The following is a 115,343-nucleotide window of genomic DNA, read 5'->3' as shown; positions in this document are numbered from 1 at the left end:
GCGGGACGCGCGCTCCACGTACCGCAGGTGCCGCGCGAGCGGCCCGAACTCGGCGTAGGAGTTCGGCCGCTGCCCGGCCCCGGTGACGAGCGTCGGCAGCCAGCGCGCGTAGAACCCGCCCGCCTTCGCCGCCGCCCGCGCCTTCTGCCCGGCGGACGCGTCCGGGTCGATGACGCCGCCCGCCGCGGCGAGGTGCGCGTCCACCGCCTCCCGGGCGATCAGCAGGTGCATGATCTCGGTGGAACCCTCGAAGATCCGGTTGATCCGCAGGTCGCGCACCAGCTGCTCGACCGGGACGCCGCGCTCGCCGCGCGCCACGAGCGACTCGGCCGTCTCGTAGCCGCGCCCGCCGCGGATCTGGACCAGCTCGTCCGCCGCGCGGTAGGCCATCTCCGACGACCACAGCTTCGCGAGCGCGGCCTCGATCCGGATGTCGCCGCGCCCGGCGTCCGAGAGCTGGGCGGACAGGTCGTGCATCGCCTCCATCGCGTACGTGGTCGCGGCGATGAACGCGATCTTGCGGGACACGGCCTCGTGCTCGCCGACCGGGCGTCCCCACTGCACCCGCTCCCGCGACCACTCCCGCGCGATCTTGGTGGCCCACTTGCCGGCCGCCGCGCAGCCGGCGGGCAGCGAGAGCCGTCCGGTGTTCAGGGTGGTGAGCGCGATCTTCAGGCCCGCGCCCTCCTTGCCGATCAGGTTCGCCTTCGGGACGCGGACGTCGTGGAACCGCGTCACGCCGTTCTCGATGCCGCGCAGCCCCATGAAGGCGTTGCGGTTCTCGACGGTGATGCCGGGCGTCGCCATGTCGACGACGAAGGCGGAGATGCCGCCCCGGTGGCCGTCCGACGTCGGGACGCGCGCCATCACGACGACGAGGTCGGCGACGACGCCGTTCGTCGTCCACAGCTTGACGCCGTTGAGGACGTAGTCGTCGCCGTCCGGGACGGCGGTGGCGCGCAGCCGGGCCGGGTCGGAGCCGACGTCCGGCTCGGTGAGCAGGAACGCGCTGACCTCGCGGGCGCAGCGCGGCAGCCACTCGTCCTGCTGCTCGGGCGTGCCGAACAGCTTGACCGGCTGCGGGACGCCGATCGACTGGTGCGCCGACAGCAGCGCGGCGAGCGCCGGGCTCACCGACCCGACGACCATCAGCGCGCGGCCGTAGTAGAGCTGGCCGAGGCCGAGCCCGCCGTGCCGCTCCGGGATCTTCATGCCGAGCGCGCCGAGATCGCGCAGGCCGATGACGACCTCGTCCGGGATGCGCGACTCCCGCTCGATCACCGCCGGGTCGATCTTGGAGGCGCAGAACTCGGTGAGCCGCGCGAGGAACTCCTCGCCCCTGCGCCGCGCCTCGTCCGAGGGGCGGGGATGCGGATGGACGAGATCGAGGCGGAAGTCGCCGAGGAAGAGCTGCTTGCCGAAGCTCGGGAGCCGCCATTCGGTCTCCCGCGCCTCCTCGGCGACCTTCCGGGCCGTCCGCTCGTCGACGTGGCCGCGCTCGGTGTCTGCGTGCATGGCAGGGCTGTTTCCCGTGGTCGGACCGGGAAACACTGCCCGTCCGGACAGCAGAGGTGATCCAACGGGCTGGACTGTCACCCAAAGACCTTGACCCAGCCAGGTCAGAGGGGTTCGCATTGCGTGATGGAAGAGCCACGCAAGCCCACTCTCATCGCCTCGGTGCAGCGTGCTCTGCGACTCATGGAGGCCGTCGCCGCGCATCCGAGCGGCGCCCCCGCCAAGCAGCTCGCGCGCGAGGCGCGGCTGCCCCTCGCCACCACCTACCACCTGCTGCGCACCCTCGCCCACGAGGGCTACGCGACCCGGCTGTCGGACGGCGTCTGGGTGCTCGGCGACCGCGTCGACACCCTGCACGGGCGGAGCCGGGCGCAGCAGCTCCTCGCCCGTGTCCGCCCGACGCTCAGCGCGCTGCGCGACGAGCTGGGCGCCGCCGCCTACTTCGGCATGCACGTGGACGACGAGATCCGCCTCATCGACGTCGTCGACGGCCCGCGCTCCCCGCGCGTCGACCAGTGGGTCGGCTTCCAGGACGCCGCGCACGCCACCGCCGTCGGCAAATGCGTCCTCGGCCAGCTCGACGACGACCGCCGCCGCGACTACCTGTCCCGGCACCCGCTGGTCGACCTCACCCCGAACACGATCACCGAACCGGGCCGCCTGTTCCGCTCCCTCGAAACGGCGAACGGCCTGGTGGTGGACCGCGAGGAGTACGCCTTAGGCACGGGCTGCGCCGCCGTCCCGGTCACCGACGCGACGGGCACCGCCGTAGGCGCCCTGGCGGTCTCCTGCCCCCCGCGCCGCCTCCCCACGATCGAGAAATCGGTACACCTACTCCGCGCGACCGCCAACCGCCTCCAACGAGCCCTCTCCCTCTGACCTCCCGTTAGGTGACCGTTTTGTGTCGGGGGTGGGGTTCGGCGATGCTGGGGGAGTGTCAACGGAGACTCTGAACGGCGCCGCCGAGTTGCGCGCGTTTCTGCGCGGGCTGCCCGGGGTGGACCAGGTGGGGGCCGAGGAGCGGGCCGCGCGGCTCGCGACCCGGTCCGTCAAGACGACGGCGAAGGCCGAGGCGATCGACCTCGCCATCTCGATGGTGGACCTCACCACCCTTGAGGGGGCGGACACGGCGGGCAAGGTGCGGGCGCTGTGCGCCAAGGCCGCGCATCCCGATCCGGCGGACGCGGCGGTTCCCCGGGTGGCGGCGGTGTGCGTGTACTCGGACATGGTGGACGTCGCCGTGCGCTCCCTCGCCGGGACGGACGTCAAGGTGGCGAGCGTCGCGACCGCGTTCCCGTCCGGGCGGGCGCCGCTGGAGGCCAAGCTCGCCGACACGCGGGCGGCGGTCGCGGCCGGGGCGGCGGAGATCGACATGGTGATCGATCGGGGCGCGTTCCTCGCGGGCGACTACTCGAAGGTGTTCGACGAGATCACGGCGGTCAAGGAGGCGTGCGGCGGGGCGCACCTGAAGGTGATCCTGGAAACGGGCGAGCTGGTCACGCTGGACAACGTCCGGCGGGCGTCGTGGCTCGCGATGCGGGCCGGGGCCGACTTCATCAAGACCTCGACCGGGAAGGTGTCGCCCGCCGCGACGCCGCCGGTGACGCTCGTGATGCTGGAGGCCGTCCGCGACTATCGGGCCGCCACCGGGCGGCAGGTGGGCGTCAAGCCCGCGGGCGGGATCCGGACGACCAAGGACGCCATCCGGTATCTGGTGCTCGTGAACGAGACCGCCGGGCCGGACTGGCTGTCGCCCGAATGGTTCAGGCTCGGCGCGTCCAGCCTGCTGAACGACCTGCTGATGCAGCGCCGCAAGCTCGCGACGGGCGTCTATTCCGGTCCCGACTACTTCACGTTGGACTGATCATGGTTTTCGAGTACGCGCCGGCGCCCGAGTCGCGGGCGATCGTCGACATCCGCGGCTCCTACGGGCTGTTCATCGACGGGGAGTTCGCGGACGGGCACGGCGAGCCGTTCAAGTCGGTGAATCCGGCCGATGAGAGCGTCCTCGCCGACATCGCGTGCGCCGACGAGTCCGATGTCGATCGGGCGGTCGCGGCGGCGCGGAAGGCGTACGAGAAGGTCTGGGGCCCCATGCCCGGACGGGAACGCGCCAAGTACCTGTACCGGATCGCGCGGATCGTCCAGGAGCGGGCCAGGGAACTGGCGGTGCTGGAGTCGATCGACAACGGCAAGCCGATCCGCGAGTCGCGCGACGTGGACGTGCCCCTGGTGGCCGCCTGGTTCTTCTACTACGCGGGCTGGGCCGACAAGCTCCCCTACGCCGGGTTCGGGCCCGACCCGAAGCCGGTCGGCGTCGCGGGCCAGGTCATCCCGTGGAACTTCCCGCTGCTCATGCTCGCCTGGAAGATCGCGCCCGCGCTGGCCTGCGGGAACACCGTCGTGCTCAAGCCCGCCGAGACGACGCCGCTGACCGCGCTGCTGTTCGCCGACATCTGCCGCCAGGCCGAGCTGCCGCCGGGCGTCGTCAACATCGTCACCGGCGCGGGGGAGACGGGCCGCGCGCTCGTCGCCCACGACGGGATCGACAAGGTCGCCTTCACCGGCTCCACCGAGGTCGGACGGCAGATCGCCCGCGTCCTGGCCGGGACGGACAAGAAGCTCACCCTGGAGCTCGGCGGCAAGGCCGCCAACATCGTCTACGAGGACGCCGCGCTCGACCAGGCCGTCGAGGGCATCGTCAACGGGATCTTCTTCAACCAGGGGCACGTGTGCTGCGCCGGGTCGCGGCTGCTCGTCCAGGAGTCGGTGGCCGAGGAGGTCCTGGAGCGGCTCAAGGCGCGCATGGCGACGCTCCGCGTCGGCGACCCGCTGGACAAGAACACCGACGTCGGGGCCATCAACTCGGCGGCGCAGCTCGCCAGGATCCGCGAGCTGTCGGCGGCGGGCGAGGCGGAGGGCGCGACCGCCTGGTCGCCGCCGTGCGAGCTGCCCGCGCAGGGGTTCTGGTTCGCGCCGACCGTGTTCACCGGGGTGGCGCAGTCGCACCGGATCGCGCGGGAGGAGATCTTCGGGCCCGTCCTTTCGGTGCTGACGTTCCGGACGCCGGACGAGGCCGTCACCAAGGCCAACAACACCCCGTACGGGCTGTCCGCCGGGATCTGGACGGAGAAGGGCTCGCAGATCCTCTGGACGGCCCAGCGCCTCCGCGCCGGGGTCGTCTGGGCCAACACGTTCAACAAGTTCGACCCGGCCTCCCCGTTCGGCGGCTACAAGGAATCGGGGTTCGGCCGCGAGGGCGGACGCCACGGCCTGGAGGGGTACCTGAATGTCTGACCGGCTGGCCGTGCGCAAGACGTACAAGCTGTTCATCGGCGGCGCGTTCCCCCGATCCGAGTCCGGCAGGTCCTATCCCGTGCACGACGCCAAGGGACGGTTCGTCGCCAACGCCTCGCAGGCGTCCCGCAAGGACGCGCGCGACGCCGTGTCCGCCGCCCGCAAGGCGTTCGGCGGCTGGTCCGGGCGCACCGCCTACAACCGGGGCCAGATCCTCTACCGCGTCGCCGAGATGCTGGAGGGGCGCCGCGACCAGTTCGCGGACGAGCTGCGCCGCGCCGGGGCGTCCAAGCAGGCCGCCGCCGCCGAGGTGGACGCCGCCGTCGACCGCTGGGTCTGGTACGCCGGATGGGCCGACAAGCTGTCCGCCGTGGCGGGCGCGTCGAACCCGGTGTCCGGGCCCTTCTTCAACTTCTCGACGCCCGAACCGGCCGGGGTCGTCGCCGTCGTCGCGCCCGACTCGCCGCTGCTCGGGCTGGTGTCCGTGGTCGCGCCCGTGATCGTGTCGGGGAACACGTGCGTGGCGGTCGCGTCCGAGCCCGCGCCGCTGCCCGCGATCACGCTGGCCGAGGTGCTGGCGACGTCCGACCTGCCCGGCGGGGTGGTGAACCTGCTCACCGGGCGGCGCGTCGAGATCGCGCCGTGGCTCGCGTCCCACATGGACGTGAACGGCGTCGACCTGACCGGAGTCGCCGCCGAGCACGTCCGGGGGCTGGAGGAGGAGGCCGCCGGGAACCTGAAGCGCGTCCTCCGTCCCGGAAAAGACGCGTGGACGGACGATCCCGGAACCGCACGCATGACGGCGTTCCTGGAGACCAAGACCGTCTGGCATCCGGTGGGCGCCTGATCTGAAATCACGGCACGTGTGTAAAGGGTCACAAAGCGTGGAATAGAACTCCCCGTAACTGATCATCACTGGGGGGAGATCAGTGCCTACCAAGACCGCATCGCGTACGACGCCGAGCCGAGGTACGGCCGGGCGTACGACGAAGAGCACATCATCGACCAGCAAGTCCACGACGGCCCGCAAGCCGGCGGCGAAGCGCACGTCGGCCGCGCGGTCGTCGTCGACCAGCCGTTCCACCGGGACCACGGCCCGGCGCACGTCGGCGGCGTCCAGCCGGACGTCGACCGCCGCCGCCAGCCGGGTGACCAAGGCCGCGAGCCAGGCCAAGACCGCCGCGACGCAGATGAAGTCGGTGGCGACCAAGGCGTCCTCGTCGGCCAAGGCCATGACGGCGATGACCAAGGCCATGACCAGCGCGACGAAGGCGATGACCGACGCCGCGAAGGCGATGGACGCGGCCGCGAAGGTCATTACCAAGACCGCGAAGTCGTCCGCGAACGGGGGCACGACGGCGCGCAAGAGCACCGCGTCCCGCTCCGGGACGACCCGCAGGACGGCCGCCGCGTCGAGCCGTTCGCGGTCGACCACGTCGGCCCGGACGTCCACGGCCCGCAAGCCCGCGTCGAAGTCGTCGTCGAGCACGGCGAAGAAGTCGACGACGGCGCCGAAGTCGCGGACGAGCGCGGCCCGCAAGCCGGCCTCGTCCAGGACGACGGCGTCCACCAGGTCCAGCACGTCGAAGGGGTCGGCCAGATCCGGCACGGCCCGGACGACGACCCGGACGACGACGAGCCGGACCACGGCCGCCCGCAAGTCGCCCGCGCGCCGCGCGGTCGACGCGGCGCGCTCGGCCGCGGCGTCGGCGGCCCCGGCGATGGGCGAGTCGAAGAACGGGCTCCAGCACTCCACGCGGACGGACGGCGGGTTCCTCAGCGGGCTCACCGACTCCGGCCGCGGACGCTGAACGCCGCAGGCCGTGGACGAGAAGGACATCCTGGCCCGCATCAGCGACTACGTCGGCGAGGAGCAGCTGCTCCGCGAGCGCTACCAGCGCGACGAGCTCGGCCGTGAGGAGGAGCACCGGCGGCTGGAGCGGCTGGAGGTCGCGCTCGACCAGTGCTGGGACCTGCTCCGCCGCCGCCGGGCCCGGCTGGAGGCCGGCGAGGACCCGGGCGACGCGGACGTCAGGCCGCCGGACGAGGTCGAAGGCTACCTGCAGTGACGGCGGAGACAGCTCGCCCGCGGCCGGGCGGCCGGGCCGCGCGCGCCACGCTGCGGTTCGGCGTGTCGCTCGCGCCGGACGCGTCCGTCCCGCTGGTCCGCATCGCGCAGGACGCGGACCGGTACGGGCTCGACCTGCTCGGCGTCCGCGACGAGCCGTACCGGCGCGGTACCGCCGACGCGCTCGCGCTGATGGCGACCGCGCTGGCGGCCACGTCCCGGATCCGGGTGCTGCCCGCCGTGGCGTGCCTGCCGCTGCGGCCGCCCGCCGTGCTGGCGAAGACCGTCGCGACGCTCGACCTGCTGAGCGGCGGCCGGGTCGAGCTCGGCCTCGGCGCGGGCCGGGCGCCGGACGGCGTCGACGCCTACGGCGGGGCGCGGCTCGGCGCGGCGGCGGCACGCCGTGCGCTGGAGGAGGCCGTGCAGGTCATCCGGCTGCACTGGAGCGGGCAGAACGGGCTCCGGTTCGGCGGCGAGCACTACCGGTTCGCCGCGGCGCAGCCGGGCCCGCCGCCCGCGCACCAGATCGGCGTGTGGCTCGGCGTGACCGGGCCGCGCGGCCTGGACCTCGCGGGCCGGGTCGCGGACGGCTGGATCGCGCCGTCGTCGCTCGTCCCGCCGAAACGCCTCGCGGACGGGCAGCGCCACCTCGACCAGGCCGCCGCCGCCGTCGGCCGCGACCCCGGCGAGCTCAGGCGCGTCTACGTCCTGGAGGGCGCGATCGAGGGCGGCGACTCCCGCGGCTTCCTGCACGGCCCGCCGCGCCAGTGGATCTACGAGCTGACCGAGCTGGCCATCGGCCACCGCGTCGACTCGTTCCTCTACGGCGGCGACCCGGAGCACCTCCCGGTCTTCGCCCTGGAGATCGTCCCCGCCGTCCGCGAGCAAGTGGCCCGCGAACGAGGAGCGGTGTTCGCGACCTGAGCCTTACATGCGTTCCGGGGTGGGGACGCCGAGGAGGTCGAGGCCGGTCACGAGGGTGCGGAGGGTGGCGGCGCAGAGGGCCAGGCGGGACGCCTTCGTCTCCTCGTCCGGGGCCTTCAGGACCGGGCAGTTCTCGTGGAACGTCGTGTAGGCGTCGGCGACCGCGTAGATGTAGGTCGCGAGCCGGTGCGGCTCGGTGGTCTCGCCCGCCTGCTGGACGACCGCGCCGAAGCCGAGCAGCTCCAGCGCCAGCGCCCGCTCGGCCGGGTGGCCGAGGACGATCGGCCCGGACGCCTGCTCCGGCGTGAGCCCGCCCTTGCGGAAGATCGACCGGATCCGCGCCACGGCGTACTGGAGGTACGGGCCGGTCTTGCCGTGGAACGAGATCATCCGGTCGAGGTCGAAGACGTACTCGCTGTCGCGGGCGACGGACAGGTCGGCGTACTTGACCGCGCCCATCGCCACGTCCCGGACGATCGCGGCTCGCGTCGCGTCGTCGTACGGCTGGTCGTGCTGGATCTCGTCGAACACGGCGCCCGCCCGCTCGACGGCCTCGTCCAGCAGCTCGGAGAGCTTGACGGTGCCGCCCGCCCGGGTCCGCAGGAGCTTGCCGTCGGTGCCGAGGACGTTCCCGATCTGCGCGTGCTCGGCCCGGACGTCGTCGTTCAGCCAGCCCGCCATCCGCGCGACCGCGAACACCATCTGGAAGTGCAGCGCCTGCGTCGTGCCGACGACGTAGATCATCCGGTCGACGTGCTCGGTGTCGACCCGGTACCGGATCGTGGCGAGGTCGGTGGTGGAGTAGTTGTAGCCGCCGTCGCTCTTCCGGATGATCACCGGGAGGGGCTCGCCCTCGCGGCCGGTGAAGCCGGGCGGGAACGCGCACAGCGCGCCCTCGCTGACGACCGCGATGCCCTTCTCCTCCAGCTCCCGGACGGTCGGTTCGAGCAGGTCGTTGTAGAAGCTCTCGCCCCTGATGTCGGCGTCGGACAGCGTGACGCCGAGCTGCCCGTAGACGGCGTTGAAGTACCGCTTGGACACGTCCACGAGGACGTTCCAGAGCCGCAGCGTCTCGGCGTCGCCCGCCTGGAGCGCGACGACCCGCCGCCGCGACCGGTCGGCGAACGCCTCGTCGGAGTCGAACTTGCGCCGCGCCGCCTGGTAGAACTCGGTCAGGTCGCTGACGGACGAGTCGCCCCGCGCGGCGGCGTCCTCGCCGAGGTCGAGCAGGTGCTCGATGAGCATGCCGAACGGGGTGCCCCAGTCGCCGACGTGGTTGTCGCGGATCACCTCGTGGCCGAGGAAGCCGAGGATCCGGGCGAGCGCGTCGCCGACGATCGTGGTCCGCAGGTGGCCGACGTGCATCTCCTTCGCCACGTTGGGCGAGGAGTACTCGACGACGACCTTCTGCGGCTTGTCGACGAGCGGGACGTCGAGCCGCTCGTCGTCGAGGGCGCGCTGCGCGGCGGCGGCGATCCAGTCGTCGCTGAGCGTCAGGTTGATGAAGCCCGGCCCGCTGACCTGGACGTCCGCCACGACGTCGGCGGTGTCGAGGTGCGCGACGATCTCGTCGGCGACGTCTCGCGGCTTGCGGCCCAGCTTCTTGGCCAGCGGCAGCGCCACGTTGGCCTGGAGGTCGGCGAACGACGACGGCCGGATGACCGGGTCGGCGTCCGCGTACGACGGTCCGAAGGCGGCGCTGAGCGCGGCCTGGACCCGGGCGGCGAGCACGAGTTGCGGATCGGGCATGTCCCAAGGCTATCGGCGTCCCGCCGCCCGCCGAACCAGGTTTCGCGACCCGGTCAGGGCGCGGCGGGCGGCTCGCCGCGGTCGGGTTCGGGCTGGTCGGCGGGCGGTGCGGGCTCGGCCGGACGGTCCCCGGGCTCGGCGGGCCGGCCGTCCGTGCCGTCGCGCTCGCCGTGCGTCCAGCGGCCGAACCTGGACGTCCGGGTCAGCGCGACCTGCTCGCGGATCCGCTCGACGATCCGCCCGGCGGCGAGCCGGTGCGCCAGCTCGCACGCGGACGTGATCGCGCGGGCCCTCGACGCGCCGTGCGCGATGACGACCGTCCCGTTCAGGCCGAGCAGGACGCCGCCGCCGTAGGTGTCGGGGTCGAGGCGGTCGCGCAGGTCCTGGAGGCGGCGGCGCTGGAGCAGCGCGCCCATCCGGGCGGCGGGCCCGGCCGTCATCGCGTCCCGGACCTCGGCGAACGCGGTCCGGATCGTGCCCTCCATGGTCTTCAGCGCGACGTTGCCGGTGAAGCCGTCCGCGACGATCACGTCCACCTTGCCGGCGAGCAGGTCGTGGCCCTCGACGTTCCCGGCGAACTCCAGGCCGTGGCCGCCGCCCGCGAGCAGCTCGTGCGCCCGCTTGGCGACCTTGTCGCCCTTGCCGGGCTCGGCGCCGATGTTGAGCAGCCCGACCGTCGGACGCTCCAGCCCCAGCAGGATCTGCGCGTACGCGGTGCCGAGCGCCGCGAACTGGACGAGCCCCTCCGGCTTGACGTCGGCGGTGGCGCCCGCGTCCAGCAGGATCGTGGGCCGCGGACGGGTCGGCAGCGTCACCGCGATCGCCGGGCGCAGCACGCCCTGCTGGCCCTTCAACCGGAGCCGGGACGTCGCGACGACCCCGGCGGTGCTGCCCGCCGACACGAGCGCCGACGCCCGGCCCTGCCTGATCAGATGGCACGCGATCGCGATGGACGAGCGAGGCTTGCGCCAGCTCGCGAGCGCGCCCTCGCCCATGTCGAGGGCCTCCTCGGCGTGCACGATCGGGATCTTGCCGATGGCGCCGTGCCGGTCCAGCTCGCGGCGGATCCGCGGGGCCTGCCCGACGAGCACCACGCGGACGTCGTGCTCGGCCACCGCGTCGATCGCGCCCGCGATGATCTCCTCGGGGGCGTGGTCGCCGCCCATCGTGTCCACCGCGACGGGCAGCGGCCGCACCGGCGCCCCGCGGCGAGGCGCCGCGGGACGCGACGGCTCACCGGTGCCGGTCATGGCCGCTCCAGGAGGGTGAAAGGGAAACGCTGCGATAGTTGCAGCTCATCGCATCGTAGGACGTTCTCTCACCCGTCTTGACCGCGCCCGGCCGGAGTGGCGATCATCACCCCGCTCTTGTCTACCCCTGCCGGCCCTTGCAATCGGGGCCGAGGCAGTGCGCGTTCTCCACGACCGGACGGCCGTCCACGAGGATCGTGTAGTAGCTCTTGTGCGTCTTCTCCTCGCCGGTGCCGAGGACCTCGACGGACTTCTGGTCCGAGGTCGTCCCCGTGCAGGACACCCGCAGCTTCGACTTCGTCCAGCCCGGCAGGTCCCTGCATTTCAGCGGGGACGACAGCGACACGCCGCGCTTCTCCAGCTCGGCCGCCGCCGTCACCGGCAGCGCCTTGCGCAGCGCCGACTGCGTCTTGTACTGCAGCTCCCCGCGGGTCGCCAGCAGGAACGCGACACCGCCGCCCACCAGCGCGAGCACGAGCACCCCGGCCGAGCCCAGGATCAGGGCCCGCCTGCGGTTCGCGCCGACGACCCGGCGGCTCAACTCCACGGCCTTGCGACGTATATCCACGTCGACAACCTCACCGAGGGTACGGCGTTGTATGCGCAGCGTGATTGCATTTTCCGTTCCGTATGCGGATTCCTTGCCAGAACCGCGGTGCGACGAGCGGTGCGGCCGTCGGTGCGGTCATCCGCAGCCGATGCCCAGGCAGTTCTGCCGGAGGACCTCGCGTCCGGCGATGGTCACGACGTAGCTCTCGCGCGGACGGTCGGTGTCGGCGTCGTAGGCGACGCCGCTGACGACGACCGGCTCGCCCGCCCGCGTGCGCGCCGTGCAGTTCACCCGGACCATCGCCTCGGTCTCCCGCTTGGGCGACGTGCACTCGGGACGCTTCCGCAGCTCGATGCCCTGCGCCTTCAGGTCGTCCACGACCCCGTCGCTGACGGCGTTGCGATACGCGCCCTCGGAGATCCGCTGCATGACCTTGCACCCCGACACCGTCAACGCGAGCACCAGAACCGAGGCGACAACCCGAACCGCCGTCACGGCGTCCTGCCTTTCTGGGTAGCGACCCCCAGACTCCCGAGTGGGAGGTGCCGTGATCCTCGCTTCGCTGCGGTCACGGCACCTCCTCTCTGACCCTGGCCACCGCTTTCGCGATGACGTCGGGGTGGTCGAGGGCGATCATGTGGCGGGCGTCGGGGAGTTCGACGCGGCTGCCCAGCGGGCTCAGCTTCGTGAGCCGTTCGTGGCCCTCGGCCCATTCGCGCTGCTTGGCGGGACGTCCCGCGTCGGCGAGCGCGGTCAGCACGACCAGCGGGATGGCCGGGAACGTCGTCCGTGAGCGCAGCCGGGCCAGCGCGACCGCCATCTCCCGGTAGGCGACCTCCTCGGCGAGGACGGTGCCGAGGACGGTCCCGCGCCCGTAGACGGAGCGGACGACGCCGTCCGGGACGGCCTCCCCGCGGCGGCTCGTGTGGCGGAGGGCGAGCCGCCGTCCGAACGGCCCGGCGACCCGGGCGAGCCGCGTCGCGTCGAGGACGGCGCCCGCCGCGCCGCAGACCGGCGTCAGCGCGGCGCCCAGCGGGAGCGGGGCGCGCGGGGCGCGCTCGAAGCTCGGGTCGACCAGCACCATGCCGAGGACGTGCTCCGGCGACGTCCGCGCGAGGGCCTCCGCCGCGAACGCCGCCATCGAGTGCGCGAGGACGATCACCGGCCGCCCGGCCCGCTCCGCCAGCGCCGCCATGATCCGGGCGTCGCGGTCCAGCGTGGGACGCCGGGCGGCGGCCGGGCTGAGCCCGAGCCCCGGACGGTCGTGGACGATCACGCGGAACTCGGATCGGAGCAGGTCGACGGACGGCGTCCAGTCGAACCAGGCGCCGCCGAGCCCGGAGCCGAGCAGCAGCGGGACGCCGTCCGCGGGCCCGGACTCGACGACGTGGACCCGCTCGCCCCCGGCGCTCACGATCTCCGTCACCGGCTCGCCTCCTCCATCACGCCGGGGGCGGCCCGGCGGCCGCGGACCGTGTCCCGCCAGTCGGCGTACAGCGCCCACGCGATCACCAGGAGGCCCAGGCACAGGACGCTGATCTGCGCCCGCTGGACGATCCCGAGCCACTGCCCCATGTACATCGCGACGAGCGTGCCCAGGGCGAGCACCGACTCGGCCAGCGCGAGCAGCCAGCCCCAGCGGGCGAGCGCGGGCCACCACCCGTACCGGCGGGCGGCGAGCGACAGCAGCAGCAGCGCGGCCACCCCGCACACGATCACGGCGCTGCTCGTCACGGAGTGGAACTCGTGGGAGAACGACACGTGCCCGGACCGCTCGCGCAGCGCGCACCACGTCTCCAGGCTGGGCGCGCAGTCGAGCGGGAAGGAGGCGTCGCCGATGGCGCACACGCCGAACAGGCCGAGGAACGCCCATCCGGCGGTGGCGAGGGGCCTGCGGCTCAGCCTGCGCAGGGTCTCCAGCGCCACGAGGATCGACAGCACGCCGGTCACGAGGTCGCCCGCGCTGTAGACGGCGTGGAACGGCTGGTCGACGGCCGAGAGCTCGCTGACGTAGCCGTTCAGGAAGTCGAGCTTCGGGCTGAGGAGGTTCTCCAGCAGGAAGGTCGCGTAGCTGACGCCCGCGACGGCGGCAAGGACGATCACCCGCGCGGGAACGACGCCCGGCCCGTCACGCTGGTCGGAGTTCACCGAGCCCCCTCACGCCGCCCTGTCCTTGCCGCGCCCTCGCCCAGTATTTCCCAAGATCTTGTCAGCAGGTGACACGGGGTGAAGGTTCCCCGTGTATCCGCTGGTCGGGCCGTGCCACCGGTGTCGCGGAGGCACGGATCGCCGCCCGCGGAGGCGAACGCGCGGCCGGAGGGTGGAGAAGTCAGGCTCCCGCGGTCGTTGTACTGGCCGCGGGACGTCCACGATGATGTCGGGGCGATTTGCCGGGATCGTCCCTGACCGGCTTTGTTCTCACCGGGTAGGGGGCATCAATTCGTAATGAACCCATCCCAACGGGTTGAATGGGGGGTGTACTGCGCAGTACCGATCACGGTCCGTGACGCCGCACCGGGGGTCCGCCTCCCCGTTGACAGCAAGGAGTACCAACACGTGACACTGGTGAACGACGCGGCTCCCGCGGTGCGATCCACCGGGCGCAAGTTCCGTGCCTTCACGGCGAAGCACCTCGACGAGCTCACCGCTCGCGCGGGACTCTCGCCCGCGCAGCGCCTCGCGACCCGCGCGGTGGCCACCGTCCTGCCCTTCCGGACGAACGCCTACGTCATCGACGAGCTGATCGACTGGGACGCCGCGCCCGACGACCCCATCTACCGGCTGGTCTTCCCGCAGGAGGACATGCTTCCGCCGGACGACGTGGCGCACCTGTCCGACCTGCTGCGCCGCGAGGCGCCGAAGGCGGAGGTCGAGGCGGCCGCGCACGCGGTCCGGATGCGGCTGAACCCGCATCCCGCGGGGCAGCTCGAACTCAACGTGCCGAGCTTCGGCGACGGCAAGATCCCCGGCATGCAGCACAAGTACGACGAGACGGTCCTGTACTTCCCGAAACAGGGCCAGACATGCCACGCGTACTGCACGTACTGCTTCCGCTGGGCCCAGTTCGTGGGCGAGGCCGACCTCAAGATGGCCGGGGACGACGTCACCGCCCTGCGCGACTACCTGGTCGCCCACCCGGAGGTGACGAGCGTCCTGTTCACCGGCGGCGACGCCATGATCATGGGCGAGCCGGTGCTGCGCCGCTACGTCGAGCCCCTGCTCGACCTGGAGCAGCTCGAATCCATCCGGATCGGGACGAAGTCGCTCGCCTACTGGCCGCAGAAGTTCGTCACCGACCCGGACGCCGACGACATGCTCCGCCTGTTCGAGCAGGTCGTCGAGTCGGGCAAGAACCTCGCGTTCATGGCGCACTTCACCCACCCGCGCGAGCTTGAGCCGCTCATGGTGACCGAGGCGTGCCGCCGCATCCGCGACACCGGCGCGGTCATCCGCACCCAGGCCCCCCTGATCCGGACGATCAACGACGATCCGGCGGCGTGGGAGACGATGTGGCGCGTCCAGACCCGGATGGGGCTCGTCCCGTACTACATGTTCGTCGAGCGCGACACGGGGCCGCAGGACTACTTCGCCGTCCCGCTCGCCCGCGCTTATGAGATCTACCGGGACGCCTACAAGAACGTGTCCGGCCTGTCGCGGACCGTGCGGGGCCCGTCCATGTCGGCCACGCCGGGCAAGGTCTGCGTGGACGGCGTCGTCGACCTGTTCGGGGAGAAGGCGTTCGCGCTGCACTTCATCCAGTGCCGCGACGCCGAACTGGTCGGCAAGCCGTTCTACGCGCGGTACGACCCCGAAGCGGTCTGGCTGGACGACCTCAAACCGGCCTTCGCCGACAGCTTCCCCTGGGAGAGGTAACCGCGTGCGGTGGCGTGCCCGCCGTCCCTCCGGGGACCCGGGCGGGCACGCCACGGCCAAGAGGGCCCCTCAGCGCAGGTGCCGCCACAGCGCGAGGACGGCGGCCAGCGTGGCCGCCCCGCACACCGCCATGACGTGCGACGGGGCCAGGACCTCGCCGAGCGCCCCGGCCGCGCCGATGCCCGCCGCCTGGCCCGTCATCAGGCCGGTGTTGGAGAGGCCGAGCGCCTGCCCGCGGACCCGCTCCGGGACGGCGTCCACCAGCCGCCGCTGGACGGTCAGCTCGTAGCCGAGCCCGAACGTCCCGGCCGCCATCAGCGCGCAGGCCGCCGCGAGGCCCGGTGCGAGAACGAACGCCAGCAGCGGCGCCCCGGTCAGCGCGGCGAGCGGGAGGGTGAGCCGCTCCCGGACGTCCGGCCGGATCAGGCGGCCGACGACGAAGTTCCCGGCGAACATCCCGGCCGCGGCGGCGGACAGCAGCAGCCCGGCCCCGTGCGCGCTGCCGACGTCCGCCGCGTAGGGGACGGTCATGCCCTCCGCCCCGACCGACAGCGAGATCGGCAGCCAGGCGCACAGCAGCAGGCCGCGGACGCCGCGGTCGCGGAGCAGCAGCCGGTTCACCCGCCAGGTCTCGCGCCGTCCCGGCGGCCGCCTCGGGGGCGGGCGGCGGGACGTCCGGGAGCCGGAACCGGGCGAGGACGGCGGCCAGCCCGGCGCTCACGGTGGCGAGCCAGAGCGTCCCGGTCGTGCCGAGCACCGCGAGCAGCAGCCCGCCCGCCGCCTGCCCGGCGATCTGCGCGCCCGCGCTCGTCATCGTGAACAGCGAGCGGCCGAGCACGTACCCGTCGCCGGGCAGCAGGGCGGGCAGCCTGGCCTGCACGGTCGCGCTGCCGACCGGCGCGAGCAGCCCCACCGCGAAGAGCAGCGCGAGCGTCGCGGGCACCGGCGGCTCGCCGACCGCCAGGACGGCCGTGACGGCGAGCCGCAGCAGGTGGAACGCGGTGAGCAGGCGGCGCGCCGGGACGCGGTCCGCGAGCGAGAGCAGCAGCGCTCCGCCCACCACGTACGGGAGGAAGCCCGCCGCGAAGATCAGCGCGGCGGCGACGGTGGAGCCGGTCCGCTCGAACGCCTGGACGGACAGCGCCAGCATCCGGACCGAGTCGCCGCCCACCAGCAGCGTCTGCAGGGCGAACAGCGTCCGGAACTCGGGGACGGCGAACACGTCCCGGTACCGGAACGAGTCCTGGACGGAGGCGGGGGAGGAAGCGGTCATGAGGGCGACTCTGCGGCCCGGCCCCCGTCCCGGGATAATGTTTCGCGGAGGAACGAAACATGAACCGGATCGAGGTCGGCCCGGCGGACCTCGCCGCCAGCCGCTTCGGGCTCGCCCCGCTGCTGGAGACCCTGAACGCGCTCGGCCTGGCGGCCGGGCGGGTCCCGCCCGGCGCGCTGCGCCCGTGGGTCGAGCGGGCCCGGCCCCGCTACCTGGCGATCGCGGACGACCCGGCCGTCCGGGCGCTCGTGTTCCTGCGCCGCCGCCACGGCTACATGGCCGACTTCATCAGCCCGCCGCCCGCCCGTCCGAACCTCACGGTCGCCGAGCAGCTCGCCACCACGCGGGCGACGCCGCTCGACCAGGCGCGCGCGGAGATCGCCCGCAACCTGGCGGGGCTGCCGGAGCCGGACGGCGTCGTCCGGTCCGTCCTGGACGCCCCGGACATGGTCGGACGGCTCGCCACCGCCCTGGAGACCGCCTGGGACGCGCTGCTGGAGCCGGACTGGCCGGTCGTCCGGTCGATCGTGGAGCGCGACATCGTCCACCGCGCCGGACGGCTCGCCGCCTACGGCTGGGCCGCGGCGCTGGACGGCCTGTCCCGCCGGGTGCGCTGGCGCGACGGCGCGATCGAGGTGGACCTCCGCGGCGGCGGCGACACCGCGCACCGGCTCGGCGGCGCCGGGCTGATGTTCGTCCCGGTCGTGTTCTCCGAGCTGGGCCTCGCCGTCGAGCCCGGCTGGCCGTACACGCTGATGTACCGGGCGCGGGGAGTGGCGGCGCTCTGGGAGAGCCGCGAGCCGAGCCCCGGCGACGCCCTCGCCAAGCTGATCGGCCGCACCCGCGCCGACCTGCTGCGGCTGCTCGCCGACCCGGCGACGACGACCTGGCTGAGCGCCCGGCTGCGGGTCAGCGTCGGCGGCGTCGGCGACCACCTCGCGGTGCTGCGGGCGGCCGGGCTCGTCACGCGGCAGCGCAGCGGGCGCTCCGTCCTGTACCGGCGGACCGCCGTCGGGGACGTCCTCGCCGACGCGCCCTGAGCCGCCCTGAGCCGCGCGGGCCGCCCCGTGCCCGGGGCGGCCCGCGCCGCGTGTCAGGTGCCGTAGACCGGGGTGATCACCGCGCGGGCCAGCGTGTGCGCGGTGACGTTGAAGCCCACCGCGGCCGGGGACGAGTCCGAGTCGATCCCGAGCGACTCCACGTCCAGGGCGTGCACGGCGAACACGTAACGGTGCGGGTCGCCGGGCGGCGGGGCCGCGCCGCCGAACGCCTTCACCCCGTAGTCGTTGCGGGCGTGCACGCCGACCTTCGCGTCCGGCGTCCCGGCGCCGCGCGGCAGCTCCGTCACGTCCGCCGGGACGTCGAACAGCGACCAGTGCCAGAAGCCGCTGCCGGTCGGCGCGTCCGGGTCGTAGCAGGTCACCGCGAAGCTCCGGGTCCCCTCCGGGAACCCGGACCAGCGCAGGTGCGGCGACTCGTTGCCGCCGCCGAACCCGCCCTGGTCGAAGACGTGCGGGTCGGGGAGGCGCTCGCCGTCCGCGATGTCGTCGCTCTCGACGGTGAACGACGGGACCTCGGGCAGGAACTCGTAAGGGAGCGGCGGCTTGCCGGACATGGCGACCTCCTATTTCGGACTTCCGGTTGTCGCCTCCATCTCTATCAGGGGACGTCACGCCCACACGTCGCACCGGCACGTCACGTCGTCACGTCGTCACGTCGTCACGTCTTCACGTCTTCACGGCTCCCATCGTGAACCCGGTGACGAACCGGTCGAGGAACAGGTTGAACAGGAACGCGATCGGCACCGCCGTGACCACCGTGGCCGCCTGGAGCGACTGCCAGAAGAACACGTCCCCGCGGACGAGCTGCGTCGGGACGCCCGTGCTGACCACCATCTCCGGGCTCGCCGACACGAACGCCAGCGCGTACACGAACTCGCTGGCCGTGAGCGTGAAGCTGAACACGACCACCGCGACGATCCCCGGGAACACCAGCGGCAGGACGGCCCGCAGGAACGCGCCGAGGCGGCTGTGGCCGTCCACCATGGCCTGCTCCTCGACGTCCTTCGGGACGGCCTTCAGGAAACCGATCAGCAGCCACACCGACACCGGCACCGTGATCGTCGGATACACGACGATCATCGACCACAGGGTGTCCTCCAGGTGCAGCCACACGACGACGCGGGTCAGCGACAGGAACAGCAGCGACGGCGGCACCAAGTACACCATGAAGATCGCGATGCCCATCGGCGTGCCCCACGGCCGGTCCAGGCGCGCGAGGGAGTACGCGGCGGGCAGCGCCAGCGCCAGCGTGATCGCGACGACCGCCGCGCCGACGATCAGGGTGTTCCCGACGAACGTCAGGAACGGCGTGTCGCTGAACAGGAACGTCACATGGTCGGGAGTGGCGGGTTCGTTGAAGTAGAACGGGTTGCTCTCCGGGTTGTAGAGGTCCTGGTTCTGCTTGAACGCGCTGACGACGCTCCACAGGAACGGCAGCGCGCACACCAGCGCCGCCAGCACCGCCGACCCGTACACGCCGGCCCGCGCCGCGACATGCCGCCGCGCATACTTCCGCCGCAACGCCGCGACATCACTCATCCCGCCCTGCCCTTCCGGGGGCCGCTGGAGGCGGGATGATCCTCGCTCCGCTGCGGTCATCCCGCCTCCAATCGCCGGACGGCTCGCAGGATCGCTACGGCGCCCGCGAGGAGGAGGGGGAACAGGAAGAGCGCGATGGCGGCGCCCTGGCCGACGTCGCCGCCCTCGATGCCGCGGAAGTACGCCCACGACGCGAGGACGTCCGTCGAGTGCGTCGGGCCGCCGCGCGTCAGCACGAACGGGACGGTCATGTCGGTGAACGTCATGATCGCGCCGAACAGCCCGGCGACCGCGATCACCGGCAGCGTCAGCGGGATCGTCACCTCGACCATCCGCCGCCAGAACCCGGCGCCGTCGATCCGCGCCGCCTCGTCGATGTCGCGCGGGATCGCGACCAACCCGGCCATCACGATCACGGCCGCGAGCGGCGTCAGCCGCCACGTCTGCACCGCGATCACCGACGCCATCGCCGTGCCGGGACGCCCCAGCCACACGACGTTCCCGTCGATCAGCCCGAGATGCCGCAGCACCCAGTCGACCGGCGAGTAGATCGAGTCGAGGAACCACAGCCACGAGATCGTCGACAGCGCGACCGGGGTCGTCCACGGCAGCAGCACCAGGAACCGGACGAACCACTTCCCGCGGAACTCCGCGACCAGGACGTTCGCCAGGATCTTCCCGAACACCACGATCAGCGCCATGCTGACCAGCGTGAACACCAGTGTGTTCCGCAGCGCCCGCCAGAACACGCCGTCGTCGAAGACCGCCGTGAAGTTCCGGAACCCGACGAAGTCGAACGACGGGTCGCCGGTCGTCACGTCCGAGAACGCGAACGCGACCGCCAGCAGGAACGGGACGCCGACCAGCGCCGCGATGTAGACGACCGACGGCAGCAGCATCGCCCACGCGAGGAAGCCGTCGCGGTCGGCGAGGCCGACCTTCGGCGCCGCCGCGTCCCGCACGGCGACCGGTTCGGATTCGGTCCGCGCGTCCGTCACGGCGCCCCTCCGATCGGCACGGCGGACGTCCGCGCGCCCGACCCGGCGTCGAAGAACCGCAGCCGCTCGCCCGGCACGGCGAACTCGTGCGTCTCCCCGGCGTCCAGCGGCGTCACGACGGTCGACGGGAGGCGGGCGATGACGCGCGTCTCCTCGCCGACGCCGGTGACCGTCCCGTACACGTGCCGGTCGCCCGACAGGTACTCCATCCGCTCGACGCGCAGCGGCATCGTCACCCGCGACTCCGCCGGGACGTTCTCCACCGGCAGCAGATGCTCCGGACGGAACCCGACCAGCCGGTCGTCCCGCCTGACGAGGTTCATCGGCGGCGAGCCGATGAACCGCGCCACGAACGTGTCGGACGGGTCGTCGTACACCTCGCGCGGCGTCCCGACCTGCCGGACGCGGCCCTTCTCCAGCACCGCGATCCGGTCGCCGAGGCCCATCGCCTCCGCCTGGTCGTGGGTGACGTAGATGGTGGTCGTCCCGACGTGCTGCTGGAAGCGCTTCAGCTCGTCGCGGGCCGTCGCGCGCATCTTCGCGTCGAGGTTGGACAGCGGCTCGTCCAGCAGGAACACGGCCGGATCGCGGACGAGCGCCCGCGCGAGCGCCACCCGCTGCCGCTCCCCGCCGGACAACTGGCGCGGCTTGCGGCGCAGCAGCGGCTCGATCTCCAGCAGCTCGGCGGCCCACGCCGCCTTCTTCCCGCGCTCCTCCTTCGCCATCCCCTCCGCGCGCAGCGGGAAGACGATGTTGTCGAACACGGTCTTGTGCGGGTACAGCGCGTACGACTGGAACACCATCGCGATCTTCCGGACGCGCGGCGGCAGCCCGTTCACGACGTTCCCGCCGATCAGCACCTCGCCCTCGGTCGGCTGCTCCAGGCCCGCGATCGTCCGCAGCAGCGTCGTCTTGCCGCACCCGGACGGGCCGAGGAGCACGAGGTACTCGCCGGGCTCGGCGGCCAGGTCGACGCCGTCCAGCGCGCGCACCTGATCGGCTCGGCCGCGGCGCGCCCTGAGCTGCCCGTCGAAGGTCTTGACCAGCCCTTTCACCTCAACGGTAGTGATCTGCCCCGCCCCCCTCAACCGCCGACGAGGCCGCGGCCCCGCCAGTTCTTGAAGATCGCCTCGGCGCGGCCCGCCGCCTCCGCCACCGCCTGCTTCGGGGACGCCTGGCCGCGCGCCGCGCGGCCGAACATCGTCGGCAGCACGTTCGTGTTGAAGATCTCCCCGATCGCCGGGTTGGACGGGCCCGGATAGCCGATGTTCGCGGTCCACGACGTCGCCGTCTTCAGCAGGGACAGCTTGTTCGCGGGCTTCGCGCCCCACGGGTCGTGGTCGAGCCACCCGTCGAGCTGCGGGACGAGCGACGGCCACCCCGGCAGGTCGTACAACTCCGAGTTGTACGTCACGGCCGGGAAGTTCGCCGTGTAGTGCAGCAGGAACTCCTTCGCCGCGTCCGGGTTGCCCGCGTGCTTGGGCACGATCCACTGCTGGATGACGTGCTGCGCGGCCAGCGACGCCTTCGGGCCGCGCAGCGCCGGGACGAAGAAGATGTCGTCGCCGATCGCCCGGTTCGCGCCCATCGCGGTGCGCCACGCCGAGATCGAGTTCAGGATGTAGGACGACTTGCCCGCGATCAGCGCCTGGTTGTTGGACGCGGGCACCCACGAGAACACCTCGCTGGTCTCCGCCTCCTTGAACAGCCGCGCCATGTACTCGACGGCCGCGACGGTCGCGTCGGAGTTCAGCACGACCTTCTCGTTCTCGTCCTGGACGGCCCCGCCGTACGACCACAGCAGCGCCCGCGCCGCCATGTTGGAGTCGGTCTCCGGGGACAGGCCGATCCCGCACGGCACGCCGGTCTGCCTCTTGATCTCGGCGGCGCCGCGGAGCAGGTCCTCCCAGCTCGCCGGGCCGTTCGGCATGCCGACCTTCGACCACATCGACTTGCGGTAGTCGCCGGGGTCGGGGGACCAGCCGGGGCAGTAGCAGTAGAACCGCTTCGTGTTCGGGTTGAAGCTCGACTTGCGGCACAGTTCGAGCTGCTGCCCCCACCGCCGGTTCGCCTCCTGCACGACGTCCGTCAGGTCGAGGACGGACGGCTCGTACTGCGAGAACGGCGCGATGTGCTGGATGAGGTCGTGGCCGCGTCCGGCCTGGATCTCGGACGCGGCGCGGCGGGGGACGTCGACGGTGTTGATGTGGTCGACCCGGACGTCCACGCCGACCTTCTTGCCCCAGTCGGCGAGGAACTTGTCGAACCATTTGTCATGCCGCGGGACGAAATGGCTCCACATCAGAATGCTGAGGGAGCCGCCCAGCTTCTTCGCGGGGGAGGTGAACACCTCCTTGGGCGCGTCGCCGGTGCCCTTGGCCTGCGGGCCGCTGGACTCGCTGGCGCATCCCGCCAATAACCCGGCCGCGCCCGCCGCCCCGGCCGCGAGCGCCGAGGACGACAGGAAGCCGCGCCTGCTGATTCCGTGGGAGTCGGTGTGGGGAGACAGCCCCCCGCGAATCGTGCTGGTTCCGTGGGAGTCGGGTGTGGGGGTCTCGGGGGCCGTCCCCGCCGGGGGGACGTCGAGCCGGTCGGCCATGGGTGCACACTCCCTCGCCGTGAAGGTCTCCCCTCGAAGGTAGATCGGCGAGGCCGTCTCATCCAGAGACGATCTGGTAACTCCCTGTCACTCCGGTCTCAACGAGTCACATGCGTGACACGGCCGAAGCCCGTTACATCCCGATAGTGCGCCGTTACTCGACAGTGCGCCGTTACTTGCCGGTGCGCCGTTACTTGCCGGTGGCCTCGACGTAGGCGGCGATGACCTCTTCCGGGTCGCCGTCCATGTGCATGCGGCCCTCGTCGATCCAGATGACGCGGTCGCAGGTCTCCTTGACCACGTCGAGCTGGTGCGCGACGAGGAAGACCGCGCCGGCCTCCTTGCGCAGCTCCTCGATCCGGCGCTTGCTCTTGACCTTGAACTTGGCGTCGCCGGTGGCGAGGGCCTCGTCAATGAGCAGCACGTCGTGCGTCTTGGCCGCCGCGATCGCGAACCGGAGCCGCGCCCCCATGCCGGACGAGTACGTCCGCATCGGGTACTGGATGAACCCCTCCTTGAGCCCGGCGAAGTCGACGATCTCCTTGTACTTCGCCTTGGTCTCGGCGGGGGACATGCCCATCGCGAGGCAGCCGAGGACGATGTTGCGCTCGCCGGTGAGGTCCTTCATGAGGGCCGCGTTCACGCCGAGCAGGGACGGCTGGCCGTCGGTGTAGACGCCGCCGCGGTGCGGCGGCAGCAGCCCGGCGATCGCCTTCAGCAGCGTCGACTTGCCGGACCCGTTGGTGCCGATGATTCCGACGGCCTCGCCGCGGTAGGCCACGAACGACAGGCCCTTGATCGCGTGGACCTCGGTCATCGTCGGACGGTGCTTGCGGCGCAGGATGCGGGAGAACGCGGAGGCCGCGTTGCCCTTCCCGCCCGCGCCGTACACGCGGTAGACGATGTGCAGGTCATCCACGACGACGATCGGCTCCCGGCGGGAGTCGATCTCGACGGCGTCGAGGGCCTTGCGGGGCCTCGTGTCAGCCACGGCCATATCGCTCCTCCGCCCGGTAGAAGAACATGAATCCCCCGACCAGCATCACCACGGCCCAGATGATGGCGTACAACCACAGGTGTGCCACCGGCACGGGTGTCGCCTGGTCCGCCGGCGCGTTCTCGATGAAGGCGCGGTACTTGCCGAGCAGCATGTAGCGGCTCAGCTCCACGTACACGTGCGCCGGATTGATCTCCAGCAGTTTCGCGATGACGGGGTACCGGTCGAGCTTGGAGCCGGGCTTCATCATCAGCGGCAGGCTGAAGATCACTCCGGACATGTAGAGCCACGTCCGCATGATGAACGGCAGGAGCTGGGTGATGTCGCGGTTGAACGCGCCCAGCCGCGCCATCACCATGCTGATGCCCACGTTGAACATCAACTGGAGCGCCACCACCGGAACGAACATCACCATGTTGAGGGTGATCGGCTCACCCCAGGCGAGGATGATCGCGAACAGCACGACCAGGGACAGCAGCAACTGCTGGAACTCGACGACCGCGATCGCGAGCGGCAGCGTGGCCCGCGGGAAATGCAACGCCCTGATCAGCGACAGGTTGTCGCCGACCGACTTGGCTCCCGACGTCACCGACCGCTGCGTAAACCCGAAAAGGAAGACACCTGTCACCAGGAAGGGGATGAAGTCCTTGATCCCGCGACTGGTGCCCAGCAGCAACCCGAAGATCAGGTAGTACACCGCGGCGTTCAGCAGCGGCGTGAGGAGCTGCCACAACTGACCCAGGCGCGAGTCGGTGTACATCGAGATGTTCTTCGCGGAGGCGAACGCCCAGATGAAGTTGCGCCGGGCCCACACCTGCTGGAGATACGTGCGCAGCGGGGGGCGCGCGGCGCTCTGCCTCAGCCCGTACCGTGCGGCGTAGTCGGACAGCGACTCGTTCACGTGAGGAGGCTCCGCGATCGTGCCGACCGACTCGCCACCCGGGGAACCGAGCCGTTCCGGGTGACTCATGTCGCGAAGCCTATTGCAGTCGGTGAGTCGAGAGTGACGTTCGCCCGCATGTGACCCCCGATTTGAGATCTTTACGGAATCATGTCGCCGTCCAAGGGGATACCCCCGGGATGCGCGTCAACCATTCACGGCGCATCGCCGCGCCCGCACGCTCCGTCGTCATGCCCTGGTCCCCCCCGAAGAACACGCGGCCGCGGACGGCCGAACCGCGCTTCCCCCTCCTGGCGAGACTCGGGCGGGCGGACCGGTGGGCGTTCGACCGGGTGGCGGCGGCGCGGCTGCCCGGCCTGGAGTACGTCCTGCCGCGGCTGTCCCGGTTCGCCGACCACGGGGTGCTGTGGTTCACGACGGCGGGCGTGCTGGGGCTGACCGGGCGCCACCGGCTGCGCCGGGCCGCGCTGCGCGGCTCGATCGCGATCGCGGTGGCGAGCCCGGTCGTGAACCTCCTCGGGAAGCAGGCGTTCCGCCGCAAGCGGCCCGTCGTCGACCTCGTCCCGCCGATCCGGATCCGGTGGAAGCTGCCGACCTCGCACGCCTTCCCGTCCGGGCACTCGGCGTCGGCCGCCGCGTTCGCGACCGGGGTCGCGCTGGAGGCGCCGGGACGGGTTGCCGCGCCGGTCGTCGGGGCGGCCGCGGCGGTCGCGTTCGCCCGCGTCTACACGGGCGCGCACTACCCGGGCGACGTCCTCGCCGGGCTCGGGATCGGGGCGCTGGCCGCGTGCGGGACGCGGCTCGTCTGGCCCGCCCGGCCGCCGGTCGCGCGGGTGTCGGTGACCATGGACGCCGACGGCCTGGTCAAGCCCGACGGGGAGGGCCTCGTCGCGGTGGTGAACTCGGTCTCGGGCGGCTCCGGCGGGGCGACCGCCGCGATCCTGCCGGGACGTCCCGACCTGGCGGCCGAGCTGATCGAGCGGGAGCTGCCCGCGGCGGAGATCGTCCGGCTGGCGCCGGACGCGGACGCCGACAAGGCGCTCGCGGCGGCCGCCGAGCGCGCCCGCGTCCTCGCCGTCGTCGGCGGCGACGGCACCGTGAACGCGGGCGCGCGGGCCGCGCTGGAGCACGACGTGCCGCTGCTGGTCGTCCCCGGCGGGACGTTCGACCACTTCGCCCGCGCGCTCGGCCTGGAGTCGCCGGCGGACGCGGTCGCCGCCTACCGGAGGGGGCGCCTCGGCCGCGTCGACGTGTCCTACGTGACGCCGGCGGACGGCCGCCGGGACGACGCGGACGAGCAGGTGTTCCTCAACACGGCGAGCTTCGGCGCCTACACCGAGCTGGTCGACCGGCGGGAGCGGCTGGAGAAGCGGATCGGGAAGTGGCCCGCGCTCGCGATCGCCGCCGTCCGGACGCTGCGCCGCTCCGAGCCCGTCGACCTCGTCCTGGACGGCCGGCGCCGGCGCGTCTGGCTGGGCTTCGTCGGCAACTGCGGCTACGGCGCGCGCGGCGCGACGCCGACCTGGCGGGACCGGCTGGACGACGGCCGCCTCGACGTCCGGATGATCGCCACCGGGCGGCGCGTCCCGCGGGTGCGGGCCGTCGCGGGGGTGCTGGCCGGGCACCTGCCCCTCATCCCGGGGTACCGGTCGTGGCGGGCGACGGGGCTGGAGGTGGTCGCGCCGGCCGGCGGGCTGCGGCTGGCCCGGGACGGCGAGGTGTCGTCCCTGCCGAGGGCGGTGCGGTTCGGGAAGCACGCGGGCGCGCTGCGCGTGTTCGTCCCCGCCGACCAGGGGTAGGGGACGGGCTGGCCACGAGGAGGGGCCCGGAGATGACGAGCGACGGCACCGAAATCGGGATCGACCCCGGCGAACTCAGCGAGGACGACCTGTTCCGCGAGCTCGGCCACCTGTACGAGACGCGGCTCGACGCGCTCAGGCACGCCGCCGACCAGGCGTACGGGGAGCACACGCGGCGGATGAACCGGCTCGAAGCCGAGTATCTGCGCCGGCGTCCGGGACGCGAGATCGACCCGGAGCGGCTGCGCGAAGGCGCCCGCGCCCGCTGACCCGCCCTTGACGGCTCCCGTTCGTCGGGAGTTCGTCTCGGCCGGGTAAAAGTACGGGCATGGTCGCCGGTTCCCGGGCCGGGTCCGTTGCAGGATCGTCCTCGGGGGTGTGTTCCGTGACGGGGACCCGGCCCGACCGGAGACGGCGGCGGCAGGGGCGGCGGGATCGCGGGCGCGAGCCGGGACTGCGCGAGTGCGCCCGGCGGTGGTGGCCGTTCGTCGCGGGCACGATGGCCGCGACCGGGCTGCTGCTCGGCGCCTACTTCTGGTTCCCGCCCGTCCCGGCTCCGTCGCCGCTGTCCGCCGGCGGAGAGCCGGTCGGCCCGTTGCCGGACGGCATGGAGGGCACGGACGGCACGGACGGCGCGGAGCGTCCCGGCGGGCCGATGAGCAGTTACACGACGCGGTTCACGCCGGGGGAGCCACGGGTCCGCAACATCGAGCTGGCCGCGCGGATCCTGGACGGCCAGGTCGTCCAGCCCGGCGCGACGTTCTCGTTCAACGACGCCGTCGGGCCGCGCACGCGGAGCCGCGGGTACGTCCCCGCGCCCGCGATCGTCGGGCCGCGCCTGGTGGCGGACGTGGGCGGCGGCATCTGCCAGGTGTCCACGACCCTGTTCAACGCCGTGTTCCGGGCCGGGCTGGACATCCGCAGGGCGCGCGCGCACTCGATGTACATGTCGGAGTACCCGGAGGGGCTGGAGGCCGCCGTCTCCTACCCGGACCTCGACTTCACCTGGCGGAACGACACCCGCCTTCCGGTGCGCGTCCAGGTGGCGCACACGGGGTCGTCGCTGACGGTTAGCCTGTGGGGCGAACGCCGGTACGAGGTGCGTTCGGCTGTTTCGCAGCCGTACGCGTTCGCGTCGCAGGGGACGGGCGTGCTGCGCGGGCGCGGCCGCTCGTGCGTGCCCGCGCCCGGCCGTCCGGGCTTCGAGATCGACGTGTGGCGGACGCTCCTGCTGGACGGCCGCGAGGTCGGGCGGGAGCGCTTCCACACCGAGTACCGACCGCAGGCGAAGGTGGAGTGCCGCTGAGCCGCCGGGACGGACGCGCGTGGCAGTGTGAGGGTATGGCGGTACGAGAGGGAACACACGAACTCGGGCCGGACGACGGGCGGCTGCTGATCAGGACGGGCCGCAGCGGCCTCGGCCGCCGCGCGGGCCACGACCTCACCATCGAGGCCACCCGCTGGACGGCGGAGGTCGAGGCCCGCGAGCCCCTGTCCGCGTCGTCGGTCGCGGTGACCGTCGAGGTGGACGGCCTAGAGGTCAGGGACGGGACCGGCGGCGTGAAGCCGCTGACCGACCAGGACCGCGCGGAGATCAAGAAGAACCTCCGCTCGGTGCTGGACGTCCGGCGGTATCCGCGCATCACGTTCGCGTCCACGCGCATCGACGACGCCGGGGAGCGGATCGAGGGCGATCTGACAATCATGGGCCGGGTGAAACCCGTGCAGGTCAGGGCCGCTCTGGAGGGCGACGACCGGGTGCGGGGCGGGGTGACCGTCCAGCAGTCGCGGTGGGGGATCAAGCCGTATTCGGCGTTCTTCGGCGCGCTCAGGCTGGCCGACGACGTCGAGGTCGAGTTCGACGTCCGCCTTCCGGGCTAGCGCGTCCGCCTTCCTGGCTGGCACGCCCGCCTTCAGGGCTGGCGGCGGGCGCGGGCGGCGCGCGTGAACTGGTCGTCCAGGCTGCGCGGGAAGGGCAGCATGCGGTGCATGTGCCGCCAGGGCGCGAACTGCCGGACGGCGTTGAACCCCGCCGCCGTGACGACCCGCTCCACGTTCGGCCCTGGCGCGCACGCGGGATACACGTCCAGGTGCGCGACCCGTGCGGGAAGCCCGGCGGGCCTCACCGGCGACACCAGCGTCATCGGCGGCCGGACCCGTTCGGCGGACGCCATGTCCAGCGCGTAGGCGACGAGTTCCCGCGTCTCCGCGTCGGGCCCGCTGTGCACGATGAGCCACCCGTCGACGTCGACCGGCTCCGCCGGAGGATCGGTCAGCGTCAGCGGCGCGACCTCGTCCGAGACGCGGCGCAGGTAGGCGTCATGGGCGGGGGCCAGCTCCTCCAGGACGAACGTCCGGTCGAAGCGCGGCGGGACGGCGGGCAGCAGCGGCGCGTAGGCGTCCCAGCGCAGCAGCCGCGCCAGATGCGTGAGCCGCGCGCCGGGCGGCGGCGCGGGATCCAGGTCGCCCTTCAACCCGGCCGGGAAGGCGTCGACGATCACCTCGCGGACGCCGCCCGGCAGCTCGGCGCCGGGGCGCACGACCCGCCAGCCGCCGGTGACGCGCGGGTCGGCCGCGAACGGCGAATCGGTCACGGCGGTGACGGGGCCGTCCAGCCGGAGCGTGCGCAGCGCCGCCCGGAGCCGGGTCAGATGCCCGAGGCCGCCGCCGGACACATGGCAGACGATCACGGCGGACGATCACCGAGCCGCGTCGAGGACGCCGAGGTACCCGGCCGTCTCGGCGGCCGGGGTGAAGTCGCGGCGGATCCGCTCCGCGCCCGCCGCGCCGAGCTTCGCCAGCTCGGCGGCGTCCGCGCGGGCGGCGCGGTCGATCGCGGCGCGGCAGCCGTGCGCGTCCCCGGCGGGGAACGTGAAGCCGATGTCGTCGTCGGCGAGGTCGGCGAGCCCGCCCGCGTCCGACGCGAGCAGCGGGACGCCGAGCGCCGCCGCCTCCAGCGCGACGTTCGGCATCCCGTCGTAGAAGGACGGCAGCGCGACCAGGTCGCAGCTCGCGTAGACGGCGGGGAGGTCGTAGCGGTCAAGGAACGGCAGGAACGAGTGCGGGAGGCCCTCGCCGCGCGCGGCGAGGGCCTCCGTCACCTGCTCCTCGACCTCGCCGACGAGCAGCAGGTGGAAATCGTCCGCGCGGCGGGACGCGGCGAGCGCGTCCAGGAAGAAGCCGACGCCCTTCTTGACCTTGAGCTGCCCGATGATCCCGATCGTGCGGCGGCCGTCGCGGACGTGCTCGTCCCGCCAGGCGCGGGCGCGCTCGCGCTCGGACGGCAGGACCTGCCACTCCGACGTGTCCACGCTGTTCGCGACGAACGTGACCGGGACGCCGGGTGCGAGCGCGGCGACGAGCGGCGCGTGCGAGCGGGCGACGACGCACACCCGCGACGAGGCGCGCAGCGCGTCCGCCAGCACCCCGCGGCGCCGCATCGAGAAGGCGCCGACGTCGATGTCGTTGCCGCGCAGCAGCGTCACGAGCGGCGCGTCCAGCAGCGCGGCCAGGACGGGCGCGGCGAGCGTCGCGTACACGCCGCCGAACGCGACGACATGGGTGTAGCCGGTGAGGTTCTCGGCGGTGATCGTCGTCCACAGGCGGCGCAGGGCGTGCTCGGAGTCGTCGCCGAGCGGGGCGGTGATCAGCCGCCCGCCGTGCTCGCGGGTGACGCCCCACGGGCGGGCGCGGCGGGTCAGGTGCGCGACGTCGACCTCCACCCCGGCGCCGCGCAGGCCCCGCACGATCCGGTCGCAGGACTGCGCCATGCCGCCCCGGCTCGGCGGGTAGTGGCCGGTGATCCACAGCACCCGGTGTTCGGACTCGGGCATCAGCTGTCCACGAAGCCGGTGTCGTCGTCCGATCCCCAGTCGCCGCCGTGCGCGTAGTCGTCGCCGGGGTTGAACGCGCCCCGGTCGAACTGGTCGAACGACGAATACCAGGCGGCGTCCTGGTAGGCGTGCGAGCTGCTCTGGTAGTAGTGCCGCCGCCGTCCGCGCGCCCACGCCGGGTCGTGCGGGTCCTGCGAGCCGTAGCCCTGCGCGGCGAGGCACTCCGGGCAGACGCCGGACGGCGCGGCGTGCTCGGCGCAGACGGGCCGCCCGCACTGCCCGCAGGACGCGACGGCCTGCCGCCCGCAGCGCCCGAGGACGAAGAAGCCGGTGGTCACGGTGCAGCGGTTCACGTGGTCCTCCTCGCGGCCGTGCCCGGCGGCGTCCACCGGAACGGCTCCGTCGACACCTGCAGGATGCGGTCGATGGTCCGGTCGAGCAGCGGCTCGCGGAACTTGCCGCTGGCCCTGATCAGCAGCCGCCTGCCCTGCTTGACCTGCACCCGGACCGAGGCGGGCGGCGGCGTCCCGGGACGCTGGACGGCCGCGTCCTTGGCGAACCGCCGGGTCACCTGGACGAGCTGCACGGTCTTCCGCTTTGTCTTGATCTTGACCTTGCCGCCCGAGCCGCGCTGGCGCCGCCGACGGAACCGCACCCGGTCGGTGACCGAGAGTTCGAGCACGCTGCCGTCCCGCAGCTCGGCCCGCATCCGGAGCCACGGGTCCAGCGCGTACCACTGGTGCATCCCGAGGACCGGCGGCCGGACGGGCATCTCGACCTCGGGTCCCTTCTTCTCCGGCAGGTCCGGGCCGCGCATGTCCGCCGCGACGGACAGCGCCCCGTCCGGCGGCATGTCGGACGCGAGGATCCGCAGCATCGGCACCAGCACGCCCGGGACGCGCTCGTCCAGCCGCCACTTGCGCCGCCGGATCTCGGTCGTGTGCCGGGCGAGGCTCTGGATCACCGGCTCCCAGTCGTCCCGCCGCAGCGAGACCGCGAAGCCCTTCTCCAGGGTGAGCGCCCGGTGCAGCGGATGGAACCGCTCGATGGCGGCCTTCTGCTTACGCCAGAACATGACGAACCACCTATCGCTCTCGGTCCGGAGGCGTGATCGTGCCGCAGACAGCGTCGTAGACGGCGGCCAGCCGGGCGCGCGACCGCGCCCAGGTCAGGTCCGCCGCGATGTGCGCCCGGCCGCGCCGTCCCATCGCGGCGGCCTCGGCCGGGTACTCCAGCAGGACGCGGACGGCCCGCGCCAGCTCCGCCGGACGGTCCGCCGGGACGAGCCGCCCGTGCTCCCCGTCCGCCATCAGCTCGCGGACCGCCGGGAGGTCGGACGCCACGACCGGCACCCCGGCGGCCATCGACTCGATGACCTTCAGCGGCGCGCAGCCCTGGTCGAGGTTGCGGGCGCAGCCGGTCAGCGGCGCCACCGACGCCTCGGCGTGCGCGAGCCACGCGGCGACCTCGTGGTGCGGCAGCGTGAACCGCCAGTCGACCCGGTCCGCGACCCCGAGCCGCTCGGCCGCGCGGCGCAGCGGCTTCGCCCGCCGCTCGGGGACCGACGCGCACACGACGAGCCGCAGGTCCGGCAGGTCGGCGAGCCGCGCGAACGCGCGCAGCAGGACGTCGAGGCCCTGCCAGGGCTGGAGCGCGCCGACGTAGACGATGTAGCGGCCGGGCGCGTCCGCCGGGCGCTCCGACGGCTCCGGGACGTCCGCCCCGTTCGGGACGAGGTGGACCTTCGCGTCCGGCACCCCGAGGCCGCGGACCGCCGCGCCGATCACCCGCGACGGGACGACGACCGCGTCGCTGCGCTCCAGGCAGTGCCGCTCCAGCTCGCGGACCTTGGCGAGCGTGCTCGGCGCCGCCCACGGCCAGGTGTGCGCCATCTCGATCGACGGCAGCCCGTTGACCTCGTACACGACCCTGTGGCGGCGGCCTTCGGCGACGGCGGGCAGGGCGCTCCACGGGTCGCGGACGTGGCAGACCTCCAGCGTGCCGAGATGCGGCTCCAGATGGCCCGCGACCCACGCGGAGAACGCCTCGGCCCGGTCGATCAGGTTCGGCACCGGCTCGTCGAAGCGGGCGATCTCGCGCGTCCCCTCGCGCTGGTAGCGGGGCAGGTCGCCGCCGCCGATCGCGCAGAGCAGCCCGCCGTCGAAGCGGGCGAACAGCTCGTCCGCCATCTGCGCGATGTGCACGGCCGACCCCTTGCTGGACGGGAACCGGTCGAACGCGACATAGGCGGCGCGATGCCGCATCATCCGACCCGCACCCCCTCGTCGGCGCTGTCCACCCGCGGGGGACGGCCGCTTCTGATCGCGCGATGCCAGGCGATCTGGTCGGCGAGGCCGTCCGCGAGGGCGGTGGCGGCCGTCCAGCCGAGGAGGCGGCGGGCGCGTGCGGTGTCGGCCCAGGTGCGGGCGGCGTCCCCGGCGACCGGCGCCTCCCGCCGGATCTCCGCGCGGACGCCGAGCAGGCCGGTGAGCGTCCCGATGGCGGCGCGGAGCGTCACCGGCTCGTGGTGGCCGACGTTGACCGCGACGCCGGGCGGCAGGTCCGCGGCCGCCGCGAGGAGCGTCGCGGACACGACGTCGCCGACGTGCGTGAACGCCCGCGAGCTGCGGCCGTCGCCGAACACCGGCAGCGGACGGCCGTCGAGCGCCGCCTCCGCGAACCGGTGGAACGCCATGTCGGGACGCTGCCGGGGGCCGTAGACGGAGAAGTACCTGAGCAGGACGGTCCGGAGCCCGTCCCGCGCGGCGTCCCGGGCGAGGCGCTCCACCTCGACCTTGCTGGCCGCGTACGGGCTCGCCGGGCCCAGGGGGTCGTCCTCGCGGTTCGGCCGCCCGCCCGCCGACCCGTAGACCGACGAGCTGGACGCGACGACCACCTTCGGCCGGAGCCCCGCCGGACGGTCCGCGCACGCCGCGAGGAGCCGCCGGGTCGCGACGACGTTGTCCCGCCAGGCCGCCGCCCGGCCCTCGCCCCACGAGCAGCGAACCCCGGGACGTCCCGCGAGGTGCACGACGACGTCGGCGGCGGCGACGGTGTCCAGATCGTCCGCGGCGAGGTCGAGTTCGGCGGCGGCTACGCCGGGCCTGGACAGCGTCTCCGCCCACGTCCGCCGCGCCGTCTCCGGCGCGAGGGACCGTTCCGGCGCGTCGACGGCGAGCACCTCGTGCCCGGCGCCCGACAGCGCGTCGACCACATGGCTCCCGATGAACCCGGCCGCACCAGTAACAACCACCCGCACCCGGGGCACCTTATCCGCATCGCCTCATCCTGGACAGGGACACGAGTCCCTGATCAGCCGGAATGCGATCAAGGACGCGATCAGGGACGCGGATAGGGACTCGGTCAGGGACGCGGCTCCGCCGGGCGCCAGTCGCGCTGCGCTCGCGTGATCCGCTCCAGGGCGGCCTTGAACGTCCGGAAGGCGTCGTCGCCGAGGTCGGCGCGGTGGCGGTCCTCGATCCCGGCGAGGATGGCGCGGGCCTTGCCGATCTCGTCCAGGCCGTCGTCGGTCGGGACGACGAGCTTGGCGCGCCGGTCCTTCGGGTCGGCCTCGCGCCGGACGTAGCCGAGCCGTTCGAGCTCGTCCACGATGACGGTGACGATCTGCTTGTGCTGCCCGGAGCGCCGCGCCAGCTCGGTCGCCCGCGCGCCGGTCGGCGGCAGGATGGCGAGCACGGTGCCGTGCCGCGGGCGCACGTCGGGGTGGCCCTGCTCGGCGAGGCGGGTGAACAGCTCGTCCTGGAGGGCGCGGCCCAGCCGTCCGATCAGCATCCCGAGGTCCGGCTCCCGTTCGGCGTCGGCCATGGCGGCCTCCCGGTATTGGTCAGAATTATTGACTTTCTCAATTCATGACTATACCGAGAGGCCGCCCGGCGGCGGCTCGGCGGGGCCGGTTCGGCGGAGCCGGTTCAGCGGGGGCGGGCCACGCGGGTCTCGTCCCAGACGGGCTCGGCCGACTCGTAGACGGAGCCGTCCGCGCCGAAGACCAGGCAGCGGTCGAAGGCGCGGGCGAACCAGCGGTCGTGGGTCACCGCGAGGACCGTCCCCTCGTACGACTCCAGCCCTTCCTGAAGGGCCTCGGCGCTGGCGAGGTCGAGGTTGTCGGTCGGCTCGTCCAGGAGCAGGAGGGTGGCGCCGCCCAATTCCAGGAGAAGGATCTGGAGGCGCGCCTGCTGCCCGCCCGAAAGCGTCTCGAACGGCTGCTCGGCGCAGTGCTGCATTTCGTAGCGGGCGAGCGCGTTCATCGCGTCGTTGCGGAGCCGGGCGTGCTCGGTCATGACGATTTCGCAGGGCGTCCGCCCGGCGAGGTCGGGACGCGCGTGGGTCTGCGCGAAAAGGCCGGGGACGACCCGCGCGCCGAGCCGGGCCGTGCCCGTGAACGCGACCGGAGACGCGGGCGCCGCGCCCCTCGGCAGCGTTTCCGCGATGGCGGTGAGAAGGCGCAGGAAATGCGATTTCCCCGACCCGTTCGAACCGAGCACCGCGACCCGCTCGCCGAACCACACCTCGGCGTCGAACGGCTTCATCAGCCCGGTCAGTTCGAGGTTCTCGCAGATCACCGACCGTTTGCCGGTGCGCCCGCCGCGCAGCCGCAGCTTGAGGTTCTGGTCGCGCGGCGGGACCTCCGGCGGCCCCGCCTCCTCGAACTTGCGCAGCCGCGTCTGCGCCGCGCGGTACCGGGAGGCGAAACCGTCGTTGACCGTGGCCTTGGTGCGGAGCGTGTTGACGAGTTCCTTGAGTTTCGCGTGTTCCTCGTCCCAGCGGCGGCGCAGTTCTTCGAGGCGCTCGTTGCGGTCGCGGCGGGCGGCGGCATAGGTGGAGAAACGGCCGCCGTGAATCCACACGTGCCCCGCCTCGACCGTGACGATGCGCTCCGCCGTCCGGTCGAGCAGTTCCCGGTCGTGCGACACCAGCAGAACGGTCTTGGACGTTTCCCGAAGCCGGTCTTCGAGCCACCGCTTTCCGGGGACGTCGAGATAGTTGTCGGGCTCGTCCAGCAGAAGGACCTCGTCGGGGCCGCGCAGCAGCGCCTCCAGCGCGAGCCGCTTCTGCTCGCCGCCGGACAGGGTGCGCACCTCGCGCCACCGGCACGACTCGTACGGGACGCCGAGCGCCGCGACGCAGCAGGCGTCCCAGAGCACCTCGATCTCGTAGCCCCCGGCGTCGCCCCAGCCCGCGAGGGCCGTCGCGTAGCGCATCTGGGCGGGCTCGTCGTCGCGCTCCATCATGACCAGCTCGGCGGCCTCGACGGCGGCCGCCGCCTCCCGCACCCGCGGCGGCGCGACCGACAGCAGCAGGTCGTGGACGGACGAGTCGTCCCGCATCCCGCCGATGAACTGCCGCATCACGCCGAGGCCGCCGCTGTGCGCGACGGTCCCCTCCTGCGGCGGCGTATCCCCGGCGATCAGCCGCAGCAGCGTCGTCTTTCCAGCTCCGTTGGGGCCGACCAGCGCTGCCACCAGACCGTCCCCGACGCGGAACGACACGTCGTCCAGCAGGACGCGGCCGTCCGGCAGCGTGTGGCGGACGTGCCCGACCTCGACGTGTCCCATGGTCGTCGAGTCTCGGAAAGGCGGACCGACCCCGTCAAACCAATTACGGGACGGCCAGCGCCCGCACGTGCCCCACGACGGCGTCCAGGGCGACCTTGTCGGTGCCGCCGGTGGCACGGGTCGTGACCTCCGCGACGCCCTCCGCCAGCCCGCGCCGCCCGATCGTGACGCGGAACGGGATGCCGGTGAGCTCCACGTCGCGGAACTTCACCCCGGCGCGCTCGGCCCGGTCGTCGATCACCGTCTCGACGCCCGCCGCCCGGAGGCCCGCGTAGACGTCCTCGGCCGCCTCGGAGACCTCCGCGTCGTCGGCCTGCGCGACCACCACCGCGACCTGGAACGGCGCCACCGACAGCGGCCACACGATCCCGCGCTCGTCGTTGTGGGTCTCGACGATCGCGGCCATCGCCCGCTCGATCCCGATCCCGTAGCTGCCCATGATCACCGGGACGCGGCGGCCGTCCGGGTCGAGCACCTCCACGCCGAGCGCGCGGGCGTATCCGTCGCCGAGCTTGAAGATGTGCCCGACCTCGATCGCCCGCTGGATCTCCAGCCCCTCACCGCACCGCACGCACCGCTCGCCGGACGCGACCTCGCGCAGGTCGGCCCAGCGGCCCACCTCGATGTCGCGTTCGACGTCCACGCCGCGCAGGTGCGTGTCGTCGACGTTCGCGCCGGTGAACATGTCGCGGCGGCCGCGCAGCGCCTCGTCCGCGATCACCGGGAGGGAGACGCCGACCGCGCCGAGGCTGCCGGGCAGCGCGCCCAGCGCGGCCCGGATCTCGTCCGGCTCGGCGGCGCGGATCTCGGCGGCGCCGGTCGCGTCCACGAGCTTCTGCTCGTTGAGCGGGTGGTCGCCGCGCAGCAGGACGAGCGTGAGCGCCCCGTCCAGCACGTAGACGAGCGTCTTGACCTGCCGGTCGCCGGGCGCGTCATAGGCCAGCAGGTCTGCGATCGTGCGGACGCCGGGCGTGTCGAAGCGCTCGGGCCCGGGCAGGCCCGGCCCGTCGGACGCGGCGGGCAGCACCGAGGTCGCCCGCTCGATGTTCGCCGCGTACCCGCAGTTCGGGCAGTGGACGACGAAGTCCTCCCCGACCTCGGACGGGCACATGAACTCGGTCGAGCCGGACCCGCCCATCGTCCCGCTGGACGCGTCGCACGGCAGCGCCGGGACCCCGAGCCGCTCGAAGATCCGCGTGTAGGCGCCGTGGTAGGCGTCGAACGAGGCGTCCAGCCCCGGACGGTCGAGGTCGAAGCTGTAGGCGTCCTTCATCGTGAACTCGCGGGTGCGCATGAGGCCGCCCTTGGGGCGCGGCTCGTCCCGGAACTTCGTCTGGAACTGGTACCACTGCTGCGGGAGCTGCCGGTAGGAGTTCAGCTCCCGGGCGACCGTCGCGAAGATCTCCTCGTGCGTCATGCCGAGCGCGTGGTCGGCGCCGCGCCGGTCCTTGAGCCGGAACATCTCCTGGCCCATCAGGTCCCAGCGGCCGGACCGCCGCCACGGCTCCGCCGGGTGCAGGGCGGGCAGCAGCATCTCCTGCGCGCCGATCGCGTCCATCTCCTCCCGGACGATCTGGATGATCTTCGCCCGGACCCGCACCGCCAGCGGCAGCAGCGAGTAGTGCCCGGCGGTGAGCTGCCTGACGTACCCGGCGCGGAGCAGCAGCCGGTGGCTCGGCGCGTCCGCCTCCGCCGGGTCGTCGCGGAGCGTGGGCGCGAACATCTGGGACCAGCGCATCCCGAGAGGGTAGCGAAGCGCCGGCCGGCGGCCCGCCGGGAAGGCGACCCGTCAGGGAAAGCGTGATAACCAGGCGCCGCCGGTCAGTACCCTTGTTTGCCGTGAGTCGAGAAGGTGTGACGCCGCAGAGCGAGGATTTCTCCGCCTGGTACAACGAGCTGGTCGTGCAGGCGCAGCTCGTCGACCGCGGCCCGGTGCGCGGCACGATGGTCATCCGCCCGTACGGCTACCGGGTGTGGGAGCTGCTCCAGGCCGACCTGGACCGGCGGATCAAGGACGCGGGGCACGACAACGCCTCCTTCCCGCTGCTGATCCCGGAGTCCTACCTCAAGCGCGAGGCCGAGCACGTCGAGGGCTTCTCCCCGGAGCTCGCCGTCGTGACGCACGCGGGCGGCAAGGAGCTCGAGGAGCCGCTGGTCGTGCGGCCGACGTCCGAGACGATCATCGGCGAGTACATGGCCAAGTGGATCGACTCGCACCGCGACCTGCCGCTGCTGCTGAACCAGTGGGCGAACGTGATCCGCTGGGAGATGCGCCCCCGCCTCTTTCTGCGGACGACGGAGTTCCTCTGGCAGGAGGGCCACACCGCGCACGCCGACGAGGACGACGCCATGCGCGAGACGATGTGGGCCCTGGACGCCTACGCGGGCGTGTCGCGCGAGCTGGCCGCCATCCCCGTCGTCGCGGGCGAGAAGACGCCCGGCGAGCGGTTCGCGGGCGCCGTCCGCACGTACACGATCGAGGGCATGATGCGGGACGGCCGCGCCCTCCAGGCCGGGACGTCGCACTACCTCGGCACCAACTTCGCCAAGGCGTTCGAGATCCAGTACCAGGACGAGGCGGGCAAGCTGACGCTCGCGCACACCACGTCCTGGGGCATGACGACCCGCATGATCGGCGCCGTGATCATGACGCACGGGGACGACAAGGGGCTCGTCCTGCCGCCGCGGCTCGCGCCCTACCAGGTCGTGATCGTCCCGATCGGGCGCAAGGAGCAGGGCGAGCAGGCCGCCGCCGAGGCCCGCAAGCTCGGCGCGGCGATCAAGTCGATGGGCATCCGCGTCCACGTCGACGACAACCGCCCGCAGCTCTCCCCGGGCTTCAAGTTCAACGAGTGGGAGATGCGCGGCGTCCCCGTCCGGATCGAGCTCGGCAAGCGCGACATCGAGGCCGGCGTCGGCACGCTCGTGCGGCGGCTGCCGACGGTCGAGGGGCAGGGCAAGGAGCAGGTCCCGCTGGAGAAGCTGCCCGAGCTGCTCCCCGGCATCCTCGCCGACTTCCAGTCGTTCCTGCTGGCCAGGGCCGAGGCGTTCCGCGAGGAGCACACCGCCGCCGTGGCCGGCTGGGACGAGTTCGTCGCGCAGGTCGCGTCCGGCTGGGCCCGCGCGTTCCACTGCGGCGAGACGACCTGCGAGGACGACATCAAGGCCGAGACCGCCGCGACGCCCCGGGTCATCCCGGCCGACGCCCCGGAGGAGACGGGCGTGTGCGTGAAGTGCGGCCGCCCGTCCGCCTACGGCAAGCGCGTCATCTTCGGCCGCGCCTACTGAGCGCCGCCGCGAGCTCGACCCAAGGGCCCCTGACCGGAGCGGTCAGGGGCTCTGCCCGTCGGCGGCGCCGCGGCGGTGCGCCCTCAGCCGCGTCAGGTACGGCTGGACGAACCACGTCCACCCGCACAGCGCCAGAACGGCAGCCGCGGTGAGGGCCGTCCAGGCGGCCTCGTCCTCCAGCGACTCGACGATCAGCGTCGTCGCCGCGGTGATCGACACGGTGAGCGCGAACGCGCCGACGATCCCGAACCGGTTCGCACGCTTGATCAGCAGCGCCTTCTGCCCGAGCCGGAACAGGATCCGGTGCTGGAACACGGGCGCGATGAAGCAGATCGACGCGACCGCCGCGCCGAACAGCGCGATGTAGAACAGCGGGCGGCCGGTGGAGTCGACCTTGGAGAAGCGGGCGGAGAACGGCACGGTCAGCAGGAACGCGAACAGCACCTGCACACCGGTGACCGCGACGCGGAACCCCTGCAGAAGCTCCATCAGCTGCCGGTCGAGACGCTCGTGCTCGGTCTCGTTGCGAGGCTTGTCGGCGGAATCGGCGCTCATGGACGCGATCTACCCAGCACAGCGGGCGACAGTCCGCTATGTCAGTGATGTCCAACTCATTTGGACAACCGCCTAGGTGAGCGACGGCGGCTCCACGCGCAGCGCGAGCATCGACACGTCGTCGCGCAGGTCGCCGTCGCAGTAGTCGAGCAGCCCCCGCTCCACCCCGGCGAGCATCCCCTCCGGCGTGTCGCCCGCGTGCGCGGCGAGCGCCTCCAGCAGCCGCTCCTGCCCGAACTCCTGCCGCAGCATGTCGCACGCTTCGAGGACGCCGTCCGAATGAAGGATGAGCGTGTCGCCCGGGTTCAGCTCGACCGTGTCGACGCCGGGCTCGAAGTCCTCGAACAGGCCGAGCGGGACGCCGCCGCGCGACGCGGACCTGATCATCCCGTCCGCGCGGACCACGACCGCCGGGGGATGGCCCGCCGTGCCCAGCGAGACGACCACCCGGTCCGGCTCCAGGGTCAGCCCGGCCATCACGGCGGTGACGAACCGGTCCTCGTCGAGGAGGGCCTCGTTCACCATGCCGAGGACCTCCGCCGGGCGCGACTTCCACCGGGACGCGAGCCGGGCGCAGTGCCGGGCCGTCGACGTCACGGCCGCCGCGTCCTCGCCCTTGCCGCACACGTCGCCGAGGATGAGGCCCCAGCCGTCCTCCGTGCGGAACACGTCGTAGAAGTCGCCGCCGACCTCCGAGCCGTGCGTCGCCGTCAGGTACTTCGCCGCGACCCGCACGCCCGGGATCACCGGCAGCGCCTTCGGCAGCAGCCCCGCCTGCAGCGTCTCGGCCACCTCGGCGCGCCGCCGGTACAGCCGCGCCGCCCGGATCACGAGCGCCAGGTACCGGCCGAGCCGCTGCACGACGCCGAGGTCCATGAGGTCGAACGGGCCGTACTCGCCGCTCGCCGCCAGCGTGATCGCGCCGAGGGAGCGGTCGCCGTCCTCGATCGGGACGCTCAGCACCGACGTCACGCCGATCCTCCCGCAGATCGGCTGGCCGTCCGGGCACACCCCGAGCACGTCGAGGTTCTCCAGGTGCGGGCGCAGCGCGCTCTGCCGGGTCACGTACACGGTGTGCGGCAGCGTGTTCTCGGCGGGCTGGACCTCCTCCAGCATCCGCGCCGCCTCCACCGAGTGCTCGTCCTCCGGGCCCATCACGACCTGGCGGCGCAGCGGGGGCGTCGCGTTCGCGCCGGGGCCGGACGCCAGCGGGCCGCCGTTCGGGCCGGTCAGGTCGATGAACGCCCAGTCGGCCAGCTCGGCGGCGAGCAGCCGCGCGCAGCGCCGCACCGCCACCGTCTCGTTGAAGACCGGCTCGTCGAGGAGCAGCTCGCTGGCGGTGGCGAGGACGTCCATCCGGTGGAGGATCGTCGCGACCGCCTCGTCGTCCGTGGGCGCCGCGCCCGGGGCGGCCTTCCCCGGCGCCGCGTCCGCCCGCGCGGCGTCCGCCCGCGCCGACGCCGCCGCCGGGCGGCCCTTCGCCTGCTTCACCGTGGCCGGCCCCGAGGGCGGCTCGTCCGGCGGGGGGCTCAGCGGCCCGGCCGCCACGACGACCATCGGGTCGGGCTCGCCGCGGATCCACACCCGGGCCAGCGTCACGACCGCGTCCACCGGCCGGTCGCGGCCGAGGAAGCGGACCTGGACGCGGCGGCGGCGCCCCGTCCGGACGACCGCCGCGAGCTGCGACCGCACCGCCGCGCGGGTCGCCATGTCGCAGAACGCCGTGAACTGCTTGCCCGACACGTATCCGGCGGACGTGCCGAGCAGCGCCGCGGCCTGCCGGTTCGCCCGCCGCACGCTGGTGCCGCGGTCCAGCAGGAACAGCGGGACGGGCGCGTCCTGGAAGACGGTCCGCAGCACCCGCCGCTCGGTCTCGGCCGCCGCCGACCCGCCCTGCTCGCCGGTGTGCTCGGAGCCCATCGTCCGCAGCACGGTCAGCGCCAGCTCAAGCTCGACCAGGGCCGCGTCCAGCGTGGCGCGGAGGTCGGGTTCCGGCACGCCGGCGGCCTGGCGCAGCTCGCCGATGCGCCCCTCGAGATCCGAGATCTCACGTAGCAGGGTCTCGGGTTCGAGCTGGTCGGGCTGATCGCGCATCCGGTCTCCCTCTCGTCCGCGCATCAGGGTGGAACCAGGGGTCGCTGCCGTCCGGCCCCGGCCGGACGGATCCACGATCATCGGGACCACGGCGGTCGGAGCCGCTGGCCGCGGCCTGGCTCGCAGCTTATGCGCAGCTTCCGCATGCGCCTAGCGCCATGATCTAGGGAAGCCCCTGATGACCGACGATACGCTGGGCGAGCGCGGTGAGCTTCACATGGCGTGTCTGTGAGATGCGACGCATCTCGGCGAACGCCTCGTCCGCGTCGCATCCGAGCGCGTGCATCAGGATGCCCTTCGCCTGGTCGACGACGGCCCGCGCCTCCACCGCCTCCTGCAACTGCATCGCCGTCCGGTGCACGTCGTCGTACTGCTGGGTGTTCGACACCGCCGCGCTGCCCTGCGCGAGCAGCAGCGACGCCAGCGCGTGCCGCCCGTCGCCGAGCGCCTTCGGCGTCACCCCGTACAGCGTCAGCGTGACCAGGACCGGCGGGTTCAGGTGCGGGGACGTCGTGAAGCAGCGCACCCCGCGGCGCAGCATGTCGGCCATCGCGTCCGGCCAGCGGGTCTCGCCGAGGATGTCGTCGGACGACAGCGGGCGCCGGTCGAGCACGACGTCGAAGACCGGCCCGCGGCCGCGGGCGAGCTGCCGGTCGGTGACCTCCGCGAGGTCGGGATGGCTCGCCGCCGCCGCGAGCGGCTCCGGCCTGATCTCCACCGCGCCCGCCGCCGGGGACGCCGCGTCCGGGGTCGCGCTCTGCGGCGGGACGTGCGGCACGTCGTGCGCCGGGTCGGTCGGCAGGCCCGGCAGCTCCGGCAGCGCCCATCGCACGCTCGCCGCGCCCGCGCACCCCGGCACCACCCGCGCGGCCAGCTCCGTCACCCGGTGCAGGGTGCCGACGTCGGACGACTCCCCGACCATCCCCAGCCGCGCGATCTCCAGCGCGAGCTGGTCGGTCAGGACGACTTCGCTGGACTTCACCCCTCTGAGACTAGCCTCCCCGGCGGGCGGCGGGACCGGCGGCGCCTGGCCGTCGCCCCGTCCGTAACGTCGCTGGTCACGCTGGTTCATCTCGCCTTGCTCCACACCGCCGCCCCGTGGCTTGGCACCATCGTTCGCTAGTTGTTCGGCGGGGCCTTGCTGATGGCGGACAGCGGACCGCGCTGCCCGTCCGCGACCGCCAGGTCGCCGATGCAAAGGATCCCGATCGGACGGTGCTCGGCGTCCACGACCGGCAGCCGCCGGACGGCCTGCTCGGCCATCAACCGCGCCGCGGTGCCCGTGTCGTCGTCCGGATTGAGGGTCGTCAAGTCCGCCGTGCACACGTCCCCCAGGGGCGTGCGGGACGCGTCGCGACTCTCCGCGACACCGCGGACCACGATGTCGCGATCGGTGACCACCCCGCACAATCGTCCCGCGAACGTCACCAGGACATCGCCGATGCCCTCGTCCCGCATGATCCGCGCGGCCTCGTACAGAGTCGCGTCGAGCGGCAGTGTCAGCGGCTGCGCCGTCATCACGTCGCTGACCCTAGGTGGCATCGCGCGCACATCCTTCCAGTTCCCGGCGGCTCGCGTTCGCCCGTGTCCGCTCTACCCTATTTATTGCCTTGCACTCCTCCTTCGGGCCCGGGGGGCCCTCCATCGTCGTGCAAGGCGTGCGATCGCTGCATCGCTTCGGCTCGCCTTGGGGCTCGCTTCGCGATCAGGTTCTTGCTTCGCTCGAACCTGCCTTCGGACGCGATCGCGACTGTTTTGGCTGTTGCGGGGTGCTGTGGTGGCTGAGGTCGTTGCGGATCTTTTCCTTGCTGACGGTAGTTGTTCGGCCGCATCTTGTTGCTGGAAATGCAAGATCCCGCAGTCACTTCCGTGACTGCGGGATCTTCTACGGGAGAGGGTTACGCGGCTAGGACGTGGGCTGCTCGGTGGGTGGCCAGGGACTCGCGTAGTTGCTTGCGGCCTCGGTGCAGGCGGGACATCACGGTGCCTATGGGGGTGCCCATCATTTCCGCGATCTCCTTGTACGGGTAGCCCTCCACGTCGGCCAGGTAGACGGCGTCGCGGAAGTCCTTCGGGAGGGCGCGCAGGGCGCTGACGACCTCGGAGTCGGGGATGCGGTCGAGGGCCTCGGACTCGGCGGAGCGGAAGCCGGACGAGTGCGCCTCGGCCTGCGCGATCTGCCACTCCTCCAGCTCCTCGGAACCGGCGCGCTGGGGCTCGCGCTGCTTCTTGCGGTAGGTGTTGATGAAGTTGTTGGTGAGGATGCGGTGCAGCCACGCCTTGAGGTTCGTGCCCTCCTGGAACTGGTGGAAGTTCACGTAGGCCTTGGCCAGGGTCTCCTGGACGAGGTCCTCGGCGTCGGCGGAGTTCCGGGTCATCCGGACGGCGCTGGCGTACAGCGGGTCGGCGAGCGGCAGGACGTCGCGCTCGTAGCGCCGCGCGCTGTCGACGGTCGCGGGGCCCTTCGCGGCCCGGCGGACGGGCGTGTTCACAGCGGTCATCGTCGCTCCCCGTAGGTAGAGGCCCAGGTGGCGGGCCGGTTGCTGGCGCGTGTTCGGGGGCACGCGCGGACCGGGCGGGCGAACCGCCCTCCGTAATGTGGTACGTGCCACCGTTCCCGACGGGTTCGGATGGGCCGCCGGCCTCGTGCGGAGGGGCGGCCGGGAGTCCGCGTGGATCGGCTTTCGCCAGGGCGACCCCGGTTCTCCCGGGACGTCGCGGGCCGTGCGCGATCGGATCGCTTGCACCCGTCGGTGGTCTTCGTCAGGTAAGACGCACGGGAGGGGCCGGAAGGTTGCGCGCGGTCACGTGTCGTCCATCACATCCGGTCGCGTTCTGCTCGTACCGGTGCTGAACAGGCGATATAGGGGGTCCCCGGGAGGCGAGGGGCGACGGCTCCCGGGGACCCGGCGGTCAGTCGATCAGGTGCCCGAGCGCCCTCGCCACGAGCGTCCGCTGGTCGGCGGCGGCCGCCTGCTCGATGCCGAAGCCGAGCAGGACGGTGTTCTCGGTCGCGACCGACGAGACGGAGTCGATCAGCGCCTGGGCGCGGGCGAACTCGGCGGTGTTGCCGGGGCTGCCGGGCGGCGCGGGCTGGACCGTCCAGGGGCCGAGGCCGCTTTCGAAGCCCTCGGCGTCGACGGTCCCGCCGGTCGTGGTGACCTTGGTGTCGTCGATGAACAGGCCGGTTCCGCCGCTGCCGGGGTCGCTGACGTAGGCGATGGACACCTCGACCTTCTTGCCCGCGTACGCGGACAGGTCGTACGCGACCGGGACCCAGCCGTTGGAGTTGCCGGTGATGGCGTTCCACTGGCCGGACGATCCGGTGTTGCCGCAGGGGTTGCCCCGGGTGAGGTAGTGGCCGAGGAACGGATGCATGTCGAGGAGGTATCCCTGCTCGCACTGTTCCGGCACGGCCGTGCTCGTCCTCCCGTTCTTGTCGGGCAGCGTCGTCCAGTCCTCGGAGCCGGCGGTGTGCGCTTCGAGGATGACGTTGTCGAAGCCCGTCTCCGTGCTGTACGAGAGCTGGGCCTGGAGGGTCGGCGCCTGAGCGGCCGTGACCGAGGACAGGTCGATCGTCCGGGTCAGGCGGCGGTAGAGGCCGTCCTGGTGCGGGCCCGCGACGTACCACTGGCCCTCGACGGGCTCGGTGGGCGCCGCCGCGCCCGTGTAGTCGCCCGCCTTCCAGCTGGTGAACTGCGGGAACTGGGCCTTGGGCAGGACGGTCGAGGTCACCTGGAACCCGCCCGCCTCGTTCAGCGGGTTGCTCGGCGTCCCGGTGAGCTTGGCCGTGACGCCGTCGAACGGCTCCTTGTCGCCGATGAACGTCGTCGGCGCGCCCACGCGCTGCCTGTCGTACGCGCCCAGGTAGTACTGGAAGAAGTCGTCCGACAGGAGTTCGCAGTCGTCGCGGAAGTTGCCCTTCACGACGCACGGCTTCTCAGGGTGCCCCTTGAGGCCGTAGTAGATGCCGCCTCCGTTCAGGCGGCTGACCGGGCCGTAGTACCCGGTCGTCTCACCCGCGTGGAGGAGTTTGCCGCCCTCGTTCAGGTACGACCGGACGGACAGCAGCAGGTCCTTCTCCCGGTCCGCCACCTGTGAGTCGGGCTGGTCGCCCAGATAGGTCTTGACCGGGTCGTCGGCCGCGTCCTGAGTGAGGCGGTTGTCGCCCAGGTACCAGACGACCGCCTTGAAGTGCTTCAGGACGCCGAGGTCGTGCGGGACGCCGTCCTTGTCGATGTCCCAGACCAGCGGACGGTGCTTGGCGGCCTTGACCAGGTCCGCGTACTGCTGCGCGTAGCGGGGCTGGTTCGTCCCGGCCGGGTAGGTCGGGTTGACGCCGGTGTAGTCCTCGTCCGCGATGATCAGGACGTCCGCCTTGTTCTGGTCGCGGACCGTGTAGGTGAAGTGCTTGCTCTCGACGTTCTTGTGGCCCTTCTTGCCGGTGAACCACACTTCGACCTTGTCGCCGGGTCTCTGCCGCTCGATCTTGCCGCGGTACTCGGCGTAGTAGACGTTGTTCTCGTCTCCGAAGCGCTCGCCGCCGCGCCATTCGCGGACGTCCTCGGTGCGCGTGCGGCCGCCGTTGACCCGGTACTTCAGCTCCTTGTGACCGAGCGACCGGCGGATCACCGAGGCGACCTGCTGCGACGAGCCGTAGGACGTGGTGAAACCGTCCGTCTCGAAGTCGGGGGCGGTGCGTCCGACGGCGGAGACGGGCTCGTCCGGCTTCTGCGCCGACTTCCCGACCGACAGCGCGAACGGCAGGTTCTTCTGGAACTCCTTCGAGATCAGCTTCTCGTCGTCCGGGAACTCGAAGTCGCTGGCGCAGTTGCCGGGCTCCCACTCGTCGTTCGGGTCGGAGCGGGCGGCGGTCGCGCACGTCGCCATCTCCGGCGTGATCGACAGGGCGCCGTAGACGTTGTCGGCCAGGCCGTCGGTGTCGCCGTTCGTCGTGTAGAGCTGCGCGCCCAGCTCGGGCGTGTAGCCGGGGACGGCCGCGTGGTCGATGTCGCCGAGCAGCGCGTCGTGGATCACGTCGTCCGGGCTGCGGGTCAGGGCCTGCCAGCCGACGCCGTGCAGCAGCAGCTCGGCCGCCGAGTGGTAGTTGACCAGGTAGGACGGGCGGAGCTTCTTGTACAGCCCGACCTGGGCCTGCGTCTCGGGCTCGGAGCCCGCCGCCTTGCCCCGGTAGGTCTGGCCGGTGGGCTGGTCGGACGAGCCCTCGTTGTCGTAACCCCACCTGTAGGGGAAGTTGCGGTTGAGGTCGACGCCGTCCGCTCCGGTGATCTGGCCGTCGCCGTTGTTGTCGCGGGCGTTCTTGCGCCAGAGGCGGAAGCCGTCCTGGAAGGTCAGGTCGTAGCCGTCGACGTTGACGACCGGGATGAACCACAGCTCGGTCGTGTCGACGATCTTCGTCGTCTCGGGGTTCGTGCCGTACCCCTCGACGTAGTAGTGGAGCAGGCGCCGCACCATCTCCGGAGTGATCCACTCGCGGGCGTGCTGGGCGGCCTGGTAGACGACGACCGGGCGCTTGCGGTGGCCGCGGACGTCCTTGGTGACCTTGACGGCGGTGATCGGCTTGCCCTGGAGGGACGTCCCGATGTCGACCGCGGTGGCGATGGACGGGTGGTCGGCGGCGACCTTGACCAGCTCGTCGTGGATGTTCCCGGCGCCCGAGTAGGGGCGGAAGACCTTCGGGGCGGGGGCGGCCAGCGCGCGCTGCCGCGCGTCCTTGCCGCCGACCCTCTTCACCGTCAGGCCGAGGCCCTGCCGGTTGAGCGCGGTGGCCTGGGCCTGGCTCAGCACGGCCTCGACGTGGACGGTGTCCTTCTCGGCGCCCTTGGAGAGCCTGACGTCCTCGCGGTCGAGGCCGAGGCGGTTCAGCGTGCCGACCTGGGCGGAGGTCAGCTCGGCGGCGTAGACGTCCACGGCCGCGCCGGACGCCGGGGACGGCTTCGGTGCGGCCGCGGCGGGGGCCGCGTTGAACGCTCCGATCAGGAGCGCGGCGGCGGCGAGGACCGGGGTCAGTCTTCGGCGCCGGAACACAGTGCGCGACATCGCGCCTCCCTTGCAGGAGATCGACGTGGGGGCTGCGTGATCTTCTGCCGGGGGAGGAAAGGTGTCAATGGGCCTTTGGCGTACTAAGCCGCATTCGGTCATCCGGGCGTCGCGCGCGGTGAGCGGCGGTGTCCGGGAGCGGTCGCGGGACCCCTGCGCCGGGGCTTAGCGGAGGTGGCCCGCCATGATCGTCCGGACGAGCCGCGCCGCGAACTCCTCCGCCGCCGCGGGCAGCCGGGCGCCCGCCGACACCGCGTCCGCGCCCGCCAGCCGGGTGAGGAAGGCGTGCTGCTGGCAGCCGCCGAGCAGGGCCGCCGCGAGGAACGGCGGGTCGGTGTCCGGGGACAGGCGTCCCGCCCGCCGCTCCGCCTCCAGGTAGCCGATCAGCGCGGCGTGGCCCATCACCGGACCCGCCGTCGGACCGCCGGGAGGGCCGCCGGGTGCGCCGTGCGGTGCGGGCGCCCCGTCTTGGCCACTCTCGGCCCACGCGCGAGTCTTGGCCGCCGCGTCCATCTGTGCTTGCCCGGACTGCGGCGGGGCCGGGTGGGCTTTCTGGGCCTGCGCCCTGGCGGGGCCGTCGTCGCGCAGCCAGGCGATCAGCTCGGGGTCGGCCAGCACGGGGCCGGTCATCGGCAGCAGCTCGCCGTAGAAGCGGACCATGTCGGACGCCAGCCGGACGAGGTTCTCCTCCACCGTGCCCTGCCCGGCGGACGCGAGCAGCGCCGCCATCGCGGTGCGGGCCGTCCCGGTGACCTCGCCGAGCGCCGCCGCGAACAGGGCGGTCTTGTTGGCGAAGTGGTTGTAGAGGCTGCCCTCGGAGACCCCGGCGCTCCGCGCGATCTCCTTGGTCGTCGCCGCGACGATCCCGCGGGCGCGGATCACCTCGACCGCCGCCGCCAGGATCCGCTCCCGCATCGACCCCGCCGCGGTCGCTCTCGCCGTCGAGCCTGCCGCCACCGGGCCTCCCGTCGTTCGTCTCCATGGCCGTCACGCGTGGTCGTCACGCACAGGGCGGCCGTTGCGCAGAGGCCGCCTGCCCTGGACGTTAGCACGTCCCGCATAGATGAGTGAGCGCTCACTCGGAGAGAGTTCCGCTGACCTCCAGCGCGAAATGCTTACAAGAGGTAACGTCTCCTTTACTGCGAGTTGCCGGGAGCGTCTGCATCAGCTTCGCTCCCGGGGAGGGGGACCGCATGGTCATCACCGACCTGTTGGGTGTGGCGCGGATGGCCGCCATCACGCTGAACGGGCGCGGACGCATCAGCCACTGGGACGAGGTCGCCGCCGAGTTGTTCGGCGTCGACCGTCTCCAAGCCGTCGGACGCTCGCCCGCGTCGCTCCTGCGGCTCCCGCCGGAGAACCGGGGCGCGTTCGAACCGGGGATCTTCGGCCACGTGTGGTGCGGCGCCTGCGCCGTCCCGCGGGTCGACACCGGCGAGCGCGCCGAGGTCGGCTGGTGGGTGTACCCGATCGACGGCGGCCGGGCCGGGCCGGGCGGGCCGGACGTCAGCGTTCTCGCGCTGGCCGCCGACCTGCGCCGGCTCCGCCGGGACGGTCCCTGCGTCACCGTCGGCGACCTGCCCATCGAGCCGCCGGACGGCACCGTCAGGCGGGAGGCCGGGGCGCGGCTGCTGCGCGTCGAGCCCGCCCTCGCGCCGCCGGGCCACGCCCCGCGCGGCGGCGACGGCGCGGGCGAGGACGCGGACGCCGTGCCGTTCGCCGTCCGGCTGGCGGAGATGCTGGCCGCGATGAGCCCGGCTACGTCCGAGCGGATCGCGACGCGGGTGGTCGAACTCGGCCGCCCCGCCCTGTCCCTCGGGCTGACCATCCGGTTGCCGATCGTCCCGTGCACCGGGGGAGAGCCGCCCGCTCCGCCGACTCCATCCGAACGGCTCCCGGAGCCCGGCCCCGCCCCGGCCGAGCCCCGGCCCGTCGCCGCCCCGCCCCGGCGCGCGACGCGGCAGCCCCGACCAGCCCGCCCGCCCCGCAGCAGTCCATGCCCGGATGCGCCGCATCCGCCCCCCGCCCCGATTCCGCGCCCTGAAAAGGGATTGGAGACGAAGGCCGTGAGGGAACCCCTGACCTACCTCGGCGAGGCCGGACAGCAGATCGGCAGCTCGCTGGACCACCTGCAGGCCGCCCGCGCGCTGGCGGAGGTGCTGGTGCCGCGGCTCGCCGACTTCGCCGCCGTCGAGCTGCTGGAACGAGTCGTCGCCGACTCGGCGCCGCCGGTCGACGAGGTCGACGAGACCACGCATTTGCGCCGCGTCGCGGTCGTCCACAACGACGAGCCCGGACGCTGGGACGCCGTCGTCCCCGAGGACGAGGCGCTCCTCCTGCCGCCGGGGACGCCGTTCGTCCAGGCCATGCGCACCGGGCGTCCGGTGCACATCCCGCGCGTCGGGGCCGGCCGCGCCGAGCTGCTCGCCGCGTCGTTCGGCGGACGCGACCTGGGCCCGCTGCTCACCGGGCGGGCGCTGCTGATCGTCCCGCTGATCGCGCGGGGCCGGGTGCTCGGCACGTTCGAGCTGGTGCGCAAGCCCGACCGGCCCGCGTTCGAGGAGTTCGACCTCGCGATGGTGGACGAGCTGGCCCGCCGCGCCGCGCTCTGCATCGACAACGGTCGGCTGTACCGGCGCGAGGTCCAGGTCGCCGAGGAGCTGCAGCGCAGCATGCTGCCCGACGACCCGCCGGACGTCGCGGGCGCGCGGGTCCGGTACCGGTACCGTCCCGCCGAGCAGGCCGCCCAGGTCGGCGGCGACTGGTTCGACGCCATCCCGCTGCCCGGCTGCCGGCTCGGCATCGTCGTGGGGGACGTGATGGGGCACGGCCTCACCTCCGCCGCGATCATGGGCCAGTTCCGCACCGCCGTCCGCGCCCTCGCCGGTGAGGACATGCGGCCCGCCCGGCTGCTCCGCCAGCTCGACGGCCTCGCCCGCCGCCTCGGCGAGGACTACCTCGCCACCTGCCTCTACGCGGTGTACGACCCGGTCGAGCGGCGGTGCACGTTCGCCAACGCCGGGCACGTCCCGCCGGTGCTGGTGTCGGCGATCGGCGACAGCCGCGTGCTGTCCGTCCCGCCGGGGGTGCCGATCGGGGTCGGCGGCGAGCCGTTCGAGGCGATGGAGATCGAGGTCGAGGACGGGTCGCAGCTCGTCCTCTGCACCGACGGCCTGCTCGAACGCCGCGACCGCGACATCGAGCAGGGCCTCGACGAGCTGCGCGGCCGCCTCACCGGGGCGACCCCCGACCTCGACCTCACCTGCGACTCGCTGCTCGACACGCTCGCCGCGGCCACCCCCGCCGACGACATCGCCATCGTCGCGGTCGGCTTCGACGGCATCCCGAAGGACGACGTCGGCGCCTGGGAGCTCGAACCCGTGCCGAGCACCGTCCCGTGGGTCCGCGCGCAGGCCGGGGCGAAGCTCGCCGAATGGGGCCTCGAACCGCTGATCGAGACCGTCCAGCTGCTGGTCAGCGAGCTGGTCACGAACGCGCTGGTGCACGGCGCGGGTTCCATCGGGCTGCGCCTGATCAGGGGCATGACGCTGCTCTGCGAGGTCTACGACGACGGCGCCGACCTGCCCCGGCTCCGGCACGCCGACGCCACCGACGAGTCGGGACGCGGGCTCCAGCTCGTCAGCTTCCTGTCCGAGCGCTGGGGGACGCACCGCGCGGAACGCGGGAAGGTGGTGTGGTTCGAGCATCGGCTGCCCGGCTGAGCCGTCCGTGTTGCGGTTGTTGTCCGGCTCGCGGTTATGTGAGGTAAATGTTCCGGCGGCGACAGTTAGTTTCCAACGGCCTCGTCGGCTCAGATCGAAGGTGACGGACGCTCATCGAGGCCGACGGGGGAACGAGGTTGGGTTCCAGTCTGACGCTGCCCGTGCCGGAGACGCTCTACGCCACCTACGCGCTGGCGCTGCCCGCGCCGATCTCCGACCCCGCGGTGCTGGCCAGGGACGAGGTGACGCGGCACACCGGGCCGCCGTTGCGCGACCTCGTCCTCGGGATGCTCGACAGCCCCATGGTGACCCTCGACCAGCGCCCCGCGTCCGGGTTCCCGCCGCTGCCCCGCGACCTGCTCGCCGCCTACGGCGCCGCCGCCTCCGACCTCGCGGCGGTGGACGGCGCCGCCCACCTCCTCGCCGTCCGCGCCGCCTTCCGCCCGGGCCGTCCCCCCGCACACGAGTGGGCGGCCCGGGCCATCGCGGGCGCCCTCGGCGCCGCCGTGGACGCCCCCGTGATCGACGCCTTCACCCCGCAGATCCTCGGCCGGGACCACCTCCGCCGCTCCCTGCCCGGCCCGGACGGCGCCGTCCGGCTCACCGACTGGATGCTGCTCCCGCACACGGCGGGCCCGCGCGGCTTCTTCTTCACCACCAAGGGCCTCGGCCGGTACGGGCTTCCCGAGCTGCAGACGGAGGACGTCCCCGCCGACCTGGTCGAACCGTGGGGGCGCCTGCTCAACGGCCTCGCCCACCGCGTCCTCGACCTGTGGCTGGACGCGCTGCACGCCGGCGCCCTGGTGGTGGACGTCCCGGAGATCATCTCCGTCGGCCGCCGGGACATCGCCGCCGCCCAGGGGACGGACGACCCTGAGCGCGGCGAGGTGTCCGTCCGGCTGCGCCTGGACAAGAACGCTTTGACCGTCCTGCCCGCCGGGGACGATCCGGAGCCCGGAACCGAGCATCAGAGGAATGGAGGAAAGCAGTCCGTCCCCTCGGACGCCTCTCCGCAAGAGACCGCCCCCGACAGCCTGGAGGCCCTGTGCACCGCGCTTTTCGGCACCCCCGAAGGCCGCCGTTGAAACTTGCCGATGATCTTGAAGTGAGCGCAGGATCGACATCGTGAGATTCGGCCCGAGTGACCGTCCCAGTCCCGACGACCCCGGCCCCTCAGACCCCGGCCCCACGGACCCGCCCCCCTCGGGCGACACGGCCCCCGGCCGGCGTCCCGGCCCTTACCCGGGAGACGTCCACGTCGCGGGCCGCAGCACCTCCTCCCAGGACTCCTCACCCCCCTCCGACTGGGTCCCCGTCCAACCCCCGGAACCTCTGAGTGACGGCACCCCGGCCCAACCCCCGCAGCCGTGGTCCCAACCCGGGGCCCCAGCCACCCCAGAGTCCGCCCAGCAAGGCGGCGGCGCCCTAGGGGAGGCCCAACCGTGGTCCCAAGGCGGCCCGCAATCGCAAGGCGGCGGCGCGCCCGGGCAGACTCAGCCGTGGTCCCGAGGCGAGGCGACGTTCTCCGGCCCGGAGGCCGGTTCCGCGCCGGGACAGAGCCCGCCGACCTGGACCGAGAACCCGACGCCACCACCCGAAGCAGAGCGCGGCACCGAACAGGGCCAAACCCCGCAGCCCTGGTCCCAAGGCGCAACGACACCCCCGCCCCCGGACCCTCAAGGCGGCAGCACTCCGGGCCAGCCCCATCCGACCTGGTCCCAAAGCGAGGCGACACCGTTCGACTCGGCCCCTCAGAGCGGCGCGCCGGGCCAGTCCCATCCGACCTGGTCTCAAGGTGAGACGACGCCGTTCGAGTCTGAGGCCCAAAGGGGTGGCGGTGCGCGGGGGGAGATCTCGTCCGCCTGGTCCCAAGGCGAGGCGACGCCCTTCGGATCGGAGGCTCAGAGTGGCGGTGCGCCGGAGGAGACTCGGCCGAGCTGGTCTCAAGAGGCGGGCGCGTCGTCTGAGCCTGGGACCGGTGGTCTTCCGGCGGCCGAGTCGCCGTCCTCCTCCGGCTGGGAGCCGCATGCGCCGGGCGTGACCCCGCCGCCGACGTCCGAACCGCCGTCGCCTACGTCGCGGGATCCACTCCAAGGTGACGGCAGCGCATGGGAGCCTCACGATCCGGGTTCCGTCCCACAGGATGATTCGCTTTCGGGTGGGTCCGCTTCGGCCGGGTCGTCGACGTCGTGGCAGCCGCACGATCCGCGGATCACCCCGCAGGCCGGGGTGCCCACCGGCGGGGAGCCCGACGTGCCGTCGTCGTGGACGGTACGCGAGCCGTCCGAGACGGCCTTTAGCGAGCCGTCCACTTGGGAGGGCTCGGGGGAGGAGCCTCCGGCGGCGCTCCCGGACAGCGCGCCCAGCGTGCCCGCGCCCCGGGGCGGGGAGCCGCCCTACGGGAGTCCGGGCGGGTCTTCGTGGGAGCCGGGCGCCGATCCGCTCTCGAAGGAGCCGTCCGCCGGACGGCACGCACCGCGCGAAGACGAGCCGTTCCTCCCCAGCAAGGGTCTCTCCGTCGAGCCTCCCTCGGTGACCAGGCCGGACGTGACGACGCCGCAATGGGCGCCCGCGGAGGCGGCCGTCCGTCCCGGCCCGATGGCCGATCCCGGCCGCCGCATGGAATTGGCGGACGCGTTCGTCGCCGAATTCGTCGGAAGCACGACCTGGCGGGCGACGCTCGCCGTCCTGGAAGGGGCATTCCCAGGGCTGGGAATGGCGGCGAAGCTTTCCGGCCGCACCGACGAACTGTGGCGGACGATGGACGCGCTCGACCGGAAATCCGCGGCCGGAATCGGCGTCCCGGCATGGCTGGACGACGCGGGAATGGTCTTCGACCTGAGCGCTCACCTGGGCACACGCCCGTCCCGCACCTCACCGAAAGGCCCACCGCGAGCGTCGCGCCCATATGCCGGGGCATTCGTCATCGACACCCTCGACCCGCTTCGATATCACCGTGCGGTCGGCGGACCGCGAGCGCCCCGTCCACTCCCCGGAGAGGGTGAAGGGCTCGTCCCGAACGCGGCGGAGGACGACGACAGCGGCGTGGTGATCGTCGCGCATCTGGCGTCCGCGGGCGTCCGGGTCCTGGACTCGGCGGTCCTGTGGCGCTACGCCGGACGGGTCGTCACCGGGACGCTGCACGAACCGGCGCGTCCCGACACCCGCGCCCGGACCCGACGCGCGCTCCGGGCACTGCGCCGCGTGGTCTTCGTCGACCCCGAGCTGGGCCTCGGCCTCTGCCTCCAGGTCGACGCGGCGCGCGTCCCCCGGTGCCTGCTCGCGTTCGGCGTGGACCGGGCGGGCGGCGGCGCGCCCCGGTTCGTCCGGCCCTGATCAGTCGTCGGAGCGCAACCAGGACAGGTCGCTCCGCCGGTCGGCCGGAAGCTCGCGGAGATGGTCCACGAGCTGCCACGGCTCGGCTGGCGGCGCGTCCTGGTCCGGGAGGACGCCGCAGACGAGCGCGCTCTGCGTGCTGACCGCCGTGAACGGCCCGAACTGCGCGACCCCGCCGCCGCGCAGCGCCGCCAGTTCGGTGAGCAGCGCGTTCAACGCCGACGAGTCGCGCGGGTCGTACAGGCCCCGGACGTAGGAGAACAGATCCTCGGCGAGCACCTCGGGACGGCGGCCGGAGAGCTGGTAGACCGTCCCCCAGTAGGTCCCCGTCGCCTGCCCGGACCGCTGGTCGCGCACCCGGACCCGCAGCCCGTACTCGGCGGCGCACCGCTCGTACGCCTCCGCGAGCAGGGCCTCCGCCTCGCCCTCCTCGCTCAGCAGGACACCGGTGACGACGCCCTCCTCCCGGTCCAGGCGGTCGAGCATCTCGCGGTGCAGTTCCTGGACGTCCTGCTCCACCGCGTCCAGCGACCTTGCCAGGGCGTGCTGCGCGTCGCGGTCGAGATCGAGGCCCGCGAGGTCGTCGGAGATGTCGCCGAGCTGCTTCTCCAGCCGATCGACCCGCCCGCCGACGGAGTCGAGCCTGTCGACGACCTCGCTGGGCGCGGCCTCCGACTGCGGCGGGGGCGGCGGGATCGGGATTCCGGCGGGCTCGGTCGCCTCGTCCACCACCGCCTTGAGCGCGTCGTGGCGCCGCGCGAGCTCGGCCACCTGATTACGCAGTTCGCGCAGCTCAGCCTGTGCGCGGGGAAGCCGCTTGTCGGACGCCAGATAGAGCTCGCGCCCTCCGATCGCCAGACACAGCAGAACGAGGATCACGGTGGTCATGGTCCCGACGATAACCACCCACGGCCCCGCCCGCCGATCTCGCAACAGATCTCGTCCGATTGGCCCGTCATTTACCCCCGCCCCAATGCCCCCGCCCAGCCGCCCCAGCCCTTCCCCACCCACCCCGCGTGCTCCACCGTCGACGCCAGAAACGACGACCACAACCGGCCGAACGGACGTCCCCCGAACACAACCCGCCCACCGCCGTGACCCACGCCCACTCCGAGCCAACGGCGTCGGCGCACGAACTCGGCCCACGCCCCGCCGCCTAACCTGTGCGCCGCCTAACCTGTGCGCCGCCTAACCTGTGCCGTGCCTCAGGCTGTGCGCCGCCTGACCTGTGCGGTGCCTCAGGCTGTGCGGTGCGCAGCTTGTGGCTTGGTCAGCTGGCCTTCTGCTCGGCCTCGGGGCGTGCTGGGCCCAGGGCGTGCGTAGCCCGTAGCCCTCTTGATCTGCGGGCCGTCTGGTCTGGTCGTGCTGGGCTGTGGGTGCCCGGGAGTTGTCGGTTGGTGCGCCGAACGAGTTTCCGACGCGAGTTGTGGGGCGGGTGGGGGTTAGCCGAAGAGGCCGCCCAGGAGGCCGCCGAGGATTTCGGCTGCGCCGCCTGCGATTTCTCCGGCCACGTCTCCGGCGATGTCGCCCGCTATCCCGCCCGCCGCGTCGGCGATCACGTTGCCTGCCACTTGGCCCGCGTATCCGGCGACGGCGTTGCCGAAGGCGTCGACAGGGACGCCGCCGACGTAGCCCGCCACGTTCTGCGCATAACCGGCGACGTCTCCTCCGACCGCGCCGATGGCCATCCCGCCCGCGATCCCGGCCGCGGCCGCGCCGCCGACCAGGCCCGCCGCGGCGATGCCGTGGTGCCCGCGATGACCGTGGTAGTGCCCCGGCGGACTGTGATGGACGTGCATAGGCGGCGGCGCGGGATGACCATGGGCCGCAGGCGGGTAGGGCCCCGGGCCCGGCGGCGCCGGTGGCGGCGGACCGTTGTGTCCCGGCGGTCCGTACGGCGCTGGGCCTCCCGGGGCGGGTGGCGGCGGACCACCGGGTGCCGCGCCTACCGGCGGCGGCCCCCCGTATGGCCCACCGGGCGGAGCGCCGTGCGGGGCGTGCCCTGAAGGCGGCATTGGCGGGCCGCCATGTCCCGGCATGGGCGCGTGTGCGCCTGGGGTGCCCGGGAGTGGGGACGGAGGACCGCCGTGGCCGGGCGTTGCTCCATACGCCCCAGGGCTGCCGGGGGGCGGGGGAGGAGTGCCGGCCGGTCCGGGCATGGGTGCGTGTGCGGCCGGGCTACCCGGGAGCGGGGACGGTGAGCCGCTTTGCCCGGGCATGGGTGCGTGTCCCGCCGGGCCTCCCGAAAACGGGGAGCTGCCGTGGCCGGGCATTGGTGAGTGTGCGGGTGGGCTGCCGTGGCCGGGCATGGGTGCGTGCGGGGGCGCGCTGCCCGGGGGCGGCGGGGGGAAGCCGGGGCTACCGCCGCCGGGGTGGTGTGCCGGGTTGGGCGGGGGATACGCGGGGCCGCCCGGTGGGGGCGGGGCGTGGCCTGGGGTGTGCATGGGCGCGGGTGATTCGCCCGGCGCGGGTGCGGGTGGCGGGAACTGGACATTCCCCGGCCCGCCGTACTCGCCATATTCACCCGGCCCCCCGTAGGACGCGGCGGCGGGCTGTGCGGGTGATCCGCCCGGCGGCGGTGGGGGCGGCGGGAACGCTGAGGGGCCGCCGGGCGGTGGCAGGGGCGACTGGCCCGGGGGCGGCGTGGGGCCGCCGTGCGCGGCGCCGGGGCCGGACGCCGTGCGCGGCAGCGCGACCGCGGCCTCCAGCCATCGGGTGATCTTGGCGTTCCAGTCGGTCTCGGCGGCCTCCGAGTGCGGCACCTGGAAGACGCCGAACGACTCGTCCGAGGGGGTGTCGCGGTCTTCGGCGCGCAGGACGAACGCCATGCTGCGCGGGCTGGCGACGAAGCTCAGCCCGACCTTGTCGACCCGTCCCTGGAACGACGTCGGCGGGTTGAGGTGGATCTCCTGGTGGAACGGCAACTGCTGGGACACGCCCCGCAGCTTGGACGACTCGAACGTCACGTTCGTGATCTGGAAGCCGAGCCGGGCGATCGCGGCGAGCACCCACTGCTGCGACTCCAGCGGCTCGACCGAGATCGGGTCGACGTCGCCCGGGTCGGGCTGCCCCTTCGCGTCGACCTCGGTGCACATGCCGATCGTGAAGCCGGGCAGCTCGTGTCCGAGGACGGTGGTGAACGGCAGCTCGTACGGCAGCGGGATGGAGAACGAGAGGTCGCGCTGCTGCGCCGCGTCCAGCCGGAACCCTCGGGTGAGGGCGCCCCGGTACACCTCGGGGCCCGCCGTCTCGCCGCCGTAGCCGTCCTGCATGCGCGGCATGAGCGCGAGCGTGACGTGCCGGATCTCCACGGGACCGGAGCCGCCGCGCAGGTGCACCTTGCCCGCCACGACCCCGCCGGGCTTGCAGTTCGGCTCCGACAGGATCGTGTCGACCGACGGACCGCCGCCTGCCATCTGCCCGTACGACACCGGCCGTTCCCCTCTCCCGACCGCGGGGACGCTTCCCCGCGCATGTCAGCCCGCGCGAACCGGCCCCGCCGAGCGTCCGCGAGGAGTCCGCGGGGCCGGGCCGTCACGCGTTAGACCAGTCCAGCATGCCATCGGTTCACGCCACGAAACGGACAACGGAACCAACTCGTCCGGCATCCCGGGAAATGCCCCGACCGCCGATGTGACGCGCTATTCCTTTGTGGTGACCGTGACGGTCGCGTAGCCGAGTTTCTCCAATGGTTCGCGGATCTGGGCGGCGTCGCCGACGGCGATGACGGTGAGCGCCTCCGGGTCGATGTGCTTGCGGTACGCGCGGGCCACACCGTCCGGGGTGGACGCACGGACGGCGGCGAGGTAGGCGCTCGGGTAGTCGGTGCCCAGCCCGTTCGCGGACACGTCGGCCAGCTCGGCGGCCACGGAGCGGGCCGTCTCGTACTCGGCGGGCGCCCGGTCGGCCAGCGCGCGGACGGACGAGCCGTGCTCGTCCGCGTCGATTCCCCGGGACACGATGCCGCGCAGCTCCGTCAGCGCGTCCGCCACGGCGTCGGCCGTGACCTCGGTGTGCACGGCGCCCTGCGCGATGAACAGCCCGCAGTGCCGCATCCGCAGCAGCCCGGCCCGCATCCCGTACGTGTAGCCCTTCTCCTCGCGCAGCACCGCGTTGAGCCGGGACGTGAGCCCGCCGCCCAGCACGTGCGACGCGACCATCAGCGACGGCCAGTCGTGGTGGGAACGGTCGGGCACCCCGTGCCCGAACCCGAGGTAGGTCTGCACCGAGCCGGGACGGTCGACGACGACGATCCGCGCGGACGACTCCGGCATGACCCGGTCGGCGGTCGGCAGCGGCTCGCCCGAGGGGGCCCAGTCTTCCAGGGCGGCGCTGAGCGCGGTGTCGGGGTCGGCCCCGGACAGGTCTCCGGCGACGACCGCCGTCGCCTCGGCGGGCACCACCGAACCGTAGAAGGCGCGCACGTCCGCCCCGCCGAGAGCCTCGACCGGCCCGCGGCCGCCGCCCGTCGGACGGGACGCCCGCGCGTCCGCCGGGAACATCACCGCGCGCAGCTCGCGCATCGCGCGCGACCCGGGGTCGGCGTCCTCCTGGGCGATCTCCTCCAGCCGCTCGCGGACGAGGCGCCGCACGTCGGAGTCGTCCAGCGCGGGGCGCCGCACCACCGACGAGAACAGCTCCAGCGCCGCGCCGAGCCGGGTGACCGGGACGTCCAGCGCGATGCGCAGCGCCGTCAGGTCGGCGGCGGCGTACAGGCTGGCGCCGAGCCGCTCGAAAGCGGCGGTCAGCGCGGTGCCGCCGCCCGGTTCGGTGCCCTCCAGCAGCGCCCGCGCGGCGAGCGTGGCGACGCCGTCGCGGCCCTCGGGCTCCCGCCCGGCACCCGCGTGCAGCACGAGCCGGACCGCGGCGAGCTTGCGTCCGGGCAGGTCGCAGCGCAGCGTCGCCGGACCGGCCGGGACGCGGCCCGCGCTCGCGGCCGGGAACGCCCACGCCGGGACGGGCCCGGGGACGGGACGGGGCTGCAGCTCCAGGCCGCTGGTCACGAGGTGCCTCCGTAGGTCAGGGCGGTGCGGGCGCCGGGCGCGAGCCAGCGGCCCGCCATCTCCTTGATCGCGTCCCCGGTGACGGCGGCGGCGCGGCCGGGGGCGGTGAAGACCCGGGCCGGGTCGTCGAACTGGGTGGCGTTCTGCGAGAGGGCGTTGGCGAGGCCGGTGACGGTCTCGGTCTGCTCCAGGAAGCCGCGCTCGGCCTGGGCGGTGGCGCGGGCGGTCTCGTCGGCGTCCGGGCCGTGGGCGGCGAACCGTTCGAGCTCCTCGTCGAGCACGGCGGCGATCTTGTCCGGTTCCGGCCCGATCGCGTCCACGATCGCCAGGGACGGGCCGGACGCCAGCCGCGTCACCCCGGCCCACACCTCGGTGGCGATCTCGTCGCGCCGCACCATCCGGTCGTAGAGGCGGGACCCGGAGCCGCCGCCGAGGATCTCGACCGCCAGCTCGGCGGCCTCGACGTCGTCGCCGCCGTCGGTGGGCAGCGTGAACATCGCGAAGTAGGCGGGGGAGGGGACCTCCTCGTCGAGGGTCTCCTCACGCACGCCGGTCAGCGGACCGAGCTCGCCGGGCCGCGTGGGCGGCTTCGCCGGGCCCGCCGGCAGGCCGCCGAAATAGCGTTCGACCGCCTCGATGGTCTTCGCCGGGTCGACGTCGCCCACCACGGACAGGACGGCGTTGCCCGGCGCGTACCAGGTGGCGAAGAAGTCGGCGCAGTCTTCGAGGGTGGTGGCGTCGAGGTCCTCCATGGAGCCGATCGGGGTGTGCGCGTAGGGGTGGCCCGAGGGGAACGTCAGGTCGCAGAGCCGCTCGAAGGCCGTCCCGTAGGGCTGGTTGTCGTAGCGCTGGCGGCGCTCGTTCTTCACCACGTCGCGCTGGTTGTCGAGGTTGGCCTGGGTGAGCGCGGCGGGCAGCGTGCCCATCCGGTCGGCCTCCAGCCAGAGCGCGAGCTCCAGATGGCTGACCGGCACCGTCTCGTAGTAGTTCGTGCGCTCGAACGACGTGCTGGCGTTGAAGGCGGCGCCCGCGCTCTCCAGCAGCGCGGCGTGCTCGCCCTCGGCGACGTTCGCCGAGCCCTGGAACATGAGGTGCTCGAAGAGGTGGGCGAGGCCGGTGCGCCCGGCCCTTTCGTGGCGTGAGCCCACCCCGTACCAGATGTTCACGGCGGCCAGTGGTACGACATGGTCCTCGCAGACCACCACGCGCAGGCCATTGCCGAGCCTGTGCTCATGCAGCGGCTGTTCTGCCACGGAGCGCTCCCGTCCGTTCGAATGGTTCGGCTGGCGGACAGCACCGCGCGCGTCGGCGGGACGTGCCCAGGCGGCGGGCTTGATCTCGGTCTTCACCGTACCGGGTGCGCGCGGCCTCGGGAGCGCTCGCGCGAACCTGTGGATAACCCGGGAACCGAAGCCGGGAACGGGGCGGCGGAAGGCCGGGGCGGGAGGTCGGGGAGGCGCGCGGGCGGCGCGAAGATCAGGACGACGCGGACTCGTGGGCCGCGATCGCGTCCTCGAGGGAGTGGTGCAGGACGAAGATCTTGGTGAGCTGGGTGACGTGGAAGACCCGGCGGACCCGGTCGTTGACGCCCATGAACGACATCGTCCCGTCGCGCGCCCGGAGCCGGTGGTAGATGCCGACCAGCACGCCGAGGCCCGTGGAGTCGAGGAACGTGACCTCGCCGAGGTCGATGACGAGGTGCGTGCCGCCGTTGTCGATGATGTCCAGGAGCGCCTCCCGTAGCCGGGGGCTGGTGAAGACGTCGATCTCGCCGCTGATCTTCACCACCGTGAGGCCCTGTTCGACGCGGTGCTCGACGGCGAAGTCCACCGCCGCTCCTTTCTGCCGATGGTCGCCTCGGGGGCCGGGAGCCGGGGATCCGGGGGCCGGGCCCGAGTGGGGACTGTCTTGCTACCCGTGTGACGCGCCGTTACGCCCCGCCAACGGGATGTCGCACTCCGACCCCACCAAGCGCACCGGTTTCACACCGTCCGCCCACCCGCACGCCCAACTGCGCGTCCATGACGGACCTCAAGCGGTGCGGAACAGGGCCCACACCACTTTGCCGTGCGGCAGCGAACGCCAACCCCACCGGACGCTGAACGACTCCACCAGGTGCAGGCCGCGCCCCGTCTCGGCGATGTAGTCGGGCTCTTTGCGCCGGGGCGCGGCCCGGCTCGCGTCGATGATCCCGCAGAGCAGCCAGGGCGGCTGGTGGCCGAGCCGGAGCCTTATCGCGGACGGCGCGGAGCCGAGCGGGTCGGTCGGGTCGTCGTACACGCCCTCGTGGTGCACGTCGTGGCCCGGCCGACTGCGAAACGCCCCCCCGCTGTGCCGCAGTGCGTTCGTGACGAGTTCGGAGACGACGAGCCCCACGTCGTCGCTGAGTTCGGTGACGCCCCATTCGGTGAGGCGGGACACCGCGAAATGCCGTGCCTCGGTGACGGACTCGGGATCGGGCGCGACGGTGAAGGAGACCGTGTGCCCCTGCATCGCGGTCAATGCCGTCAGGGCAGTGTCCAGGGGATGTGGCAGGTCAGACGATTCCGGGACGGGCGTGGACCGCGCGGCATGGTCGTGCGAGCCGGCCGGCCCCACGACGGGACCCAGCTTCCATCGCGTGTCGTCGTGCGCGTGGCGTGACGTCATTCCAACCGGACCCCGCAGAGTGATCTTGTTGTGCCGCCGTGGATCGGAAGTCTCGTGCGTTATCCTGCGCATCGTAGCGTGCGAATGCAAGGCCCAATGCACGTGCATCCGCGTGGTGAGGGTGTGGGGCGGCGCGGGCGGCACGCAAGTGATCGGAGGTAACCGCAGGATACCGAGGCCAGTGGCACACTAGGTTCGCTGTCCGCCGAATAGCCGGAGGTTGGGCGTGACTCCAGAGACGCCGGGAAGCGGGTCGACCGTTCGCCGGATCCTGCTCGGGTCGCAGCTGCGCCGTCTGCGTGAGCAGAAGGGCGTGACCCGTCAGGACGCCGGCTACGTCATCCGCGCGTCGGAGTCCAAGATAAGCCGCCTCGAGCTAGGGCGAGTCAGCTTCAAAGAGCGAGACGTGGACGACCTGCTCTCGCTGTACGGCGTCAGCGACAAGACAGAGCGCGAGGCGCTGCTGCAGCTAGCGCGGGAGGCCAACACTCCCGGTTGGTGGCACCGTTACAACGACGTGTTGCCCGGCTGGTTCCAGACCTATGTGGGCCTGGAGGAGTCGGCGGCGTTGATCCGCACATATGAACTGCAGTTCGTTCCGGGACTGCTGCAGTCGGAGGGGTATGCGCGAGCGGTGATCCGCCTCGGCAACGCAGGTGCCGCCGAACACGAAATCGACCAGCGCGTGGAACTGCGCCTGCAACGCCAGGAACGCCTCACGGGACCGGAAGCTCCGCGCCTGTGGGCGGTCGTGGACGAGGGGGCGCTGAAGCGTCCCATCGGCGGTCCGGAGGTGATGAGAGGCCAGTTCGAGCATCTCATCGAGATGTCGAAACTGCCCAACGTCACCATCCAGATCATGCCGTTCAGGTTCGGTGGACACGCGGCCGAGGGAGGCGCGTTCACGATCCTGCGCTTTCCCGAGCAGGACCTGCCGGACGTGGTTTACGTCGAGAACCTCACCGGCGCCATGTACCTGGACAAGCGCGACGACGTCGACACGTACCTGCAGGCGATGGAACGCCTGTGCGTCGACAGCGCGACCCCGGAGCGCACCGTCGAGCTTCTTGGTGATCTTCTCAGAGAGACATGATGCTCCAGACCGACTACGACAACGGGATGCCCGCCACCGACCTCCGCGGGGCTCGGTGGCTGAAGTCCCGGCGAAGCAATTCCCAGGGGAACTGTGTGGAAATCGCCGAGCTGCCCGGCGGGCAGGTCGCGATGCGCAACTCCCGCCATCCCGAGGGCCCGGCCCTCATCTACACCCGTCACGAGATCGAAGCGCTCATCCTTGGAGCCAAGGACGGCGACTTCGACCATCTCATCGCCTCCCGTAACTGACACTCACCAGAAAACCCGCCAACCAACCGCCGCCTGACTCCCGTTCGAGGCGGCATGCCGAAAGGCGACGGGTCGACACCGGTCACCCAACGTCGACCCGTCCGCCACCACGCAGAGGCCACCCCATTGGCGCGAGGGTGGCCTTTCGCTTTGGTGCGTGTGCGTCTCAGCCGCAGTTGGCATAGGCGGCGGTACGGCCGTTGCCGCCGAACCGGACGCACGCGCCCGGCGCCTTCACATACACCGGCCCGGCGTACCAGGCGAACGACCCGCTGTCGACGACCTGGCTACCGCCCTGCTTCTGGATCCACACCGAGACCGGGGACTTGGTCCCCACGTGCTGCGTTTTCATCGTGACGGCGCAGTTGTACCCGGAGCTGTTGTAGAGCTGGTAGGCGGTGCCGCCGGAAACGCCCATGGACCGCTGCACGTAATAACCGCCTCCATGGCCGCCGCTGTTGCACGCGGCCTGCGGCGTGTACTTGTTGGCCGGTTCCTTAGTGGGAGTGGAGGCTCCGCCCCCTCCGCCCTTGGTCGACGTAGAGCCGGGCTGCTGCGGTGCCCCCGGTTGCTGGGACGAGTTGGGCCCAGCGGGTGTCGGGCTCTGCTTCCCCTGGGGCTGACCCGGTTTCGGCTTCGTCGGGTTCCGGGCGTCGCCTCCGGCCACCGCCCCCTGCCCGTCTTGCGCGCCGTTCTGGTCGGCTGCCGCGACCTGGTGGTCGTTGCCCTTGTCGTCACCCGACCTTGTCGCGGCCCATACGGAGCCGCCCGCGATGACGGCCGCCACTGCGGCGGCGGCCGCGATGGGAACGACGAGCCGACCCCGCTTCCTGCCGCCCGCCCCATGACCGCTGGACGAGCCGGAGGGGAACACTGGGGGCGCGCCACCATGACCCGCCTCGAAGTAAGACGGGGGCTGGGGCGCGGTCCTGTTCCTGGGCGAGGAGGGATCGGTGACCTGGTCCGGTGGCAGGAGCGCCCCGGCCATGTCGGACGGCGCCGCATGCGGATCCGTCGAGCCACGGCCCCGATCCCCGGCGGCGCTGTTCATCTCGGCCGGGAACGCGGGCAGCGGCTGGACGGGCGCCTCGGCCGCCGACGTGCCGCTCGCCGCCCCGACAAGGCGTTCCTGCGCTTGGCGCGCGGTGGGACGCTGCGCGGGCTCCTTGGCCAGGCACGCCGAGACGAGTTCGCGCATCGGACTGGGCAGGTCGCCGAGATCGGGCTCACCGGTCAGGATGCGGTGCATGACCGAGGCCATCTCGTCATTGCCGAAGGCGGGACGTCCCGTGGCGGCGAACACCATGGTCGTGCCCCAGGCGAACATGTCCGAGGCGGTGCTGACCTCCGCGCCCGTGAAGTGTTCGGGCGCCATGTAGGCGGGCGTGCCGACGTTCTGCGTCTCTCCGGCCGCGCCCAGCGCGCGCGCCACACCGAAGTCGATGACGCGGGGGCCGTCCGGTCCCATCATCACGTTGTGGGGCTTGAAGTCGCGGTGGACGATCCCCGCCTGGTGGATCGCGGTCAGCGCGGTGAGGGTACTGATGGCGAGCCGTTCCAGTGCACCGCCGGTACGTGGTCCGTCTGTCCGCACCACGTGATGGAGGGACAGCCCGGGAACGTACTCACTGACGATGTAGGGCTGGTCGCCCGCGACGTCGGCGTCGAGTACCTGCGCGGTGCAGAACCGTGCGACGCGCTTGGCGACCTCCAACTCGCGGACGAAGCGCGCGCGGGCGGAGGTGTCTCCGGCCAGGCCGCCGTGGAGGAGCTTGATGGCGACGTGGTCCACGGCGGGGACGTCCCCACCGGCGCCGACCCGCCGCCCCAGGAACACCGATCCCTGCCCGCCCTCGCCCAGGCGGCCCACGATCTCGTACCCGCCCAGCTCGATCGGGTCGCCCGACCGCAGCGGCAGGGCGTCCGGCATCGTCCTGTCCGTCACACCACTCGCTCCCCGTCACTCTCCGGCTCGGTCACTTCGGGCTCGCCGACCTGGACCGCGCACCAGCCTAGGGGCAGAGGATGATAGGCGCTTCCGCGGGCGGTTGATCTAGTGAGTGGCGCCGGGACGCTAAATGGACTACAGTCCGATTCATGGGAGGGGAGAACCGGTGACAGAGCGCGGCCCTGTCGGCGGCCGGAGCGTCGATCTTGAGCTGATGCGCACGCCGCCGCCCAAGGAGCGCGCGGACGCGGCGCGGAACCGGGCCAAGGTGCTCGAGGCCGCCGCCCGCCTGTTCGCCGAGCATGGCGTCGAGTCCGTCTCGATGGACGCGGTCGCCAACGCGGCCGGGGTCGGCAAGGGGACCCTCTTCCGCCGGTTCGGCGACAAGGCGGGGCTCGCCGTCGCCCTCCTGGACGAACGGGAACGCGACCTTCAGGACGCGATCCTGTCCGGACCGGCTCCACTGGGCCCGGGTGGGGTGGATGCGGTCGTTGCGCCGTCCGAACGTCTACTCGCCTTCGCCGACGCCTATCTGGACTACGTCCTCGACCATCTGGCCCTGGTGCGGATGTCCGAGACCGCCTCGCCGGGCGCCCGGTACCGCATCGGCGCGTACGGCTTCTGGCATCGGCACCTGACGATCCTGCTCGACCAGTCGGTCCCCGACGGGGACGGGCTGGCGCACGCGCTTCTGGCCGTCCTCGGTGCGGAGCACCTCACCGCGATGGTCGAGAGCGTGGGGGCGGAACGCGCGCGCGCCGCCGTCCACGCCCTCTTCGGCGCGGTTGGGGCCGGGCCAGGGGATTCCTAACGAAAAAGCTGGGTCAGGCCGGGTCGGGGCTACGCCGCTTGGTGCGCCGCTCCGCCCGGCCCTCTTCCCCGCCCGGCGGACCCTCCGGGGCGTGATTGCGTTCCAGCCGCGCGGCGACCGCGAGGGCGCGCAGCGACGTGGTCTTCACGTGTTCGTGTTCCCTGTTGGAGCGGGTCCTGGGGATGCTGCTCGGCACGGTTCACCTCCATGGATCGCGGACATGGGTGCTACCCGGCTCGCGGGCTTTCGCACAGTAGTTGCAACCGCAAGATCTTTCGGGCTATTCCGAGTGATCGTTCCGTTTAGGGCGCCGTCCGGATCCGGCCTCGTGCTGGCTATCTAGGTTGTATTCCTAACTAGCTGGCGTTACGGTCTAGCTAGTCAACCGATACGAGGAGGGCGGCCATGGCACCCGACCGCCGGGCCAGCTGGCTCAAGGGCGTCCTCGACCTGCTGGTGCTCGCGAGCCTGACCCGGGGCGAGAGCTACGGGTACGAGATCGCCAAGACGCTCGCCGACGCGGGCCTGGGGCAGATCAAGGGCGGAACCCTCTATCCGGTCCTCAACCGCCTGGAGGAGGCCGGTCTGGTCTCCGCGGAGTTCCGGGTCGCCGAACGCGGCCCGGGCCGCCGCTACTACCACCTCACCGACGAGGGCCGCGCGACGCTCACTGAGCAGAGCGCGCTGTGGCTCGCCTTCGACGAATCCGTGCGCACGATGCTCACCCAAGGAGCGGACCGATGACGAGCCCCTACTTCCAGGAACTGGCGCAGCGGCTATACGCCCGCGGGCTCCCTGCGGACCAGGTGGCGCTGACCGTCGACGACCTCGCGGCATACGTGACCGAATCCGGAACCGACCCGGTACAGGAGTTCGGCACGCCGGAGGAATTCGCCCCTCAGGTGGCACCGTCCGGGGAACAGGACGACGCCGCCCCTCCGTCCTCTGCCGAGACTTGGACCTGGAGGGCCGACGCCTTCCATGAACGCGACGTCCTCAACCGCTACGGCGACGAGGGCTGGGAGGTGGAGCGGGTGGACGGCGCGGGCCGCTTCGTCAGCCACCGCGATCCGGAGAACCCGCAGCGCTGGGAGTACCACCGCGAGACCGTCCTCCCGGGGCGCGGTCAAGCCGTCATCGACCGTTTGGCTCCGGACGGCTGGGAATCCTGCGGTACCTGGGTCTGCTTCGAGTACTTCAAGCGTCCCAAGGCCGCCACCATCGGGCCTGAGGCGGCTCTGCGGAACGTTCCCAGAACTCCAGCCGTATCGGCGTTCTGGAGCGGACATTTCAGGGATCTCATCGCTGCCATGACCATCGTCACCGTCGTCCTCTGCCTCGCCGGTCTCACGCTGGTGTCGGACCTCTCCTACAGCGATTTCGGTGGTTCCCTCACCGGCATGGTGGTGGGCGCTCTCAGCGCCTTGGCCATCTCGATCGTCGTCCGCGCCTGGCTCGCCCGCCGCCGCAAATCCTCCTGACGGAAATCAGCGTTTCGCTCGACCACTTCCCCGGCTGAGAAGCACGTGGGGTGGGAAGAAGTGGGGTTTTTGCGGTTGGTGGGATCCGGGGGGTTGTTCCCACGGGAGGGATGAGGACGGGACGCTCCCCGGCGGGCTGGACTGGGTACGTATTGCAGGACCGGTTCGCCCGCCGGTGCCTTGAGCGGCTCAGTGTGGAGTCCTTGCGGGCGGACGCGCTGAGGCCGTCTCGTAGGAGAGATACGTGATCAGAAAGCTGCTCGTCGCCAACCGGGGCGAGATCGCCGTGCGCGCCTTCCGCGCGGCCTATGAGCTCGGTATAGCCAGTGTCGCCGTGTACGCGCACGAGGACCGGTTGTCGCTGCACCGCCAGAAGGCGGACGAGGCGTACGAGATCGGCGAGCACGGGCATCCCGTCCGGGCCTACCTGGACGTGGACGGCATCGTGGAGACGGCGCTGCGGGTGGGCGCCGACGCCGTGTATCCGGGTTACGGGTTCCTGTCGGAGAGCCCCGAGCTGGCGAAGGCGTGCGTACGCAACGGCATCACGTTCGTGGGGCCGTCGTCGGCGGCGCTGAGCCTGGCCGGGAACAAGATCGAGGCGGTCGCGGCGGCGCGGCGGGCGGGGCTGCCGGTGCTGCGGTCGGCGACGCCGGAGGCCGGACGCGAGTTGGACGCGGCCGACGATGTCGGGTTCCCGCTGTTCGTGAAGGCCGCGGCCGGTGGCGGAGGGCGCGGGCTGCGCCGCGTCGACAACCGGGAGGATTTGCAGGCCGCCGTGGACACCGCCCGTAGGGAGGCGGAGAGCGCGTTCGGCGACGCCACGGTCTTCCTTGAGCAGGCGGTGGATCGTCCCCGCCACATTGAGGTGCAGGTCCTCGCGGACGGTGCCGGGCACGTGGTCCATCTGCGTGAGCGTGACTGTTCGGTGCAGCGGCGCCATCAGAAGGTGGTGGAAATCGCGCCCGCGCCCAGGCTCGACCCAGAGGTGGCGCAGCGGCTTTGTGACGACGCCGTGCGTTTCGCAAAGGAAATCGGCTACGAGAACGCGGGCACCGTGGAATTCCTCGTGGACGACCGCGGTCAGCACGTGTTCATCGAGATGAATCCGCGTATCCAGGTCGAGCACACCGTGACCGAAGAAGTCACCGGTGTCGACTTGGTGCAGAGCCAGTTGCGCATTGCGGGCGGCGAGACACTTGCTGACCTCGGTATCGCGCAGGACGAAGTGACCGTGAGCGGTTACGCCGTCCAGTGCCGGATCACCACGGAAGACCCGGCGAACGGGTTCCGTCCGGATACGGGGAAGATCTCGGCGTACCGGTCGCCGGGCGGCGCGGGTGTGCGTCTCGACACGGGTACCGCTTATGGCGGCGCGATCATCAGCCCCCATTTCGACTCCCTGCTGGTCAAGCTGACCTGCCGCGGACGGACGTTCGAGGAGGCCGTGCGGCGCGCGCGCAGAGCGGTCGCTGAATTCCGCATCCGGGGAGTGGCGTCCAACATTCCGTTCTTGCAGGCGCTGCTAGATGAACAGGACTTCCGCGCAGGCGGCGTGACGACGTCCTACATCGGCGACCATCCCGAACTGCTCACGGCACGGTCGAGCGGTGACCGCGCTACGCGGCTCGTCCGGTATCTGGCGGACGTGACCGTCAACAAGCCGCACGGTGAGGCGCCCACCGACCTGGACCCGGCGACGAAGCTCCCGGCGCTCTCCATGGACGGCCCGTTCCCGGAGGGTTCGCGCGACCGGCTGTTGGCGCTCGGCCCGCAGGCGTTCGCGCAGCAGCTCCGGTCGCAGAGCGCTCTGGCCGTCACGGACACGACGTTCAGGGACGCGCACCAGTCGCTTCTCGCGACGCGAGTACGCACATACGACCTGCTCGCCGCCGCTCCTTACCTCGCCCGAATGACGCCTCAGCTTTTCTCCATCGAAGCGTGGGGTGGGGCAACGTACGACGTCGCGCTTCGCTTTCTCGGAGAGTCGCCCTGGGACAGGCTCGCCGCGATCCGTGAAGCCGCACCGAACCTCTGCATTCAGATGCTCCTGCGAGGCCGCAACACCGTCGGCTACACGCCCTACCCGGACTCGGTGGCGCGGGCATTCGTGAAGGAAGCGGCCAGTACGGGAGTCGACATCTTCCGTGTGTTCGATGCGCTGAATGACGTGGAACGGATGCGTCCGGCCATCGAAGCGGTTCTCCAGACCCACGCCTTGGTGGAAGGGACCCTCTGCTACACGGGCGACCTGTCGTCCCCGAACGAGCGGCTCTATACCCTCGACTATTACCTGCGTCTAGCGGAGGAACTCGTCGAGGCGGGCGTCCACATCCTGTGCATCAAGGACATGGCCGGACTGCTCCGCGCGCCCGCCGCGTACACACTGGTCAAGGCGTTGCGCGAACGGTTCGACCTGCCCGTCCATCTGCACACCCACGACACGGCGGGCGGGCAGATCGGCACCTACATCGCGGCCATTCAAGCGGGGGTCGACGCAGTCGACGGTGCCGCCGCGCCCCTCTCGGGGACCACGAGCCAGCCGCCGCTCCAGGCGATCGTCGCCGCGACCGACTTCACCGAGAACGCGACCGGCATCGACCTGGGTGCGCTGACCTCCATGGAGCCGTACTGGGAGGCCGTCCGGAAGCTGTACGCGCCGTTCGAGATGGGGCTGCCTTCACCCACCGGACGGGTGTACCGGCACGAGATTCCTGGGGGGCAGTTGTCGAACCTGCGGCAGCAGGCCGTCGCGCTGGGCCTCGGTGACCGCTTCGAGGAGATCGAGCGGTTGTACGCGGCGGCGGACGCGATCCTCGGACGGCTCGTGAAGGTCACCCCGTCCAGCAAGGTGGTCGGCGACCTGGCGCTCCATCTGGTCGCGGCGGGTGCCGACCCAGACGACTTCGCCGAGAACCCTGACCGCTACGACATCCCTGACAGCGTCATCGGTTTCCTGAACGGCGAACTGGGCGACCCGCCAGGCGGCTGGCCCGAACCGTTCCGCACCAAGGCCCTCGAAGGACGCCAGTACACGCCCGCCCGTGCCGAACTCACCAGCACGGAAGAGAAGGCTCTGGCTGGGGCGGAGGTACGTGACACGCTCGACCGTCTCCTCTTCCCCGGCCCAGCGAAGGACTACCGGGAGGCACGCGCGGCCTACGGCGACCTGTCCGTACTGCCCACCGGCCCCTTCCTCTACGGCCTGCGCACAGGGCACGAGGTCGCGTTCGACCTCGAACCGGGCGTGCGGGTCCTCGCCGCCCTGGAGGCGGTGGGCGACGTGGACGAGGCGGGCGTCCGGCAGGTGATCTGCACGGTGAACGGGCAGCTCCGCACCCTGTCCGTCCGGGACAAGTCCGTGGCGTCGGACGCGCCGCCGGTCGAACGCGCCGACCCGGACGAGCCCGGCCACGTCGCCGCGCCCTTCGACGGGTCGGTGACGCTCCGCGTGGCGAAGGGCGACGAGGTCGCGGCGGGCGACGTGGTCGCCACGATCGAGGCGATGAAGATGGAGGCCGCGATCACCGCGCCCGTTGCGGGAACCGTGAACCGGCTGGCCGTCAAGGGGGCCACACCCGTCCAGGCGGGCGATCTGCTGCTGGTGATCGCCTGAGCGGACCGAGAGGGTCAGTTCGGGGAGTGCGCTGCGGCGTAGTCGGCGAGGGACGGTTCGAGCAGGTCGAACGCGGTCCGCGCGGACGCGGTGAGGGCGGCGGCGATCTCGTCGTCGCTCTCACCGTCCAGGGTGCGGCGGAGGGTCTCCTGGAACAGGACGCGGTGGACGCCGCCGAGCTGCGCGGCCACGAGGCGGGGGAGCGGGTCGTCCGGGGCCGCGCCCGTCTCCTCGGCGAGGACGGCGGCCAGGGCGGCCTCGCGCTCCTCGTGGAACTCGCGGAGCCGCGCCACGAGCGCCGGGCTCTGGACGAGCATGCGCGCGAAGTCGGGGCGGGAGAAGCCGATCACCGGGTCGCGCCGGTCGACCGCCCGCTGGAACTCCCGGCGCAGCGCGGTGAGCGCGGGCTCGCCGGCGGGCCGCTCGGCGACGATTGCGGCGAGCCGTCCGACGAAGGCGTCGCGCAGGTCGAGGGCCAGGTCCTCTTTGCGGGGGAAGTAGTTGGTGACGGTCATCTTCGCCACCTGGGCCGCAGCGGCGACGTCGGCGATCGTCACCCGGTCGTAGCCGTGCCGCAGGAAGAGGCGCGTCGCCTGGTTCGAGATGTTCTGCCGCGTCTGCTGCTTCTTCATCTCCCGGAGTCCCATCAGGTCATTGTTCCATGGGCGACCTAAATTTGTAATAAGTATATTTCTAGGCTCGTTCAAAGTTTAGGTCGCGAGACTATCGGGTACCGAGACCGGGTGACCCGTTCCCGCCCGGCAGGACGAGCAAAGGACACCGCCCTGAACGCCAGCCACGCGCCCAGCGCGACCCCCCGTGCGACCGTGAACGTGAACCTGGTCGATCCGATGAAGGACTACCTCTCCCGCATCGGCCGCACCGCGCTCCTCACTGCCGAGCAGGAAGTCGACCTCGCCAAGCGCATCGAGGCCGGACTGTTCGCCCGGGAGCGCCTCGAAACCCTGGGCGACGACCTCAGCCTTCAGGACAAGGAAGACCTGGAGTGGATCGCCGCCGACGGAGCACGCGCCAAAGAGCACATGGTGGAGGCCAACCTCCGTCTCGTCGTCTCGCTCGCCAAGCGCTATATGGGCCACGGCCTGCCGCTCAACGACCTCGTCCAGGAAGGCAACCTCGGGCTCATCCGCGCCGTGGAGAAGTTCGAGTACCGGCGCGGCCTCAAGTTCTCCACCTACGCCGTCTGGTGGATCAAGCAGGCGATCAGCCGCGCGCTGGCCGACCAGAGCCGCACGATCCGCATCCCCGTGCACGTCGTCGAGGTGCTGAACCGCATGACGCGCGTCCGGCGGCGGATGATGCAGGACCTCGGCCGCGAGCCCACCGCGCGGGAGCTGGCCGTGGAGCTCGACATCACGGCGGAGAAGGTCGAGTGGCTGCGCAGGCAGGCGCGCGAGCCGCTGTCCCTGCACACCCCCCTCGGGGAGGACGGCGACGGCGAGCTCGGCGACGTCATCGAGGACCCGGACGGCGGCGACCCCGCCGACGTCGTCGCGTCCTCGATGCTGCGCGGGCGGCTCGACGCCGTCCTGGAGACGCTGACCGAGCGGGAGGCGGGCGTGATCTCCCTCCGGTTCGGACTGTCCGGCGGCGAGCCCAAAACCCTGGAAGAGGTCGGGCGCGTATATGGGGTTACCCGGGAGCGAATCCGGCAAATCGAGTCAAAAGGGATGCATAAACTGCGCCATCCGTCTCGCCGCGAAACCCTCGCCGACCTGCTTGGATAGGGCGAGCGGGAACAGTCGCCGTACGCCGGTGTGACACGGAACTCGTCCCGCTGTGGGTGGCAGCGGAGATGATCTCCGAGGACACTTCTCGTGGACGTGCACGGCGGCTGAGAGACGGGAACGATGGCGAGGCGGTTCGGACGGCGTGGGCGGGTCACGCGCGCCACGGTGAGTGTCGCCGTGGCGTTTTCGCTGATGCAGTCCGCCGCCTTGGCGGAGGCGTCCGGCGGTGCGTTCACCGCCCCGACGGCGGTGGCGTCCACACCCGCGGTGGTTCAGCCGCCGACCGGGCCGTTCGACTCCGCGAAGCTGCGCGCGACCCTCGACGCCACGCGCGACGCGGGGATGTACGGGCTGTTCTCCGCGGCGCAGGACGGGAGCACCGGGTGGAACGGCGCGTCCGGGGTCGCGGACGTCCGGACGGGTCGTCCCGTCACCCCCGGCATGCGGCAGCGGATCGGCAGCATCACCAAGTCGTTTTTGGCGACCGCGATCCTCCAGCAAGTTGAAAAGGGCCGCATCGACCTCGATGCGCCGGTTGGACGGTATCTGCCGAACCTTTTCCCGGTGCGTCCCGGGAAACAGGTCACCGTGCGGATGCTTCTCAACCACACCAGCGGTATCGGCGACTACGTCCTCACTGCTTTTCCTTCATTGAAGGCGCTGTCTTCCAAGAGCCTGGACGAGTATCGCTTCCGCTACATTCCGCCGGAGCAGCTCATCGAGTGGGGCCTGCAAGCACCGCGCACCGGTGAGCCAGGGGAACGGTGGTCGTACTCCAACACGAACTACATCATCGCCGGACGGCTCCTGGAGAAGGTGACCGGGACGACCGCCGAGGAGTACATCAACCGGCACGTCATCGCCAAGGCCGGGTTGAAGGAGACGTACTTCCCGTCCGGTCCGCGGATAGCCGGGCCGCATCCGCGCATGTATCTGTCGCTCTACCAGAGCATCAAACCGCCCCGCGACTACAGCACGTTCAACATGAGCTGGGCTTGGACGGCGGGCGCGCTGGTCTCCACCACGAACGACCTCAACCGCTTCTACCGCAAGCTCCTCACCGGAGGGCTCATCGGCAAGGCCGCGCTGGGGGAGATGCAGCGGACCGTCCCGGCGAAGGACGCGGACGGCAACCTCCTCATGAACTACGGTCTCGGCATCTACTCGCTCGACCTCCCCTGCGGGACGTTCTGGGGCCACGACGGCATCGTCTTCGGCGGGGGCACCCAGTCGCTGTCGTCCGCGGGCGGGGAGCGCCAGGTCTCGGTCGCGTTCAACCTGACGATGTACCAGCAGCTCGACGCGAACGGGATGCCCGTTCCGCATCCGATCGACAGCGCGCTCGCGGCGCACGTCGTGGAGGCCCTGTGCGGCAGCCGTCCCGCCGCGCGGCCCGAGGAGCCGCAGCGGCCCGTCCAGTTGCTGCCGCTGCAGCTGGCGCGCGCCGGGCGCTGATCTTCAGGTCAACGCCCTTTTCTGCGGGCTGACCTGCGGGTCCGGAGAACTGTCAGTGGCGGGTCCTAGCGTCTTCGGCATGCCGAGCGCAACGAAGCGAATCGCGGCCCTCATCGACGAGTGCGACGCCCTCGCGGTGGCCGAGGCCGTCCGCGACCTGGACGTGGCCGACCGCCGCGCGGTCGCCAGGGCGCTGCCCGGCCACCTCAGGGAGGTGCGGTCGCGGTACGAACCGTGGGACGACATCCTCGACCACGCGCCCGCCTTCCGCGCGGCGGGCGCCGGCACGATGACCGGCGCGTCGGCGGTCGCGGCCTGGCTCAACCGGCGCGAGTTCAGCACCCGCTGGTCCGGTGATCACGGTGACACCGACCTGCTGCTCTCCCTCTGGGACGACCGCGACGAGACCTGGCTCGCCGAGCTCGCGCGGCGGCTCACGCTCCGGCTGCGCGGCCCGCGCCACGTCGGGCTCGACCTCGTCCTCGCGCTGCTGGCCGAGACCGGGATCGAGCCGCCCGAGCACGACCCGCTCGTCGTCGGCTGGGTGGCGTCCGCGCCGCCCCGCGCGAAGGACCCGCTGCTCCCGTTCCTGCTCCCGCGCGTCTTCGAGGCGGACGGCGTCGGCCGCGAACTGCGCGACCGCTCGTCCTGGCCGCGGACGCTGGCCACCCTCGCCGCCCGGGGCGACGTCGACCGGCGCATGCTGCTGGACGGCTGCGTCCGCCGGTTCCTGCGCGGCGGGACGGCCCTCGACCTGCGCTTCTTCGTCCGCCTGCACGGCCTCCTCCTGCCGGGCGACCCGGCCGCGCGGGAACGCGAGATCAGCGCCCGCGCCCGCGACTACGCGCGGCTGCTGCCGTCCGCGCCGGGCACCGTCGCCGACGTCGCGCTCGGGCTGCTCAAGGAGGTGCCCGCGCTGCCGTCCGAGCTGGTCGTCGAGGCGCTGGACGGCGTGCTGTTCCGGCCGGAGGCAGGGCTCGTGAGGTCCGGTCTGTCGTGGCTGGAGCGGACCGTCCAGCGGCGCCCGGGCCTCGCGGCGAGCTGCGCTCCCGCGCTCGCCCGCGCGTTCGGGCACGAGTCGTACGCGGTGCAGCGGCGGGCCGTCCGCATCGCGCTCAAGTTCCCGGACGGGGTCGACGGCCGGGCGATCGCCGACGCGGTCCCGCTGCTTCCCGCCGACCTCGGCGCGCAGGTCGCCGCCCGGTTCAGCGGCGACGTCGCCGATCCGGGCGCGGGCGGCGACGTGCCGCCGCCGCCCGCGTTCGTCCCGCCTCCGCCGCGCGAGCCGCTGCCTCCGCTTCCGCCGCCGATCACCACCGTCGCGGAGCTGGCCGAGGCCGTCGACGCCTTCCCTGCCGGCTGGGCGGAGGCCGAGCGGATGATGGACGGGTTCGTCCGGCTGACGTGGGACGACGCGGACGCCGTGAAGGCGGCGCTGAAACCCGTCCTGCAACCCGTCTTCTATCCGGGGCTGGAGTCCGACCAGCGGTGGCGCGGCCCCCGCGAGTGGATGATGGCGACCGGACTCCTGCTGACCGGCTCCGGCCCGCTGTCCGAGGGCTGGCGGCGCCGGCTTCCGCCCGCCCGCGTCCTCGGCGGCCCGAACCTGCTCTACCTGAGCCGGTGCGCGGAGCTGTACGCCGCCGTCGAGGACGGGACGCTGCCCCCGCTCCTCCTCGGCACCCCCACCGAGGCGACCGGGCACCTCGACCCGCTGGCGCTGGTGGAACGCCTCGAACGGCTCCAGGAGGCGGGCGCCGACCCCGGCCCGGCCGACCTCCAGCAGGCCCTGCTGCGGCTGCCGCGCGAGATCGACCCGGACGCGGTGAAGCGGGCCGCCGCGCTGACCTCGTCCGCCGGGCGCGCCGTCGCGCGCCTCCTCGCGGACGGCGGGCTGCCCGTCCCCGCGGTGTCGATGCGGCCGTTCGAGCGCGGCGCCCCCGAGCCGGTGATCAGCGTGCCGCCGACCGGGCTGCCGCTGGTCGACGCCGTGTTCACCGCACCGCCGGAGCACTGCGGCGACGGGCACGGCTGGTTCCGGGCGACCTGGCCGCGGTTGCTGCCGTCCCATCCGGAGGTCGTCGCGGCGCACGTCCTGCCGCTCCTCGCGGAGGGCCGGTACGCCTTCGAGATCGGGGCGCCGGTCGAGGAGGTGATCGAGCTCGTCCCCGGCGACGGGCCGTTCGCCGAGGCCGTCGGGCATTTCCTGGCGCGGCAGCTCACCGCGCGCCGGAGCGGGCGGGCCGACCTGGCGCTGCACACGATGGCCGCCCGGGGCGACCTGCCCGCCGCCGCGTTCGGCCGCCACCTCGGACGGCTCGTCCTCGACGGCGACATCCGGCTCGTCCGGATCATCGACGCGCTCGAACGCGCGGTGGACGTCGGCGCGCACGCCGCCGTCTGGCAGACGATCGCCGCCGCCCTGCCCGTGCTCTGCCCGGAGCCGGGGCAGCGCCCGGTGCACGGCCTCGACCGCCTGATCGCCCTCGGCCTCCGCACCGCCCGCTGGTCGAACGCCCGCGCCCGCATCCCCGAACTGGACGCGCTGGCCGCCCGCAAGGGCAGCACCAACGTGGCCCGCGAAGCCCGCGCCCTCTCCACCCACCTGGCCGAGGGCCGGTGATCGAGTGGGTTGGGCGGCGTGGCCGACGGGGTTCGTGCGTTGGGTGTTCGTGCTGGTGGGTTGGCGAGGGTTAGTGGAGGTCAGAGGGGTCGGTGTTGGCGCCGCAGAGGACGACCATGACCCGTTCGTCGGGGGAGGGGCGGTAGGCACCGGTACGGAGGGCGGCGATGGCTGTGGCGGTGCCGTGCTCGACGGCGAGGCGGTACTCGTCCCAGACGAAACGGCGGGCCTCGACGATGGCCTCCTCCGTGACCAGGACGGGGCGCACGTCCGTCCGTGTCGCGACCGCGAAGGCGATCTCGCCGAGCCGGGTGGCGCCGAGGGAGTCGGCGGCGATGCCGGAGACGTCCACGTCGACCGGGCGCCCGGCGGCGAGAGCGCGTTCGAGGGTCGGGATGCGCTCCGGCTCGACGCCGACGACGCGGGCGTGGCCTTCGAGGGCCGTGGCGACGCCCGCCATCAGGCCGCCGCCGCCGACCGCGAGGAGGACGGTGTCCACCTCGCCGCCGGTCTGCTCCAGGATCTCCACGCCGAGCGTGCCCTGGCCCGCGCAGACCTCGGGCAGGTCGTAGGCGTGGCAGAACAGGGCGCCGGTGTCGGCGGCCCGCTTGGTCGCGGCGTCCTGTGCCTCGGCGTACCGGGTGCCGACCTGGACGACGGTCGCGCCGAGCGCGCGGAGCCGCGCGACCTTCACCGCGGGCGCGGTCTCCGGCACGAACACCTCGGCCGGGACGCCCGCCCGCGCCGCCGCGTACGCAAACGCGAGCCCCGCGTTGCCGCCGGACGCCGCGACGATGCCGCTCCCGGGGAGGCGCGCCTCGTCCCGCGCGGCCAGGACGTGGTTGAACGCGCCGCGCGCCTTGAACGACCCGGTGTGCTGGGTCAGCTCCAGCTTCAGCCACATCCGCGCGGCGGGCGCGAGCGGCCCGGGATCGACCTCGATGACCGGGGTCCGGCGGATCTCACCCGCCACGCGGGCGGTCGCGGCGTCGACGTCCGACTGAGCGATCACTGGGATTCCCTCCGGCCGATATCAGTACCGAACCAACCTTGGCACATGACACCCCCAACCAAGCCACCCAGCTCAGCCACCCAGCCAAGCCACCCCCCATTCACCATCCCCACCAGGGCGGGGCAGCGGGTGGGCCGGGACGGGTGGTTGCGGCCTGGCACCGGCACGCCCACCGAAGTGATGCGCTGGGTGTGCAGGGGAATCTTGGCGGCTCGGCAACGGCACCCTCGATCGGATCCTGCTGGTCAACGCGGGGGACGGCGTGTCCGCGATCGCCGCGGCGGCGGGCATCTATGCGTCGGCGTCATGCAGTGGGTCGGTTGGGAAGGGGCGGTCGTCAAAGAGGGAGGGTGGCGGCTCGGTGGAGGAGGGATTTGCGTTCGGGGGCGTTGCGGGTCAGGGCGGCGGCGCGCTCGAACTCCGCGCGGGCCTCGGCCGTCCGGTCCAGGCGGGCGAGGAGGTCGCCGCGGACACTCGGCAGGAGGTGGTAGTCGCGTAGGGACGGCTCGTCCAGCAGCGCGTCCACGATCTCGAGGCCCTTTTCGGGGCCGTCCGCCATACCGACCGCCACCGCGCGGTTCAGCTCCACGACGGGGGACGGGGCGACGCTGGCGAGGATCCCGTACAGGGACGCGATCTGCGCCCAGTCGGTGTCCTCCGGCGCGAGGGCCTGGGCGTGGCAGGCGGCGATCGCGCCTTGCAGGACGTACGGCCCCGGCGGCTCGCCGATCTTCTTCGCGCGGAGCAGGGCGGCGAAGCCGCGGTGGATGAGGAGGCGGTCCCAGCGGCCGCGGTCCTGCTCCAGCAGCGGGACGGGCTCGCCATCCGGCCCGGTGCGGGCCCGCGTCCGGGACGCCTGGATCTCCATCAGCGCGACGAGCCCGTGCACCTCGGGCTCGCGCGGGGCCAGCTCGGCGAGGACCCGGCCGAGCCGCAGCGCCTCCCGGCACAGGTCGGCCCGCAGCCAGTCGTCCCCGGCGGTGGCCGTGTAGCCCTCGTTGAAGATCAGGTAGATGACCTCCAGGACGGACGACAGCCGCGCCGCCCGGTCCGGGCCCTCGGGCACCTCGAACGGGACGCCTGCGTCGGACAGCGTCCGCTTCGCCCGGACGATCCGCTGCGCCACCGTCGCCTCGGACACGAGGAACGCCCGCGCGATCTCGTCCGTGGTCAGGCCGCCGAGCATGCGCAGCGTCAGCGCGACCCGCGCCTGCGTGGACAGGACGGGATGGCACGCGGTGAAGACGAGGCGGAGCACGTCGTCCTCGATGTGCTCGTCGTCGGGGACGTCGAGCTCCGGCGGCGCCTGGGTCTCCAGATCGCGTCCGATCTCGGCGAGCTTCGTCTCGAAGCGCTGGTGGCGGCGGATCCGGTCGATGGCGCGGCGCTTGCCGACGGCCATGAGCCAGGCCCCCGGGTTGTCCGGGACGCCTGACTCGGGCCACTGTTCGAGTGCGGCGACGAGCGCGTCCTGCGCGAGTTCCTCGGCGAGCCCGATGTCGTTCACCATCCGGGCGAGTCCGGCGATGATGCGGGCGGCCTCCAGCCGCCACACGGCGTCGATGCTCGCGTGCACCCCGGATCCCCGCGCGGGCACGCCGTCGGAAGTCGTCACGCCGCGATGACAACACCCCCACCACCCCGCACGCAAGCTGAGCGCCAGCTCACCGCACCATATGAGCCCGCCGCGACCCGACGCCCGTGCCTGGCGTGATCCGGTGTGTGCGCCCGGCGGCGGCCGACTGACTGAATCCGGCGGCAGTCGATGACGGGGGTGTCGATGACGGGGGTTCAGCAGCGGCTCGCCGACTGGACTCGGTGGCACCCTGCCGCTCAGGCCTCAGGCCTCAGGCCTCAGGCCTCAGGCCTCAGGCCTCAGGCCTCAGGGTGCAGGGCGCAGGGCGCAGGCCTCAGGGCGCAGGGCTCAGGGCTCAGGCCCAAGGCCTCAGGGCGCAGGGCGCAGGCCTCAGGGCGCAGGGCTCAGGCCCAAGGCCCAGGGCTCAGCCATGGCGTGGGAGTCGGTGGTGGTTCACCGCGTGGGCTCGGGGTGGCCTTCCGTGTGGGCTTGTGGCGGTTCGTTGGGTGGGCCTGGTAGTGGCTCTTCGGGAGAGCTCGTGGGAGTGAGCGGCCCGCCGGGCAAGGGGTGGGCTTGCGCGGCGGGCCGGTGTGGGCGTGTCGGGTCAGGCGCCCGGGAAAGGGTCTTCGGGACCGAAGACCTGCTGGATGATGCCCTCGCCGTCGCCGACGATGGAGTAGAAGCGCTTGGAGAGTTCGATCGCCTCCTCGCGGCTGCGGACCTCGATGAGGGCGAAGCCGACGACGGCCTCCTTGGCCTCGGCGAACGGGCCGTCGGTGACGGTGATCTTGCCGCCGGAGGAGGCGATCCGGGTGCCGCCCGGCTCCAGGCCGCCGGTGGCGAGGAGCACGCCCGCCTTGGAGGTCTCCTCGATGAACTTGCCCATCTCCGCCATCATCGCCTCGTCCGGCGGGGCGGCGTCGGAGTTGTCGTCCGTGGTCATCAGCAAGAACCGCATCGCGGGCTCCTCTCTCGGGGACCGGGTCCCTCCCGGGCCTTCACTAGCGCGTCGAACGGGTCGGTCCCGGATCGACATGTCAGCCGGACTTCTTTCAGAATTTTCCCGGAACCCGTATCGTTCCAGGTCACAGGCGATGCGCGGACGATCCCCGTGCAGAACCGCCGAGAAGGATACGAAGTAGGACAATCTTCCGGTGGGCAAGTCAGCGATTAACGAGTAACTTCGTCCGGTAGTAAGGTTCTTTCGTCCGAGGAGGCCCTCCCGTGGGAGACCCGGCACCGGGTGACGGTGCGCAGAACGAGCCCCGGATCGACAGCACCGTCCCGCAGTCCGCGCGCATCTGGAACTACTGGCTCGGCGGCAAGGACAACTACCCGGTCGACCGCGCCGCGGGCGACCAGTTCGTCGCCGTCTACCCCCAGATCGTGGACGTCGCGCGCCATTCCAGGGCGTTCCTGAGCCGCGCCGTCCGGTACCTGGCCGCCGAGGTCGGGATCAGGCAGTTCCTCGACATCGGCACCGGGCTGCCCACCGTCGACAACACCCACGAGGTCGCGCAGCGCGTCGCGCCCGACGCCCGCATCGTGTACGTCGACAACGACCCGCTCGTCCTCGCGCACGCCCGCGCGCTGCTGACCAGCAGCCTGCAGGGCGTCACCGACTACATCGACGCCGACCTCCGCGACCCGCGCCGGATCCTGGAGGAGGCCGCGAGGACGCTCGACCTCGACCGTCCCGTCGCGTTGATGCTGCTGAACATCCTCGGGCACGTCCCCGAGTACGACGACGCCCGCGCGATCGCCGCGGAGCTGATGGGCGCGCTCCCGCCGGGCAGCCACCTGGCCGTCGCGGACGGCACGGACGTCCTCACCGGCGAGGCGTTCCGGTCCGCGATCGACCTGTGGAACGACGCGAGCGAGACCCCCTACCACCTGCGCACCCCGGAGCTGATCGCCGGATACTTCGAGGGCCTGGAGATCCTGGAGCCGGGCGTCGTGTCGGTGTCGCGGTGGCGGGCCGAGCCGGGCCCGTTCGGGCAGCCCGCCGAAGTGGACGAGTTCTGCGCCGTGGGCCGCAAGAAACCGGACGGCCCGGCATGAGCGAGATGAGCACCGGCGACCCCTGGGACGAGGCGGCCCCGCTGATCCCGCCGCAGGGGCCCCGGACGGCGGGCCCGACCGTGCTGCGCATGCTGGTCGGCGCGCAACTGCGCCGCTACCGCGAGGCGGCCGGGATCTCCACCGAGAAGGCGGGCTACGAGATCCGCGGCTCGCACTCCAAGATCAGCCGGATGGAGCTGGGCCGCGTCGGGTTCAAGGAACGCGACGTCGCCGACCTGCTGACCCTCTACGGCGTGACCGACGAGGGCCGCCGCGAACCGCTGCTCGACCTCGCCGACCACGCGAACCGGCCGGGCTGGTGGCAGGAGTACGGCGACATCGTGCCCACCTGGTTCGAGCCGTACCTCGGGCTGGAGCAGGGCGCCGTGGTGGCCCGCGTGTACGCGGTGCAGGACGTCCCGGAGCTGCTCCAGACCCGCGACTACGCCCGCGCGCTGGTCACGGCGAGGCACCCGGACGCGTCCGCGGACGAGGTCGAGCGCCGGGTCGAGCTGCGGATGCGCCGCCGCCGCGTGTTCGAGCGCCCCGACCCGCTGAAGCTGTGGGCGGTCGTCGACGAGGCGGCGCTGCGCCGCACGGTCGGCGGGCCCGAGACGATGCGCGACCAGATCAGGTTCCTGGCCGACATGGCGCGGCTGCCGAACGTCACCGTCCAGGTGCTGCCGTTCGCGTGCGGCGGGCACGCGGCGGAGGGCGGGCCGCTGACCCTGCTGCGGTTCGCCGAGCCCGAGCTGCCCGACGTCGTCTACATGGAGCAGCTCACCGGCGCGGTCTATCCGGACCGTCCGGCCGACATCACCCGGTACCGGGACGTCCTGAACCGGCTCGGGGTGCAGGCGGAGCCGCCCGTCGAGACGCAGAGCATCCTGCGGGACGTCCTGCACCAGGTCGTCTAGCGGCCGTGCGGGCGCGGGCGGTAGGCGGCGATGATCACGCCGGTCGTGAGCGTCGCCGTGTCCGCGAGCTCGAACGCGGCGGTGAAGCCCGCGTGGTTGAGCGACTCGCCCGGCCGGTCGGTGCCGACGAGGACAGGATGGATCCACAGGCGCAGCTCGTCCAGCAGGCCGTGCCGCACAAGCATGCGGGAGACGGGGCCGAAGCCGTACTGGAGGATGTCGAGGCCGTCCCGCTCCTTGAGCTTGGTGATCTCCGCGACGGCCTCGTCGCGCGGGATCGCCGTCGTGTCGCCCCACCCGGGCTTGCGCAGCGAGTCGGACACGACGTAGTGCGGGAGCGTGGTCATCCGGACGCCGAAGTCCCCAGCGGCGTCCCCCATCGCGGGCCACGCCTGCGAGAAGCCGTCGAACGTCCGGCGGCCCATGAGCAGCGCGCCGCAGGAGAACAGCAGGTCCCGGGCGTAGGCGGCGGCCTCGTCCTGGAAGTAGGGCGCGGTCCAGTCGTGGGGCCGCTGGACCACGCCGTCCAGCGACACGTAGGTCGAGCTGATGATCTTCCGCATGAGCCTCCCCCGAGCGCGCCGGGCCAGCCTAGGTTCGGACGGGCCGATTCGGCGGCGTGTCCTTATCTCGGGGAGGTCTGCGAACGGTCAAGGACTCGTCACGGTGTCTTGTGGCCCGCGCCACGCTGAATGATCATCGGCGGACGTGCGGCCGCGGGGACCCGCGCCCGGCCGGATGGCCGATGACCGGACGGGTCCTCCTCGCCGCGCGCCTGCGAATGGGGGACGAACGGTGACCGCACCCGCCCTGCGGCTGGCCCGCGCGCACTGGACGCCTCTCGCCGGCATCGCCCTGCTGACGCTGGTCTCGGCGCTGCTCGCCGTGCTCGTCCCGGCCCGGACGGCCGCCGCCTACGACCGCGCGGCGGCCGGCGCGGTGGCGGGCGCCGACGTGCAGGTGCGGGGCAAGTCGGGCGGCGCCGCCGCGTTCGGGCGGATCTCGTCCGGCGAGGCGATGGCGTCGGCGGCGGTCGGCTGGCGGTCGCTGCTCCCGCCGTCCCTGGCCCGCGTGACCGGCGACCCCGAGCCGTCGATCGCCACGGCCGACCTGACGGCGCTCGGGAGGTTCAAGCGGCCGCGCATGCTCACGCTGAACTTCGCGCCGGACGCGACGAGGCGGATCCGGATCGTGGCGGGCGCGCCGTCCCTCCCGTGGGGGTCCGCGCGACCAGGCGAGATCGGCGTCCTGATCTCCAAGACCTACGCCGACCTGCTCGGCTACCGTCCCGGCGACCGGATCGAGCTCGCCGAGCGGAAGGAGCCGGGGACGATCCAGACCCGCGTCGCCGGGGTGTACGTCCCGCTGAACGCCGCCGACCCGTACTGGGCGCCGCACCCGAGCATGCTGCAGCCCCAGAAGGTCACGATCGACAGCGAGGGGACGAAGGCCGAGCTGGGCACCGCCCTGATGGACGGCGACGGCTACAGCACCATCACCCGGACGTCGCCCCGGCTGCTCAACTTCACCTGGCGGTTCCCGGTGCGCCCCGGCGAGGTCGACGCGCGCAACGCGGACTCGGTCGCCGCCGCCCTGGACGCCTACCGCTCCGCCGTCTCCGGCCGCGCGGACATCTTCCCCTGCACCGTGAGCACCGTCCTCGACACCCGGCTGGACGGGTACCTGGGCCGCCTGCACGCCGCGCAGTCGGTCCTCGCGCTGGCGTTCGGCGGGCTCGCGGGCGTCGCCGCCGGGGTGCTGCTGCTCGCCGCCGGGCTGTTCGGCGAGCGGCTGCGTCCCGCGCTCGGGCTGATGCGGGCACGCGGCGCGGCGGCGCGGCAGCTCGCGCCGCTCGGCGGCGGGCTCACGGCGGCGGCGGTCGTGCCGTCCGCCGCGCTCGGCTACCTGGCCGGACGGCTGCTCGACGCCGGTCCGCCGCAGCCGTCCTCGGCGTACGCGGTCGGCGCGCTGGCCGTCGCCGTCCTCGCGGTGGCGGCGGCCGGCGCGGTGCTCGGCGCCCGGCGGGCCTCGACCGGCGCGGACCGGCGGGACGACGTGGCCGCCGCCCGCCCGTCCCGGCGGCGGCGCGTGGTGGAGGTGCTGCTGATCGCGCTCGCCGTGACCGGCGTCGTGCTGCTGCGCCGCCGCGGCGCGGGCGCCGGGGCCGATCCGCTGGTCGCGGCCGTCCCGGTGCTGCTCGGCGCGGCGGCCGGGGTGCTCGTCCTGCGCGGCTACCCGTACCTGCTGCGCGCCGCCGGTCCGGCGCTGCGCCGCCGCCGCGGGACGGTCGCGTTCCTCGGCCTCGCCCGCGCCGGACGGCAGAACCCGGTCGGGGCGCTGCCGCTCGCCGTCCTGCTGCTGGCCGCCGCCGTCGCCGGGTTCGCCGCGACGGTGAACGCCGAGCTGCGGGCCGGGCAGGCCCGCGCGTCCTGGGCGCGGACCGGCGCGGACGCCCGCGTCGCCGCCGGGCCGCTGGACGACGCCGCGCTCCGCCGCATCCGCGCCGTGCCGGGCGTGACGGGCGTGGTCACGGCCCGGGTCATCGAGAACGTGTCGATCGCGACGGACCCCGCGCCGATGACCGTGATCGGCGTGGACCTCGGCGTCTACCGCAAGCTCGCGCCCGGCGTCCCGGACGTGCCGCGCTCCGGCGTCGTCATGTCGCCGCTCGCCGCGCAGACGATCAAGTCGGGCTCGGTGGTGCTCAGCCGCCCCGGGCTGGACCCGCTGCGCGTCACGCCGTCCGGGACGGTGGACCGCTTCCCCGGGCAGGACGCGGGCACCGCGTTCGTGATCGTCCCGTACCGGCTGGTCGCGGAGGAGCACGGCTTCCCGCGCGAGGTCTTCGTCGCGGGGAAGCACATCGACGCGAAGGCGCTGCGGGCGGCCGTCCCGGGACGCGACGTCCGCATGCGGCAGGACGAGCTGCGCGCCCTCACCGGCGGCCCCATGGTCGGCGTCGTGCACGGCACCTTCCGGGACGGCGCGCTCATCGCCGGCGCGTTCGGCCTGCTCGCGGTGCTGCTCGTGCTGGTCGCGGGCGCGCAGGCCCGGGGCCGCGTGACCGCCACCCTGCGCATGCTCGGGCTGAGCAGGCGGCAGAGCCGCGTCCTCGCGCTGGTGGAGATCGCGCCCGTGCTGCTGTGCGCGGTGGGCGCGGGCTGGGCGCTGGGCCTCCTGCTGCCGCAGATCACCGGCCCAGCGGTGGACCTGCGCCCCTACACGGGCGGCCATTCCGTCATCGCCTACGTCCCGGGCACGCCCGCGCTGCTCGGCCTCGCCGGGGCCCTGCTGCTGGCCGCCGCGGCGACCGTCGCGGTCGACCGCGCCTTCGACGCCGACCCCGGAACGGTGCTGAGAACCGGCACCTAAAGGGTGATTTGTCCTTATTGCGAAACAGTTTCGAATAGTCAAAGAATCATCACGGCCCCTTGTGGTACCGGTCACTTTTCAATGATCATGAGCGGCCGTGGGACGACGGGGGCTTGTACTCAGGCGGATGGCCGGCGACCGCGCGCTCGTACTGGCCGCGTGCGCGACGGCCCTGTTCGCGACGACCGTCCTCGCCGCGCTGGTCGGCTACACCGGGTCGGTCACCCGCGAGGGCCTGCGGCGCACGCTCGCGGACGCGACGTTCGCCTCGGTCGGCACGACGATCGGCACCAACGTGCCCCCGGACGGCCTCGGCGAGGTCCAGAAACGGATCCGGACGGCGCTCGACCAGATCTACGGCGACGTGCCGCTCACCATCTCGATGAGCGTCCGCAGCGACTCCTACACCCTCCCCGGCCAGGAGAAGAGCGACCACCCCGACCTGACCGCGTTCGAGACCTACACCGGGATCGAGAAGCACACCCGCCTCAGCACGGGACGCTGGCCCGCCCCGCCCGCCGGGTCCGCCGAGACCGAGGCGGCGCTGCCCGGCCCGGCCGCCCGCGCCATGCGCGTCGGCGTCGGCGACGTCCTCACCCTGCGCGGGCGCGTCGACAAGAAGTCGGTCGTGAAGGTCCGCGTCGTCGGGCTGTTCGACGTCCCCGACCCCGAAAGCTACTTCTGGCAGGGCGACAAGCTCATCACCACGGGCATGGAGCGGCTCGACTACACGACCTACGGGCCGTTCGTCGTCCGTCCCGAGGTGTTCGCGGAACGGTTCACCGGGACCGGCGCCGACGCCCGCTTCACCGTCATGCCGGACCTGCGCGACGTCCGCTCCGGCGACCTCGGCCCGCTCGGCGACCGGGTCGCCGCCGGGCCCGACACGTTCAAGCGGGCGGGCGGCGGCGCGCAGTTCTCCGTCGTGACGAAGCTGCCCGAGCTGACCGGACAGTTGCGCGTCGCGCTCCAGGTGGCGCGTTCCACGATGCTGATCCCGGTGATCCAGCTCGTCCTGCTGGCGGGCTGCGCGTGGCTGCTCGTCGCCCGGCTCCTCGCCGACCACCGGCGCAGCGAGGTCGCGCTGCTGCGCACCCGCGGCATGGGGATGCGCCAGCTCGCCGCGCTCGGCCTCGGCGAGGGGCTGCTGATCGTCCTGCCCGGCGCGCTGCTCGGCCCGCTGCTCGCCGGGCCGCTGCTGCGGCTCGCCGGGCACGCGCCCGCCGTCCGGGCGTCCGGGCTGCGGCTGGACGCCGGGCCCGCCGCGCCGCTCTGGATCGTGTCGATCGCGCTGGCGCTGGCCTGCGCGGTCGCGCTGACCGTCCCGACGCTGCGCGGCGCGAACCGGACGTTCGTCGAGACCCAGGCCGGGATCGGACGGCCCGGCCACGGCGGGCTGCGCGGCGCGGGCACCGACCTCGCGCTGCTGCTCGTCGCCGGGCTCGCGATCTGGCAGCTCACCCGGTACGGGGCGGACGGCGTGGGCGGCGGCACGGCCGGGATCGACCCGTTCATCGTGTCCGGCCCGGCCCTGGCGCTGCTCGCGGGCGGGGTGCTGCTGCTGCGGACCGTCCCGTTCGCGTCCCGCGCCGCCGAGCGGCTCGCCACCCACGGCAGCGGCCTCGTGACCGCGCTCGGCACCCGGCAGGTCGGACGGCGCAGGCTCCGCTACGCGGGACCGGTCCTGCTGCTGGTCATGGCGATGGCCGTCGGGATCCTGTCGGTGACGACGATGGCGACCTGGCGCCGGTCGCAGACCGACCAGGCCGACTTCCAGGCGGGCGCCGACCTGCGGCTCGGCGTGCCGACCGGCGGCGTCGCCCCGACCGCGCTCGGCCAGACCGGGCGGTTCGCCGCGGTCCCCGGCGTCACCGCGACGACGCCGGTGCTGCGCGTCGACGCCGACCTCGGCAATGAGCCGACGACGCTGCTCGCCGCCGACACGCGGGCGCTCGGCCCGCTGCTGCGCGTCCTGCCGGGGCTGAAGGACGACCTGCGCCTGGACGAGCTGGCCCGGCAGCGTCCCGCGACCGTCGGGCTGACCGTTCCCGGGAAGCCGAAGAAGCTGCTGTTCGACCTGCGGCTGACCCGCACCGGGAAGCCGCCGGTCGAGTTGAAGGGCGTCCGGCACACGATCGGGGTGACGGTCGCCGACGCCCGCGGCCTGACGCGCGAGGCGAAGCTGACCGGGCTCGTCCCGGACGGCAAGGACCACACCCTCGCGCTCGACACGGCCGAGCTGGCCGGGCCGGGCGGCGTCCTGTCCTACCCGCTGTCGGTGCGCGGCCTGCACTACTCCTTCGACGAGAACGCGCCCGAGGGGGCTTTCGACCTGCGGCTGGCGCGGGTCGCCGGGGAGGGCACCGGGGACGCCCCGCGGCCCGCGAACGGCGCCTGGGACGCCTTCACCGACGCGGCGACCGAGAAGGGCGACCCGCTCAAGACGTCCATGAAGAAGAATTCGGACGGGCTCGCGACGCTCCAGGTCCCCGCCACGCCGATCGTGGACCAGGGCGGCTACTCGTTCCAGCTCATGGGCACCGTCCACGCGATGCTCGGCGCGGGCGAGCCGCCGTCCCACACCAGGCAGAACGCCAACCTCCAGCCGCTCCTGCCGGGCGTGGTCACCGCGGAGACGGCGCGCCGCGCCAAGGTCGGCGTCGGCGGCACCGTGACGGTCAGCACCGTCGACGGCGACCAGCCCGTCAAGGTCGTCGCGATCGCGCCCGCGCTGCCGAGCGTCCCGCCTGACCGGCCGGGCGTCCTCGTCGACCTGCCGACGCTCACCCAGCGCAGGCTCGCCCAGGACGGCGACGCCGGGCCGAACACCGTGCCGCGCGAATGGTGGGCGGCGGTGCGGGACGGCCGCACCGGGCCCGGCGTCCGGGCGCTCACCCGCGACCCGTCCTGGGGCGAGGTCGTCGCGGACCGCGCCGAGCTGCACTCCCGGCTCCGCGACGCCCCGCTCGGCGCGGCCTTGCAGGGCGCGCTCGTGCTCGGCTTCGGCGCGGCGCTCGCGTTCGCCCTCATCGCGTTCGTGGTGAACGCGGCGGTGACCGCGGGGGAGCGGGCCCGCGAGTTCGCGGTGCTGCGCGCGATCGGCGTCGGGCCCCGGCAGGTCGCCGGGGTGCTCGCCGTCGAACAGGCGTACCTGGTCGCGCTCGGGCTGCTCGGCGGGACCGTCCTCGGCGTGGTGGTGGCGCGGCTCGTCGTCCCGCACGTCGTGCTCAGCGTGCAGGCCGCGCAGCCGTACCCGCCCGCCGACCTGATCGTCCAGTGGCCGGTGGTGGCGGCCGTGCTCGCCGGGGTGGCGGCGGTGCTCGGCCTCGTCCTCGCCGCCGTGATCCGCCTCCTCGGCCGCCGCGAGCTCGGCACGGGCCTGCGCGTGGGGGAGGAGCGATGACCGCAGCGAAGCGAGGATCATGGCGATGCCCGCCCGGGGGTCTGGGGGGCGGCCCCCGGAAGGGTAGGGAGCGGTGACGCGGCTCGTTCGGGCGCAGTGGGTGCCGCTGGCCGCGCTCGCCGCGCTGACGTTCGCGGCGGCGCTGCTCGCCGTCGCCGTCCCGGCCCGGACGGCCGCCGGGTACGACCGCGCCGCCGTCGCCGCGATCGGGCCCGGCGCCGACGTCCGGGTGCAGGGCCGGGCGGCGGGCGCGGCCGCGTTCAGCGCGGTCCCGAGCGACGCGGCCCTCGGCGCGAAGTCGCTCACCTGGCAGCAGCTGCTCCCGAAGTCGCTGAAGGACATCACCGGCGAGCCGGAGCCGTCCGTCACCTCGGACGCCTTCCTCATCGACGGCGAGTTCGCCCGGCCGCGGCTGCTCTACCTCGGCTGGGACCCGCGCGCGTCGGAGCGCGTCCGGCTCGTCTCCGGCATTCCGCCGATCAACCCGCCCGGCGCGACCGGCGGCGACGTGAAGGTCGTGCTCGCCAAGCGGTACGCGGACCAGATGGGCTACAAGGTCGGTGACCGGCTGGCGCTCGGCGACTTCAAGGCCCGGGTGAACGGGCTGTTCGAGCCGGTCGACCCGGCCGACGAGTTCTGGCTGCCGCGCGCCCGGATGCTGCACCCGGTCATCGAGAACATGCCGTCCACCGGGATCGAGGCGGACGCGGGCACGGCGCTCATCGACCAGAACGCGTACGCCCGGCTCACCACCGATCCGGCGCGCAAGCTGCTGTTCAGCTGGCGGTTCCCCGTCCGCAAGGACGCCGTCCACGCCGGGGACGCCGACGGCATGGCCGACGACCTGGACGCCTACCGCTCGGCCGTCGCGGGACGCTCCGACATGTTCCCCTGCGAGATCCGCACCGGGCTGGACGTCACGCTCAAGGAGTTCGCGGCGCGGCTGCACACCGCGCAGTCCGTGCTCGGGCTGGCGTTCGGCGGGCTCGTCGCGGTCGCCGCCGGGGTGCTGCTGCTCGCCGCCGGGCTGCTCGGGGTGCGGCTGCGGCCGCTGCTCGGCCTGATGCGGGCGCGCGGCGCGTCGCTGGGCCAGCTCACCGGCCCGTCCTGCGGGCTGGTCGCGCTCGCGGTCGTCCCGTCCGCCGCGCTCGGCTACGCGGCCGGGCGGCTCCTCGGCGCGGGCCCGCCGCAGACCGGCTCGATCCTCGCGATCGGCCTGCTGGTCGCGGCCGTGCTGCTGGTGTCGGCGACGATCGTGGCGCGGGAGCGGAGCGGCGGGCTCGGCTCGGTCGCCGACCGGCGCGACGACCTCGGCGCCGCCCGCCCGTCCCGCTGGCGGCGCGCCGTCGACCTGCTGCTCGTCGTGCTCGCCGTCGTCGGCGTCGTGCTGCTGCGCGAGCGCGGCCCGGACGCCGGGACCGACCCGCTGGTCGCCGCCGTCCCGGTGCTGCTCGGCGCGGCGCTCGGCGTGCTCGTGCTGCGCGTCTACCCGTACCTGCTGCGCGCCGCCGGGCCGTTCCTGCGGCGGCGCAGCGGCGCCGTCGCGTTCATCGGGCTCGCCCGCGCCGCCCGGCAGAACCTCGTCGGGGCGCTGCCGGTCGCCGTCCTGCTGCTGGCCGCCGCCGTCGCCGGGTTCACCGCCACCGTGGACAACGCGCTGAAGACGGGCCAGGTGCGCGCGTCCTGGGCCGAGGTCGGCGCGGACGCGCGGGTCGAGGCCGGGCCGCTGGACGACGCGGGCCTCCGGCGGATCCGCGCCGTGCCGGGCGTGACCGGCGTGGTCCGCGTCCGGACGATCGGCCGGGCCGGGATCACCGACGACCCGGCGCCGCTGACCGTCGTCGGCCTGGACCTCGACGCCTACCGCAGGCTCGCTCCCAAGGTGCCGGACATTCCCGGCACGTCCGGGGTGCTGGCCTCGCCGCTCGCCGCCGACACGCTCGGGACCGGCACCGTGACGATCAGCCGGGCCGGGATGGATCCGATCCAGGTCAGGGTGGCGGGCGAGGTCGAGCGGTTCCCGGGGCAGGACACGGGCAGCGCGTTCGTGATCGTCCCGTACGCGATGGTCGCGAAGTCGACGGGCTTCCCGTCCCAGGTCTTCGTCGGCGGCCACGACCTGGACGCCAGGGCCCTGCGCGCCGCCGCGCCCGGCCACGCCGTCACGATGCGGGAGGACGTCCTGCGCGACATGACGCGGCTGCCGCTCGTGTCCGTCGTGCACGACACGTTCCGGGACGGCGCGCTCATCGGCGGCGCGTTCGGGCTGCTCGTCGTGGTGTTCGTGCTCGTCGTCGGCGCCCGCACCCGCGCCCGCACGATCGCCCACCTGCGCGCCCTCGGGCTGAGCCGGCGGCAGAGCCGGGCCCTCGCGCTGGTTGAGATCGCGCCCGTGCTGCTCTGCGCGACGGCCGGCGGATGGGTGCTCGGCCTGCTCCTTCCCGAGATCACGGGGCCGGTCGTCGACCTGCGCCCCTACACCGACGGCTACGCCGTGACGGCGCACGTCCCGGGCGTCCCGGCGCTGCTCGGGCTGATCGGCGCGCTGCTGCTCGCCGCGGCGGCGGCGCTCGCCGTCGACCGTGTCTTCGACGCAAGCCCCGGAACCGTCCTGAGAACGGGGGACTCATGACCGATACGACCAAGGCGCCCGACCTCGCCGAGCTGGAACGGCGCGCCACCGAACGCGGGCCCGCCTACGGCGAGGGCGCCCACATCGTGTGCGACAACCTCGTCCGCATCTACAAGACCGACGGCGTCGAGGTCGTCGCGCTGCAGGGACTCGACCTGCTCGTCGACCCCGGCGAGCTGGTCGCGATCGTGGGCGCGTCCGGGTCGGGGAAGTCGACGCTGCTGAACATCCTGTCCGGGCTGGACGTCCCCACCGCCGGGGTCGCCCGCGTCGCAGGGTCCGACCTGCTGACGATGGCGGCCAAGGAGCGGCTGAACTTCCGCCGCCACCGGGTCGGGTTCATCTGGCAGCAGACGTCCCGGAACCTGCTCCCGTACCTGACGGCCGCGCAGAACGTCGAGCTGCCGATGCGGTTCGCCGGACGGTCCCGGCGCGGCCGGGCCACCCGCGCCGCCGAACTGCTCGGCATGCTCGGCGTCGGGGACTGCGCGGGGCGGCGTCCCGAGGAGCTGTCCGGCGGGCAGCAGCAGCGCATCGCGGTCGCCGTCGCGGTCGCCAACGAGCCGAAGGTCGTCCTCGCCGACGAGCCGACCGGCGAGCTGGACACCGCCACCGCCGCCGAGGTGTTCGGCGCCCTCCGCCAGGTCAACGAGGAGTTCGGCACGACCACCGTCGTCGTCACCCACGACGCGCAGGTCGCCGAGCGCGTCGACCGGACGATCGGCATCCGCGACGGCCGGACGAGCAGCGAGGTCCGCCGCCGCTCCGCCGAGGACGGCACCCGGCACGTCGCCGAGTACGCCGTCCTGGACCGGGCCGGGCGCGTCCAGCTCCCGAAGGCGTTCACCGAGGCGCTCGACATGCGCGACCGCGTCCGCCTCGACCTGGAGACCGACCACGTCGGCGTCTGGCCGGACCGCGAGGAGACCGAATGACCGAGCCCATGGTCGCCGTCGAGGCGCTGACCCGCGTCTACAGGAGCGGCAAGATCGAGGTCCCGGCGCTGCGCGGCGCGTCGTTCACCGTCGCGCCCGGCGAGATCGTCGCGATCAAGGGCCGGTCCGGCTCCGGCAAGACCACCCTGCTCAACCTGCTCGGCGGCCTCGACTCCCCGGACGGCGGCACCATCCGCGTGGACGGCCGCGACGTCGGCGCGCTCAGCGAAAACGACCTGCTCGCCCTCCGCCGCGACCACATCGGCTACATCTTCCAGTCGCACGGCCTGATCCCGGTGCTGTCGGCGGCGGAGAACGTCGAGGTGCCGCTCCGCCTCGCCCGCACCCCACCCGCGGAACGCGACGAACGCGTCCGCGTCCTCCTCGCCCTGGTCGGCCTGGCCGACCACGCCCTCCAGCGCCCCTACGAACTGTCCGGAGGCCAGCGCCAGCGCGTAGCCATCGCCCGCGCCCTTGCGAACCGCCCGCGCCTGCTCCTAGCCGACGAGCCGACCGGCCAACTCGACTCCGAAACGGCCGCCGCCATAATGCCCCTCCTCCGAGCCGTAGTAGCGGGCGAGGGCGTAACCATCATCGTCGCCACCCACGACAACACCCTCCTAGCCCAAGCCGACCGAGTCCTAGACCTCCAAGACGGCAAAATCACCGAAACCCCCGTCCCCGCCTGACGCTCCCCTGGGATCGCGTACCCCGACGCGGAGTGGGGGTGTTCTCGGTTGCCGGGCTGGGCGGGTGGGAAGTGACCGGTCATGGCGACTGTGGTGTTGGTGGGGACCCTCGATACCAAAGGGGCCGAGTACGCGTGGCTTCGTGAGCGGCTGTGGGAACTCGGGTGCGAGGTCGTGCTCGTGGACGCGGGGGTTGGGGCTTCCCAGGTCGGAGCCGACATTCCGGCGGGGCAGGTCGCACGTGCCGGGGGCGGCTCTTTGGACGCGCTTCGGGATGCCCAGGATCGTGGGGCCGCTGTCACTGTGATGGGTGTCGGGGCGGCGGTCGTGCTCGGTGAGTTGGAGCGGGTGGACGCCGTGCTCGCCGTGGGTGGGAGTGGCGGGTCTTCCATTGCGGCTCGGGCCGTCCGGGACCTGCCCATCGGGGTGCCGAAGCTGATCGTGTCCACGATGGCGTCCGGGGACGTGACGCCGTACGTGGGCGCCAAGGACGTCACGATGATGTACAGCGTCGTGGACATCGCGGGGCTGAACCGGGTGTCGCGGCTGATCCTCGGGAACGCGGCGGCAGCGGCGGCCGGGATGGCGAAGGCGTACGCGGCGGGGGTGCCGGAGGCGGATGAGCGTCCGCTGGTCGCGGCGTCGATGTTCGGGGTGACGACTCCTGCGGTGGACGCTGCCAGGGAGCGGCTCGATGAGCTGGGTTACGAGGTGCTCGTCTTCCATGCGACGGGGGCTGGTGGGCGCGCCCTGGAGGGGCTCGCGGAGAGCGGGCTGCTCGCGGGGGTGCTCGACCTGACGACGACGGAGCTGGCGGACGATCTCGTCGGCGGCGTCCTGTCGGCGGGGCCCGAGCGGCTCACGGCGGCCGGGCGGCACGGGATCCCGCAGGTCGTGGCGCCCGGCGCGCTGGACATGGTCAACTTCGGGCCGCGCGAGACCGTCCCGGACGTGTTCCGGGCGCGGAACCTGTACGTCCACAACCCGACCGTCACGCTCATGCGGACGACGCCGGAGGAGATGGCCGAGCTGGGACGGCGCGTCGCGGCGAAGCTGCGGGAGGCGACCGGGCCGACCGCGCTGTTCGTCCCGCTCGGGGGCGTGTCGGCGCTGGACGCGCCCGGCATGCCGTTCCACGATCCGGCGGCGGACGCGGCGTGCTTCGCCGAGCTGGAGGGCGCCGTCGAGACGGAGAAGTTGGACATGAACATCAACGACCCGGCGTTCGGCCGCGCCATGGCGGACCGGCTGCACCGGATGATCAGCGAGGGCCGATGACCGCGGCCAGGGGGAGGGCGTAGTGGAGCGGGAAGAGGTGCTGGAGCGGCTGCGGGCGGTGGTCGCGTCCGGGTGGCCGATCGTCGGGGCGGGGGCGGGCACGGGGCTGTCCGCCAAGTGCGCGGAGGCGGGCGGCGTCGATCTGATCATCATCTACAACTCGGGCCGCTACCGGATGGCGGGACGCGGCTCGCTCGCGGGCCTGCTCCCGTACGGGGACGCCAACCAGATCGTGGTCGACATGGCGTCCGAGGTGCTGCCCGTCGTCAAGGACACGCCGGTGCTCGCGGGAGTGTGCGGCACCGACCCGTTCCGGCTGATGCCCGTCTTCCTCGACCAGCTCAAGGCCATGGGGTTCGCGGGCGTGCAGAACTTCCCCACGGTCGGGCTGTACGACGGGGTGTTCCGGCAGAACCTCGAAGAGACCGGCATGGGGTTCGACCTGGAGGTCGAGATGGTGCGGCTCGCGCACGAGCGCGACCTCGTCACCGCCCCGTACGTGTTCGACGAGGCCCAGGCGCGGGCGATGGCGGAGGCGGGCGCGGACGTCCTCGTCCCGCACGTCGGGCTCACCACCAAGGGCAGCATCGGCGCGGGCACGGCCCTGACGCTGGACGAGGCCGTCGCCCGCGTGCAGGCGATGCAGGTCGCGGCGGCGGAGGTCCGGCCGGACGTCCTCGTGCTGTGCCACGGCGGCCCCATCGCCGAGCCGGACGACGCCGCCTACGTCCTGTCCCGCGCCGAGGGGGTCGTCGGCTTCTTCGGCGCGTCGTCGGTCGAGCGGCTGCCGACCGAGCGCGCCATCACCGAGCAGGTGGCCGCATTCAAGAATCTGGAGATCTGATGCTGCGCAATCCCGGTGTCGTCCCGACGATGACCTTCGACTGGGGCTCGATCAAGTGGCTCGTCACGCCGTCCGGCGTGCCGGGCGCGCAGAGCACGCTCGGCGAGGTGATCGTCAATCCGGGGCGCGGGCACGCGCGGCACAACCATCCGGGCGCGGAGGAGGTCATCTACGTGATCTCCGGCGAGGCGACCCAGATGGTGGACGACAAGGAGCCGTTCACGATCCGGGAAGGCGACGCCGTCCATATCCCGAAGGGCGTGTGGCATTCCACGTACAACACGACGTGGCGCCCGCTGAGGCTGATCGTGACGTACACGCCGGGCGGCGAGGAGAAGGCGCTCGAAGGCGCACCCGATTTCCGGCGACTGGAGACCGGCGCCGTGCCGGAATGGCGCCAGGACTAGGCGGTCAGTCCGCGTTCCATGAGTCGAGGCCCGCTTCGGTGAGGAGGGTGTCGAACGCGGCGTCGGCGGCGCCGGTCAGCGGGCCGCGCGGGCCGAGGGTGGACGGCCGGACGGGCGGCGGGGCGGCGCGGCGGTAGCGCATCAGGGCGCCGGTGTAGCCGTCGTCCAGGGCGGCGGGCGCGGTCGCGGCGAGGTCGGTGGCGAGGCCGGAGAGCGTGACGATCTCCGGGTCGTGCGCGTTGACCAGGCCGCCCATGCCGCGTCCCAACGCGTGCGCGGCCTGCGCGACGGCATCCGAGGCGGCGGGGTCGGAGGAGGCGGCGGCGATGATCCGCTCGGCCTCCGTGCGCGGGTCGCGGGGGGCCGGGCGGCCGAGCGTCCGGGCCATGGCGCGGCCGTCGACCTGGAGGTCCCAGCAGCCGGACGCGCCGCACGGGCAGCGCAGCGCCGGGTCGGCGAACGGCAGGTGGCCGAACTCGCCGCCCGCGCCGGTCGCGCCGACCATGGGACGTCCGTCCATGACGAGGACGCCGCCGACGCCGACCTCGACCGTCAGGTGCAGCACGACCCGCGCCTCCACGCCCGCGCCGCGCCGCGCCTCGGCGAGCCCGGCGAGCGTGGCGTCGTTGCCGACGAGGAGCGGGACGCCCGGCGGCCGCAGCGGTTCGAGCCCGACGTCCTCCCAGCCCATGCCGGACGCCTGGACGATCGTCGTCCCGCTGACCGCCGCCGCGACGCAGACCGACACCGCGCGGAGCCGCCGTCCGTAAAGGGCCCGGCGGTCCGCGACGCGGGCGGCGAGGTCGTCGAGGACGGCCGGGGTGCCGGAGTGGCGGCCCGCGTCCTCGCTGACGACCCGTCCGCCGAGTTCGACGCACGCGACCCGCCATCCCTCGTGGCTGATGTCGACCACGCAGACGAGCGGGCCCTCGGGATGCGGGACGAACGCGGGCGACGGGCGTCCGCGCCCGCCGGTGCGGGGCGGCGCGTCCTCCTCGATCAGCCGGGCCGCCTTGAGCCGCGCCGTGATCTCGGCGGCGGACCCGCTGCTCAGCCCGAGCGCGCGGGCCGCGTCCGCCCTGGTCGCGGACGGGTGCGCGTGCGCGTGCCGCAGCACGGCGAGCGCGCCCTGGCTGCGCAGGGCTCGTGCCGAGTGCGCGGTCGTGGTCGGCTGAGTCGTCGGCTGCATGGTGACATCCTGGCCCGCCCGAATTATCCTCGTGACACGAGCATAATCTGCGGAGGCGCCCATGGACGACACCGCGACGCTGTGCCGGACGTCCGGCACCTACGGCCTGTACGCGACGCTCGCCTGCCTCGGCTACCTGCTCACCGCGCTCGGCGCGATCCTCCCCGAGCTGCGCGAGGAGCGCGGGCTGCCGCGCGGCGAGGTGGCCCTCTACCCGTCGGCGTTCGCGCTCGGGCTGGTGATCGTCGGGCTGGTCGGGCACCGCGCGGCGGCCCGGCTCGGGGCCGCCGCGCTGCCGGCCGCGCTGGCCGCGCTGGTCGGCGGCGCCGCGATCATGACGGTCGGCGGCGGGCGGCTCGGCGCCGGGCTCGGCGCGCTGGTGCTCGGGCTTGGCGGGGCGGGGCTCGTCCAGCTCGTCCCGGCGGGGCTGCGCGCCCTGCACGGCGGCGACGGGACGATCCCGATCGGCGAGGCGAACGCGGTCGGGAGCACCGCGTCCGTGCTGTCGCCGCTGCTGATCGGCGCGGCCCTCGCGCTCGGCCTCGGCTGGCGGGTCGCGTTCGCCGGGCCGCCGCTCGCGCTCGCCGCCGTCCTGCTCGTCACCCGGCGGGCCACGGCCCCGGCGCCCGACGAGAGCGAGGCGGCCGAGGCCGGACGGGCGCCGCGCCCCTTCCGCAGCCGGTGGACCGACCTCGTCCTCGCGGTCGGAGTCGAGTTCTGCATGGTGTTCTGGGCGGCGGACTTCCTCCGCTCGGTGAAGCACCTCGGCTCCGGCACGGCGACGACGTTCTCCGCCGCGTTCGTGGTGGGCATGGCGGCCGGACGCGCGGCGGCGGGCCCGCTCGTCCGCGCGGCGGGCCGCCCCGACCGGCTGCTCGCCGGGGCGGCCCTCCTCGGCGTCGCCGGGTTCGCCGTGCTGTGGGCGTCGCCCGCGCCGCTCGCGGTCGGCGGGCTGCTCGTCGTCGGGCTCGGCGTCGCGCTGCTCTACCCGGTGATCCTCGGGCAGGCGCTCGGCGCGTGGCCGGACCAGCCCGTCCGGGCGGCGGCGCGGTGCGCGCTCGCGTCCGGCGTGGCGATCGGCGCCGCCCCGCTGCTGCTCGGGACGCTCGCCGACCTCACCACGCTGCGCGCCGCCGTGTTCGTCGCGCCCGCCCTGCTCGCCGTCCTGCTCCTGCGGTGCGGATGGCGGCTCAGAACGGTCAGAACGGCACCGGCATCGTGACGATGCCCGCGTGCGCGAGGATCGTCCCGGCGTCGTCCACCGGCGGGTGGATCACGCTCATCAGCCAGCGCTTCACCCACTTGCCCTCCTTGCCGGACAGCGCGATGACCCGGTCCCAGCCGCGCGTGTAGACGGCGCCCGCCGCGCCGAGGTCCACGTCCGTGACGTAGGGGGCGGGCGCGAAGTCGATCAGCGGGACGCCGAGCAGGTCCGCCGCCGCGTTGTGCCCCGCCGTCTTGCCCATCGGGACGGCGTGCTGGCAGCTCTGCACCGTCCAGTGGCCGCCGTCCATGCGGGCGGCGGCGACGTCCCCGGCGGCGAACACGTCGCCCGACGCCCGCAGGTGCGCGTCGACCGCGAGGCGGCCGAGCCGGTCGCGGTCGCCGGGGATCCGCGCGGTCAGCGGGCTCGCCTCCATGCCCGCCGTCCACACGACCGCGTCCGCCGGGATCCGCGACCCGTCGGCGAGGACGGCCCCGCCGTCGGTCACCTCTGTCACCGTCGTGCCGAGCCGCCGCTCGATCCCCAGTTCGTCGAGGGCCGTCTCGATCGCCGGACGCGGGCCGAAGCCCAGGTCGGGGGCGACCTCGTCCGCCTTCTCGACGAGCACGACCCGGCCCCGTCCGGCCAGCTCGGTCGCGATCTCCAGCCCGGCGAAGCCCGCGCCGACGACCACGGCCGTGTACCCGGCGCGGTCGCGCAGGTGGCCGCGCAGGCGGCGGGCGCCGTCCAGGGTGTCGACGTCGAACAGGCGCTCCGCGCCCGGCAGGCAGGGCCGGACGAGGCGGCTGCCCGCCGCGAGCACCAGCCGGTCGTAGCCGATCGGACGGCCGTCCGCGACGACGACGTGCCCGTCCACGTCGACGTCCTGCACCGACGCGCGGACGTGCCGCACCCCGACCGGCTCCAGCACCCGTTTCAGCGGCACCGTCGCGAGGTCGGGCTCCGGCTCGTACAGGCGCGGCCGCAGGACGAGGTCGTCGCCGGGCGCGACCAGCGTCACGCGCAGGTCGCCGTCCCCGCGCACCCACGCCGCCGCGGCCGCGCTCCACACCCCGGCGAAACCGCCTCCGACGATCACCACATGCGCCATGTCCATCTCCCCATTCGGTCGGTTGGCGGGAGGTAGACACGGCAGGGCGCTCAGATGTGACTGAGTTTCTCCGGATTCGCGACGCGCTGGATCGCGGTGATGCGGCCGTCCTCCTCGATCTCGACGGTGTCGACCCAGACGACGCGGCCGTCCCGGTAGGTGGCGAGCGCGGGCTCGCCGCCGATCTCGACGGGCGCGACGCGCTCCACCCCGTAGTGCTCGGTGATCCGGGCCAGCAGCCGCGCGACCCGCTCCGCGCCCAGCACCGGACGCCGGGACGCGACGACCTTGCCGCCGCCGTCCGCGACGTAGACCGCGTCCGGATGCAGGAGTTTCACGAGGCTCGCGAAGTCGCCGTCCTCCGCCGCCGCGCGGAACGCCGCGAGCACCCGCTCCCGCTCGGCCCGGCTCGCCTTCGGCCGCTGCTCGCGCGCGTCCGCGACCCGCCTGCGGGCCCGCGACGCGAGCTTGCGGGACGCCGCCGCCGACTTGCCCAGCACGTCCGCGACCTGGTCGAACGGCACGTCGAACACGTCGTGCAGGACGAACGCCACCCGCTCCGGCGGGGACAGCTCGTCCATCACCAGCAGCATCGCCGTGCTGACCGAGTCGTCAACGGCGATCCGCTCGGCCATGTCGCCGCCGGTGGGGAGCGGGGCCGGGAGCCACGGGCCGGGATACGCCTCGCGCCGGACCCGCGCCGACCTCAGCACGTTGTACGCCAGCCGCGCCGCGATCGTCACGAGCCAGGCGCGCTGGTCGGTGACGTCCGACCGGTCGGCGGCCTCGGCGCGCAGCCACACGTCCTGGACGACGTCCTCCGCCTCAGCGACGCTGCCGAGCAGCCGGTACGCCGCGCCGAAGACGGCGGGACGGTGCGCCTCCCAGTCGAGATCGTCCACGCTCAGGACGTCCTGCCCCGGACGTACACCCAGGCGCCGTCGTGCCGGACGAAACGGCTCACCTCGTGCAGCTCGCCGGGCGTGGCGCCGTCCAGGTAGTGGGCGCGGAACTCCACGACGCCCTTGTCGTCGTCGGGCCCGCCGTCCTCCGTGCGGACGATCTCCAGCCGCACCCAGCGCAGCCCGTCGTCGAACCCGACCCGCTCGGGGCGCGTCGCCGGATGCCAGCTCGCCAGCAGGTACGCCTCGTCGCGCTCGGCGAACGCGCTGAACCGCGACCGCATCAGCTCGGCCGCGGTCAGCGCCCGGGCCTCGCCCCGGTGCAACCGTCCGCAACACTCCCCATACCGCGTGCCGACCCCGCACGGACACTTCTTCGCCACGCCCCCGATTCTGCCCTGCCGAATGACATGCGGCGCTTGCCGGGCAACGGGCGGGCGGCGACGATGAGCGCCATGGCGTCCAGCGACCTCCCGGAAATCGACAGCACGCGCCCGCATCCCGCGCGAATGTGGAACTACTGGATCGGCGGTAAGGACTACTACCCGATCGACCAGGAGGTCGGCGAGCAGATCGCGGCGGCGTTCCCCGGCGTCGGTGACATCGCCCGCCATTCCCGGGTCTGCCTCGGCCGGATGGTGCGGCACCTGGTCGCGGAGGAGGGCGTCCGGCAGTTCATCGACATCGGCACCGGGCTTCCGACCCACGACAACACCCACGAGGTCGCGCAGCGCGTCGCTCCCGAATGCCGCGTCGTTTACGTGGACAACGACCCGCTGGTTCTGGTGCACGCCCGCGCCCTTCTCGCGGGGAGCCCGGAAGGGCGGACCGACTACATCGAATGCGACGTCCGCGATCCCGGCCGCATTCTCGCCGAGTCCGCGCGGACGCTCGACTTCGACCGTCCGATCGGGCTGATCCTGTTCGGAATCATGGGCAACGTCATCGACGACGACGAATCGCAGGCCATCGTCCGGCGGCTCGTGGACGCGCTGCCGCCGGGCAGTTTCGTGGCGTTCAACGACGGGACGGGCGTCCTCGACCGGGAAGGGCGGGAAGAGGCGATCCGGCTCGCGGTGGAACAGGGCTCCAGCCCGTATGTCGCCCGCACCCCGGAGGAGATCGCCCGCTATTTCACCGGCCTCGAACTGCTGGAACCGGGGATCGTGTCGACGTCGCGATGGCGGCCGGAGGCGGCGCCGTTCGGCCCGCCGCCCGAAGTCGACGCGGTCTGCGCCCTGGCCCGAAAAGTCCCCTAGGATTCGCGGATCGGTCAGGACCATTCGAGGAGCCGACGATGCCCCCTTCCGGTGTTACTCCGGGCGACCCTCTCCTTGACCCGGACGGCGACCCGAGCGGCGAGCATCCGCCGCCCCTGGTCGCGGACGCGCAGGGCCGGTTCCGCACCGATGTCCCCTCTCCCGCGCGGACCTGGAACTACTGGCTCGGCGGCAAGGACAATTACCTGATCGACCGGCAGATAGGGGACGCGACCGCCGCGCTGAACCCGGAACTCGTCCCGCTGGCGCGCGAGTCTCGGCGGTTCCTCATCCGCGTCGTACGGCACTTGGCGGCGGAGGAGAACGTCCGCAACTTCCTCGACATCGGGGCCGGATTGCCGACCGAGTCGAACACGCATCAGATCGCGCAGCGGACCGCGCCCGATTCGCGCGTCGTCTACGTCGACAACGATCCAATGGTGCTCGCTCATGCGCGTGCTCTGATGCGCGGGACGACTCCCGAAGGCGTCACCGACTACATCGACGCCGATTACCACGACACGCGGCAGATTCTGGCGGAGGCGTCGAACGTCCTGAACTTCAGCCGGCCGATCGCCGTGATGTTCATGGGCGTGCTGGGATTCTGCCAGGAGTACAGGACCGTCAAGCGGATCGTGGCGGAGACGATGGCGGGCGTGCCGTCCGGGAGTTTCCTGGTGCTGTGGGACTGCACCGACACTTCCGAGGACGCGATGCGCGGCACCAAGAAATACGCCGAGTCGGGGACGCTGCCCTATCTGCTGCGCAGCGTCGACGAGCTCGACGCCCTTTTCGACGGACTGGAGAAAGTCGATCCGGGCTTGGTGTCGATCGCGCAATGGCGCCGGGACCCGGAGCATGACGGGCCCGACCACGTCCACGCCTATGGCGCGGTCGCCCGCAAACCCTGACTATCGCGTTCGGCGTGCGCGGCGGTGCGCGGAGACGCGTTCCCGCGTCGCGCAGCGGCGGGAGCAGTACCGGCGCGGCGGGCCGCTGCCCTGGGTGAGGAAGACGTTCCCGCAGGTCGGCGACGCGCAGACGCCGCCGGGCGGGCGCTGCCCGTCCCACACCAGGACGGTGAGCGCCAGGCAGGACGAGGCGAGGAACCACTCCGCCCAGGGCGCGTCGTCGTGACCGTCCAGGTGGGGGTGCCAGGGGGTGCGCCCGGCGTGTGAGGTCAGGCGGAGCCGTCCGGTGCTGCGCTGGAGCAGATCGTTGAGCGTCGTGGCGGCCTGGTCGACGTCTTCGGCCGCGAAGACCTCGCGTAGGAGGACGGCCACGGCCCGCATCTCTTGGACGTCCCGCGCGCTGAGGTCTAGAGGGTCGTCCTCGCCGTGGGCGCGCAGGACATCGGCCACCGCGCCGGGCTCCGGATCTTCCTCGGAGAGGACGTTGACCAGCGCGGACGTCCTGCGTGCGGTGGCCGCCACGGAATGCCGCGACGACCAGTCGGAGGGCGGCTGCATGCCGTCGAGTGTAACGCTTCTCGACAAGGTTTGCGTTACCTGCGTAACGTGACTGCGGTGCGAAACCGTTACGCCCTCGGGCTCTACACGGCGGGCGCGGCGGCGGCCCGGACCGGTGACGAGATGTCCGGACCCGCGCTGATGCTCGCCGGGCTCGCCGCCACCGGCTCGGCCGCCGCCGGGTCGTTCCTGCTCGCGGGCGTCACGATCACCGCGGCGGCGGGCGGGCCGCTGCTCGGCGCCGTCCTCGACCGGTCGCCCCGGCCGGGCCGGGTCCTCGGCCGGGCGCTGGCCGGGTACGCGGCGGCGCTGGTCGTGGTGCTGCTGTGCGTGGGGCGGGCGCCGCTCGCCGTCCCGGTGGCGGTCGCGGCGGGGGCGGGGGTGCTCGGGCCCGCGCTGTCCGGCGGGTGGACGTCGCAGTTGCCGCGCGTCGTCCCGCCGGACGGGCTGGCCCGCGCCAACGCCTTCGACGCGATGACCTACAACGCGGCGGGGCTGGTGGGGCCCGCGCTGGCCGGGGCGGTCGCCGCGATGGCGGGTGCGTCCGGCGCGGTGGCGGCGTCCGCCGCGCTGATCGTCCTCGCGCTGCCCGCGGTGCCGCTGGCCTCGGGCGGCGCGCGGACGGCTGAGCCGATCGGGGCGGCGCTCGCGGCGGGGTTCCGGGCGATCGTCCGCACACCGGCGCTGACCAGGGCGACTGTTGTTTCGGTGGTGTCGTGCGCGGGGCAAGGGATGTTGGTCGCGTGCGTCCCGCCGCTCGGCCTGCGGGCCTTCGGCGCGGCGGACCGCGGGACGATGCTGCTCGCCGTCCTCGCCGCCGCCGCGCTGGCCGCCAACGCGGTGGTGGCCCGGCGTCCCGCACGGTGGCGGCCGGACACGGTGATCGCGGGCAGCACGGTCGTCCTCGCGGGGGCGCTGGCGCTGGCCGCGTCCTGTCATCCGGTGGCGCTCGTCGCGGCGGCGGTGCTCGCGGGCCTCGCCGAGGGGCCGCAGCTCACCGCGCTGTTCGCGGTCCGGCACCGGGAGGCGCCCGCGCGGCTGCGCGGGCAGATCTTCACCACCGGCGCCAGCCTGAAGATCACGGCCTTCGCGCTCGGCGCGGCCGTCGCGGGACCGCTCGCCGACCGCGCGCTTCCCGCCGCCCTCCTCACGGCCGCCGGGGTCCAGGTGGTTGCTTTTGTTGCGTACCACTGCCTCACCCCTAGGAGCGCTGTGCGGGGAGGAGGAGTTTCAGGGTCTGGCGGGCGTCGCGGCGGCGTTCGGGGGAGCGGGCCGCGATCGAGGTCAGGGCGGTGACGGCGACGGTCGCGGCGTAGAGCGCGCCGGCCGCGCCGAGTGCCGAATACAGGTGCTGGACGATGGCGTGCACTGGGCCTCCTGCTGTCGTTCCGGGAGGTCAGGTGTCGCATTTCCGGAGGGTTTCCGGCGACCGTTCCGGCGCTCGCCGGACGGTGGATACGCTGTTCAGTCCCGCTTTGGCGGGTTTTCCGGAGTCGACGCGGGTTCGGACGGGATCGATGGGCGCAGTGGACCACGCAGGCCGTTTCTTCGCCGAACTGTCGGCCGTCAACGACGCGGCGGGACGTCCCACGCTGGATTATCTGGTGCGCCGATGCCGGGAGCGGGGGATCGCGGTCAGCGATTCGACGGTCAACGATTGGCTGAAGGGGGCGAGCGTCCCGTCCCGGAGGTCGCAGCGGGCCTGCCTGGAGATCGTGAAGATCCTGGAGGCGATGGCGCTGCAACGGACCGCCGGATTCGTCAAACGTCCCGACGGGTGGTGGCAGGGCCTTCTGGGAAAGGCGCGCGAGCAGCGGGCGGAGAAGCGTGGCGGGCGTCCTCCTCGTGCGAAGGAAACGCGGCGGGGGCCGATGATGCTGCCCGCCGATGTGCCCGACTTCACCGGCCGCGACGACGCCGTCCGCGAATTGACGTCCTGGCTCGAACCCGGCGGGGAGGGGACGGTCTCCGTGGTCAGCGGAATGGGCGGAGCCGGAAAGACCGCGCTGGCCGTGCACGCCGCCCACCGAGTCCGGCACCGATTTCCGGGCGGAGTCCTGTTCGCGGACTTACGCGGCTACAGCCCCGAAACTCCCTGGGAAGCAGGTGCGACCGCCGAACATCTGCTCCGCGCGCTCGGAAAGACCGAGGCCCTTGCCACACCGGAAGAGGCTGTGGGCCTGTGGAGGACGACACTGTCCCGGCTGGAGACGCCATTGCTGGTCGTCCTCGACAATGCCGCGACCGCCGGGCAGATCTCCGCGCTGATTCCCGAACCGCCGCACCGCCTGCTGGTCACCTCGCGCAATACCCTTTCCGCCCTTCCCGGCCGCCGCGTCGACCTGGCCCCCTTCGACGCCGAAGGGTCGGTGACCCTCCTCGACCGGGCGCTCCGCCGCACGAATCCCGAGGACGAGCGCGTCGCCGCGCGGCCGGACGACGCCCGCCGCCTGGCCGACCTGTGCGGGCACCTGCCGCTGGCGCTGCACATCGTCGCCGCCCTCCTCCGGGACGACCCGGACACCCCGCTCGCCGCCCAGGCGGACGAGCTGACCGAGGCCCACGACCGGCTCGACCGGCTGCGCTACGACGACGCCGACGAGCAGGGACGCCCGCTGGCCGTCCGCGCCGCGTTCGACCTGTCGTACCGGCGGCTGGACGCCGCGCAGGCACGGGCGTTCCGCCTGCTCGGCGCGATGCCCGGCGCCGACACCGACCTGGAGACCGCGTCCGCCGTCATCGACCGCGCCGACACGGGTCGCCTGCTCGCCGACCTGACCCGGCTGCACCTGCTGCGCCGGAACGGGGGCAAACGCTGGGACATGCACGACCTGATCCGCCTTTACGCCGCCGAACTCGCCCGCGACCACGACGATGATGCGGCCCTCGACCGTCTGCTGGAGCACTACCAGCGGATTCTCGGGCTGGCCACCTGCTGGCTCGGCCCGAATGCCAACCCGCGCAGCGAGCGTTTTCCGGACAGGAGCGAGGCGCTCCGCTGGTTGGACGACGAAAGCCTTAATCTCGCCGCCTCAGTGGCCGCCGCCCACGCCGACGAGCGCTGGGAACAGACGTGCGCGATGGCGGCGGAACTCGTCCACTATTGGGAGTTCCGGCGGCATGTCCGCGAATGGATGAGCGTCGGGACGCTCGCCCTGGACGCGGCTGAGCATCTGGGGCCCGAAAAGGTCCACGCGGCGTCGGGAATGCTCGGCAACGCCTACCGGGTGGCGCGCCGATACGACGAGGCGATGCCGCATCTGCGCCGTTCCCTGGAGCTGGCGCCAGATCGCCCGGCAATGGGACGGGCCCGCCACAACCTCGGTCTCGTCCATGTCTGCCTGGGCGACTATGTCGAGGCGGAGGAGTGCCACCGGATCGACATGGAGATCTGCTGGGAATCCGGGGATGTGTACGGTTCCGGCGAAGCGCTCACGGCACTGGGCGACGCCCTGCGAATGCGGGGCGAACATGAGGCGGCAGCCGACACACTCCTGCGCGCCGTTCTGATGTTCTCCCGGCTCAGCCATCCCGAGGGCGAGATCCGAGCGCGGACAAATCTCGCTCTCACCCTCCTGGGATGGCACCCCGGACGGTACGGAAGCTGCGGCATCTGGCACCTGTGCCACGCCCTGCGACTCGCGCGAAACTTGGACCACCAGCACGCCGAGGCGATCGTCTTCTTGAACCTGGCGGCCGCCTACCTTGAGACGTGCCCGGCCTGTCACGGCCGCGCCGCGCTGAACTGCGCGACCCACGCCGCCGCCCGTTACGAGCGGCACGACGACCGGCACGGCCTCGCCAACGCCTGGCGGAACCTCGGCCAAGCCCAACGGGCCGTCGGCGACCCGGCAGGCGGACGCCGCACACTGGAACGGGCGCGCGCCGCGTTCGAGGCGCTCGGCGCGTCCGAGCAAGCCGAAAAGGTCGCGGAGCAGCTCACCCGCCCGGACGAGGGCCCCGAGCACATTCCCGGCTGCCTCGGCGGGAAGACGGGAATCCACCTCTCCTGGCTGGACGAACTGCCCGACTCCGTCCTACGCGGGGACCACCGCGTCCTGGACGGGATGGTGTTCCTCGACTTCCGGTACGCACTCTGGCAACCGGCCGCCGATCAGGACGAGGAGCGGCGCAGGAGATAGGTGTCCATGATCCAGCCCTTGCGGGCGCGGGCCTCCGCGCGGGTCGCGCGGATCCGGTCGGCGACCTCCGCGACCGGGCCCTCGATCAGGATCTCGTCCGGCGTGCCCAGGTAGGCGCCCCAGTAGATGTGGAAACCGTCGCCGACCTCGGTGAACGCACAGGCAGCGTCCAGCATGACGAGCACGTCGTCGGCCGTCGCCCCCTCGGCGGCGAGCCGCCGCCCGGTCGTGACGTGCACAGGACGTCCGACCCGCGTCAGCCCGACGCGATGCCGAGCGGTGAGCGCCGAAATGCTGCTGATTCCCGGGATGACCTCGTAGTCGAACTCGGCGTCGATCTCGTCCAGAGCAGCGAGCGTGCTGTCGTAGACGCCGGGATCGCCCCAGACAAGAAGCGCGCCGGTCTCGCCCTCGGCCAACTCATCTCTGACGAACGACTCGTAGATCTCAGCCCGACGCGACCGCCAGTCCTCAACGGCGGCGGTGTAAGCGGACGCGGTCCGATCGCGCTCAGGATCACGGGCCTCAACGACCCGATACGGCTCACGCCCGTGCGCGGCGATCAGCTCCCGACGCAACCCGGTGAGATCCTCCTTGGCCTCACCCTTCCCAACGAGCAGAAAGGCGTCCGCCGCGCCGATGGCCTTGGCCCCCTGCAACGTCAGATGGTCGGGATCCCCCGCACCAATACCAATGACCAGAAGCCGCTTCACCCGGACAAGTCTGCCAGAACCACCCATTCAGAGTGCCTGACGCGGTCACCGGAGGGCGGCGAGGAGGCCCGTGAGCCGGTCTGATCCGGTTCGTGTCGCGATCGTCTCCAGGTCGGCGGCGACTCGCTCCGCCTCGCCCGCTTCACCGATCTGGAGATAGGCCATCGCGAGCTGGTACACGAAATCGCCCGCCCACTCCGAGGCCCGCATGTTCGCGGGCAATCCGTCCAGTCCGGCCTTCAGGTGCTCGATCGCGACCGCGTTGTAGGCGGGGTCGGTGCGGCCGAGGATGCGATAGGCGAGTCCGTGCTCCAGAACGAAGAAGCCGGGAGCGAAGTAGTAGTACTCCCACGGACGGGCCACGTCGGGACGCACGTCGACGACCGCGGCCGCCGCCTGCTCTGTCAGTCGCCGCACCGCGTCCGCTTCGCCCACCGCCGCCAGCGCACGCGCCTCCTGGTACAGGTCGTACACCCGGCCCACCGACCCGGCGCGAAGCCGCTGGGCCGCCTGGGACAGGCCGATCATCGCGCCGATCTGCCCCCGCCGCTCAGCGACATAGCCCTGCCAGCTCAGCACCTCTCCGACTATCTGCTGATTGCCGGACTCCGTCGCCCATTCCAGGGTCCGGCCGAGCGATTTCAGTGCATCGCCTGGCCGTCCGACACTGGCGTACAGCCACCCGCCGAACTGCGACCATTGCGCGGCGACGTCGAGCAGGTCGTTCCGGATGGGCCCGCGCGCCTCGGTCACCATCGAGGTGATCGACTTGAGTTGGACGCGTACGGCGGGAAGGACCGCGGCCGATCCCACGGAATCTTCCAGACGGCGTTGCCCGTCCAGGACGCGGGCGAGCGCTTCGACCGTCGCGGGGTCGACGCGCAGGGGCTTCCGCGCGGCATGGCGAAGGCGGTCGGCATCGCCCGCCTTGACGCTCGTAGGGCGCTGCGGCGGACGCCTGAGGCCAGCCAGCTCGCCGCCCGCGCCAAGGAGCTCGTCGAGGCGCTTGGCCAAGTCCTCCGACGGGCCGCCCAAATCGCGGGCCACCTTCGACAGGTATCCGACGTTGCAGGGCACTGCCTTGGCCAGTCGGCGCAGGCTCACGTCCTGCTCCTGCATGAGCTGCCGCATGCGCTCGCCGAAAGTCATGATCTCACCCGCTTCGCGCCGGATGGCCGTTGCGTGTTGCCCCGCGCCCGCCGACAGGCAACGCGGTAACGGCTTCCACGCTAACGCCGGACGCGGTCTGGTGGTGGGCGGAAGGTGTCGCAGGACACAAAGACGGCCCCGGCCGGCGGGCGAACGCCAGGTGTTCCGGGGCCTGACCGGACATAGGAGGTCCGGCTGGCGATGACGATATCCGAGAAGGTGGCACGGCTCCGCGAAGAGAATCCGGGATGGCAGATCGAGCATGACGAGAGCAGGCCCGTGCCGTGGCTGGCCGTCCGCGAACCGTCGGAGAAGTGGACGGGCGGGCATTCGGTCGTCGAGGCGAAGCTGCCCGGGTACTTGGGGCGGCTGATGTCCCAGGCCATTGATCTGGCGGCGTTGGCGTCCGGCAAGGAGGCTCTGCCGTACGTGGAGCGGATGGAGCACTTGACGTTCCTGCGTAAGTGGTTTCCGGAGTGGGCGTTTGAGGTGTGCGAGAGCCAGCCGGTTTGGCATGGGCAGCGCAGTTACGTGGACTATGCCGAGCGGGCCGCTGCCATCACCGAGGTGCGTGGCAATGATCCCAAGGAGTTGGCGTTGCTGCTGTTGTGGCTGCCGCGCGTCGAGGCCGGGATAGGCGAGGGCAGGGAGGGTGAGCGGTGAGCGCGGCGCGCCTCGCGCGTGAGGCCGAGCGGCAGATCGCCGGGTTCGCGGTGTACGAGTTGCCGGACGGCTCTTGGCGCGCGGTCTCCCAGCGGGACGGCGCGCGGGTGGTTGAACACGAGCGGTGGTGCGAGCTGGCCTGGGCGTGTGTCTCGTCGCGGATCGCCGACGAGTTGCGCGTCGCGGGTGAGGAGTTGGCCGCGCGGATGTCCGAGCCCGGCCGCGCCTGGCGCAACGAGCCCAGACCTTTCAAGTGAGCCAGGGGCGGCGCCGCCGGTCGACACCCCCTGGTCCCGGCCGCGCCGCCCCTTCCCGGCCCCGGACCCCGTCCTCGAACAGGAGGCTTGCTGATGGCTGACTGCTGCAACTCCACCCCGAGCTACCCGCCGTGCCACTGCCCAGCGGGCTGCGACTGCGACCACCTCGCCCGACTCACCGCCGCCGGAGGCATGAGCATGGTGTTCGGCCCGGCTGAGCGGCTCGACGCGGCCGTCCGCCGCATCGCCCCGCAAGTCTCGGTCGCCCTCGTCCGCGATCAGGAGACCGGACTGACCCGCGTCCACGTCACCTACCGCAGCCGAGGACCGTTGATTCTCGGCTGGGACGGGCGCACCTACCGACGCTGGTCGTCCGACGACGGCTACGGCGCGATCCTCCCGTCCGACCCGGACGACGCGGCCCGCCGTGCCGCCGAAATGCTCGGTGCCCGCATCCCGACCGCCAACCCGCGCCCCTTGAGTCGGGTCGAGTCGCTGAACTATGCGGTCGGTGCTCGGGGTTGGGGGGGCTAAGCGGTGGTGTCGACTATTTGGGGGTTGGTCATTTGGCCGTCCAGGATTTCTATTTCTATTACGGCCGAGAAGGGGGCGCTTGGGCGGAGGGCGGCCAGGCGGGCGATTCCGTCTTGGGTGACCATCTTGGCGGCGGCCAGGCTGCCCAGGGTGCCGCATCCGGCTAGGACGATGACGCGGCGGTCGGCGTGGAAGGGGCTGGGGAGCAGGCTGATGACGGCGAAGTCGCGCGTGGTCTTGGCGTGGACGACTTGCTGGGCGAACACGTGGCCGTCAGAGTTTCTGATCATGTCTGCCCGGTCCGGGTAGAGCCGAAAACTGTAAGGCAGGGTGACTTGGCGGTCGAGTTCCTTGTACAGGTCGTTCGCGTTGGGGCCGCCGATGACGACCAGGTCGCTTGGGGCATCCCGGCATCGGGAGAAGTTCTTGGCCCGGATTATCCGGACGGTGGGCACACGTAAGACCTTGCGTAAGTACTCGGACACCAGCATCGCGGCCATTGCGTCGCCCTCGTAGAGGGTCGGTAACGGGGTGTCGTGCCCTGGTCCGTCTGGCTGAACGATCACGACCTCGTCGGGTCTGCGCAGTCGCCATACGCGCCGGGCCGGGCCCATGGTCTGCCGACGTTGGTAGAGGCCCTTCGCCGCGGCACCGGATAGGAAGGCCAGTAGTGAGGACAGTAGGTTGAGCGCCAGTGCGGAAGTCATGGCCTCGCCTCTTCTTCGGATGCGCCGTCCGACCATTCCTTCGAGCGGCTGCGGGTGCCCATGGTTCCAACGCGGAACCCCGGCCGTTGCATTACCGTTGATCAACTGCGGCGAGGTCGTCGGGCGGGAATGGGGCTCTCCCAAGATCGTCGGGCGGCTCCGGTACAGGTCAGATGGGTGATCCGTGCAGGAACGGGTTGGAACCGCTCATATAGGCTGGTCGCCGCAGTCGTGCCGGGACGAGGAGGCCAGTGGACGCGCGTGTCGTCACCGTTGTGGGCATCGGCGCCGACGGATGGGACGGGCTCCCGGAGCGCTCCCGCGCCGCGCTGCGGTCGGCGGACGTGCTGCTCGGCTCCGGCCGCCAACTCGACCTCGTCCCCGCCTCGGATGCGGAGCGCGCGGAGCGCGTCGTCTGGCCGTCGCCCCTCCTGCCCGCGCTCCCCGGCCTGATCGAGGAGCACGAAGGACGCGCCGTCGTCGTCCTGGCCAGCGGAGACCCGATGTTCCACGGCATCGGCTCCGCGCTCGCCGAACTGCTCGGCCCGGAGCGGCTGCTCGTCCTGCCGCACACGTCGTCGGTGTCGCTGGCGTGCGCCCGGCTCGGCTGGCGGCTCGACCGCGTGGACGTCGCGAGCCTCGTCGGACGTCCGGCGGGCGCGCTGAACGCGCTGGTCGCGCCCGGCCGCCGGATCCTCGTCCTCAGCGCGGGCCGGGAGTCCCCATCGGTCGTCGCCGCCCTGCTCGCCGGACGCGGGTTCGGGCCGAGCCGCATGACGGTTTTGTCCGACCTCGGTGCGGACGGGGAGACCGTCCAGCACGGCACCGCCGCCGAGTGGACGGAACTCGCCGCGACCGCGCTGAACATCGTCGCCGTCGAATGCGCGCCCGGTCCGGACGCGGCGCCGCTGCCCCGCACGTCCGGGCTCCCCGACGCGGCGTTCGACCACGACGGGCAGATCACCAAGAGCGAGGTCCGCGCGGTCACCCTGGCGCGGCTCGCGCCGCTGCCCGGCGAACTGCTCTGGGACGTCGGCGCTGGCGCGGGCAGCGTCGCGATCGAATGGGCGCGGGCGCATCCGTCCTGCCAGGCGGTGGCGGTGGAGAGCCGACCGGAGCGCGCGAAGCGGATCGAGCGGAACGCGACGAGCCTCGGCGTGCCGGGCGGCGTGCGGGTCGTCGAGGGCGTGGCGCCGGGCGCGCTGGACGACCTGCCGGCCCCCGACGCCGTCTTCGTCGGCGGCGGCCTCACCGTCCCCGGCCTGCTGGAACGCTGCTGGGACGCGCTGCGCCCCGGCGGACGGCTGGTCGCCAACGCCGTCACCCTCGAATCGGAGGTCCGGGTCGCGCAGGCACGCGAGACGTACGGCGGCGACCTGGTCCGCGTCAGTGTCGAACGGGCCGCGCCGCTCGGCGGCTTCACCGCCTGGCGTCCCGCGATGCCCGTCACCATCTGGACGACACGGAAGGAGGCGGTATGACCGCAGCGAAGCGAGGATCATGGCGCCGACCCCTCGGGGGTCTGGGGGGCGCCCCCCAGAAAGGCAGGGCGGCATGACGGTGTATTTCGTGGGGGCTGGGCCTGGGGCTGCTGACCTAATCACTGTGCGTGGGTTGCGGGTGCTGGAGGCTGCGCCGGTTTGCCTGTACGCCGGGTCGCTGGTGCCGTGCGAGTTGCTGGATGCCTGCCCGTCTGGTGCCCGGCTTGTTGACACCGCGAATCTGAACCTGGACGAGATCGTCGCCGAGTTGACCGCCGCGCACCGTGACGGTCTCGACGTCGCGCGGCTGCACTCGGGCGACCCGTCGGTGTTCAGCGCGGTCGCTGAGCAGGTGCGGCGGCTGGACGCGGCGGGGGTGCCGTACGAGATCGTCCCGGGCGTCCCGGCGTTCGCGGCGGCGGCCGCGTCGCTGGGCCGGGAGCTGACCGTCCCCGGCGTCGGCCAGACGGTGATCCTGACCCGCACGTCCGCCCGCGCCACCCCGATGCCGGACGGCGAGGACCTCGCCACCCTCGGCGCGAGCGGCGCGACGATGGTGCTGCACCTCGCCGTCCAGCGGATCGACGAGGTGACGGCCGAGCTGCTGCCGCACTACGGCGCGGACTGCCCGGTCGCCGTCGTCGCGCGGGCGAGCCGTCCGGACGAGCTGATCCTGCGCGGCACCCTCGCCGACATCGCGGGCCTGGTCCACGAGGCCGGGGTGAAGCGCACCGCCGTGATCGTCGTCGGACGGGTGCTGGCCGCGTCCGCGTTCCCCGGCAGCCACCTCTACAGCGCGGAGCGGGAACGAGTGTGAGGCGCGTCCTGATCCTCGGCGGGACGGCCGAGGCCAGGGACCTCGCCGCCCGCCTGCACGGCGTCCCGGACGTGCGCGTCGTGTCGTCGCTCGCCGGGCGCGTCGCCGACCCGCGCCTCCCCGTCGGCGAGGTGCGCGTCGGCGGCTTCGGCGGGCCGGACGGCCTCGCCGCCTGGCTGCGCGAGCACCGGATCGACCGGCTCGTGGACGCCACCCACCCCTTCGCGGAACGCATGAGCGCCTCCGCCGCGCGGGCGTCGGAACGGGCGGGGGTTCCGTTGCTCGCGTTGCGGCGTCCCGGCTGGCGGGAGGAGGACGGCGACGACTGGCGGCGCGTCCCGTCGCTGGCCGACGCCGCCGCCGCGCTGCCGTGCGGGGCCCGCGCGTTCCTCACCACGGGGCGGCGCAGCATCGAGGTCTTCGCCGCCCGCGCCGACGTGTGGTTCCTCGCCCGGTCGGTCGACCCGCCGGAGAAGCCCGTCCCGGACAACGTGCGCGTGCTGCTGTCCCGAGGCCCCTACACGCTCGACGGCGAGCGGGCGCTGATCCGCGAACACAGCCTCGACGTGCTGGTCACCAAGGACAGCGGCGGCGCGATGACCCGCGCCAAGCTCACCGCCGCCCGCGCCGCCGGACTGCCCGTGATCATGGTGGACCGGCCGCCCGTCCCGGACGGCGTGGCTGTGGCCACCGACCCGGCGGAGGCCGTCCGCTGGGCTCAGGGGTAACGGCGCGGCGTGTGGACGGCGCCGCGCTCGGTCACCCGAGTTGTTGACGACCCGACGATGACCAGGCAGCGCATGTCCACCTGATCGGGATCCAGCTTGCCGAGCGTCGTCACGGTCACGCTCTCCTCCGGGCCGCCGACGTCGCGTCCGACCACCACCGGAGTTTCGGGGGAGCGGTGTTCGAGGAGCAGGTCGCGGGCCGCCGCGAGCTGGTGCCTCCGGCGGCTGGACGACGGGTTGTACAGCGCGAGCACCAGGTCCGCCGAGGCCGCCGCCGCGAGCCGCCGGGCGATCACCTCCCACGGTTTGAGCAGGTCCGACAGCGACAGGACGCAGAAGTCGTGGCCGAGCGGCGCG

Annotated in this window: 99 protein-coding genes and 2 pseudogenes (2 of these 101 running past the window's edge); 47 read left to right on the top strand and 54 right to left on the bottom strand. The window is 72.8% G+C overall.

The features are described 5' to 3' along the window. Positions 1–1,515: the 5' portion of an acyl-CoA dehydrogenase family protein gene (locus FXF68_RS18145; protein WP_148760578.1), read on the bottom strand. The gene continues 426 nt to the left of window position 1, outside the view; only the first 1,515 of its 1,941 coding nucleotides appear in the window; it begins with the start codon at positions 1,513–1,515; its stop codon lies off the left edge, out of view. 126 nt (positions 1,516–1,641) lie between these two features. On the opposite strand from FXF68_RS18145, the gene FXF68_RS18140 reads away from it, so the two are divergent. The 7 genes from FXF68_RS18140 (at position 1,642) to FXF68_RS18110 (ending at position 7,804) form a co-directional block, all read left to right on the top strand. After that, positions 1,642–2,394 carry an IclR family transcriptional regulator gene (locus tag FXF68_RS18140; RefSeq protein ID WP_148760576.1) on the top strand — a complete coding sequence of 251 codons (753 nt, stop codon included), beginning with the start codon at positions 1,642–1,644 and terminating at the stop codon, positions 2,392–2,394. Positions 2,395–2,449: 55 nt separating this feature from the next. Further along, positions 2,450–3,379 (top strand): deoxyribose-phosphate aldolase, encoded by a 930-nt coding sequence (gene deoC / locus FXF68_RS18135; protein ID WP_148760574.1) that lies wholly within the window; start codon positions 2,450–2,452, stop codon positions 3,377–3,379. A gap of 2 nt (positions 3,380–3,381) precedes the next feature. Beyond that, entirely contained in the window at positions 3,382–4,812 is a 1,431-nt protein-coding gene (locus FXF68_RS18130; RefSeq protein ID WP_148760572.1) for an aldehyde dehydrogenase family protein, read from the top strand. Then, the gene (locus FXF68_RS18125; RefSeq protein ID WP_148760570.1) at positions 4,805–5,659 is read left to right on the top strand and encodes an aldehyde dehydrogenase family protein; all 855 of its coding nucleotides are present in this window, start codon (positions 4,805–4,807) and stop codon (positions 5,657–5,659) included. Before FXF68_RS18130 ends, FXF68_RS18125 begins: the two co-directional genes overlap by 8 nt. An 82-nt stretch (positions 5,660–5,741) precedes the next feature. Beyond that, positions 5,742–6,623, top strand: a complete 882-nt coding sequence (locus tag FXF68_RS18120) for a hypothetical protein (protein WP_148760568.1) — start codon at positions 5,742–5,744, stop codon at positions 6,621–6,623. Positions 6,624–6,635: 12 nt separating this feature from the next. Then, positions 6,636–6,881, top strand: coding sequence for a DUF2630 family protein (locus FXF68_RS18115; RefSeq protein WP_148760566.1), 246 nt, complete (start codon positions 6,636–6,638; stop codon positions 6,879–6,881). Continuing rightward, entirely contained in the window at positions 6,878–7,804 is a 927-nt protein-coding gene (locus FXF68_RS18110) for an LLM class flavin-dependent oxidoreductase (protein ID WP_246178771.1), read from the top strand. Before FXF68_RS18115 ends, FXF68_RS18110 begins: the two co-directional genes overlap by 4 nt. A 3-nt stretch (positions 7,805–7,807) precedes the next feature. Here the strand turns inward: FXF68_RS18110 and argS are convergent, their stop codons facing one another. The 6 genes from argS to FXF68_RS18080 all read right to left on the bottom strand — a co-directional run bounded on the left by argS (position 7,808) and on the right by FXF68_RS18080 (position 13,501). Then, positions 7,808–9,553: an arginine--tRNA ligase gene (argS, locus tag FXF68_RS18105; RefSeq protein ID WP_148760564.1), complete on the bottom strand. Its 1,746-nt coding sequence runs from the start codon at positions 9,551–9,553 to the stop codon at positions 7,808–7,810. 53 nt (positions 9,554–9,606) lie between these two features. Further along, entirely contained in the window at positions 9,607–10,803 is a 1,197-nt protein-coding gene (gene plsX / locus FXF68_RS18100) for a phosphate acyltransferase PlsX (protein WP_187437981.1), read from the bottom strand. A 121-nt stretch (positions 10,804–10,924) separates the two neighbouring features. Continuing rightward, the gene (locus FXF68_RS18095) at positions 10,925–11,371 is read right to left on the bottom strand and encodes a hypothetical protein (protein WP_187437980.1); all 447 of its coding nucleotides are present in this window, start codon (positions 11,369–11,371) and stop codon (positions 10,925–10,927) included. A gap of 117 nt (positions 11,372–11,488) precedes the next feature. Beyond that, a complete protein-coding gene (locus tag FXF68_RS18090) occupies positions 11,489–11,815 on the bottom strand; it encodes a hypothetical protein (RefSeq protein WP_246178770.1) in 327 nt (108 codons plus the stop codon). A 106-nt stretch (positions 11,816–11,921) separates the two neighbouring features. Further along, on the bottom strand, positions 11,922–12,779 hold the full coding sequence (locus FXF68_RS18085) for an alpha/beta fold hydrolase (RefSeq protein ID WP_148760561.1): 858 nt from the start codon (positions 12,777–12,779) through the stop codon (positions 11,922–11,924). After that, a complete protein-coding gene (locus tag FXF68_RS18080; RefSeq protein WP_148760559.1) occupies positions 12,776–13,501 on the bottom strand; it encodes a DUF998 domain-containing protein in 726 nt (241 codons plus the stop codon). Before FXF68_RS18080 ends, FXF68_RS18085 begins: the two co-directional genes overlap by 4 nt. 408 nt (positions 13,502–13,909) lie before the next feature. On the opposite strand from FXF68_RS18080, the gene FXF68_RS18075 reads away from it, so the two are divergent. Beyond that, complete coding sequence (locus tag FXF68_RS18075; protein WP_148760557.1) at positions 13,910–15,226, top strand: KamA family radical SAM protein; 1,317 nt, start codon at positions 13,910–13,912, stop codon at positions 15,224–15,226. Positions 15,227–15,295: 69 nt separating this feature from the next. On the opposite strand, the gene FXF68_RS43915 is transcribed toward FXF68_RS18075, so the two are convergent. Further along, positions 15,296–15,757 carry an MFS transporter gene (locus FXF68_RS43915; protein WP_246178769.1) on the bottom strand — a complete coding sequence of 154 codons (462 nt, stop codon included), beginning with the start codon at positions 15,755–15,757 and terminating at the stop codon, positions 15,296–15,298. A 133-nt stretch (positions 15,758–15,890) separates the two neighbouring features. Further along, positions 15,891–16,376: pseudogene (locus FXF68_RS44780) on the bottom strand (MFS transporter); the annotation flags it as partial. Between the two features lie 182 nt (positions 16,377–16,558). Between FXF68_RS44780 and FXF68_RS18065 the strand changes: the two are divergent. Next, positions 16,559–17,539: an ArsR/SmtB family transcription factor gene (locus FXF68_RS18065; protein ID WP_148760555.1), complete on the top strand. Its 981-nt coding sequence runs from the start codon at positions 16,559–16,561 to the stop codon at positions 17,537–17,539. Between the two features lie 53 nt (positions 17,540–17,592). On the opposite strand, the gene FXF68_RS18060 is transcribed toward FXF68_RS18065, so the two are convergent. From FXF68_RS18060 to FXF68_RS18030, 7 genes are all read right to left on the bottom strand, one after another. Next, positions 17,593–18,114 (bottom strand): YbhB/YbcL family Raf kinase inhibitor-like protein, encoded by a 522-nt coding sequence (locus FXF68_RS18060; protein WP_148760553.1) that lies wholly within the window; start codon positions 18,112–18,114, stop codon positions 17,593–17,595. Between the two features lie 112 nt (positions 18,115–18,226). After that, positions 18,227–19,099, bottom strand: coding sequence for a carbohydrate ABC transporter permease (locus FXF68_RS18055; protein WP_148760551.1), 873 nt, complete (start codon positions 19,097–19,099; stop codon positions 18,227–18,229). A 56-nt stretch (positions 19,100–19,155) separates the two neighbouring features. Further along, positions 19,156–20,097 carry a carbohydrate ABC transporter permease gene (locus FXF68_RS18050; protein WP_222869984.1) on the bottom strand — a complete coding sequence of 314 codons (942 nt, stop codon included), beginning with the start codon at positions 20,095–20,097 and terminating at the stop codon, positions 19,156–19,158. Next, positions 20,094–21,152, bottom strand: coding sequence for an ABC transporter ATP-binding protein (locus FXF68_RS18045; protein WP_222869983.1), 1,059 nt, complete (start codon positions 21,150–21,152; stop codon positions 20,094–20,096). Before FXF68_RS18045 ends, FXF68_RS18050 begins: the two co-directional genes overlap by 4 nt. A 29-nt stretch (positions 21,153–21,181) precedes the next feature. Beyond that, positions 21,182–22,696, bottom strand: a complete 1,515-nt coding sequence (locus FXF68_RS18040) for an ABC transporter substrate-binding protein (protein ID WP_148760549.1) — start codon at positions 22,694–22,696, stop codon at positions 21,182–21,184. Between the two features lie 190 nt (positions 22,697–22,886). After that, positions 22,887–23,687, bottom strand: coding sequence for an ABC transporter ATP-binding protein (locus tag FXF68_RS18035; RefSeq protein WP_246178767.1), 801 nt, complete (start codon positions 23,685–23,687; stop codon positions 22,887–22,889). Then, positions 23,680–24,663, bottom strand: a complete 984-nt coding sequence (locus FXF68_RS18030) for an ABC transporter permease (RefSeq protein WP_148760545.1) — start codon at positions 24,661–24,663, stop codon at positions 23,680–23,682. The genes FXF68_RS18035 and FXF68_RS18030 overlap by 8 nt, the downstream gene beginning before the upstream one ends. A gap of 161 nt (positions 24,664–24,824) precedes the next feature. Here FXF68_RS18030 and FXF68_RS18025 point away from each other — a divergent pair, with 161 nt between their 5' ends. The 4 genes from FXF68_RS18025 to FXF68_RS18010 all read left to right on the top strand — a co-directional run bounded on the left by FXF68_RS18025 (position 24,825) and on the right by FXF68_RS18010 (position 28,274). Beyond that, positions 24,825–26,393: a bifunctional phosphatase PAP2/diacylglycerol kinase family protein gene (locus tag FXF68_RS18025; protein WP_148760543.1), complete on the top strand. Its 1,569-nt coding sequence runs from the start codon at positions 24,825–24,827 to the stop codon at positions 26,391–26,393. A gap of 32 nt (positions 26,394–26,425) precedes the next feature. Then, positions 26,426–26,662, top strand: coding sequence for a DUF6158 family protein (locus tag FXF68_RS18020; RefSeq protein ID WP_148760541.1), 237 nt, complete (start codon positions 26,426–26,428; stop codon positions 26,660–26,662). Between the two features lie 116 nt (positions 26,663–26,778). Further along, positions 26,779–27,699 (top strand): VanW family protein, encoded by a 921-nt coding sequence (locus tag FXF68_RS18015; protein WP_187437979.1) that lies wholly within the window; start codon positions 26,779–26,781, stop codon positions 27,697–27,699. Between the two features lie 35 nt (positions 27,700–27,734). After that, complete coding sequence (locus FXF68_RS18010; protein ID WP_148760537.1) at positions 27,735–28,274, top strand: YceI family protein; 540 nt, start codon at positions 27,735–27,737, stop codon at positions 28,272–28,274. 32 nt (positions 28,275–28,306) lie between these two features. Here FXF68_RS18010 and FXF68_RS18005 read toward each other — a convergent pair whose 3' ends face one another. From FXF68_RS18005 to FXF68_RS17965, 9 genes are all read right to left on the bottom strand, one after another. Next, entirely contained in the window at positions 28,307–29,083 is a 777-nt protein-coding gene (locus tag FXF68_RS18005; protein WP_148760535.1) for a hypothetical protein, read from the bottom strand. Positions 29,084–29,092: 9 nt separating this feature from the next. Beyond that, complete coding sequence (locus FXF68_RS18000; RefSeq protein WP_148760533.1) at positions 29,093–30,226, bottom strand: glycosyltransferase family 4 protein; 1,134 nt, start codon at positions 30,224–30,226, stop codon at positions 29,093–29,095. Next, on the bottom strand, positions 30,226–30,579 hold the full coding sequence (locus FXF68_RS17995) for a hypothetical protein (RefSeq protein ID WP_148760531.1): 354 nt from the start codon (positions 30,577–30,579) through the stop codon (positions 30,226–30,228). The genes FXF68_RS18000 and FXF68_RS17995 overlap by 1 nt, the downstream gene beginning before the upstream one ends. Further along, positions 30,576–31,301, bottom strand: a complete 726-nt coding sequence (locus FXF68_RS17990; RefSeq protein ID WP_148760529.1) for a hypothetical protein — start codon at positions 31,299–31,301, stop codon at positions 30,576–30,578. The genes FXF68_RS17995 and FXF68_RS17990 overlap by 4 nt, the downstream gene beginning before the upstream one ends. 10 nt (positions 31,302–31,311) lie before the next feature. Continuing rightward, positions 31,312–32,493 carry a glycosyltransferase family 4 protein gene (locus FXF68_RS17985; RefSeq protein ID WP_246178766.1) on the bottom strand — a complete coding sequence of 394 codons (1,182 nt, stop codon included), beginning with the start codon at positions 32,491–32,493 and terminating at the stop codon, positions 31,312–31,314. Then, positions 32,490–33,485 (bottom strand): NAD-dependent epimerase/dehydratase family protein, encoded by a 996-nt coding sequence (locus FXF68_RS17980; protein WP_246178765.1) that lies wholly within the window; start codon positions 33,483–33,485, stop codon positions 32,490–32,492. Before FXF68_RS17980 ends, FXF68_RS17985 begins: the two co-directional genes overlap by 4 nt. A gap of 104 nt (positions 33,486–33,589) precedes the next feature. Further along, complete coding sequence (locus tag FXF68_RS17975; protein ID WP_148760527.1) at positions 33,590–34,051, bottom strand: MarR family winged helix-turn-helix transcriptional regulator; 462 nt, start codon at positions 34,049–34,051, stop codon at positions 33,590–33,592. A gap of 104 nt (positions 34,052–34,155) precedes the next feature. Continuing rightward, the gene (locus FXF68_RS17970; RefSeq protein WP_148760525.1) at positions 34,156–35,799 is read right to left on the bottom strand and encodes an ABC-F family ATP-binding cassette domain-containing protein; all 1,644 of its coding nucleotides are present in this window, start codon (positions 35,797–35,799) and stop codon (positions 34,156–34,158) included. 43 nt (positions 35,800–35,842) lie between these two features. Beyond that, positions 35,843–37,537, bottom strand: a complete 1,695-nt coding sequence (locus FXF68_RS17965) for a proline--tRNA ligase (protein WP_148760523.1) — start codon at positions 37,535–37,537, stop codon at positions 35,843–35,845. 101 nt (positions 37,538–37,638) lie between these two features. On the opposite strand from FXF68_RS17965, the gene proS reads away from it, so the two are divergent. Beyond that, on the top strand, positions 37,639–39,087 hold the full coding sequence (gene proS / locus FXF68_RS17960; RefSeq protein WP_246178764.1) for a proline--tRNA ligase: 1,449 nt from the start codon (positions 37,639–37,641) through the stop codon (positions 39,085–39,087). Positions 39,088–39,129: 42 nt separating this feature from the next. On the opposite strand, the gene FXF68_RS17955 is transcribed toward proS, so the two are convergent. The 7 genes from FXF68_RS17955 to FXF68_RS17925 all read right to left on the bottom strand — a co-directional run bounded on the left by FXF68_RS17955 (position 39,130) and on the right by FXF68_RS17925 (position 48,753). Beyond that, entirely contained in the window at positions 39,130–39,642 is a 513-nt protein-coding gene (locus FXF68_RS17955) for a DUF6328 family protein (protein ID WP_148760521.1), read from the bottom strand. Between the two features lie 72 nt (positions 39,643–39,714). Next, a complete protein-coding gene (locus FXF68_RS17950) occupies positions 39,715–41,736 on the bottom strand; it encodes a SpoIIE family protein phosphatase (RefSeq protein WP_148760519.1) in 2,022 nt (673 codons plus the stop codon). A 163-nt stretch (positions 41,737–41,899) separates the two neighbouring features. Beyond that, positions 41,900–42,718: an ANTAR domain-containing response regulator gene (locus tag FXF68_RS17945; RefSeq protein WP_246178763.1), complete on the bottom strand. Its 819-nt coding sequence runs from the start codon at positions 42,716–42,718 to the stop codon at positions 41,900–41,902. Positions 42,719–42,855: 137 nt separating this feature from the next. Continuing rightward, positions 42,856–43,278, bottom strand: coding sequence for a CBS domain-containing protein (locus tag FXF68_RS17940; RefSeq protein ID WP_148760515.1), 423 nt, complete (start codon positions 43,276–43,278; stop codon positions 42,856–42,858). Positions 43,279–43,634: 356 nt separating this feature from the next. Continuing rightward, the gene (locus FXF68_RS17935; RefSeq protein ID WP_148760513.1) at positions 43,635–44,237 is read right to left on the bottom strand and encodes a sigma-70 family RNA polymerase sigma factor; all 603 of its coding nucleotides are present in this window, start codon (positions 44,235–44,237) and stop codon (positions 43,635–43,637) included. 412 nt (positions 44,238–44,649) lie between these two features. Then, a complete protein-coding gene (locus FXF68_RS17930; protein WP_148760511.1) occupies positions 44,650–47,796 on the bottom strand; it encodes a M14 family metallopeptidase in 3,147 nt (1,048 codons plus the stop codon). Between the two features lie 165 nt (positions 47,797–47,961). Further along, positions 47,962–48,753 (bottom strand): TetR/AcrR family transcriptional regulator, encoded by a 792-nt coding sequence (locus FXF68_RS17925; protein WP_187437978.1) that lies wholly within the window; start codon positions 48,751–48,753, stop codon positions 47,962–47,964. A 236-nt stretch (positions 48,754–48,989) separates the two neighbouring features. Here FXF68_RS17925 and FXF68_RS17920 point away from each other — a divergent pair, with 236 nt between their 5' ends. From FXF68_RS17920 to FXF68_RS17910, 3 genes are all read left to right on the top strand, one after another. Beyond that, a complete protein-coding gene (locus FXF68_RS17920) occupies positions 48,990–51,518 on the top strand; it encodes an ATP-binding SpoIIE family protein phosphatase (protein WP_148760507.1) in 2,529 nt (842 codons plus the stop codon). 137 nt (positions 51,519–51,655) lie between these two features. Next, positions 51,656–52,603 (top strand): hypothetical protein, encoded by a 948-nt coding sequence (locus tag FXF68_RS17915; RefSeq protein WP_187437977.1) that lies wholly within the window; start codon positions 51,656–51,658, stop codon positions 52,601–52,603. A gap of 1,144 nt (positions 52,604–53,747) precedes the next feature. Further along, on the top strand, positions 53,748–54,854 hold the full coding sequence (locus FXF68_RS17910) for a hypothetical protein (protein WP_187437976.1): 1,107 nt from the start codon (positions 53,748–53,750) through the stop codon (positions 54,852–54,854). On the opposite strand, the gene FXF68_RS17905 is transcribed toward FXF68_RS17910, so the two are convergent. The 6 genes from FXF68_RS17905 to FXF68_RS17880 form a co-directional block, all read right to left on the bottom strand. After that, positions 54,855–55,742, bottom strand: coding sequence for a hypothetical protein (locus tag FXF68_RS17905; protein ID WP_148760503.1), 888 nt, complete (start codon positions 55,740–55,742; stop codon positions 54,855–54,857). A gap of 554 nt (positions 55,743–56,296) precedes the next feature. Next, positions 56,297–58,285, bottom strand: coding sequence for a sporulation protein (locus FXF68_RS44495; protein WP_187437975.1), 1,989 nt, complete (start codon positions 58,283–58,285; stop codon positions 56,297–56,299). A 210-nt stretch (positions 58,286–58,495) separates the two neighbouring features. After that, positions 58,496–59,857, bottom strand: a complete 1,362-nt coding sequence (locus FXF68_RS17895; RefSeq protein ID WP_148760500.1) for a M16 family metallopeptidase — start codon at positions 59,855–59,857, stop codon at positions 58,496–58,498. Beyond that, entirely contained in the window at positions 59,854–61,110 is a 1,257-nt protein-coding gene (locus FXF68_RS17890; protein WP_148760498.1) for a M16 family metallopeptidase, read from the bottom strand. The genes FXF68_RS17895 and FXF68_RS17890 overlap by 4 nt, the downstream gene beginning before the upstream one ends. Positions 61,111–61,333: 223 nt before the next feature. Continuing rightward, on the bottom strand, positions 61,334–61,687 hold the full coding sequence (locus FXF68_RS17885; protein WP_148760496.1) for an STAS domain-containing protein: 354 nt from the start codon (positions 61,685–61,687) through the stop codon (positions 61,334–61,336). 201 nt (positions 61,688–61,888) lie between these two features. Beyond that, positions 61,889–62,350 (bottom strand): ATP-binding protein, encoded by a 462-nt coding sequence (locus tag FXF68_RS17880; protein ID WP_148760877.1) that lies wholly within the window; start codon positions 62,348–62,350, stop codon positions 61,889–61,891. A gap of 427 nt (positions 62,351–62,777) precedes the next feature. On the opposite strand from FXF68_RS17880, the gene FXF68_RS17875 reads away from it, so the two are divergent. Together FXF68_RS17875 and FXF68_RS17870 are read left to right on the top strand one after the other, a co-directional pair. Beyond that, positions 62,778–63,599, top strand: a complete 822-nt coding sequence (locus FXF68_RS17875) for a helix-turn-helix domain-containing protein (protein WP_083981040.1) — start codon at positions 62,778–62,780, stop codon at positions 63,597–63,599. After that, positions 63,596–63,850, top strand: a complete 255-nt coding sequence (locus FXF68_RS17870) for a DUF397 domain-containing protein (protein ID WP_370671582.1) — start codon at positions 63,596–63,598, stop codon at positions 63,848–63,850. Before FXF68_RS17875 ends, FXF68_RS17870 begins: the two co-directional genes overlap by 4 nt. 166 nt (positions 63,851–64,016) lie before the next feature. Here FXF68_RS17870 and FXF68_RS17865 read toward each other — a convergent pair whose 3' ends face one another. Beyond that, positions 64,017–65,795, bottom strand: a complete 1,779-nt coding sequence (locus FXF68_RS17865) for a serine/threonine protein kinase (protein ID WP_246178762.1) — start codon at positions 65,793–65,795, stop codon at positions 64,017–64,019. Between the two features lie 169 nt (positions 65,796–65,964). Between FXF68_RS17865 and FXF68_RS17860 the strand changes: the two genes are divergently transcribed. Then, positions 65,965–66,609: a TetR/AcrR family transcriptional regulator gene (locus FXF68_RS17860; RefSeq protein ID WP_246178761.1), complete on the top strand. Its 645-nt coding sequence runs from the start codon at positions 65,965–65,967 to the stop codon at positions 66,607–66,609. A 13-nt stretch (positions 66,610–66,622) separates the two neighbouring features. On the opposite strand, the gene FXF68_RS17855 is transcribed toward FXF68_RS17860, so the two are convergent. Further along, complete coding sequence (locus FXF68_RS17855) at positions 66,623–66,805, bottom strand: hypothetical protein (protein WP_148760492.1); 183 nt, start codon at positions 66,803–66,805, stop codon at positions 66,623–66,625. 209 nt (positions 66,806–67,014) lie between these two features. Between FXF68_RS17855 and FXF68_RS17850 the strand changes: the two genes are divergently transcribed. From FXF68_RS17850 to FXF68_RS17840, 3 genes are all read left to right on the top strand, one after another. Next, the gene (locus tag FXF68_RS17850) at positions 67,015–67,353 is read left to right on the top strand and encodes a PadR family transcriptional regulator (RefSeq protein ID WP_148760490.1); all 339 of its coding nucleotides are present in this window, start codon (positions 67,015–67,017) and stop codon (positions 67,351–67,353) included. A 62-nt stretch (positions 67,354–67,415) separates the two neighbouring features. Next, a complete protein-coding gene (locus FXF68_RS17845) occupies positions 67,416–68,090 on the top strand; it encodes a hypothetical protein (protein WP_148760488.1) in 675 nt (224 codons plus the stop codon). 244 nt (positions 68,091–68,334) lie between these two features. After that, positions 68,335–71,706, top strand: a complete 3,372-nt coding sequence (locus FXF68_RS17840; protein ID WP_148760486.1) for a pyruvate carboxylase — start codon at positions 68,335–68,337, stop codon at positions 71,704–71,706. Between the two features lie 14 nt (positions 71,707–71,720). Here FXF68_RS17840 and FXF68_RS17835 read toward each other — a convergent pair whose 3' ends face one another. Continuing rightward, the gene (locus FXF68_RS17835) at positions 71,721–72,353 is read right to left on the bottom strand and encodes a TetR/AcrR family transcriptional regulator (RefSeq protein ID WP_148760484.1); all 633 of its coding nucleotides are present in this window, start codon (positions 72,351–72,353) and stop codon (positions 71,721–71,723) included. 198 nt (positions 72,354–72,551) lie between these two features. On the opposite strand from FXF68_RS17835, the pseudogene FXF68_RS17830 reads away from it, so the two are divergent. The 3 genes and pseudogenes from FXF68_RS17830 to FXF68_RS17820 all read left to right on the top strand — a co-directional run. After that, a pseudogene (locus tag FXF68_RS17830) lies at positions 72,552–73,454 on the top strand (RNA polymerase sigma factor); the annotation flags it as partial. Between the two features lie 180 nt (positions 73,455–73,634). After that, a complete protein-coding gene (locus FXF68_RS17825) occupies positions 73,635–74,912 on the top strand; it encodes a serine hydrolase domain-containing protein (RefSeq protein ID WP_246178760.1) in 1,278 nt (425 codons plus the stop codon). A gap of 79 nt (positions 74,913–74,991) precedes the next feature. Further along, complete coding sequence (locus tag FXF68_RS17820) at positions 74,992–77,535, top strand: DUF7824 domain-containing protein (protein WP_148760482.1); 2,544 nt, start codon at positions 74,992–74,994, stop codon at positions 77,533–77,535. A 70-nt stretch (positions 77,536–77,605) separates the two neighbouring features. Here the strand turns inward: FXF68_RS17820 and FXF68_RS17815 are convergent, their stop codons facing one another. The 3 genes from FXF68_RS17815 to FXF68_RS17800 all read right to left on the bottom strand — a co-directional run bounded on the left by FXF68_RS17815 (position 77,606) and on the right by FXF68_RS17800 (position 81,081). Then, on the bottom strand, positions 77,606–78,547 hold the full coding sequence (locus tag FXF68_RS17815) for a threonine/serine dehydratase (protein WP_148760481.1): 942 nt from the start codon (positions 78,545–78,547) through the stop codon (positions 77,606–77,608). A 337-nt stretch (positions 78,548–78,884) separates the two neighbouring features. After that, positions 78,885–80,057, bottom strand: coding sequence for an RNA polymerase sigma factor (locus tag FXF68_RS17810; RefSeq protein WP_222870009.1), 1,173 nt, complete (start codon positions 80,055–80,057; stop codon positions 78,885–78,887). A gap of 670 nt (positions 80,058–80,727) precedes the next feature. Continuing rightward, entirely contained in the window at positions 80,728–81,081 is a 354-nt protein-coding gene (locus FXF68_RS17800) for a YciI family protein (RefSeq protein WP_148351720.1), read from the bottom strand. Between the two features lie 266 nt (positions 81,082–81,347). Between FXF68_RS17800 and FXF68_RS17795 the strand changes: the two genes are divergently transcribed. Further along, the gene (locus tag FXF68_RS17795) at positions 81,348–82,184 is read left to right on the top strand and encodes an SAM-dependent methyltransferase (protein ID WP_148760479.1); all 837 of its coding nucleotides are present in this window, start codon (positions 81,348–81,350) and stop codon (positions 82,182–82,184) included. Then, positions 82,181–83,101 carry a helix-turn-helix domain-containing protein gene (locus tag FXF68_RS17790; RefSeq protein WP_342787140.1) on the top strand — a complete coding sequence of 307 codons (921 nt, stop codon included), beginning with the start codon at positions 82,181–82,183 and terminating at the stop codon, positions 83,099–83,101. Before FXF68_RS17795 ends, FXF68_RS17790 begins: the two co-directional genes overlap by 4 nt. Here the strand turns inward: FXF68_RS17790 and FXF68_RS17785 are convergent. Continuing rightward, positions 83,098–83,664 carry a dihydrofolate reductase family protein gene (locus tag FXF68_RS17785; RefSeq protein WP_148760477.1) on the bottom strand — a complete coding sequence of 189 codons (567 nt, stop codon included), beginning with the start codon at positions 83,662–83,664 and terminating at the stop codon, positions 83,098–83,100. The two genes, FXF68_RS17790 and FXF68_RS17785, sit on opposite strands and share 4 nt — an antisense overlap. A gap of 232 nt (positions 83,665–83,896) precedes the next feature. On the opposite strand from FXF68_RS17785, the gene FXF68_RS17780 reads away from it, so the two are divergent. The 8 genes from FXF68_RS17780 to FXF68_RS17745 all read left to right on the top strand — a co-directional run bounded on the left by FXF68_RS17780 (position 83,897) and on the right by FXF68_RS17745 (position 96,661). Next, positions 83,897–86,473 (top strand): FtsX-like permease family protein, encoded by a 2,577-nt coding sequence (locus FXF68_RS17780; RefSeq protein WP_148760475.1) that lies wholly within the window; start codon positions 83,897–83,899, stop codon positions 86,471–86,473. Between the two features lie 127 nt (positions 86,474–86,600). Then, positions 86,601–89,876, top strand: coding sequence for an FtsX-like permease family protein (locus tag FXF68_RS17775; protein ID WP_148760473.1), 3,276 nt, complete (start codon positions 86,601–86,603; stop codon positions 89,874–89,876). 73 nt (positions 89,877–89,949) lie between these two features. Beyond that, entirely contained in the window at positions 89,950–92,508 is a 2,559-nt protein-coding gene (cas5, locus tag FXF68_RS17770; RefSeq protein ID WP_148760471.1) for a CRISPR-associated protein Cas5, read from the top strand. After that, on the top strand, positions 92,505–93,443 hold the full coding sequence (locus FXF68_RS17765) for an ABC transporter ATP-binding protein (RefSeq protein WP_148760470.1): 939 nt from the start codon (positions 92,505–92,507) through the stop codon (positions 93,441–93,443). Before cas5 ends, FXF68_RS17765 begins: the two co-directional genes overlap by 4 nt. Beyond that, the gene (locus FXF68_RS17760) at positions 93,440–94,132 is read left to right on the top strand and encodes an ABC transporter ATP-binding protein (protein ID WP_148760468.1); all 693 of its coding nucleotides are present in this window, start codon (positions 93,440–93,442) and stop codon (positions 94,130–94,132) included. The genes FXF68_RS17765 and FXF68_RS17760 overlap by 4 nt, the downstream gene beginning before the upstream one ends. 81 nt (positions 94,133–94,213) lie before the next feature. Then, positions 94,214–95,410, top strand: a complete 1,197-nt coding sequence (locus FXF68_RS17755) for a Tm-1-like ATP-binding domain-containing protein (RefSeq protein ID WP_148760466.1) — start codon at positions 94,214–94,216, stop codon at positions 95,408–95,410. A 22-nt stretch (positions 95,411–95,432) separates the two neighbouring features. Then, positions 95,433–96,254: a phosphoenolpyruvate hydrolase family protein gene (locus FXF68_RS17750; RefSeq protein WP_148760464.1), complete on the top strand. Its 822-nt coding sequence runs from the start codon at positions 95,433–95,435 to the stop codon at positions 96,252–96,254. Beyond that, positions 96,254–96,661 (top strand): cupin domain-containing protein, encoded by a 408-nt coding sequence (locus FXF68_RS17745; RefSeq protein WP_148760462.1) that lies wholly within the window; start codon positions 96,254–96,256, stop codon positions 96,659–96,661. Before FXF68_RS17750 ends, FXF68_RS17745 begins: the two co-directional genes overlap by 1 nt. Positions 96,662–96,665: 4 nt before the next feature. Here the strand turns inward: FXF68_RS17745 and FXF68_RS17740 are convergent, their stop codons facing one another. After that, positions 96,666–97,850: an ROK family protein gene (locus tag FXF68_RS17740; protein ID WP_148760460.1), complete on the bottom strand. Its 1,185-nt coding sequence runs from the start codon at positions 97,848–97,850 to the stop codon at positions 96,666–96,668. Positions 97,851–97,911: 61 nt separating this feature from the next. On the opposite strand from FXF68_RS17740, the gene FXF68_RS17735 reads away from it, so the two are divergent. Next, positions 97,912–99,072, top strand: a complete 1,161-nt coding sequence (locus FXF68_RS17735; RefSeq protein WP_148760458.1) for an MFS transporter — start codon at positions 97,912–97,914, stop codon at positions 99,070–99,072. Here FXF68_RS17735 and FXF68_RS17730 read toward each other — a convergent pair. Genes FXF68_RS17730 through FXF68_RS17720 form a run of 3 tightly spaced genes read right to left on the bottom strand, consistent with a single transcriptional unit; the run spans position 99,050 to position 101,450 of the window. Then, the gene (locus FXF68_RS17730; RefSeq protein ID WP_148760456.1) at positions 99,050–100,165 is read right to left on the bottom strand and encodes an NAD(P)/FAD-dependent oxidoreductase; all 1,116 of its coding nucleotides are present in this window, start codon (positions 100,163–100,165) and stop codon (positions 99,050–99,052) included. The two genes, FXF68_RS17735 and FXF68_RS17730, sit on opposite strands and share 23 nt — an antisense overlap. 50 nt (positions 100,166–100,215) lie before the next feature. Continuing rightward, the gene (sigJ, locus tag FXF68_RS17725; RefSeq protein WP_246178759.1) at positions 100,216–101,067 is read right to left on the bottom strand and encodes an RNA polymerase sigma factor SigJ; all 852 of its coding nucleotides are present in this window, start codon (positions 101,065–101,067) and stop codon (positions 100,216–100,218) included. Positions 101,068–101,069: 2 nt separating this feature from the next. Continuing rightward, on the bottom strand, positions 101,070–101,450 hold the full coding sequence (locus FXF68_RS17720) for a YchJ family protein (protein ID WP_148760454.1): 381 nt from the start codon (positions 101,448–101,450) through the stop codon (positions 101,070–101,072). A gap of 63 nt (positions 101,451–101,513) precedes the next feature. On the opposite strand from FXF68_RS17720, the gene FXF68_RS17715 reads away from it, so the two are divergent. Beyond that, complete coding sequence (locus FXF68_RS17715; RefSeq protein ID WP_148760865.1) at positions 101,514–102,326, top strand: SAM-dependent methyltransferase; 813 nt, start codon at positions 101,514–101,516, stop codon at positions 102,324–102,326. Positions 102,327–102,364: 38 nt separating this feature from the next. After that, positions 102,365–103,237 (top strand): SAM-dependent methyltransferase, encoded by an 873-nt coding sequence (locus tag FXF68_RS17710; RefSeq protein ID WP_148760452.1) that lies wholly within the window; start codon positions 102,365–102,367, stop codon positions 103,235–103,237. Here the strand turns inward: FXF68_RS17710 and FXF68_RS17705 are convergent, their stop codons facing one another. Beyond that, positions 103,238–103,795 carry a CGNR zinc finger domain-containing protein gene (locus FXF68_RS17705; protein ID WP_148760450.1) on the bottom strand — a complete coding sequence of 186 codons (558 nt, stop codon included), beginning with the start codon at positions 103,793–103,795 and terminating at the stop codon, positions 103,238–103,240. It abuts the gene before it with no gap. A gap of 57 nt (positions 103,796–103,852) precedes the next feature. On the opposite strand from FXF68_RS17705, the gene FXF68_RS17700 reads away from it, so the two are divergent. Both FXF68_RS17700 and FXF68_RS17695 read left to right on the top strand, forming a co-directional pair. Then, entirely contained in the window at positions 103,853–105,091 is a 1,239-nt protein-coding gene (locus FXF68_RS17700; protein ID WP_246178757.1) for an MFS transporter, read from the top strand. A gap of 221 nt (positions 105,092–105,312) precedes the next feature. After that, positions 105,313–107,937, top strand: a complete 2,625-nt coding sequence (locus FXF68_RS17695) for an ATP-binding protein (RefSeq protein WP_148760446.1) — start codon at positions 105,313–105,315, stop codon at positions 107,935–107,937. Here FXF68_RS17695 and cobF read toward each other — a convergent pair. Both cobF and FXF68_RS17685 read right to left on the bottom strand, forming a co-directional pair. Beyond that, positions 107,910–108,650, bottom strand: coding sequence for a precorrin-6A synthase (deacetylating) (gene cobF / locus FXF68_RS17690; protein WP_246178756.1), 741 nt, complete (start codon positions 108,648–108,650; stop codon positions 107,910–107,912). The genes FXF68_RS17695 and cobF overlap by 28 nt on opposite strands. A gap of 45 nt (positions 108,651–108,695) precedes the next feature. Next, entirely contained in the window at positions 108,696–109,799 is a 1,104-nt protein-coding gene (locus FXF68_RS17685; RefSeq protein WP_148760442.1) for a helix-turn-helix domain-containing protein, read from the bottom strand. A 201-nt stretch (positions 109,800–110,000) separates the two neighbouring features. On the opposite strand from FXF68_RS17685, the gene FXF68_RS17680 reads away from it, so the two are divergent. The 3 genes from FXF68_RS17680 (at position 110,001) to FXF68_RS17670 (ending at position 111,253) form a co-directional block, all read left to right on the top strand. After that, positions 110,001–110,462, top strand: coding sequence for a hypothetical protein (locus FXF68_RS17680; protein ID WP_148760440.1), 462 nt, complete (start codon positions 110,001–110,003; stop codon positions 110,460–110,462). Next, positions 110,459–110,719, top strand: a complete 261-nt coding sequence (locus tag FXF68_RS17675; RefSeq protein WP_148760438.1) for a hypothetical protein — start codon at positions 110,459–110,461, stop codon at positions 110,717–110,719. Before FXF68_RS17680 ends, FXF68_RS17675 begins: the two co-directional genes overlap by 4 nt. 93 nt (positions 110,720–110,812) lie before the next feature. Next, a complete protein-coding gene (locus tag FXF68_RS17670) occupies positions 110,813–111,253 on the top strand; it encodes a hypothetical protein (RefSeq protein ID WP_148760436.1) in 441 nt (146 codons plus the stop codon). Here FXF68_RS17670 and FXF68_RS17665 read toward each other — a convergent pair. Continuing rightward, positions 111,250–111,960: a hypothetical protein gene (locus FXF68_RS17665; protein ID WP_148760434.1), complete on the bottom strand. Its 711-nt coding sequence runs from the start codon at positions 111,958–111,960 to the stop codon at positions 111,250–111,252. The genes FXF68_RS17670 and FXF68_RS17665 overlap by 4 nt on opposite strands. Before the next feature lie 251 nt (positions 111,961–112,211). On the opposite strand from FXF68_RS17665, the gene cbiE reads away from it, so the two are divergent. From cbiE to FXF68_RS17650, 3 genes are all read left to right on the top strand, one after another. Beyond that, positions 112,212–113,441 (top strand): precorrin-6y C5,15-methyltransferase (decarboxylating) subunit CbiE, encoded by a 1,230-nt coding sequence (gene cbiE, locus FXF68_RS17660; RefSeq protein ID WP_148760432.1) that lies wholly within the window; start codon positions 112,212–112,214, stop codon positions 113,439–113,441. A 73-nt stretch (positions 113,442–113,514) separates the two neighbouring features. Next, a complete protein-coding gene (cobM, locus tag FXF68_RS17655) occupies positions 113,515–114,258 on the top strand; it encodes a precorrin-4 C(11)-methyltransferase (protein WP_148760430.1) in 744 nt (247 codons plus the stop codon). Beyond that, a complete protein-coding gene (locus FXF68_RS17650; RefSeq protein ID WP_148760428.1) occupies positions 114,255–114,986 on the top strand; it encodes a cobalt-precorrin-6A reductase in 732 nt (243 codons plus the stop codon). Before cobM ends, FXF68_RS17650 begins: the two co-directional genes overlap by 4 nt. Here the strand turns inward: FXF68_RS17650 and FXF68_RS17645 are convergent. Continuing rightward, positions 114,977–115,343, bottom strand: the 3' portion of a protein-coding gene (locus tag FXF68_RS17645; protein WP_148760426.1) for a precorrin-2 C(20)-methyltransferase. Its footprint extends 1,115 nt past the window's final position; 367 of the gene's 1,482 nt are visible here — the last part of the coding sequence; the start codon falls outside the window, past its right edge; its stop codon occupies positions 114,977–114,979. The genes FXF68_RS17650 and FXF68_RS17645 overlap by 10 nt on opposite strands.

The sequence above is a fragment of the Actinomadura decatromicini genome, assembly GCF_008121305.1.
GTDB lineage: Bacteria > Actinomycetota > Actinomycetes > Streptosporangiales > Streptosporangiaceae > Spirillospora > Spirillospora syzygii.
This window is presented reverse-complemented; position numbering and strand designations above follow the sequence as displayed.

Excerpts from the sequence above, each read along its gene's own strand:
- FXF68_RS17905 (WP_148760503.1), bottom strand. The coding sequence starts at position 55,742 with ATGACCACCGTGATCCTCGTTCTGCTGTGTCTGGCGATCGGAGGGCGC.
- FXF68_RS17695 (WP_148760446.1), top strand. The coding sequence starts at position 105,313 with ATGGGCGCAGTGGACCACGCAGGCCGTTTCTTCGCCGAACTGTCGGCC.
- FXF68_RS17835 (WP_148760484.1), bottom strand. The coding sequence starts at position 72,353 with ATGGGACTCCGGGAGATGAAGAAGCAGCAGACGCGGCAGAACATCTCG.
- FXF68_RS18030 (WP_148760545.1), bottom strand. The coding sequence starts at position 24,663 with ATGAGTCACCCGGAACGGCTCGGTTCCCCGGGTGGCGAGTCGGTCGGC.
- FXF68_RS17665 (WP_148760434.1), bottom strand. The coding sequence starts at position 111,960 with ATGACTTCCGCACTGGCGCTCAACCTACTGTCCTCACTACTGGCCTTC.
- FXF68_RS17760 (WP_148760468.1), top strand. The coding sequence starts at position 93,440 with ATGACCGAGCCCATGGTCGCCGTCGAGGCGCTGACCCGCGTCTACAGG.
- FXF68_RS17800 (WP_148351720.1), bottom strand. The coding sequence starts at position 81,081 with ATGCGGTTCTTGCTGATGACCACGGACGACAACTCCGACGCCGCCCCG.
- FXF68_RS17930 (WP_148760511.1), bottom strand. The coding sequence starts at position 47,796 with ATGTCGCGCACTGTGTTCCGGCGCCGAAGACTGACCCCGGTCCTCGCC.
- FXF68_RS17870 (WP_370671582.1), top strand. The coding sequence starts at position 63,596 with ATGATGCTCCAGACCGACTACGACAACGGGATGCCCGCCACCGACCTC.
- FXF68_RS17785 (WP_148760477.1), bottom strand. The coding sequence starts at position 83,664 with ATGCGGAAGATCATCAGCTCGACCTACGTGTCGCTGGACGGCGTGGTC.
- FXF68_RS18010 (WP_148760537.1), top strand. The coding sequence starts at position 27,735 with ATGGCGGTACGAGAGGGAACACACGAACTCGGGCCGGACGACGGGCGG.
- FXF68_RS17775 (WP_148760473.1), top strand. The coding sequence starts at position 86,601 with ATGGCCGGCGACCGCGCGCTCGTACTGGCCGCGTGCGCGACGGCCCTG.
- FXF68_RS17965 (WP_148760523.1), bottom strand. The coding sequence starts at position 37,537 with ATGCGCTGGTCCCAGATGTTCGCGCCCACGCTCCGCGACGACCCGGCG.
- FXF68_RS17990 (WP_148760529.1), bottom strand. The coding sequence starts at position 31,301 with ATGTTCTGGCGTAAGCAGAAGGCCGCCATCGAGCGGTTCCATCCGCTG.
- FXF68_RS18060 (WP_148760553.1), bottom strand. The coding sequence starts at position 18,114 with ATGTCCGGCAAGCCGCCGCTCCCTTACGAGTTCCTGCCCGAGGTCCCG.
- FXF68_RS17950 (WP_148760519.1), bottom strand. The coding sequence starts at position 41,736 with ATGCGCGATCAGCCCGACCAGCTCGAACCCGAGACCCTGCTACGTGAG.
- FXF68_RS17790 (WP_342787140.1), top strand. The coding sequence starts at position 82,181 with ATGAGCGAGATGAGCACCGGCGACCCCTGGGACGAGGCGGCCCCGCTG.
- FXF68_RS17850 (WP_148760490.1), top strand. The coding sequence starts at position 67,015 with ATGGCACCCGACCGCCGGGCCAGCTGGCTCAAGGGCGTCCTCGACCTG.
- FXF68_RS17730 (WP_148760456.1), bottom strand. The coding sequence starts at position 100,165 with ATGGCGCATGTGGTGATCGTCGGAGGCGGTTTCGCCGGGGTGTGGAGC.
- argS (WP_148760564.1), bottom strand. The coding sequence starts at position 9,553 with ATGCCCGATCCGCAACTCGTGCTCGCCGCCCGGGTCCAGGCCGCGCTC.
- FXF68_RS17955 (WP_148760521.1), bottom strand. The coding sequence starts at position 39,642 with ATGAGCGCCGATTCCGCCGACAAGCCTCGCAACGAGACCGAGCACGAG.
- FXF68_RS17920 (WP_148760507.1), top strand. The coding sequence starts at position 48,990 with ATGGTCATCACCGACCTGTTGGGTGTGGCGCGGATGGCCGCCATCACG.
- FXF68_RS17755 (WP_148760466.1), top strand. The coding sequence starts at position 94,214 with ATGGCGACTGTGGTGTTGGTGGGGACCCTCGATACCAAAGGGGCCGAG.
- FXF68_RS18040 (WP_148760549.1), bottom strand. The coding sequence starts at position 22,696 with ATGGCCGACCGGCTCGACGTCCCCCCGGCGGGGACGGCCCCCGAGACC.
- FXF68_RS17685 (WP_148760442.1), bottom strand. The coding sequence starts at position 109,799 with ATGACTTTCGGCGAGCGCATGCGGCAGCTCATGCAGGAGCAGGACGTG.
- FXF68_RS17705 (WP_148760450.1), bottom strand. The coding sequence starts at position 103,795 with ATGCAGCCGCCCTCCGACTGGTCGTCGCGGCATTCCGTGGCGGCCACC.
- FXF68_RS18130 (WP_148760572.1), top strand. The coding sequence starts at position 3,382 with ATGGTTTTCGAGTACGCGCCGGCGCCCGAGTCGCGGGCGATCGTCGAC.
- FXF68_RS18140 (WP_148760576.1), top strand. The coding sequence starts at position 1,642 with ATGGAAGAGCCACGCAAGCCCACTCTCATCGCCTCGGTGCAGCGTGCT.
- FXF68_RS17940 (WP_148760515.1), bottom strand. The coding sequence starts at position 43,278 with ATGCCACCTAGGGTCAGCGACGTGATGACGGCGCAGCCGCTGACACTG.
- cobM (WP_148760430.1), top strand. The coding sequence starts at position 113,515 with ATGACGGTGTATTTCGTGGGGGCTGGGCCTGGGGCTGCTGACCTAATC.
- plsX (WP_187437981.1), bottom strand. The coding sequence starts at position 10,803 with ATGACCGGCACCGGTGAGCCGTCGCGTCCCGCGGCGCCTCGCCGCGGG.
- FXF68_RS18065 (WP_148760555.1), top strand. The coding sequence starts at position 16,559 with ATGAACCGGATCGAGGTCGGCCCGGCGGACCTCGCCGCCAGCCGCTTC.
- FXF68_RS17765 (WP_148760470.1), top strand. The coding sequence starts at position 92,505 with ATGACCGATACGACCAAGGCGCCCGACCTCGCCGAGCTGGAACGGCGC.
- FXF68_RS17970 (WP_148760525.1), bottom strand. The coding sequence starts at position 35,799 with ATGGGACACGTCGAGGTCGGGCACGTCCGCCACACGCTGCCGGACGGC.
- FXF68_RS17935 (WP_148760513.1), bottom strand. The coding sequence starts at position 44,237 with ATGACCGCTGTGAACACGCCCGTCCGCCGGGCCGCGAAGGGCCCCGCG.
- FXF68_RS17810 (WP_222870009.1), bottom strand. The coding sequence starts at position 80,057 with ATGGTGAACGACATCGGGCTCGCCGAGGAACTCGCGCAGGACGCGCTC.
- FXF68_RS17985 (WP_246178766.1), bottom strand. The coding sequence starts at position 32,493 with ATGATGCGGCATCGCGCCGCCTATGTCGCGTTCGACCGGTTCCCGTCC.
- FXF68_RS17735 (WP_148760458.1), top strand. The coding sequence starts at position 97,912 with ATGGACGACACCGCGACGCTGTGCCGGACGTCCGGCACCTACGGCCTG.
- FXF68_RS17880 (WP_148760877.1), bottom strand. The coding sequence starts at position 62,350 with ATGCAGGGGCACACGGTCTCCTTCACCGTCGCGCCCGATCCCGAGTCC.
- FXF68_RS17680 (WP_148760440.1), top strand. The coding sequence starts at position 110,001 with ATGACGATATCCGAGAAGGTGGCACGGCTCCGCGAAGAGAATCCGGGA.
- FXF68_RS17715 (WP_148760865.1), top strand. The coding sequence starts at position 101,514 with ATGAGCGCCATGGCGTCCAGCGACCTCCCGGAAATCGACAGCACGCGC.
- FXF68_RS43915 (WP_246178769.1), bottom strand. The coding sequence starts at position 15,757 with ATGACCGTCCCCTACGCGGCGGACGTCGGCAGCGCGCACGGGGCCGGG.
- FXF68_RS17710 (WP_148760452.1), top strand. The coding sequence starts at position 102,365 with ATGCCCCCTTCCGGTGTTACTCCGGGCGACCCTCTCCTTGACCCGGAC.
- FXF68_RS18000 (WP_148760533.1), bottom strand. The coding sequence starts at position 30,226 with ATGCCCGAGTCCGAACACCGGGTGCTGTGGATCACCGGCCACTACCCG.
- FXF68_RS18125 (WP_148760570.1), top strand. The coding sequence starts at position 4,805 with ATGTCTGACCGGCTGGCCGTGCGCAAGACGTACAAGCTGTTCATCGGC.
- FXF68_RS17740 (WP_148760460.1), bottom strand. The coding sequence starts at position 97,850 with ATGCAGCCGACGACTCAGCCGACCACGACCGCGCACTCGGCACGAGCC.
- FXF68_RS17820 (WP_148760482.1), top strand. The coding sequence starts at position 74,992 with ATGCCGAGCGCAACGAAGCGAATCGCGGCCCTCATCGACGAGTGCGAC.
- FXF68_RS18025 (WP_148760543.1), top strand. The coding sequence starts at position 24,825 with ATGCCCTGGTCCCCCCCGAAGAACACGCGGCCGCGGACGGCCGAACCG.
- FXF68_RS17670 (WP_148760436.1), top strand. The coding sequence starts at position 110,813 with ATGGCTGACTGCTGCAACTCCACCCCGAGCTACCCGCCGTGCCACTGC.
- FXF68_RS18055 (WP_148760551.1), bottom strand. The coding sequence starts at position 19,099 with ATGAGTGATGTCGCGGCGTTGCGGCGGAAGTATGCGCGGCGGCATGTC.
- FXF68_RS18020 (WP_148760541.1), top strand. The coding sequence starts at position 26,426 with ATGACGAGCGACGGCACCGAAATCGGGATCGACCCCGGCGAACTCAGC.
- FXF68_RS17975 (WP_148760527.1), bottom strand. The coding sequence starts at position 34,051 with ATGGCCGACGCCGAACGGGAGCCGGACCTCGGGATGCTGATCGGACGG.
- FXF68_RS17745 (WP_148760462.1), top strand. The coding sequence starts at position 96,254 with ATGCTGCGCAATCCCGGTGTCGTCCCGACGATGACCTTCGACTGGGGC.